We start from the raw sequence: 115,343 nt of genomic DNA, 5'->3' as shown, positions 1-115,343 counted from the left end.
ACCGAACCTCGGCATCACACCTGCGAATCGAAACATCAGGATCACCGCGACGACCTGTCCGGCCACGCGCGACCAGGCGAGCGCCAGCGGTCCGAGCCCCGCCAGGACGAGGACCACGACCACGACCCCGTTCACGACGAGCGCCGAGGCGTCGGCCTGGAAGGCCCGCGCCTGCATGAAGCGGCGCTGGAGGACGGCGTACGGGACGACCGAGAGCCCGCTCAGGAGGATCGTGATGGCCAGCACACGGACCACTCCGGCCGCGTCACCGCTGCCCAGAGCAGAGGCGATGGGCTGCGCGAAACCGACCATGAGGGCCGCCAGCACCGTGCTCACGCCGAGGGCGAGCAGGGCGACGACGGGGGCCCGACGGCGGATGTCGCCCCTCCTCACCAGGTCGGCGCTCATGCCCAGGTCCGCCAGGGTGACCAGCACGGCCTGGCAGGTCAGCCCGACGGCGAAGACACCGAACTCCTCGGGCGTCAGCAACCTGGCCAGGACCACGCCCAGCACCACGTTGCCCATCCGCACGGACAGGTTGTTCACCGTGCTCCAAGCCAACCCTCGGCGGATGTCCCGCCCCACGTCGGTCGATCGGGCGGAGAGCGCGTCCGGAGGCGGGACGGTGCTCACCCGTGGACTCCGCTCGACACGCCTTCTCGCTCGCGCGCCGGGACCCCGATCGCCGTCGTCCCCGGGGCGACGTCCCCCAGCACTGCGGCCCCCATGCCCACGGTCGCGTCGGCCCCGACACAGCTCCGCTCCCTCACGGCCGAGCCCATCCCCAGGTAGGCCCGGGCCCCGATGCGTACGTGCCCGCCGAGCAGCACCCCGGCGCACAGCGTGGCGAAGTCGTCCACGACGTCGTCGTGGGTCAGGACGGCCCCCGGCATCACGACCACGTGCTCACCCACCTGCACCCGGGCGGTGAGGACGACCCCCGCCAGCAGGATGGACCCCTGCCCCACCCGGACCGACTCCGGCACCCGGACGTCGGGATGGACGACCGTGGCGTAGCGCGGCGGTCCGTCCGCGTGCCCGCGCAGCCGCTCGACCAGCGCGGCCCGGGTGGCGCCCCGGCCCGCGCAGACGACCACGGCGGCCCCGGGATGATCGGCCAGGCGGTCCAGACCGCCGACGACGGCGACGCCGCACACGTCGTCACCCGCCCGACCGAGGTCGTCGTCCAGCACCGCGACGGGTTCCCACCGGTCCCCGGCGCGCATGGCCTCGACCGCCTCCGCCGCGAGGCCCCCGGCGGCGACCAGCACGACGGGGGACTTCATGCGGGCACCCGGCCGGCGTGCCTGACGACGTCGAGGACCCGCTCGAGATCCGGCTCGGACATCTGGTGGTAGACCGGGAGGATCAACGTGGTCGCGTTCAGGTGGTCGGTGACCGGCAGGACGTCGTCCCGGTTGTGCGCGTAGGCGGGCTGGTGGTGGGCCGCCATGATGCCGCGCCTGGCCGAGATCTCGGACCGGGCCAGGGCCTCCAGCAGGCCCTCGCGGTCGAGCGGGTAGCCGGCCCCGACCTCCACCCAGAAGGACTGGTAGTTGCAACGGCCCCACGGCGGGTCCTGGACCGCCCGCAGACCCTCGACGCCGGCGACGACATTCTGGTACCGGGCGCCGATCTCCCGACGCCGTGCCACGATCTCGTCGAGGCGCCCGAGCTGCACGATGCCCACCGCCGCCTGCAGGTCGGTCATCCGGAAGTTGAACCCCACCTCCAGGTACTCCTCGGCCGGCGCCAGCAGGCTGGCGTGACGTGAGACGGCACTCGCACTGGTGGCGTGCTCCCGCAGCCGGCGCGCCCGGTCCGCCCAGTCCTGTCGGGAGGTGGTGATCATCCCCCCCTCCCCCGTGGTCAGGATCTTGCGAGGGTGGAAGGACCAGGCCACCAGCTCCGCCCCTGCTCCGACCGGCCGACCCCGGTACTGCGAACCGGCGCCGCAGGCGGAGTCCTCCACCACGACGATGCCACGGGGGTCGCACAGGTTCCGGACGGCAGCGAGGTCGACCGGCACGCCCCCCTGGTCGACGACGATCACCGCGCGCGTGGCCGGGGTGAGCGCAGCCTCGACCGTCTCGGCGGTAACGTCTCCGGTGCTCCGGTCGACGTCGGCGAACACGGGTCGAGCCCCGGCGTGCACGACCGCGTTCGCGGTGGCGATGAAGGAGAACGACGGGACCACGACGTCGTCGCCCGGCCCGATGCCCGCCACGTGCAGCGCCAGGTGCAAGGCCGTTGTGCAGCTGGAGACGGCCACTGCGTGCTCCGCCTGCATGCGTGCGGCGAAGGCGGCCTCGAACGCGGCGACCCGCGGTCCCTGAGCCACCCAGCCGGACTCGATGACCTCGGTGAGGGCCGCCACCTCCTCCGCCCCGAGCCACGGCTGCATCACGTTGATGCGGGACATCAGCGCTGCGTCTCCTGAGCAACGAGCCAGTTGCGGTCGCTCACCCGCGCGAGCAGCTCCGCAGGGGTCTGCGGTCGCGACCTGATCCACTCCACGAGCTCCACCACCCCCTCCTGGAACGAGACCTCCGGCACGAGGCCGGTCAGCCGGCGCGCGAGGGTGGGGTCCCCGATGAGACGACGGACGTCACCCGGGCGCGGCTCCAGGTGGACCGGGGTGAGGTCGGGCCGACCCGCGGCCGACGCGACCGCGTCGCACATCTGCAGCACCGACACCTCGCTGCCGGACCCGAGGTTGATGGTCGTGCCCGCCACCCCGTCGGCCGAGGCTATCCGCGTCAGCAGGGCGGCGGTGTCCGTGACGAACATGAGGTCGCGGGTCTGCTCCCCGTCGCCGTAGACCAGGGGGCGCTCACCGGCCAGCACGCGGACGACGGTGCGCGGCAGGACCTCGCCGCTGTCCCCCTCGTAGTGGCTCCGTGGGCCGTAGGTGTTGAACGGCCTGACCACGACGGTGTCCATGCCGTGGGTGCGGTGGTAGGCCCGGGCGTAGGCCTCGCCGGCCAGCTTGCTCCCGCCGTACACGGTCTCGGGCCACGTGGGATGGACCTCGTCCATCGGGGCGTACTGGGCGGTACCGAACACCTCGCTCGTGCTGACGTAGACGAGGCGTCCCACCTCCGCCCTGCGAGCGGACTCCAGGAGCAGCAGGGTGCCCTCGGCGTTGACGCCGTGGTTCTCCATCGGGTCGTGCAGGCTGTGGCGCACGCCGAGGCAGGCCAGGTGGAGGACGACGTCGCAGCCTGCGGTCACCCGCTCCCGGGTCTCGTCGTGCCGCAGGTCGGCGACCACCAGGTCCAGGCGGGGGTCACCCGAGTGGTGCGCCAGGTTCTCGGCCGAGCCGTTCACCAGGTTGTCGAGCACACGGACGGCCCGGACGTCGTCGGCCAGCAACCGGTCGACGACGTGGCTGCCGATGAACCCGGCGCCTCCGGTCACCAGGACCGTGGCCCCGCTCAGCCCGTTCACCGGTCGACCCCGGTCGCGCCGGACCCGGACACCGAGTGCAGCTCCGCAGTGCGGACCTGCCGGCCACCCTCGGCCAGGCTGCGGTCGGCGGCCTCCAGCACCTCGAGGACCCGGAGCCCGGCGTGACCGTCGGTCCGCGCGTCACGCGCACCCGTGATCGCCGCGGCGAGCTCCTCGACGACGGCGGCCAGGGCCTCCCGCTCCGGCAGCGAAGGCGCGTGCATGTCCCCGAGCCGGTAGGAGATCGTGGCGGAGGTCCGGTCCGTGCCGGCTGCGCTCTGGCTGAGCAGGTCCACGCCACGGTCGTAGACCGACAGCCGCTGCTGGGGGTTGAGGTCGTCCCACACGATCGTCCGCTTGCTGCCGCCGATCACCATCTGACGGATCTTGGTCGGGCTGAGCCAGTTGACGTGCACGTGCGCCATCGCACCGTCGGCAAGGGGCATGGCCAGGTAGCCCACGCACTCCTTCCCGGCCCCCAGGGGATCGGCCCCCTGGGCCGCCACGGAGACCGGCCGCAGGCCGCCGGGGAGGATGAAGTCGAGGATGGACAGGTCGTGGGGTGCGAGGTCCCACATGACGTTCACGTCGGGCTGGACGAGCCCGAGGTTGATGCGGACCGAGTCCACGAAGAGCACGTCACCGACGACGCCGTCGGCGATCATCTCCCCGATCCGCTGGACAGCCGGGGTGTAGCAGTAGGTGTGGTCGCACATGAGGACGAGGCCCCGCTCGTCGGCGACCCTCGTCATCTCCAGGGCGTCCGCACGGCTGCTCGCGAGCGGCTTCTCCACAAGCACGTGCTTGCCCGCCGCCATCGCCTGCAGGGCTATCGTCCGGTGCGTCCCGGCCGGCGTCGCGATGGCCACCGCGTCCAGTGCCTCCTGCTCTAGCAGGTCCGCCACGGACGTGTGGACCCGGACGTCCGGTCGCGATCCCGCCACAGCGGCCGCCCGCTCGGCGTCCAGGTCGCAGATCGCGGCCAGCTCCCAGCTCGGGCTCCGGTCAAAGTTGCGGACGAGGTTGGGACCCCAGTAGCCGGCCCCGATGACTGCCACCCTCAGAACCACGTCGATGCCTCTCGTCGGTCGGATGCGGGCAGGTCGAACGGCGCCTCGCGGACGTCGCCCGGCCCCGGGGCGGGCGCCGGGCTGCCCAGAGCAATTGGAGCACGGCGCGCCCCCCCGCGGGGTGGCTTCCGCGTGGGTGGAGCCGGTCGCGCGTCGGGGTGGTCAGCCCGTGACACGTTCGACCACGACGTCCACCCAGTAGTTGGCGCCGGACTGCGCCGTCGGCGCACCGCTGCCGTAGGTGTAGACGGCGCCGTCGGCGTACAGGGGAGGCACGACGACCGACCCGGACGCGAACGTGCTGGCGCTGTAGGAGTACCCGCCCTGGCCGGCCCGGTAGGAGACGGTGTACGTCTGGCCCGTCGACAGCAGGGCCGGCGTCGCCAACGCGACGGTCTGCCAACCGCTGCTGCTCAGCCCGGTGGCCGGAGCGGTGGCCAGCAGGTCACCGCTCTGCGACCACAGCGAGACGGACTGCGGGGCGGAGTTCGCCGGACCGCGGTAGAAGCGGACGGCCGTGGCCCGGACCGGGGCGTCGAGCGAGAACCGCATGCCGAGCTCGACCGAACCGGGGTCGTCCACGGATGCGACCGCCGGGACCGTGCCGTCGTCCCAGACGCTGCACGGGCACTGTCCCGGTGTCCCGGGTGCCGATGCGGTCATGAACGACCAGGCGAGCTCGTCGGACGGGGGTCCGCCGGCGACGGCCGACACGTTGACGCTGGCCTGGTACTGCGTCGAGGGCGCCAGCGCCGCGGCCGGGACGAACCGCACGGTCTGCGCGTCGACCGCCTCCACGGTCCCCGGCACCGCCGCGCCCCCGCTGCTGAGGCCGATGGCCACCTGGGACGGCAGGACAGGCTCGGACAAGGACACGGTGACCGGACGGTCCACCGGTACCGTGCCGGCCCCGGCCACGGGGTCGACGCCGCTCACCCGCACCCCCTCGACCACCGGAGGAGCCTCACCGGCGACGAAGACGACGTCGACGAGGTAGCTGGACGCGTTGGGCGCCCCCTGCGTCGGGAACCCCCCGCCGTAGCGGTAGACGCCGTTGGCCCCGGGCGCCGACGACAGCGGACCGTTCGACACCGGGGTCGCGAAGGTCGACTTCGTGACGGGGTAGCGCCCGGAGGGAGCCAGGTACGACGCGACGTACACCTGGCCCGGAGTCACCTGGACCGGCTCGGCGAACTCGGCCTCGTGCCACCCGGCCGCATCCACCTGCACCTGACCGACCGCGAGGGCATCACCCCCGGCCGACCACAGCGTGGCCTCGTAGGCGCCAGGAGCACGACCCGCCTGGTAGAAGCGCACGGCGCTCACCGAGCCGGCCACGTCGGGCACGACCCGGACGCCGAGCTCGACCGCCTCCGTGTCACCGGTGTCCTCGACGACGGGCCTGGTGCTGGTCTCGAAGAGCGAGCAGGGACAGGTGCCGGTGGTGGTGAACGACCAGGTGTACGGGGCCAGCACGTCCCCGGTCGTGGACCGGACCTCGGTGAGGGTGGCCTGGTAGGTCGTCGACGCGGACAGTCCCACCTCCGGCGTGAAGGTCACGGTCCGGCTGGACGCCACCACCGAGGTGGTGCCCGGGACGACGTCCCCGTCACCGCTCTCCAGCGTGACCTCGCCCTCCCCCGGGCGGATCGGGCTGTCGAGGAGCGCCGAGAGGACCTGGTCGGACGGGACGCTGCTCGCACCGTCCTGCGGGACGGTGCGTCCGACGACCGGTCCGCCCGGCGCCGGGGTGAAGACCACGTCCACCGCGTAGCTGGTGCTAGACCCCTGGGCCGGGAACCCGGCGCCGTAGGTGTAGCGACCGCCCCGCCACATCGCCGTCAGCGGCGACCGGACGACCTCGCCCGCTTCCAGCAGGGCTGCGTCGTAGGAGTACCCGCCGTGCGGGGCGCGGTAGGACACCACGTACGGCACCCCGGCCTCGACGGTCACGGGCTGGTCGAACTGGACCTGCTGCCAGCCTGTCGACGACTCGTCGGTGAAGGTGGCGCGGGCCAGCAGGGCACCGCCGTCGGACCACAGCGAACCGGTGTGGGTGCCGGTGTTGCCGACCCCCTTGAAGAACCTCACGCCGACGACCTCGCCGTCGTGCTCGGTGACGAACCGCAGGCCGAGCTCGACCGAGGCCCCGTCGTCCGAGGTCTCCAGCGTCGGGCGGTAGGAGTCCGGCCAGACCGAGCACGGGCACACCCCCGGCTCCGGGTCGGGCTGAACGGTGCGGAAGGTCCACGTCGCCGGGACCATCGGGTTGTCGGCCAGGTCCGTGGCGGTGACCGACACGGTGTACGTCGTGCCCTCGCTGAGCGGTGAGGCGGGGGTGAACCGCACGGTCGACCTGCTCTCCTCGACCACCGTGGTCCCGGCCACGGCCGCCATCGCCGCACCGCTGGACACGGTCAGCTCGACCGAGCCGGGGTCGACGGGCTCCGACAGCTCGACGGTCACCGGGGTGGCCACCGGGACGCTGCTGGAGCCTGCGAGCGGAGTCTGCGTCGACACGGTGGGCGCGATGGAGTCGACGTCGGTGAACACGACGTCCACCCAGTAGCTGGACGCCTGGTAGCTGTTGGTCGGAAAGCCCCGACCCGACTTGTAGACACCGTTGCCCTCGGTGGCGACCGATGCCGGTGCCCGCAACGGGGGCGCGAGGACACCCGGGGAGTAGAAGCGGCCGGGCTCGAAGGAGTACCCACCCTGAGGGGCGTGGTACGAGGCCACGACCTCGGTCCCCGGGGTAACCCGGACCGGGGCCGGCAGCGGGACGGTCACCCAGCCGGCTGCGGTCACTGGCCCGGCCGTCGCGGACGCCAGCACGCTGCCGTCCTCCGACCACAGCGTGACCGGGAAGCTGTCGCCGCCGGCGGCCCCGCGGTAGAAGCGCACCGCCTCGATCCAGCCCGACTCCTCGACGACCACCCGCACGCCGAGCTCCGTCGCCGACGTGTCGGCAGCCGGGGGTCCGGAGGGCACCTCGTTCCCGAACAGCGTGCAGGGGCAGCTCACGGCCACGGCGACCGACGTGGGGTCGGGCTGCAGGTTGAAGCTGTCGTCCGTGGCCCGGGCGAGCAACTCCACCTCCCCCTGGCCGTGGACGACGCCCTCGTAGCTCCAGGATTCGCGCCCGGTCGCCGGGTGCCACGTGTCGCCCCCGTCGAGCGAGACCTCGACCGCCGCGACGCGACCGCCCACGTCGGACGCGGTCCCCGTGACGATCACCTGGTCCCCGTTCTGCATGGTGGTTCCCGCTGCGGGTGCCGTGATGGTCGCGGCGGCTGGGGTCTCGTCGGTCGACGGCTGGGGCACCGTCAGGACGTCCATCAGCGTGTCGGCGACCGCTCCCATGTCGGCCATCAGGTTCACCGTGGCCTGCTGCATGCTGCGGTCGACCGGCGCGACCACCCCGTCGTGGTAGGTGTCCAGCCCCCAGGCCCACTGGATGGTCCCGGCCGAGAAGACCAGGGCCCCGCTGGGTGCGCGGTAGGTCGTCAGGTGGTGCGTCGTCGTCCCGGGGGCGACCACCTGCCCGTAGTCCTGGAGGTACTCGGGGACGTCACCGACGGTCTCGGACAGCCGCACGAGGCCGGCCGGCCGGAAGCCGTTGTCCAGGTCCTCGTTCGACTCGTACCCGAGGGTGTGGGGCGCGAGGGTGGCCACGCTGCCGGGAGCCTGGTCCGCGACGGCCGTGTCGCGCCAGAACCGCAGTCGCCCCTCGGCGGCCGGGACCTTGATCGCGAGGTCGGCGTCGTTGACCATGTAGGCGGTGCCCACGAGCTCGTTCTCGGGACGACCGCCACCCCCGGAGAAGCGGGGGTCACGCCACGTGCCGGTCCACTCGGCGGACGGGTCGGTCTTGGCGCCGGACCACGTCTCCTTGTAGCAGACGAGGGTGCGGTAGTCCGTGCTGGTCCCGTCGATGCTGGGCTCGTACCGGGTCCGCCAGTAGACCTCGTTGCCGGCGAAGAACGCCAGGTTCACACCCTGGTCGCGGGCAGCCTCCACGTTGGCCCGCTGGGCGCCCGACCAGTACTCGTCGTGGCCGACCGACAGGAAGGTCCTGTGGTTGGTCAGCAGGTCGCCGTGGCGGTCGGTGTCGATCCCGCTGATGTAGCTCATGTCGTAGCCGTTGCGCTCGAGGAACCGGATCATCGGGTACTCGTTGGCAAACAGGTAGTCCCGGCCTTCCACGTCCCCCCTGGTCGTGATCGGCCGGTTGTAGCTCACCTTGACCGCTCGCCCGTTGGCCCCGTTGTAGAGGTTCGCCCCGCCGTACCGGTTGTAGGCGTGCCAAGTGGTGTCGGAGGTCTGGAAGACGATGTCGGACGTACTGGTGCTGTCGCGGACGACGAACGGGATGTGGCTGGCACCGCCGGTGTCGGCCCTGGCGGGCCTAGCTACGTAGACCCCCGACACCGCGTCGGAGGGCACGTCCCATGACGCAGACACCGCCCAGGTCCCGCAGTCGTAAAGCAGCGTGCTGGGGTCGCTCGCACAGGCCGGCTGCTGCTGGGGCAGGGGCGCGGACGGGGTGAGCGTCGCCACCTTGCGCGCCCCGTCACCGTCGTACCAGCCGAGCCGGTAGACATCGATCGTGTACGCCGAGGCGTCGGTGTCGATCTTGAAGTCGACCCGGTGGCCCAGGTCGACGCTGATGTCGGTGGAGAACCCCTGGATCGACTCGTCACCGGCCCCGGCGATGTCCCACTCCGAGCTGGGGGACCCCGGCTTGGAGTTCTCGCAGGCGACGGTGTTCTGTCCGGCTGCGCACGCCTCCGCCGCCGCACTTGCCCCCGACGCCACGACCATCGTGCTGGCGAGGACAGCCAGCACCGACGCGAAGGCGACTGCTCGGAGCCGGATGACGAGGTGCGACGAGTCGGTGTCACGCACGGTAACCTCCACAATGACCATCCGAAGTCCGGGCGAGGTCTGGATCGGGGCGGACGGCCGAGATCTAGACACCATAGACCCCCGTCAACACGGGGGTATCAGGGTTTGGATGATCATTTCGGATTACGGGTCAACCTCGGGGGACGAATGGGGCGGGACCGATTACTGGGTCACGCACAGTCACCAGCGGCCTACGAAGCGCCCGACAGTCTCAGGTAACGGGCACGGGCACCCGGCCGACGGGTCTGCACCGGGAGCAGCGAGGTCCCGGTCAGTACGTCGAGGCCCAGGACCGCGCTCATCGTCGCCACGTACCTGACGGCGGACAGCTCCCAGGACAGCTCCGTCTCGATCCGTTCACGGCCGAGCCGGCCCATCACGGCCCGCCGGTCGGGGTCGTCGAGCAGCTCGGCGATCGCCGTCGCCAACCGCTGCTCGTCCTCGACGAACACCGCGGCCGTGCCGGCGCTGCGCCTGCTCTCCACGAGGTCGCTCGCCACCACGGCGAGCTCGCACGCCATGTACTCCAACGTCTTGTTCATGGTGGAGCGGTCGGTGAACGGGGTCCGGGGGTCGGGTGTCACCCCGAGGTCGGCGGCGGACAACCAACTCCGCAGCTGCGTCTGGTCGACCCGTCCGGTGAAGTGGACGCACTCGTCAAGGCCCAGGTCCGCGCTGAGCGCCTGCAAGTTCTCGAAGCAGTCGCCGAAGCCCATCAGCACGAACCTGATGTCGTTCCGACCGGCCTCCTGTAGCAGCTTGGCCGCCCGGAGCAGGCGGTCGACCCCGTCCTGCGGACCCATGACCCCGACGTAGGCGACCAGGAACGACTTGCCCTCGCGGGCGTCCGGTTGCGGCTCCCCCCGCCTCAGGATGCGGTGGTCCGGCGTGCTCATCACCACCGTGGTGCGCTCGCGCGGTACCCCGCCCCGAGTGATGGCCATCTCCCGATAGCTCTCGTTGGGCACCACCACCTGCTCCGCGGTGGCGTAGCTGGCCCGCTCCAACCAGAGCTGGATGCGGTGCAGCACCCGGTTACGCGCCGACGAGGCCGGGAACCGGTCGCCGAAGATCTCCGGGCACAGGTCGTGCTGGTCGTACACGAACTTCTTGCCCCACAACCGCCACAGGCGCGCGAGCGCCCAGTAGGTGTCGGGCGGGTTGCACGCCTGCATCACGTCGAAGCCCTCCTCGCGGTGGGTCCGCCATGACAACCTCGCGGCCTGGAACCAGGCGACCAGGAACTCCCGGAAGTAGCTGATCACACCCGAGGTGGGCGACAGCATCGGATAGCTGCGGACGATCACTCCGTCCACGTCCAGGACATCCGGGTCCGTGGTCGAACCCTTGGGGCAGATGACGGTCACCCCGATGTCGGCGGCCACGAGGGCGTGCGCCTCGTTCTGCACCCGTCGGTCGAAGCGGAAGTTCATGTTCTGCACGACGATCAGGACGCGCTTGGCGCCCGTTCCACCAGGTACAGATGGGTCTCGGACCACGATCTCCTCCTCCTACCGTGCGACCGGTCGGGACCACCGCGACCCTGACACTCAGTGACGATAGGAGGGCTCGCTCCCCTGCGTCCGCTGATCTGAGAGGAAATTTCACCCGTGAGTGACGGTGATGGCCCTCTGCCGCCAACGTCACTACAGTTAGTGACCGAGCAGGCCCGGACAAAGCCGGGCATCAGTCACGCGTCAGTAGGCCCCGGAGCCACTCATCACGGCCCGGAACGTCTTCCACAGGATCTGCAGGTCCATCGCCGGTGACCAGTTGTCGACGTAGCGCAGGTCCAGGCGCACGGACTCCTCCCAGGACAGGTCAGCCCGTCCGCTGACCTGCCACAGGCCGGTGAGCCCGGGCTTCACCCGCAGCCGTCGGTGGACCTGGTCGTGGTACTGGGCGTACTCGTGGGGCAACGGTGGTCGGGGACCCACCAACGACATGTCACCCCGGACGACGTTCCACAGCTGCGGCAGCTCGTCGACCGAGTACCTGCGCAGCACCCGTCCCACCGGCGTGACGCGCGGGTCGCCACGCATCTTGAACATGAGGCCGTCTCGGTCGCTCTGGTCGAGCAGGTCGTTGCGCAGCCGCTCGGCGTCGGGGACCATGCTGCGAAGCTTCCACATCGTGAAGCGCTCGCCGTCCTGGCCGACCCGAGCCTGCGCGAAGAAGGCCTTGCCCGGGCTGGTGAGGCGGACCGCGACCGCCGCGACGGCGATGACGGGCAGCGCCACCAGGAACAGGACGGTGCCGATGATCCGGTCCTGAACACTCTTGATCAGCAGACGGCCCGAGCTCTGGGCCGGCTTCTCGACCCGGAGCAGCGACAGACCTGCAGCCGGATGCAGCGAGACGTACGCGCCCGTCACCTCGACCAGGCCGGGGGCGACCATGAGATCGGCGCCCGTCTGCTCCAGCGCCCAGGACAGCCGCCGCAGGGACCCCCCGGTGATCTGGGACCCGACGACGACCACGTTGTCGATGGCGTTGTCCACCACCACCTGGGGAACCTCGGAGACGACACCGAGCGGTTCGACCCCGCCCAGCCGGAAGGCGTCCACACCCCCCACCGGGGTACAGGCCCCCACCACGTCCAGGCCATGATGAGCGTCACGGCGCAGGTGGTCCACGACGTCCGCCACTGCGGCCGGCTCCCCCACCACGATCGTACGAAGCATCGCGGCACCGTCGCGGCGCCGTCGGTGCAGCCACCGGCGCCAGACGTACCGCCCAAGCACGGTGGTCAGCGCGATGACCGGGACCGCGACCAGGACGTCCCGGCGCGGCAGCACGAGCTGCAAGGCATAGCTGACCACCCCGAGGAGCGCGATGGCGAGGACAGCGGCCTGCCCGATCTTCTCGAACTCCTCCGGACCGTCCCCCAGCCGCCGGCTGTCGTAGCCGCCGAGCAACGTCAGCAGAAGGACCCACAGCAGTCCGGCGAGCAGGGCGTACGGCACCGTCTCCCCCCTGGTGGCGGGCAGCGAGTACAGGCACGCCGCCATCACCAGGGTCGCGACCACCGCGTCGGTGGCGACGAGCCGCCGCAGCAACGGGCCGATCCACGAGCCCCGACGCGCCACTGCGTCCTTCGCGACCTGGTGGACGTTCACCCCTTCCTGCAGGGCGAAGGGCACCGGCGACGCCCACGACGTCCTCACCCGGGGACGAGCCCGCCGTCGCTCGTGCTCCGGGGACCTTTCGACCGCCTTCGCGTGGTCGGCCCTGCCGTCAGCCAGGTCGCTCTCTACGCTCATGAGACTCCTTCGCCGGCCGACGTCGCTAGCCGTCGGCGATGCGCTCGAACGCTAGCCGGATGGGGCGCCACAGGATGCCGGAACGACCGAACTGGTCCGACACGCCCGCTTTGTCCCCGGTAGGTGGATGACCCTCAACCGCGCAGCGTCCGACCGATCCGACGTCGCAGCCGGACGGCGTGGCTCGGCAGGTGCCAACGGAGGCTGTCGCGGCGGCGCGGTGCCGCTCCGGCCGCGACTCCGGGGTAGATCATCTGCCGGGCGTCGGCGGCGAACACCGGCCGACGCGCCATGGTCGCGATGCCCACGGCCTGCTCGACGTCGCCCTCGATGAACAGCCATGCCTGCGTGCGGCGGTACACGTCCGCCTTGTGCCTCGCGCGGTCGGACGAGGGGACGCCGGCGCCGGGCGGGTCCTCGGCGCTCATGACGAGCTCGCGGTACTTGATGCCGTGCCCGGCCAGCCAGCGCTCGGTCTGCGACCGGTAGCGCTCGCTGCGCGAGGTCACCAACCAGCCCACCTCCTGGGCCGGCACGAGCCGGGCGGGCACGTCGCGCAGGAAGCCCTCGTAGGCGGCGCCGTCCGACTCCGCCGCCCGAGGGGCCCGGCACAGGACGCCGTCGATCTCCATGCAGGCCTCGGCGAGGCGGGAGTGGTGGAGGACGTTCCACTCGAAGACCCGCGGGTTGGGGACGACCGCGGCCCAGTGGTCCACCTTGGCCGGGCTGCCGGGGTCGGCGATGTACACGGCCCCGAACTCGATCCGGCCCTCCAGGCCGTGACCGCGCACCTTGTCCCGCGCCAGGTCGAGAGCCCCGCCGTACATGACGCTGTCGTCCACGACGAGGATGCGGCGGGCGTCGTCGATGACCTCGCTCGGACGCTGTCCGCCCATCCGGGCTCCCGAGGAGAGCAGCCGTCCCGCGAGCAGGCCGTCCAGGTCGGCCAGCGGGACGTGCAGGTGCACGGCCAGCATGCTCGCCGGCAGCATGCCGCTGCGTGGGATGCCGGCGACGACGTCGATGTCGCGCGGGAGGCTGTCGGCCCACTCCGCGACGTCTCGGCTCAGGTCGGCGACGCTGCGGTACTGCACGGGGCCCTCCAGGGCTCGATCGGGCAGGCGACGGTCCGGGGGGACCTCGCCGAGGGGTGGCGAGACCATATCGGTGAGACCTGCGGATCCCCAGGTCGCTGTCCGCCTAGAGGCCGCCACCCCGCGTGACCATGGAGCCCTCGTCGTCCCCGTTCGGTCCCCAGCGGACAGGGAAGCCGGGACGAGCCCGGCGGCGCAGTGGTATCAATCGACGATGAACTCCTGCCGTGCCACGACGGCCACGGCCGATCCTGCTGAGGAACCACGCCGATGCGGCTGACCCTGCTCACCCCCTCCTTCGCGGACACCCAGCTTCTGCGGACCAAGTGCCTCATCGAGGTGGCGCAGCACCTGGGGCACGAGGTGACGGCCGTGACGACCCAGCCCGGCGAGGTGCTGGCGTCGCTACGGGACCAGCCCTTCACGGCGCACCTGCGGCGCGTCGACCCGGACTCGCTGCAGCGGCTGGTCCGCGGCTCCACCGACGTCCTCATGACCGTCAAGGCCCTGCAGGTCAGCCTGGGCGCCGGTCTGCGGCTGGCGCGTGCGACCGGCGTCCCCCTGCTGGCCGACGTGGACGACCCGGACCTGGAGGTCGTCACCATCCACTCCGGGGACACCCCGGCCGACAGCGCCCGACGGATGTGGCAGGACCGTCGGCTGATGCCCAGCCACGCCAAGCTCGCGGTCAACGCGCGCCGGACCCCCACGACGGTGTCGAACCCCGCGCTGCAGCGGCGCTGGGGGGGTGTGGTCGTGCCCCACGCCCGGCCGGACCCCGGCGACGGGGCCCCCCACACCAGCTCCGCGCCCCTCGTCGGGTTCATCGGGACCAGCCGCGGTCACAAGGGGCTGCCGCTGCTGCGCGCCGCCGTCGCACGGCTGGCCGACGAGGGCTGGCGTCTGCTCGTCACCGAGGCCCCTCCGACCGACGCCGCCCCCTGGGAGCAGTGGGTCGGCCCGCTCGACGGGAGGCTGGACCCCCTGTCACTCACCGCCGCCAGCGACGTCGTCGTCATCCCGTCGGAGGCCAAGCGCTACGGCTCCGCGCAGCTACCGCTCAAGCTGGTCGACGCCATGCTCATCGGGCGGGCGGTCGTGGTCAGCGACGTGGGGCCGCTGCCCTGGGCCGTCGGTCCGACCGGACCGGTGTTCCGTTCGGGGTCGCTGGACGACCTGGTCGCGGCGCTCCGCCCGCTGGCGGACCCCCGGGAGCGGGCCCGACGCGGGGCTGCAGCCCGGGCGCTCGCGCTGTCCCGCTACACGGTGCCGTCGGTCGCGCCGCTGCTCGAGCGAGCACTGCAGCAGGTGGGCAGCCGCCACGGCGTCGCGCCGTCCCCGAGGCACTGAGCAGCTGGTTCACCCCGCACCGGACCCGCGGCCGAAACACTCTCGGCCGCCTGGGACGATCAGGCGACTCGAGCCGCACGGGCTCCGCAGAAGGAGGACGTGAGTGGCCGGTGTCGAACCAGGGCGGGCCGTGGCCACCCCGTCCTCGTGGGACGCGGCGCCCGTGTCCGAGGCCGACGTCTGCGTGGTCGGGGCCGGTCCCGCCGGCCTGACGCTGGCCGACGCGCTCACCCGGCGCGGCCTGACCGTGCTCCTGCTGGAGGCCGGCCCGGCCGACGTCCCCGCGGGCGGCCTCGACGTCACGGGGACGACGAGCACCGGGTTGCCGTACGCACCGGCCGCCACCCGCAGCGCGGGGGTCGGCGGCAGCGCCCTGCGCTGGAGCGTGGAGACGCCACGCGGGGGCCGGCACGTCCGGCTGCACGAGCTGGACGACGACGACCTGGACGGCTCCGAGGACTGGCCGCTCTCCTCGGCGGACCTCGCCCCGTTCTACGCCCGGGCCCGGCAGCTCACCGGGCTCACACCCCGGGGGACGGAGGACGGCCGTCCTCTCGGTGAGGGCCTCGAGGCTCGTGAGTACGTGTTCGCCCCCGCCGCGGTGTTCACCGAGCAGCTCCCCCGCGAGCTGCGCGACCGGAGCCAGGTCCGTCTGCTCACCGGGTGCCGCGTGCTGGAGGTCGTCTCGTCGGGCGAGCCCGCGACCGTGACAGGGTTCAGGTGCGTGCATGCCGGTCGGCGCCTGCTGGTCCGAGCGCGTGCCTACGTGCTCGCCGCGGGGGCGCTGGAGAACGCCCGGCTGCTGCTGGTGTCCCGGGAGCAGCAGCCGCAGGGCCTCGGCAACGGCCAGGACGTGGTGGGCCGGTACTTCATGGAGCACCCCCACGTGGCGACGGGCGTGGTCCGCGTCGACCGGGGGCTTGACGCCGTGCTGGCGCCGTGGGACGTGCGCGATGACGGCGGCCCCCGGCAGACCAAGCTCGCCCTGCCGTCGTGGTTGCGACGCGAGCACGACCTGCTGAACGCGGCCTGGAAGCTCAAGCCGGGCACCGTGGACGGGCCGGTCGGCCTGGGGCACGACGGCCAGGCCTCGCAGGCGTCGGTCGACCGGTGGCGGGACCTGAGGTCCGCCGACCCGCCCGGCCCCCTGTCGGTCCTGCGGCGCCCGGGAGCCGTCCTGCCGGTCGTCACGGACGTGGCGGGGCACGCCGTCCGACGGGTCCTGGCCGCCGACCATCGCGCGCGCGATGTGCTGCGGGTCCACGTGATGGCCGAGCAGGAGCCGTCCCGCAGCAGCCGACTGACCCTGTCCGACGTGCCGGACGAGGACGGGGTCCCGACCGCCGACCTGCACTGGCAGCTGACCGCCCACGACCAGGAGTCCGCCGCCACGGCCGGCCGGATGGTCGCGGCCAGGCTGGGCAGGCTGCTGGGCCACGAGGTCGTGTCGCTGCTGGGCCCCGAAGGGTTCGTCGACCCCGAGGGCGGCGCGCACCACATAGGCACCACCCGGATGGGCCGCGACCCGGCCCTGTCGGTCGTCGACCCGCACTGCCGGGTCCACCACGTGCGGAACCTCTGGGTCGCCGGGTCCTCGGTGTTCCCCCGCTCGGGCGCAGCCAACCCGACCTTGACCCTGCTCGCGCTGGCGCTGCGCCTGGGCGACCGGCTGGCGGACGAGCTGCCCACCCGCTGAGCGGCCGGCCCCGGGGGCAGCGACCGATCAGAGGCCGATGCCCTCGTAGCGGGGTACGGAGTCCTTCGCCAGCAGCCGCCGCCCGTCGACCACCACGGGCGTCTGCCCGGCCTCCGCCAGCAGCGCCGGAACCTGCTCGAACTGCGGCCACCGGGTCATGAGCAGCACCGCGTCGGCGCCGTCGAGGGCCTCGGCCAACGTGTCGGTGAACGTCACCTGCGGGCTGACGACCCGCTGCGCGGTCTCCCGCGCGATCGGGTCGAAGGCCCGGACCACGGCACCGGAGTCGACCAGTGCTTGGGTGACCGGCAGCGACGGGGACTCCCGTACGTCGTCGGTCCCCGGCTTGAACGCCATCCCCAGCACCGTGACCCGGGCCCCGGCCAGGTCGGGCACGTGCCGTCGCAGCAGCCCGAGCATCTTGTCCGGCTGACGGGCGTTCGTCTGCAGCACGGCGTCCAGCACCGGCATCTCGTGCCCGTGCTGCTGACCGAACGCCACCAGCGCCTTGACGTCCTTGGGGAAGCAGCTGCCACCGAACCCGCAGCCCGCGGCCAGGAAGCTGAGGAAGCCCGGCCGGACCCGGCTGCCGTCGGCCTGCATCGGGCTGAGTCGCTTGTCCAGGTGCACGCCCGCCATCGCCTCGACGGAGTCCACGCCGACGCTCGCGCACAGGTTCCCGATCTCGTTGGAGAAGGAGATCATCGTCGCGAGCAGCGAGTTGGCCGTGTACTTGATCATCTCGGCGGTCGTCGGGTCGGTCGGCACCAGGGTGGCGTCGGGGAACGGCGCGAACAGCTCGGCCAACGCCGCGCGCGACCGGTCGTCGACGCCGCCGAGCACGATGCGGTCCGGCCGGGTGAAGTCGACGACCGCGACGCCCTCGGCCAGGAACTCCGGGTTCATCCCGACCCCGAAGTCCTCCCCCGCCCGCTTGCCGGAGGCCTGCTCCAGGGTGGGCAGCACGACGTCGACCGTGGTGCCGGGCACGACGGTGCTCTTGACGACGACCACGTGGTACTCGTCCTTGTCGCGCAGCACCTCGCCGATCTGGCGCGCGGCCTCGCGCACGTAGGTCAGGTCGATCCGCCGACCGTCGAACGGCGTCCCGACGGCGATCAGGGTGAGCTCGCTGCCCAGCACCGCCGCCCGCAGGTCGGTCGTGGCGCTCAGGCTGGTACCGACGACGCGGCCCAGCTGCTCCTCCAGGCCGTCCTCGAAGATCGGGGGGACACCTGCGTTGATTAGGTCGACCTTGGCGGGGTCGAGGTCCACGCACACGACGTGGTGGCCGACGTCGGCCAGCCCGGCCCCGGACACCAGTCCCACGTACCCGGTCCCGACGATGGACACGCGCATGCTCAGGAGTCCTCTGCCGTCGCGTTGTCGCGGTACCAGATCAGTGCCCGCCGCAGCCCCTCGTCGACCTGCACCGTCGGGTCGTAGCCGAGCTCCTCGCGTGCCTTGGTGATGACGGGGCAACGACGGTTGGGGTTGTCCGTCAGGTACTCCGCGTCGGAGCTCTCGCCCCGCACGACGCAGCCGGTGTAACCCAGCTCGGCCGAGGCCGCCGCGACCACGCGGTCAGCCAGCTCGGCCATGCTGATCTCGGGAGTCTCGGTGCCGATGTTGTACGCCTCGCCGGCGCGGCCCCGGACAAGGATCTTGAAGTACCCGACCACGGCGTCGGCCACGTAGCAGAACGTCCGGGTCGGGCTGCCGTCGCTGAGCATGACGATGTCGCGCCCGGCCAGGACGTCCCGGGCGAAGTCGCTGAGCACCCGACCGTCGGTGATCTTCAACCCCGGGCCGTAGTTGTTGAACGGCCGGGCCACGGTCACAGGCACGCCGTGCTGGGCCGCGAAGTTGACGCAGAGGGTCTCGCCGTAGCGCTTGGACTCGTCGTAGCAGGCACGCGGCCCGGTGCAGCTGACGTTGCCGCGGTAGGTCTCCGGGGTGGGGATCATGTCGGGCGTCGGGTCGCCGTAGATCTCGCTCGTGGAGTAGAACAGGAAGCCCTTGAGGGGCGTCCCGGCCGCCTTCTGCGCCACCGCGTACTCCAGAAGCGTGCGCAGGCCGTTGACGTTGGCGTCCATCGTCTCGATCGGGTGCAGCCGGTAGTACGTGGGCGACGCGATGGACGCGGCGTGGATGACGTAGTCGTAGTGGCCCATGTCGGCCGGCAGCGGCTCGGTGATGTCGAACGTCCGCAGCGTCAGGTTCGGCTCGCCGTCCAGGGCCGTGAGCCAGTCCGGCATTCCGCGGGAGTAGTTGTCGAACACCGTCACGTCGATGGGCGGGGCGTCGACGGTCCGGTTGTGGTGCACGGCCGCCTGGACCAGGTAGTGGCCCAGGAACCCGGCCCCGCCCACGACGAGCAGCCGGTGCCCGGCCATCTCGGCCAGCTCCTCGCGCAGCCCGGAGACGATGTGGTCGAGGTCACCCGCGACGACGTCCGCCGCGGTCTGCCCCCCCGTGGTGTCGGTGCTCATGCGGGGGGTCCTCCGGTGGTGGTGGTCCGGGCGGGTGCGGCCGGGACGAAGCGCTCGTCCTGCTCGGCGCGCAGCGGGTGGACGACGGTGCCGGTGGGCAGCTCCACGTCGTCGTAGGTCAGCACCTGGTCCTTGACGACGTCGCGGCGCAGCCGGCAGCCCTCGGCCAGGCCCATCGGCAGCAGCCCCTCGGCCCGCACCACGTCGTAGCGCTCGCACAGGCCGTAGGTCATGTAGTAGCCCAGGCCGTCGATCGTCTCCCCCGCCCGGCTGTCGATCTTGGCGGTGGCCACGACGTCGACCACGGGCGGGCCGACGGGTGCGATGACGGCGTCGCCGAACAACGCGACCCTGGCCACCGACAGCGGCACCTCGAACACGGTCAGGTGGTAGGGCACGTAGAAGCTGTACAACGGTCCCTTGCCGAGCTTGCCGTAGTCCAGGTAGTGGGCCTGGGCCGTGTCGATCGCCTCGGCGAACACGTACACGCCGGGGCTGGGCTTGCCCCCGACCACGTACTCGACGATGCCACCGAGCTCACGCAACCGGTCGATGTCGTACATGCCGAGCATGTCGTCGACGTGACCGTCGTGCTCGATGCCGATCATGCCGCGCTGGGCGACCGTCATGCCCGTGGCGTTGGCCACGATCGCCTGCTCGAAGCTGATCTTGGTGCCGTCGGCGAACGACGTGACCATGTTGGCCGTCTGGCCCCACTGCTTGGCGAAGCCGGCCTGGGTGGTGGGGTTGCGGTAGCGGTCCTGCAGGCCCTTGATGTTGCCCGCGACCAGCGGACGCAGGCCCAGCTGCTCGACGAACCGGATGGTGTTGAGCTGGACGCCGGGCTGGTCGCCGTCGCACCCGGTGACGATGACACCGGCCGCGTCGGCCCGCTCCTTGAGCAGTGGTCCCACGGTGGCGTCGAGCTCGGCGTTCATCAGCACGACGTGCTTACCGTGCTCGATGGCCTCCAGGGTGACGCGGGCGCCGTACTCGACGTGCCCGGTGGCCTCCACGACCACCTGAACGTGGTCGGCCGCGTTGACGACCGACGGGTCGTCGGTCACGGCGTACCCGCCGCGGGCCACCACGGCGTCCAGCTCTGCGGCGCTGCTCACGACGGTGACGTCGGTGATGCCGGCGCGCGCGTAGGCGTCGACGGCCGCCTCGACGGTCCGGTTGCAGATGGCCACCAGCTCCATGCCGGGGGTGTAGCGAGCGACCTGGTTGGCGATGCCGCGACCCATGAAGCCGGCCCCGAACATCGCGAACCGCACCGGGTCGCCGTCCTCCGCGCGCTTCGCGAGCGCCGTGTCGACGAGGATCATTGCGGTGTCACCAGACCTTCCACGGCGCGTTGCCGCTGTGCCAGAGGTTCTCGAGGACGTTACGGTCGCGCAGCGTGTCCATGGGCTGCCAGAACCCGTCGTGCTTGTACGCCGCGAGCTGACCGGCGTGCGCCAGCCGGCGCAGCGGCTCCTGCTCCCACACCGTGTCGTCCCCATCGATCTCGTCGATGGCCGAGGGCTCGAGCACGAAGTACCCGCCGTTTATCCAGGCCCCGACGCCGTCGGTCTTCTCGCTGAACGCGTGGACCTCGGTCTGGGTCTCGCCCAGCTGCACGGCACCGAAACGGCCGGGGGGCTGCACGACGGTCATCGTGGCCGTCTTGCCCTGCTCGCGGTGGAACGCCAGCAGCGCGGTGATGTCGACGTCGGCCACGCCGTCGCCGTAGGTGAAGCAGAACGGCTCGTCGCCCAGGTGGTGCCGGACGCGCCGCAACCGGCCGCCGGTCATGGTGTCGTCACCGGTGTCCACCAGCGTGACCCGCCAGTCCTCGGCGTTCGCCGCGTGCACCTCCAGGGTGTTCAGCCTCAGGTCGAACGTCACGTCGGACATCCGCATGGCGTAGCTCGCGAAGTAGTCCTTGATGATCGCGCCCTTGTAACCGCAGCAGATGACGAAGTCGTCCACCCCGTGGGCCGCGTAGCTCTTGAGGATGTGCCACAGCACGGGGTACCCGCCGACCTCGACCATCGGCTTCGGCCGTACCGAGGTCTCCTCGCTCAACCGGGTGCCGAGGCCCCCGGCCAGGATGACCGCCTTCATGATCCGTCTGCCCCTCTGTTTGCGTGCCGCCCGGCAGCACCTCGACGAGGGTGGGGCCGCTCACGGTCGGACCCCTGTCCACCCGTACGTCGACGAGCGTAGCGAGCAGGGGCGTCGCACGAGGCGGTTACAAGGGCGTACCACCGGATGGCGGGCAGCCATCCGGTGGTACGCGTCACGCCGGGTCAGAGAGCGGTTCCGGGCTTGCCGTAGTCCATGGGCATCGCCTGCAGCTTGTCCCAGGGGAACCCGCGGAGCACCTCGTAGGAGGGCGTGGAGCCCAGGATGCCCTTCCAGGGATCCGTACCGGTGCGGTTCTTCTCGGGGATGCCGCTCTCGGTGTAGACACCCGTCGCCCCGGCCTTGTCGACGACGATGAAGCCGTAGGTCTGGGCCGACTTCGCGATCATCGCGGCGACCGGGTGCAGCTTGAGGCTGTCCACGTCCACGGAAGGGTCGAGCCGTAGGCGGAGGCCCTCGGGCACCGCGTCGGGGTGGGTGCTCCAGCCGTCGCTGCGCTGGGCCGGCCAGCTGTAGGTCTTGTACGCGCCCGGTTCGGCCAGGATCAGGCCCATCGCGTGGTTGATGCTGCCGGAGCGGACGTCGGCGAGGCTGATCTGCGCCGCGGCGTGGGGTAGGCCCGTGGCGGTGGTGCCGAAGCTCCCGTTGAAGTGCCCGATGTTGGTGCTGACCTTGTCCATCCGTCCGCCCCAGCAGGCGTACCAGCCGTCGGACCTCTTGGAGGCACGCCAGAACTCCCACAGCTGGTCGGTCTGCGGCGAGTAGATGACCAACGCACCGTCACGGCCGGGCGAGGGCACGGCGTCGGCCGGCACGGGCACCGACACGAAGTGCTTGTCTCCGTCGTACAGCCCCTTGGGCGTGCCCGACTTGTTCTGGCAGTTGTCGAACTTGACCGTGGTGCGGGCCGTCTTGCTGCCGTCGACCACGTAATAGCTGGAGTTGTAGTCCCACACGTTGAAGGTGGCGACACCGTTGTAGCGCGAGGTGACGGACTGGTGGAGGTGCTTGACCAGTGCATCGCTGCGCGGGTGCATCGGCGCGGTGCGGATCGACTGCCTCCACACGCTGCTGTCGGAGAACGGGTAGCCGGCCGCGACCGGGTTGGGGGCCGGGTTCGGGACCGGCGCAGGGGCCGGTACGGGCGGAGGGGTCGGGCTGGGGGCCGGTACGGGCGGAGGGGTCGGGCTGGGGGCCGGTACGGGCGGAGGGGTCGGGCTGGGGGCCGGTACGGGCGGAGGGGTCGGGCTGGGGGCCGGTACGGGCGGAGGGGTCGGGCTGGGGGCCGGTACGGGCGGAGGGGTGGGGGTCGGGGTGGGCGCGGGGACCGGCTCGGGCGCGGGTGTGGGCACGGGCGCCGGGGTGGGCACGGGCGCCGGGGCGGGGGCCGTGACCGTGGGGACGGCCGCCACCGTGATGGCGGAGACCGTGGCCCGGTCGACGCGGTTGGTGTAGTCGATGTCCAGGCGCCCGTCCGTGACGACGGTGCGGAACGTCCGGTCGACGGGCTTGGCCCAGCCGCCGGCCGCCGCGTACACGTCGAACGAGCTGAGGACGGTCGCCCCCTCCACCTTGACGTCGAAGACCCGCTTGCCGGCGGCCTTGTGGAACGTCTCCGCCATGCGGAGCGTGACGTCGTAGGTCCCGTCGGCAACGGCCAGGTCGTAGCCGGACATGCCGTGGCGGATGCTGCCGTAGACACCCGGCGCGACCGAGCCGGCCACCGTCGTGTGCGCGGACGCGGTGCCCCCGACGTAGCCGTGGTCCTTGGCCCAGGCGATGCCACCGGTCGTGGATGCAGCGGCCGCACCGGCGTCGACCTGGTGGACGACCTTCCCGGCGGGAACGGGGGTGGGAGCGGGTGCGGGCGCCGGGATCGGAGAGGGTGCCGGGGCGGGGGCCGGGGCCGGCGCGGAGACCGTCCGGGGCTGGACGACGATGCCCGAGATCGTGGCGTGGTCGACCTTGGCCGCGAAGTCCAGGTCGAGACGGCTGTCCTTGACAGTCGTGGTGAAGGTCCGGGTGAGGGGCTTGTGGGCTCCGCCGGCCGCGGCGAAGACGTCCAGCGACGTCAGCACGCGGCTGCCCTCGAGGGTGACGTCGAACACGCGCTTGCCCTTGGCCGTGTGGAAGGTCTCGGCCATCAGCAGGGTCACCGAGTAGTCGCCGTTGGGCACCGGGATGTCGTAGCCCCTCATGCCGAACCTGATCGTCGACAGGACGGCGGCGTCCGGGTGGCCGGGGAGTACCCCCCTGGCCGACGTCGACCCACCGACGGCGTACCGGTCCGCGGACCAGGCCACGCCGGAGGCGGTCGCCGACTTCGTCGTCCCGGCGTTGATTCGCAACGGGCTGGTCAGGGCTTGGGCAGGAGCGACGGCGGCGACGAGCGTCCCGGCTGAGACGCAGGCGGTCAGCGCGATGGCGAGCAGGCTGCGTGGGTTTCGCATGGCGGGGGAGCCTCTTCCTGGGTTGGGGTCCCCCTTAGGGACGGCGGTTTCTGCCCGCGCCTGTAGCGCTGCGTATATCAACCGTCACTCAACCATCCTCATGCAGCACCCAGCGCCACGGGTGGTCTCGGACGGTGCTCCACCGGCCCCCAACCAGGCGACGCGCCCACCCCCCAGAGGGGTTTCCTCAACCGTTCTGTCACCGGTACCTCGTCGGGTCGGCGACAATGGCAGGGCCCGGGGTGACCACCTGCACCATTCCCGGGCACGTGTGCGGACGGCGCGGACCGCGGCACGGCCGATCCAGATGTCCGAGACGCGAAGCACCGGGAGCCTGCATGACCCACCACGACGCACGTAGCGAGCCGCCGAACGAGACGGGCGACGGCGCGGTGACGCGGCACGGACGGCGGCTGCTGCGCTCGTGGCGGCTGACGGCGCCCCTCATGGCCGTGGGCCTGGTCGCCGGTGTCGGCCTGGCCACGCTGGTCCCCCCGACCTACACCGCGGAGACGCGCCTGCTCGTCGGCGGGCAGACGCTGGCGTCCCAATCGGTGCCTGGCGTCGTCTTCGCCACGCAGGAGCTGGCCGCCACGTACTCGCGATTCGTGGACGACGCGTCGGCAACCGGTGGGCTGCAGGACCTGATCGGCGCCGAGACGGCGCAGACGGTCGGCTCGGTGTCGGCCTCCCCCATCCCGGACTCCAGCGTCATCATCCTCGAGGTGTCGGGCTCGGACCCGGAGGACGCCGCGGTCGCCGCGCAGGCACTGGCGGAGGCGCTGGTGGCCCAGGTGCAGGGAGCCAGCCAGGAGGACATCACGTCGGGTGCGCTGGCTGAGTACGAGGAGGTCAGCGGTCAGGTCGCTTCTCAGCGGGTCCTTGTGCAGCGGTTGCAGACCGAGCTCGACCAGCTGGTCCAGCCGGACCAGGAGATCGCAACTCCCCAGGCGTCCATCGACGCCGCCCGTGCGGAGGTGGTGACCGCCGAGTCACAGCTGAGCGTCCTCACCCTCCGCCAGGACGAGCTGGGCGCGCGCTACCTGCAGCTGTCGGACACCGACCGGGTCGACCTCACCATCGCCCGCCCCGCCGAGGTGATCGCCGACGACGCCACCTTGCTGCTGCTGATCGGCGCCGTGCTCGGCCTGCTCGTCGGAACGCTCACGGCCATGCTGCTCGCCTGGCGCACGACTCGGCGGGCGCCGGCTCAGACGACCGCGACGACCGCGTCCCGCCGCAGCGGTCGCGAGCGCCGCCGCAGCCACGCGGGTCCCCGTTCACCCGCCTCGCAGCCGGCGGTGGCGGAAACCGACGCCGTGGAGAGGCCGTCGACGGACACCCGGCTGGAGCCGTGGGCCGCGGACGACGACGACCCGTTCGCAGCCATGCGTGACCGCCACAACAGCGCCTCGGTGGCTGGCGACGCTGACGCGCACCCGCACGAGACGGCCGGGCAGGGCACCGACGAGGTCACGAGCCGCCGGTGAGCTCACCCCCCCTGACGCGTGAGGCGCAGGCGGTCACGACGAGGCAGCCGTGGCTGCCGCTGTACGTGTGGGCATTCACCATCTTCGTCCCGTTGAGCCTGCTCTCGGGCAACACGGCCGCAGCCGGGGTCCCGCTACCGCTGGACCGGCTGGCTTTCGCCGCCGGCCTGGGTCTGCTGCTCCTGACGCCGGCCGCTTGGCAGCGGCTGCGGCTTCGCCCCGTCAACGTGTTCATGGTGCTGGCGGTCCTGGGAGTGCTGATCTCGGCTGCGACGGCCGGGGTGCTGTCCGACACGACCGCGATGTTCGCCCTTCTCGACCGCATCGTCGTACCCTTTTTTCTGTTCTGCCTGGCCCCGCTCATCTGGTCCACCCCTCGACGGCGCGCCCTCCTGCTGCGCACTCTCGTCCTGGTGGGGGTCTACCTGGGCGTGACAGCCGTGCTCGAGATGACGGCGCCCCAGCTGGTGTGGCCGCAGTACATCGTCGACCCCGAGGTCGGGATCCAGTTCGGCCGCGCTCGAGGGCCCTTCGTCGCGTCCGAGGCTGCAGGCCTCGTGATGGGCACGATCGCGGCCGCGAGCGCCCTCGCAGCTACGCGGTTCACAGGCTGGTGGCGAGCGCTGGCCGTCATGGCCGTCCTGCTGTGCCTGCTCGGCACGGTGCTCACGCAGACGCGCTCGATCTGGCTGGGTGCCGTCGTCGCCCTGGTCGTGGTCTGTGTCCTGGAGAAGCGGATGCGGTTGCCCGCGCTGGCCATCGCCGTCCTGGTCGCCGTGCTGGGGCTGTCCGTGGTCGCGTCCGTCCCGTCGCTGTCGGAGTCCTTCACCGAACGGGCCACGACCTCGAGGTCGGTCCACGACCGCGAGAACACCAACTCCGCCGCACTGCGCGTGATCGCCGACCGCCCCTTGGACGGCGTCGGGTGGACCCGGTTTGCGACCGACGAGGGGATGTCATACGTCCGTCAGCTGGATGACATCCCTCTGACCAACGTGCGCATCGAGATCCACAACATCCCGCTGTCCCGCGCCGCCGAGACGGGTCTGCCCGCGGCCACGCTCTACCTCGTCGCCGTGGTCCTGTCGCTCATCACCCCGCTCCTGAGGCGCCAGCACGGGGACGGCGCGGGCTGGCGTCTGGTTGCGCTCGCGTCCGCCGTCATGTGGTTGATCGCGGCCATGCTCAGCCCGGTCCCGTACCCCACGGCCAACTATCTGGTGTGGTTGTTCGCGGGCATCGCAGCCGCCCCGCTGCTGACCCGGGACGGGGGCGACCCGTGGGCCGACGCCGAACGAGCTGCCGTCAGCGACTGACCGCACCGTAGGAACCCTTGCGGGAGGTCAGGTGGGACGACTGCGCAAGGTCCGCACCATGCCCTGGACGTCCCGGCGCATGCCCGGCCACACGCCCACCACGAGCAGACCGACCCCCCCCGAGACCGGGAGGCCGACGAGGAGGACCACAGCGCTGCCGGCGTCGGCGAGGGGAATGGCCACTCCCAGGGCGGCGCCGGCCATCAGCACCGCCAGGACGAAGGGACGGGCCACCGCCTTCACGATGTCCCGCAGTCTCACGGGGGTGCCGCGACCCGCCAGGTACAGCCCCAGGGGCGCGAGGACCAAGCTGATCGCGGCCTGCGTCATGGCGATGCCCACCAGACCCCAGGGCAAACCGACGAAGTACCCGGCGATGACGACGGGGCGGCTGAAGAGGGCCCAGCGCGCCCACTGCCAGGCCCGGTCCGAGGTGGCGTACAGCCAGCCGTTGGTGTACCCGACCACCGTGAACAACCCGGCCACGGACAGCCAGCGGAACACCTCGACCGACTCCGACCATTGCGGTCCGAGCATGATGGCGACGACCGCTTCGGCCAGCACCACGAGAACCAGCACCAGCGGCATGCACACGTACGCGATGCCCGACAGCACCGTCAGGTAGTAGCGGCGGTACCGCTCGTCGTCGCCCCACAGCGCGCCCATGGTGGGGCGCATGACGTTGGCCACCGGCTGAAGGACCTGCTCCAGCGGCGCGTTGAGCAGGTTGTAGGCGCGGGAGTAGATGCCCACCTGCGGAGCGCCCAGGAACGCGCCGATGATGACGGCGTCGGAGTTGCGGCCCACGTAGTTGATCAGGTGGAAGCTGGACACGCCTCCGCCGAACTTGAGCATGCTCCCGATGCCCGTACGGCGGTGCGGCAGGCCCGGTCGCCACGGCATGGCCGTCCAGGACAGCAGCACCCCGACGGCCGTCTGCACCAGGACCTGGATGATGAGGGACCAGTACCCCGCACCGACGAGCGCAGCGATGACGGACGCCACGATGCCGGCCACCACGGAGATCAGCTGCCGCAGCGCGACCTGGCGGTGCATCAGACGCCTCATGAGCAGCGCCTGGTGCTGCACGCCCAGCCCGGCGACCGCGAAGGACGTCGCGCTGACGACGGTGATGAGGAGCAGCTCGTCGCGGTCGAACGCGAGCGCGATCAACGGGGCGAAGGCCATGGCCAGCAGCATGAGGACGATGCCGAACAGCACGTTCAGCCAGAACAGCGTGCTCGACTGGGCGTGGTTGATGGTCTTGCGCTGGATCACGGCCTCGCTGATGCCGAGCGTGCCGACGACCGTGACCAGCCCGGTGATGGCGGTGACGATGGCCACCAGCCCGTAGTCGTCCGGCGTCAGGAGCCGCGCGAGAATGGGGATGCTGGCCAGCCGCAGGGCGTAGGACAGCCCTTGCGTACCGACGTTCCAGGCGATCCCCCTGGCGCTGCGACCACTGGCGCCCTGCATCTCCGGCCGTTGAAGCACCGCGTCCAGGCGGTCCTGGGCCTCGGTCACGCGGGAGAGGACCGGGACGGGACGTCGGCCAGCCACGACTCGGCCTCGGCCCGCACCGACGACGGCACCTGCGCCGACGCCCACCGCTCGCTGCGCGCCTGCAGGCGCCCGGGAGCCACTCCCGCCGCGGCGGCCCGCACGAGCAGCCCCGGGTCCCGCCGGCGCAGCGCCAGGGCGGCGTAGGTCCGCGCCGCGTCCCAGCGGCGACCGGAGCGCAGCTCCAGGTCCCCCCAGATGAAGTCCCAGCTGTCGAACTCGGGGGCGACGCCGCGCTCGGCCTGCAGCGCCTCCAGACGGGGCCTCAGCTGTGCCTTGGCCGCCCGGCCGCCGGCGGTCCCGCGGGACAGGCCGCCACCGTGCACGAGGTAGCCGACCACCGGGCGGTCGACGACGGCAAGCGGGGCCGCCAACGACACCCGGACCCACATCTCGTAGTCCCCGTGGTGCCGCATCGACTCGTCGAACCCGCCGACCTCGTCCAGCACCCGCCGTGCGACCACCGTCGCGGAGCCGCCGCCGGGGATCAGGTTGACGGCGATCTGGCGACGCTGCAGGCCGGGCGCGGGCGGCGCCTGCCACGACAGGATGCGCAGGTCGTCGTCCACCGACACCGCACCGGCGGTCACCCAGCCCGCCCCGTCCAGGGCGTCGACGGCCGCCATCTGGGCCGCGAGCTTGTCCGGGGCCCACAGGTCGTCGTCGTCCAGGAACGCCACCCACGGGGCCGTGGTGCTGGCGGTGCCCACGTTGCGCGCGGCGCACGGGCCGCCGTGCGGGACCCTGGCCGGGACCAGACGCACCCTGTCGTCCTGCATCGACTCGACGACGGCCTCGGCGAGCCCCTGGTCCCCGTCGTCGACCACGACGACCTCGAGGTCCACGTCCCGCTGACACAGGACCGTCGTCAGCGTGCGACGGAGCAGGTCGGGCCGGTCGTGGGTGGGGATGACGACGGCGACGCGGTGCCGCGTCACCCCGTCTCGCTGCTCGTCCACATCTGGCGAGGGTAGACGCTGGGGGCGCCCGGAAGTGGCGTACGACCGAACGGGACCCCTGACGGACGCTCACACCGGGGTGCGCTCGAGACCCTCCCGGTAGCCGACGACCACGGCCGGCGTCCCCACGGCGATCGCCCCGGCCGGAATGTCGCGCGTGACCACGGAGCCGGCCCCGACCACGGCCCCGTCGCCGATGGTGACCCCCGGCACGACGACCACCCGCACACCGAGCCACACGCCCCGGCCCAGGACGACGTCCTTCTCCCGCTTGGGCTGGTCCATCACGTGCGCCCCCCACCGCGTGCCGTAGTTGCTGGCGGTGATGAACACCTCGGGGGCCAGCAGGCAGCCGTCCCCCAGCACGATGCGACCGGTGGACTCCCCGGCCCACAGCGAGGTCCGCTCCCCCACGAACACGGAGTCGCCCAGGACGATCCGTTCGCCGTTGCGCAGGCTCGCGTTGGGCGACATGTGCAGGTTTGCCCCGGTCGTGAGCCGTCGCCGGTCCTGCAGGTGGCCGTAGGCGTAGAAGTTGACGAGCTTGAGGACGTGGAACCAGGTGCGGGGGTCGAGGAGTCGGGTCAGGGCGAGGTAGATCGTGGTCACGCGTGGTGTCCCTTCGGGGCCGTCAGGAGCATGACGGTAGGGCCCCGTGGCGCCCTCTGTTCACCGATGCGACGAGGACAACACCGCAGGTCGTAGGCCTGCCGCGTGTCCTCCACGGGCCGCAGCGGGTTCCTCACCGAGCGTGCACCGAACGACCTCGGACGACACCGCGTTGCTGCGACCGGGGGATCGGTCGGGCCCCTTTGGCTCCGTGCGCGCCCTCCAGCCCTTACCGTGAGAGACGACCGCCACCGGAGGCAGGGGGTGACGAGCCCCCACGGGGGCTCAGGAGGAGGACTACCAGGTGCCCCACACCATGTCCGTCGTCGTACCTGCCCACGACGAGGAGGCCGTCCTCGGACGTTGCCTCGCGTGGCTGGACGAGCTCCCCGTCGGTGAGGTCCTGACCGTCGTGGCCGCGAACGGCTGCACGGACGGCACCGTCGCGCTGGCGCAGCGGTTGGCCGCGGGCCGCCCGGACGTCCTCGTGCTCGACCTGCCCGCCCCCGGCAAGGCCGGCGCGATCCGGGCGGGTGACGACGCCGCCGGTGACGTCCTCCCCCGGGTGTACCTGGACGCCGACATCGCGGTGGACGTGACGACGCTGCGGGGCCTGCGCGACGCGCTAGACGAGCAGACCGCGCCCCGGGTGGCCGCTCCCCGGCCCCGGTTCCGGCTCGACGGACGGCCGTGGCCGGTCCGGGCGTTCTACGACGTCTTCGAGGCCCTGCCGTACGCCCGCGACGGGCTGGTGGGCCTGGGCGTCTACGCCGTCAACCGCGAAGGTCACGCCCGGGTCGGCGGCATGCCCGACGTCGTGGCCGACGACCTGTACGTCCAGCGGATGTTCGACCGCACGGAGCGCCTGGTCGTGGCCGGGACCTTCGACGTGCAGACCCCCCGCACGACCGCAGCGCTGGTCAAGGTGCGCACCCGGGTGGCCCAGGGCAACGCCGAGCTGGCCGACGACGCCCAGCAGCGGCCCGAGCTGGCCTCCTCGGCGGGCAGCACCGGCCGGGCGCTGCTGCGCCTCGCGGCGGCCCGCCCGTCGGCGGCCGCGGCGGTGGCCTGCTACGTCGGGGTGACCGCGGTCGCGCGGCTACGCGCCCGCGGGGGCACCACCCGCTGGGAGCGCGACACCACCACCCGGACGTCCGAGGACCCCCGGGAGCGGGTGCAGCTGGACATGCTGGGCTTTGACCCGCTCACCAGCGACGAGGTGGTCGAGCACGTGCTGTCGGCGCTGCAGGACGGGCGGGGCGGCGTCATCGTCACCCCCAACGTCGACATCATGCAGCGCTGCCGCGACCCCCGGGTCGCGACCCTGTTCCGCTCGGCCGACCTCGTGCTCGCCGACGGCGCCCCCGTCGTCATCGCGAGCCGGCTGGCCGGGGACCCGCTGCCCGAGCGCGTGACCGGCTCCGGGCTCGTCCCGCAGCTGTCCGCCGCGTCCGCCGAGTCCGGGCGCTCGGTGTTCCTGCTGGGCGGCGCCCCAGGTATCGCCGTCCGCGCCGCAGCCGCCTTGCAGGCCCAGTCCCCGCAGCTGCGGGTGGTCGGTACGTACTGCCCGCCGATGGGGTTCGAGTCGGACCCGGACGAGATGAGGGCCATCGAGAAGGCCGTCACCTCGGCCGCCCCCGACATCGTGTTCGTCGCTCTGGGTGCACCCAAGCAGGAACTGTTGTCCGCCCACCTCGCGGACCTGCTCCCCGGGACCTGGTTCCTGGGCTGCGGGGCGGCGCTCACCATGGTCGCCGGCGACGTGGCCCGGGCTCCGGGTTGGGTGCAGCGGGTGGGCGGGGAGTGGATCCACCGGCTCGTCATGGAGCCGCGCCGCATGGCCCGCCGCTACCTGGTCGACGGCATCCCCTACGCGCTGCAGCTGATGCTGTGGTCGCTGCGGGCCTCGCGCCGCCCCGACGCGGTGCAGGGGTGAACCGCAGGGTCGCCTACCTGGTCAGCCAGTACCCCGGGCTCTCGCTCGCGTTCATCGACCGCGAGATCGACGCCCTGCGGGCGACCGGGCGTGAGGTGGTGACGCTGTCCGTGCGTCCTGCCGCCGCGAACGACCTGCGCACCGACGCGGCCCGGCACAGCGCCGCCACCACCCCCACCGTCCTGGGCGAGGGCGTCCCCCGCGTGCTGCGGGCGGCCGTGCGGATGGCCGCGCGGCACCCCCGCACCGTGCTGTCCGGCGTGCGCCAGGCGCTCGGGCGGGGGGCCCCACGGCTGCGCAGCAAGGTGTTCCAGGGGTTCTACCTGCTGGAGGCCATCCGGCTGCTCGAGCTGATGGACGACGCCGACGTCAGGCACGTGCACGCCCACTTCGCCAACAACGCGGCCGACATCGCCCGGGCGGCCGTGGACCTGGCCAACCGCCGTGACGGCGGCGGCTGGTCCTGGTCGTTCTCGATGCACGGTCCGACAGAGTTCGAGGACCCGGTCGGGTACGACCTGGACGCCAAGGTGCGCTCCGCACGCTTCGTCGCCTGCATCACCGACTTCTGCCGCAGCCAGCTCATGCGGTGGACCGCACCGGAGGTATGGGAACGGCTGCACCTGGTCCGGATGAGCGTCGACACCGACCGCTATCGGCCCGTCGACCGGCCCCGCGAGCCGGGCGCCGCGCTGCGCGTGCTGTTCGTCGGCCGGCTCGTGCCGGAGAAGGGCCCGAGCGTCCTCCTGGACGCGGTCCGGTCGGCCCCCGACGTGCCGCTGAACGTCAAGGTGGTCGGTACCGGCCCGCTGTCGGACGCGCTGGCCGCACAGGTCCGTCGCGACGGCCTGGAGACCTGGGTGACGCTGGTCGGACCGCTGGGGCAGGACGAGCTGCCCCAGATGTACGAGTGGGCCGACGTCCTCGTCCTCCCGAGCTTCGCGGAGGGGCTGCCCGTGGTGCTGATGGAGGCGCTCGCGACGTCCCTGCCCGTCGTGACCACACCCATCGCCGGCATCAGCGAGCTGGTCCAGGACGGGGTCACGGGCCTGCTGACCGCCCCCGGCCGGCCCGACCTGCTGGCGGCCGCGTTACGACGCCTCTGGGCCGACCCCGAGCTCCGCACCCGGATGGGTGAGGCGGGGTGCGCCCGGGTCCACGAGGACCACCGCCCGGCACCCAATGCCGAGCTGATGGACGCGCTGCTCCCCTGAGGGCCCAGGACGCCTCGCCGACGGGGCGACTGCCGGACAGGGGGCGCCCCGGTCCGGCTGTCGTCACTCGTCGGGCTTGCCGTAGTCCATGGGCATCGCTTCGAGCTGGTCCCACGGGAAGTCGGCCATGACCTCGTAGGCGGGGGTGTCGCCCAGGTAGTCGTCCCACGGGTCGACCCCGGTCCTGGCCTCGGCCGCGTCGCCGCTCTCGGTGTACACCCCCGTGGCTCCCGCCTTGTCGACCACCACGAACCCGTGGACCTGTGCCGCCCGCGCGACCATGGCCGCTACCGGGTGCAGGTCGAGGGCGTCCACGTCGACGTCGGCGGGCAGACGGAGTCGCAGGCCCTCTGGCACGGCGTCCGGGTCGTCGCTGAACCCGTCGCTGCGCTGCGCGGGCCAGCTGTAGGTCTGGTAGGTCGCGGGCTCGGCCGCCAGCAGGGCCACCGCGTGGTCGATCGAACCGCGCTCGACGTCGGCGAGGCTGACCATGCCGCCGGCGTGCGACAGCCCGGTCGCGGTCGTGCCGAAGTCGCCGTCGAAGTACCCGGGGCTGCTCGACACGTCGTCGAGGCGCCCGCCCCAGCAGGCCTGCCAGCCGTCGTCGACCTGCTCGGCCCGCCAGAACTCCCAGATCTGGTCGGTGTCCGGGGAGTACATGACCAGCGCACCGTCGTTGCCCTCCGCCGGGCGCGCGTCCGGCGGGATGGGGACGTCGGCGAAGTGGGCGGCGTCCTCGTACAGCCCCGACGGCGTGTAGCCCTTGTCCTGGCAGTCGTCGAACTCGACGTCCACCCGGGGCGTGCTCTCGTCGACGACGTAGTACGCGACGTTGTACTGGTCCAGGTTGAAGGTGGCGATACCACCGAAGTGTTTGTCCACCGTCCCGGTCAGGTGGGACACGATGCCGTCGGAGTTGTCGTGCACCGGGGCGTCCAGCAGGACGTCGCGCCAGACGGAGTCCTCGCCGAACGGGAAGCCCTCGGGCGTCGGACCGGCCTGGGGCGGACCGGCCATGGGCTCCTTCTCGGCCGTGGTCGACTCGGCGGGCTCGGGCTCCCCGCCGGCCACTGTGGCGTCGCGGGGTGCCGCGGAGACGTCGTCGTCGGACGTCACGTCCAAACGTGGGACGAGGACCGCGACCCCGACCGCCACCACGGCGCCCGCACCGAGGAAGGCACCGCGACGCAGTCGTCGGTCCTTGGTCGTCCGGGAGCTCGTCCCGCTCAGGTGGTCCATCAGATCCCTCTCATCGGGTGGCGGCTGGCCCGCCGGGCAGCGAACAGGGACAGTAACGGCCACCAGGTGCGCGGCCGGCGCAGGAGCCACTGCAGGCGCTCGCCCGCCTGCTCGCCCCGACCGCCGCTGCGGGCGGACCGGAACTCGTCCCAGTGCACCCGCGCGTAGGCCTGCTGCCGGAGACCGTCGGACATCCAGGGGCTCTCGGCGTGCGAGTCGATGATGTCGTCGAAGCACCGCCGGGTGAGGTCCCAGTCCGACGAGGCCTGCGAGTCGTGCAGGTGGTACCGCACCGTCGGCAGCGGCAGGGCGATACCCGGCCCCTTCTCGATGACCCGGAGCCACAGATCGAGGTCCTGGGCACGCGGCAGCGGCCGAAAGCCGCCGATGCGGTCCAGCAGGTCGCGTCGCACCATGGTCCCGCTGGTGGTGATGACGTTGCCGGGCACCAGCAGGCGACGGGGGCTGAGCCGCACCGGACGCCGCCAGGGGTTGCCCATTAGACGCCCGCCGGTCGTGATCGACGGGGCCGTGACCAGGGCCTCGCCCTCGGACGCGGCCACCATCCGCTCCAGGTGGTCCGGGAGCCACTCGTCGTCGGAGTCCAGGAACGCCACCCACGCCGCCGTGGCCCGGGCGATCCCGGCGTTCCGGGCCCGCCCGCTGCCACCGTTCTGCGCCATCCTGACCAGCGTCGCACCGTGGCGCAGGGCGACGTCCGGGGTGTCGTCGGTGCTCACGTCGTCGACGACCACGACCTCCGCCGGACGGACCGTTTGCGCGGCGATGCTGCGCAGCGCACGGTCGAGCATCTCCGGGCGGTTGTGCACGGGGATGACGACGGCGACGTCGACCACCCGTCGGGGGGCGACGGACGTGTCGACAGCGCTGGTGCTGGTCATGCGGGATCCTCTCGACCTGCTGGTGGGACGGTTGACGGTCTCGCCCGACGCTCCGGTCAGCCGTTCGTCCATACGCTAACCCGGTACGTGTACGGCCCAGACCCGTGCAATGGATGGGGCTTCCGGCGTTGGGCCCCGCTGGCACGGCTAGCCTCGTCGCCATGCGCATCCACCCGTTACCCGTCGCCGGTGCGGCTCTCGTCGAGCTGGAGCTCCGGCAGGACGAGCGAGGCTTCTTCGCCCGGTCGTTCGACCGGGACGAGTTCGTCGCCGCCGGCCTGGAGCCGACGGTCGAGCAGTGCAACGTGTCCTTCAACCACACCGCAGGGACGTTGCGCGGCATGCACTGGCAGGACGCGACCGCGCCGGAGGCCAAGCTGGTCCGCTGCACCCGAGGCGCCATCAGCGACGTGCTGGTCGACATGCGACCCGACTCGCCCACCTACCTGCAGCACCACGCGGTGGAGCTGACCGAGGACAACCTGCTGGCGCTGTATGTGCCGCCGGTGTGCGCCCACGGCTACCTGACCCTGCGCGACCGCACTGAGGTGACCTACCAGGTGAGCGGCGCCTACACCCCGGGCGCGGAGCACGGCCTGCGGCACGACGACCCGGCGCTGGCCATCCCCTGGGCAGGACGGGTCGTGGTGGTGTCGCAGAAGGACCGCTCGTGGCCCCTCATGGACGCCGGCGCAGGCCGCTAGGTCAGTACGCGCCACGGGCCCGCAGCACCGCACCGACGGTGCGCGTCAGGATGGAAAGGTCGAAGCCGAGGGACCAGTTCTCGACGTAGCGCACGTCCAGGCGACGGGTCTCCGCCCACGGCAGGTCGGAGCGGCCGTGGATCTGCCACAACCCGGTCAGGCCGGGCTTGACCAGCAGCCGGCGACGCTCGACGTCGTCGTACTGGTCCACCTCGGTGGGCAGGGCCGGGCGGGGGCCGACGAACGACATGTCGCCGCGCAGGATGTTGATCAGCTGCGGCAGCTCGTCCAGCGAGGTGCGTCGAAGCAGCGACCCCACCCGCGTGACGCGCGGGTCGACCTTGAGCTTGAACAGCGGCCCGGCGCCCTCGTTGGTGTCCAGCAGGGCCTGCTTGGTCTGCTCGGCGTCGACCTTCATGGTCCGGAACTTGATCATGGTGAACAGCTCACCGTCGAGGCCCACGCGCTGCTGCGTGAAGAACGCCGGCCCCCGACTGGTCAGGCGGACGGCCGCAGCGACCACGGCGAAGAAGGGCAGCAGCAGCAGGACAGCGACGCCGCTGACGGTACGGTCGGCGATGGCCTTGACCAGCCGGCGCGAGCCGCTCAGCTCGGGGTGACCGATCCGGATGATGGGCAGCCCGCACACCGTGGGCACGGTCACGCGGGGGCCGATGGCCTCGACCAGCGGGGGTGCGATAGCCAGCTCACGGCCGTCGGCCTCGAGCTCGCGCTGCGTGTGACGCAGGTCCTGCAGGTCGGTGATGGACGTGCCCTGGCAGAACATGACGACGTCGGCCGCCGCCTCACGGGCCCGTACGACGACGTCCGTGCGACCGCCGTCGTGGTGCAGACCGCGGGGGGTGCCGTCGGCCGGGTCGAGCACGACCTGGTCCACGACGTGCCAGCCGTGGTAGCTGTTGCGGTGGATCCGGTCGGTGACGGCCTCCACGTCGGCGCGCGGGCCGACCGCCAGGACTCGGAGCCGGACCGCGCCCCGCTTGTTGGCGGCCTGGGCGAACGACCGCAGCACCGCACGGGCCGCGAGGGTGCCCACGAGGCTCCCGCCCAGGGCGATGACTGCGGCCGAGGCCAGGTAGTCGGGAGCGAACACCCAGCCGCTGCCGAGGACGACGAGCCCCGCGAGGGCGGAGCCCGTACCCACCCGCTGGACCTCTTCGTTACCGCTCCAGAGGATGCGCTCCTCGTAGGCGCGGGCCACGACCAGGCAGAGCACCCAGAAGGCGCCCAGGAACGGGGTGGCGAGCAGCCCGAGCGCCGGGACTGTGCCCTGGACCACGAGGGTCAGGAGAACCGTGACCACCATGACCGCGGCAACGCCGGCGTCCATCAGCGCGACGGACAGGCTCTTGAAGGCCGGCGCAGGGTGCGCCGTGCGGGGCCGCTCGGGGGCCGCGGTCGGCTCGCCGGCTCGCTCGGCAGACGGGACGACGGGCGTGGTCCGCAACGGGTGGCTGGTCGCGGCGAAGTCGAGGTCCTCCAGCGCCTGCTGGACCGAGGAACGAACCTCGCGGTCGCGCTCCCGCAGGTCGACGACCTGATCAGTAACGTGCACAGGTCGGTGGCGCCTGGACGCGCGCAGCAACGTTCGTTCGGTCACAGTGAGCCTCCGGCGGCTGGCTGGGGGGGGGTGAAACGGCATCTCCGTTGAGCCGCGCGGACAGTGGGGGATGTTCGTCGTGCTGGCGTGCTCGTTCGTCAAGGACGGTAACCGTGGAGTCCCCAGCCGCGATCCCGGTTACGCGTTATCCGGACAACTACTTCATAGCGTCCACGAGTCGTCACTCACAGTGCAACGCAGCCGCCCGCAGCGTGGCGGTTGCTCCGGTTACGTCCGTCTCGTCCGGTTCTGCGGCTAGTAGGCCCCACGACCGCGCAGCACGGCCTCGACCGTGCGCAGGATGATCGACACGTCGAAGCCCAGCGACCAGTTCTCGACGTAGCGGACGTCGAGGCGCCGGGACTCCGTCCAGGACAGGTCGCTGCGGCCGTGGACCTGCCACAGCCCGGTCAGGCCCGGCGTGACCAGCAGCCGGCGACGGATGAACGGGTCGTAGGCGTCCGCCTCGTCGGGCAGGCTCGGCCGCGGCCCGACGAACGACATCTCGCCCCGCAGGATGTTGACCAGCTGGGGCAGCTCGTCCAGCGACGTGCGCCGCAGGATCCGCCCGACCCGCGTCACCCGGGGGTCCTCACGCAGCTTGAACAGCAGGCCCGAGCCCTCGTTCGCCTCCAGCAGCGCCGCCTTGCGCGCCTCGGCGTCGACGTACATGGTGCGGAACTTGACCATGCTGAACAGGTGACCGTCACGCCCCACCCGGACCTGCCGGAACAGCGACGGGCCCTTGCTGTCGAGGCGGACGGCCAGCGCGACCGCCAGCAGGAGCGGGCCCAGCACCAGCAGGACGACCGCCGACACGAACCGGTCGGCGACGGCCTTGATGACGCGCCGGGGGCCGGTCAGCTCGGGCAGGCCGAGGCGCACCACGGGCAGGCCGCACACCGAGCTGATGCTCACCCGGGGGCCGATGGCCTCGACCAGCGGTGGCGCGATGGCGAGCTCCCGGCCCTCCACCTCCAGCTGCTGCTGCACCTGCCGCAGGTCCTCGATGTCCCCGACGCTCGTACCCGGGCACAGCAGGACGACGTCCGCGCCCGCCCGGGACGCCACCGACACCACGTCGGCCGGGCTGCCGAGCCGGACCGGCCCGTCCACGCGCGGACCGCTGTCGGGCGTGCACGCGGCGACGACCTTCCAGCCGTGGTAGCGGTTGCGGTCGATCCGGGCGCTGACGATGCGGACGTCCTCGGCCGGACCGACCGCGAGCACCCGCACCCGCACCATGCCCTCACGGTGGCGCCGCTGCGACGCCACGCGGACGAGCCAGCGCGCCACCAGGGTCACCAGCACCAGCACCCCGACGGTGCCGAGCCCTGGCAGGGCCAGGGCGGGCGGCAGCCACAGCCAGCCCACCAGCAGCACGCCGACGGTCACCGCTCCCCCGGCCGCCATGACGCGACGTCCCTCGGCGGAGCCCGACCACAGGTAGCGGGGCTCGTAGGCACGGGTCAGAGCCAGCGCGGCCACCCAGGCCACCGCGGCCACCGGCACGAGCAGGAACGACCAGACCGGCAGCGGGGCCAGCGGCACGGCGACGGCCAGCGCCAGCAGCACCACCACGGCGGCCGTCCCGGCGTCGAGCCGGTGCAGCCCGGACGGGCCCTCGTCCACCAGCGGGCGGCGCTCGACCTCCGCCCCGTCCGGTGCCGGGCGGGGCTGGACGTGGTCGAGGCCCAGGTCGGGGTCGACCCCGACGTCCGTGGGCCTGCCGACGCCGCTGGGCGCTCCCGGTGCGAACGTCTCGTGCCACGACGAGTCCGCCGGGCCGGGCTGGTCCTGCGACACGGAGCGCTCGGTCATGTGTCTGGTCCTCACCGGTGCTCGGTACGGGAAGTCTCGGCGCTGAGTCCTTGGAGGTCGTCGACTGTATGGCGCAGGCGGCGGCGCCATGGGCGGTTTCGGTGAGATCGAGCCGAACGGAGGACGGGTCAGCCGCGGGAGTGGAACCTGAGCTGGGCCGCCTCGAGCCCCTCGGTCACCACGGTCTCGACCGCGTCGGCGGCGTCGACGACCAGCAACTCGACCTCGGCCTGCTCCCGCTTGGCGAAGCCGGTCAGCACGTAGTCGGCGGGGTCCTGCCGCCCCGGTGGCCGGCCGATGCCGCACCGCACCCGGACGTAGTCCTTGCTGCCGAGGCTCTGCGACACCGATCGCAGCCCGTTGTGGCCGCCCTCGCCGCCGCCCCGCTTGAGCTTGAGCCGCCCCAGGTCGATGTCCAGCTCGTCGTGCACCACGACCACGTGCTCGACGTCGACGCCGAAGTACCGGGCCAGGCCCGCCACCGGCGCGCCCGACACGTTCATGTACGTGGTCGGCCTGGCCAGCACGACCCGGGGCCCGGGGACGCCACCCGGACCGGCGCCGAGGCGGGTCTCGCACACCACGGCCTGCGCCCGCGAGGAGGACCTGAACCGCTCGGCGCCGGCCAGGTGGTCCACGACCACCTGGCCGATGTTGTGCCGGGTCCCCGCGTACCGGGGCCCCGGGTTGCCCAGGCCGACGACGAGCCAGGTCGCCTCGCTCATGCCGTCGGCCCGGGGCACCCCGGACGACCCGTGACCAGGTGCAGGGTCAGGAGCCGGAGTCCTCGCGCTTGGCGTCCTCCTGCTGCGCCTCCACCTCGACGGCGGCAGCGGCGGCGGCGGTCGCGCCGGCCCCGACCTCGAGCTCGGCGGCCTCGAGCGCCGCCTCGAGGCGGGTCTCGGTGACGTTGACGACGATGGACTCGGGGTCGGTGACGAGCTCGACGCCCGCGGGCATCGTGAGGTCCTTGGCGAAGACCTGGTGGCCGGCCTCGAAGCCCTCGACGTCGACGTCGATGCTCTCCGGCAGGTTCATGGCGTCGGCCAGCACCGCGAGGGTGTTGTGCTCGACGGTGACGACGGTGCCGCCCATCGACTCGCCGTGCGTGACGACGGCCACGTCGACCTGGATCTTCTCGCCGCGGCGGACCGTGACGAAGTCGACGTGCTCGATGGTGCCGCGGATGGCGTCACGCTGGACGAACTTGGCGAACGCCAGGTGCTCGGTCCCCTCGACGTCCAGGGTCAGCACGGCGTTGCGGTGCTTGAGGGCCAGCATGGTCTGGTGGCCGGGCAGCGACAGGTGCAGCGGGTCCTCGCCGTGGCCGTAGACGACGGCGGGCACCTTGTCGGCGCGACGGAGACGACGTGCGGCGCCCTTGCCGAACTCGTGGCGGGACTCGGCGGGCAGGTGGATCTCGGCGGACGACACGGTGGGGGCTCCTCGGCTGGTGGGTCAGGTGTACGCGTGCGGCACGGGTCCGCGAGCCCACACCGGCGGGCGCGATCACCACGCGCCGCGTCGATGACGGACCAGCGGTCCCTCGCCGTGACAACCGACCCAGAATAGCCGAGGTCTGGACGCGCGGGTTCTCCCGCCTTCCTCACCCGGGTCGCGCTAGACGCTGTGGGGCTCGAACAGGCTCGTCACGGACCCGTCGTCGAAGATCTCGCGGATGGCGCGGGCCAGCAGCGGGGCGATGGACAGGATGGTCAGCCGCTCGAACTGCTTGTCCGGGGTGATGGGGAGGGTGTTGGTGACGACGACCTCGTCGATGGGCGAGTCGGTCAGCCGCTGCACCGCCGGGCCGGACAGGATCGCGTGCGTCGCGGCCACGAGGATCGTGGCCGCGCCCTGCGCCTTCAGCGCCTCGGCGGCCTGCACGATCGTGCCCGCGGTGTCGATCATGTCGTCGATGAGCAGGCAGTGCCGGCCCTCGACGTGCTCGGAGCCGACGATCTCGTGGACCTGCACCTTGTTGGGCACGTTGGGGTCGCGCCGCTTGTGGACGATGGCCAGGGGGGCGCCCATCCGGTCGGACCAGACGTCGGCGACCCGGACCCGGCCCATGTCGGGGCTGACGATGGTGAGGGCCTGCTTGTCGACCCGGGTGCTGACGTAGTCGGCCAGCAGGGGCAGGGCCCACAGGTGGTCGACCGGACCGTCGAAGAAGCCCTGGATCTGCGCGGCGTGCAGGTCCACGCTGATGATCCGGTCGGCGCCGGCGGTCTTGAACAGGTCCATCATCAGGCGGGAGCTGATGGGCTCGCGGCCGCGGTGCTTCTTGTCCTGGCGGGAGTAGCCGAAGAACGGTGCCACCACGGTGACCCGCTTGGCGGAGGCCCGCTTGAGCGCGTCGACCATGAGCAGGTGCTCCATCAGCCACTGGTTGATGGGCGCGGTGTGCGACTGCAGGACGAACACGTCGCAGCCGCGCACGCTCTCCGCGAAGCGGACGTAGATCTCGCCGTTGGCGAAGTCGTAGGCGGTGGTGCTGACGATGTCCGCGCCGAGGGACTCGGCGACCTCCTTGGCCAGCGCCGGGTGGGCCCGCCCGCTGACCAGCACCAGGCGCTTCTCCGGCGTCGAGGTGATGGGGATCATGGGGTGGCTCCCTGGGAGTCGGTGGGGGTGGCGCCGTCCTGCGGGGTGACGTCGTCCTGCTGCGCGCGTGCCGCGGCCGCGGCCGACGCGGTGCCGGGGCGCTTGTCGGCGACCCAGCCCTCGGTGATCCGCTGCGGCGCGACCGACATGGCCAGCGCGCCGGGCGGGACGTCCTTGCGCAGGACGGCCCCGGCGGCGGTGTAGGCGCCGTCGCCGACGCGCAGCGGCGCGATGAGCATGTTGTCGGAGCCGATCCGGACGTGGTCGCCGATGACGCTGGCGTTCTTGCTGACCCCGTCGTAGTTGACGAAGACGCACGCCGCACCGATGTTCGACCCCACCCCGATCCGGGCGTCACCGACGTAGGTCAGGTGGGGCACCTTGGAGCCGGCACCGATGGTGGCGTTCTTGGTCTCGACGAACGTGCCGATCTTGCCGTCGGCGCCCAGGTCGGTGCCGGGCCGCAGGTAGGCGAACGGGCCGACGGTCGCGCCGGGACCGACCCGGGCGTCGCTGCCGTGCGTGCGCACGACCTGCGCGCCCTCGCCGACGTGGCAGCCCGACAGCGTGGTGTCCGGGCCGACGACGGCGCCCGCGGCGACCACGGTCCCGGCCAGCAGCTGGGTCCCGGGCAGGACGGTGGCGTCCTGGCCCAGCTCGACGTCGACGTCGACCCAGGTCGTGGCCGGGTCGATCACGCTGACCCCGGCCCGCATGTGCGCCTCGAGGACGCGGGCGTTGAGCCGGGCCCCGGCCGCGGCCAGCTGGACCCGGTCGTTGACGCCGTCGGCCTCGCCCGGGTCGTGGGCCGGCACCGCGACGACCCGCAGCCCCCGGTCGCGGGCGTGGGCGACGACGTCGGTCAGGTACTGCTCGCCCTGGGCGTTGGCGGCCCGCAGCACGGGCAGCACCTCGCGGCACAGGGCCAGGTCGAGGGCGTACACCCCGGTGTTGACCTCGCGGACGGCCCGCTGGGCCTCGTCGGCGTCCTTGTGCTCGACGATCCCGCTGACCTCGCCGGCGTCGTCGCGCAGCACGCGGCCGTAGCCGGTGGCGTCGTCGAGCACGGCCGTGAGCACGCTGACGGCGGCGCCGGGGTCCGCGGCGAGCAGCCCGGCCAGGGTCTGCTGCGTGATGAGCGGCACGTCGCCGTAGGTCACCAGCACGCGGCCGGTCGGTACGGGCTGCCCGGCGGCGGCGGCCGCGGCGTCCAGCGCCTGCAGGCCGCACCACAGCGCCCGCCCGGTGCCCGGCACCTCGTCCTGGTCGGCGACCACGACCCCGGGCAGCACCTCGGACGCGTGCGCGGCGACCTGGTCCCGGTCGTGGCGGACCACGACGACGGTGGCCCGGGCGGCCAGCGGGGCGGCCGCGGCGAGCGCGTGGCCCAGCAGCGACCGACCGCCGATCCGGTGCAGGACCTTGGGGGTCGCGGACCGCATCCGGGTGCCCTGGCCTGCGGCGAGGACGACGACCGCCTCGCAGGGTGCGTCGGTGGTGGCGTCGGGCACTGGGTGGCCTCCAGGGTGGTGCGCGGCGGCGAGGACGTCCGGACTCTATCGGTCCCGCGCCCGGCCACGGGCCGCCGCAGAGCCGCCCCACCGGCTCGCCCCCGGACCCCGGTCGGCTCCGCCCCCCCGATTCGAACGGGGACTGCACGGCTCCAAAGGCCGGCGTGCTGCCGTTACACCAGGGCGGACCGCGCGGTGGCGGGGTGCCGACCATCCTGCCGTGTCCCGGGCGGTGCCCGTCGCCGGACCGGGACGGTCCGGTCAACCGTGATGCTCCTCACCGGCACACTGGGGGGGTGACCGACGCCCGCGACAAGGACCTCGTCGCCCTCGACCCGGGGACGGCGGACCCCGCCCGTCTGGTCATCAGCGACAGCGCGTCCGGGCGGGCCCGGGTGTCCCGCCGCTCCCGGATGACCGGCACGCAGCGCCGTGAGCAGCTGCTGGACGTCGGGCGCCGGCTGTTCGCCGACAAGGGCTACGAGGGCACCAGCGTCGAGGAGATCGCCGCGGCCGCCAAGGTGTCCAAGCCCGTCGTGTACGAGCACTTCGGCGGCAAGGAGGGCCTGTACGCGGTCGTCGTCGACCGCGAGGTGCAGCAGCTGCTGGCCATCATCACCCGCGAGCTGACCACCGACGCCCACCCCCGCGTGCTCCTGGAGGGCGCGGCCATCGGGTTGCTCGACTACATCGAGACCAGCACCGACGGCTTCCGGATCCTGGTGCGCGACTCCCCCGTCGCCCAGTCCACCGGCACCTTCTCCAGCCTGCTGGGCGACACCGCGACGCAGGTCGAGCACGTGCTGGTCGACGCGTTCGCCGCCCGCGGCTTCGATCGCAAGAGCGCCCCGATGTACGCGCAGATGCTGGTCGGCATGGTCGCGATGACCGGGCAGTGGTGGCTCGAGCAGCGCAAGCCCAAGAAGGCCGAGGTCGCCGCGCACCTGGTCAACCTGGCCTGGAACGGGTTGTCGGGCCTGGAGGCGAAGCCCCGGCTGGCGCCCCGGCCCCGCGGCTAGGTTGTCCCCCATGGGGGACGGCGCACCACCTGGTAACGGCGAGGACGAGGTCGACCGCATCACCGCCGCCTGGGCCCGCGTCCGACCGGACCTGGACGTCGCCCCGCTGGAGGTGCTGTCCCGGGTCACCCGCCTGGCCCACCACCTCGACCGGGCCCGCTCGTCCACGTTCGAGGCCCACGACCTGGAGCGCTGGGAGTTCGACGTGCTGGCCGCGCTGCGTCGCAGCGGCCCGCCCCACCGGTTGACGCCGTCGCAGCTGCTGCCGCAGACCCTGGTCACCAGCGGCACCATGACCAACCGGATCGACCGGCTGACCGGTCGGGGTCTGGTCACCCGACGCGCCGACCCCAGCGACCGCCGCCTGGTCGTGGTCGAGCTCTCCGACGCCGGCCTGCAGCTGGTCGACGCGGCGATGGCGGCGCTGCTGGAGCGGGAGTCGTCGTTCCTGGCGGGCATGCCGCGGCGGGACCGCGACCGGCTCGCCGACCTGCTGCGGACCCTGGTCCGGCCCTTCGAGAGCCCGCCGGACGGGTCGCCGCACCGCTGACGCCGCTGAGGCCACTGAGCCACGCGGTCAGGTCCCGGACCGACCCGGACCGACCCGGACCGACCCGGACCACCCCGACCACCCCGACCACCCCGAGAGCCCCGAGAGCCCCGAGAGCGTCGAGAGCCCCGAGAGCGTCGAGAGCCCCGAGAGCGTCGACATCAGGTGTGGGTCAGTTGTTCGAGTCGGACATCTGTTCAAGAACCGAGGAGCTCGCTCCAGGCCAATGGCGCGCCGGCTCCCGGGCTCCGGGTCCCCGGCCGCTCGTGAGCCGGCCCCGGTGGTGGACGCGGCGCCCCACGGGGCGCAGGATGAACCGGTGCACATCGGGGGAACGGCACGCGTGGCTGCGCTGCTGGTCGTCGGTTCTCTGGCCCTGGGGGTCGTGGGGGCCGGGGCCGTCGACGGCTTCCTCGCCGTGTCGTTCCGGGACAAGGACCCCCTGACCGCGCCCGAGCGACCGGGCGCGGCCCCGCTGGTGCCCGTCGCGGCCCCGGAACGGGTCGCGCTGACGCTGCCCGCCCCGGGCGACCCCCTCGTGGACCTGGCCGGTGAGCACGTCGTCGCGTCGCTGGAGGCCGCCGGGGCCGACGTGAGCGCCGGGACGGACGGCACCGGCACGGCCGCAGGGACCCCCGCGGCCGCCGCGACCCCCACCGCGTCGCTGGTGGCCGAGCTGGTGCCGGCCGGCCCGACGCCCGACGCCGGCACGGGCACCGACGCCGACGCCGACGCCGATCCCGACACCCCCGACCCCCAGCCGGAGACCTACGAGCTGTCGCGCGACGGCGACGCGGTCCGGTTGACCGCCGCCGACCGGCGGGGGCTGGCGGCGGGGCTGTTCCAGCTGGCCGACCACCTGGACGGCGGGCGCGGCTGGGCCGACGTCGAGGCGGGGCCGACCACCGTCGCCCCGGCCCTGGGCCGGCGCCTGGTCGACACCGGGGCCGTCGGCATCACGCCCGACCCGCAGGCCTACGCCGCCCAGGACGACTACGTCCACGCCAACGGCGCCCTCGCCGACGTCGTCCTGGCGCAGGAGCCCTGGCTGGACCCGGACGCCCTGTCCGACGTCGACCAGCAGTGGCGCACCTACGTCGACCGGATGGTGTCCTACGGCTACGACGGTGTCGTCGTGCCCGGGTTCCTGGAGTACGTGACGTTCGCCGGGGTCGAGGACGGCGACGCCGTCTACCCGCCCGGCAGCCCGTACCGCGAGCGCGCGGAGGCGATGCGCGAGCAGGTCGGCGACATGTGGGCCTACGCCGACACCATGGGCATGGACGTGGTGATGGTGACCGACATGCTGGCCCTCACCGAGCCGCTCGAGGCGTACCTGCAGCAGCAGCCGGGCGGGCTGGACGCGGACTCCGAGCAGCTGTGGCAGGTGTACCGGGCCGCGGCCGACGAGCTGCTCACCGAGCTGCCGTTCGTCGACGGGCTGATGATCCGGGTCGGCGAGGCGGGGGCGATCTACAACCTGGACGGCTGGGACTACTACTCCGCCCTGGAGGTGACCGAGGACCAGCAGGTCCGCACCATGCTGGCCACGTTCACCGACGTCGCGGCCGAGCACGACGCCGACGTGTACCTGCGCAGCTGGACCGTCGGCGTGGGCGAGGTCGGCGACCTGCACACCTCGCCCGACACCTACGAGCGCGTCCTGGGCGACCTGGGCCCCGCGCAGGGCATGGACGACCTGGTGGTGTCGACCAAGTTCGTCGCGGGCGACTTCGACGCGTGGCTGCCGCTCAACCCGACGCTGCTGGCGGGCCCGCAGCAGCGCATCGTCGAGATCCAGGCCCGCCGGGAGTTCGAGGGCTTCAGCGCGTTCCCCAACGACACCACGGGCGACCACGCCGCCGCCCTGCAGCAGGTCCGGGCGGCCAACCCCGCCCTGGACGGGGTCTGGGTGTGGACGCAGTCCGGCGGGCCGCAGCGCGCCGGGCCGATGTCGCTGTACCTGACGACAGGCTTCTGGCAGCTGTACGACCTGCAGGTGTGGACCTCCGCCCGGCTGGCGTGGGACCCCGACGCCGACCTGGAGGCGATGGAGCGGACCTGGCTGCGCCGCACCTGGAGCCAGGACCCGCAGACGGTCGCCGGGCTGTCGGACCTGCTCGCGGCCTCCCGGCAGGCGGTCCTGGACGGGCTGTACGTCGAGCCGTACGCCGAGCAGGAGGTCCGGGCGTTCGGCCTGGAGCCGCCGCCCATGCTCTGGGTGTTCAAGTGGGACCTGGTCGGCGGGGACACCGCCACCTGGTCGGCGCTGTACGAGGCCGACCGCGGTCGGGTCGACGAGGCCGTGGCCGGCGGCGAGGACGCCGTCGCCCAGGTGGAGGCGATGCAGGCCACCCTGGCCGGGATCGACCCGGCCACCTTCACCGACCCCGGTCAGCACGCGCTGCTCACCCGCTCGCTGGCCTACGAACGCGACCTGTTCCTCACCCTGGGCAGCTACCGGGAGGTCATGCTGCGCGGCTACGAGTGGTTGGACACCGGCGACGCCGCCTCCCGCGAGGCGCACCTGGCGGCCGCGGCGACCTACGCCGAGCGGGTCGAGGAGCACCGGACGACCTGGTCGGGCGACCTGGACTTCCCGCCGTACGAGTTCGCGGCCGCCGACGCCGGCCTGGACCGGCTCGAGGGCCGGACCGCGTCGCGGCTGCTGGCCGGCGGCATGCTGGTCGTCGCGGTGCTGGGCCTGGCCCTGGTGCCGCTGCTGCGGCGGGCCGCGCTGCGGCCGTGGCGGTCCACCCCGGCCCGGTGGCACGACGCCGGGCCCGGGGCCCGGGCGCTGTCGGTGGTCGTGCCGCTCGTGGTCCTCACGGGGGCGCACGCGGCGTTCGGGTCGATGATCTCCCCGCTGTACCTGAGCCTGGCCGTCACGACGGCGCTGGCGACGGTGCTGGGGGCGCTGGTGGTGCAGCGGGGCGTGCGCGGGTCCCGGCGCGTCCCCTGGGGGGCGGTCGCGGCCTCGGTCGCCGGCCCGCAGCTGGTCGGGGTCCTGCCCCTGCTGGTCGCCACCGCCTGGCGCGGTCCGACCGGGGCGTGGCTGGGGTTCTGGACCACCCCGCCGGCCCGGGGCGTGTACGTGGTGGCCGCGGTGGCCGCGCTGCTGTGGGTCCTGCTGGCCCCCGCCCTGTCGGGGGCGTCCGGGCCCGGTCGGCCCGGTCGGCTCACGGCGGTCGCGACGGCCGCGGCGGCCGCGGGGACGGCGCTGCTGTGGCTGGGCGGGCTGCTCGCGCTGGTGGGCACCGAGCGGCTGCTCACCCTGCTCAACGACGAGATGCAGGTCGTCCCCGGCGGGCTCTCGCGAATCCTGGGGCTGACGGTCCACCTGGGCGTGCCGGCCACGCTGGGGACCTCGCTCCTGCTCGCGGCGGCCGTGGCGTGGTCGGTGGCCCTGCTGCTGCTGGCGGGGGCGTACCGGTCCGGTCGTCCCGTCCGGCCCCCGTCGGGCCCGGCGGCTCAGCCCTCCGCGGTCTCCGCCAGCTCGAGCCACTCCGCCTCGACCTGATTCTTGTCGGCCAGGACCGCCTGCAGCTGCCGGTCCAGGTCGACGACCCGCTGGGGGTCGGTGGCGTTGGCCGCGAGGTCGTCGTGCAGCTTGGTCTCCTGCTGCGCGAGCTTCGACAGCCGGCGCTCGAGCCGCGCCAGGTCCTTGCGGGCCGCCCGCTGGTCCGCCGCCGACGGCGCCCCGTCCGCCGCGGTCGCGTCCCGCCCGCCGGCAGCCGCGGACCCGCCCGAGGTGGAGCTGCTGCCCGAGGAGCTGTCCGCGCGGCCGCCCGCCTGCAGCGCGCGCCGCCGCTCGAGGTACTCCTCGACCCCGCGCGGCAGGTCCCTCAGCCGGGAGTCGCCGACCAGGCCGACGTGCCTGTCGCAGAGCCGCTCCAGCAGGTACCGGTCGTGGCTGACCACGACGAGCGTGCCCGCGAAGGAGTCCAGGACGTCCTCCATCGCGGCGAGGGAGTCGGTGTCCAGGTCGTTGGTGGGCTCGTCCAGCAGCAGCAGGTTGGGCTGGTCGAGCAGCAGCCGCAGCAGCTGCAGCCGCCTCCGCTCGCCGCCGGACAGGTCGCTGACCAGCGTCCACTGCCGCTCCTTGGGGAAGCCGAGCTGCTCGACGAGCTGCGACGCGGTCATCTCCTTGCCGCCGACGTCGACGGTCCGGGCCACCTGCTCCACCGCCTCGACCGCACGCAGGTGCTGCACCTCGTCCAGCTCGGCCAGGTCCTGGGTCAGGATGGCCGTGCGGACCGTCTTGCCGCGCTTGACGCGACCGGCGTCGGGCCGGCCCTGACCGGTGAGCAGCCGCATCAGGGTGGTCTTGCCCGCCCCGTTGGCGCCGACGACGCCGACCCGTTCGCCGGGGGCCAGGCGCCAGGTGACGTCGGTGAGCAGGGGCACGTCGCCCCCGCGCGGGTGGTCCACCCGGACGTCCTCGACGTCGACGACGTCCTTGCCCAGGCGGACCGCGGCCAGCTTCTGCAGCGCCACGGTGTCGCGCGGCGGCGGCTCGTCGGCGATCAGGACGGTCGCGGCCTCGATGCGGAACTTCGGCTTGCTGGTGCGGGCCGGGGCGCCGCGACGCAGCCAGGCCAGCTCCTTGCGCATCAGGTTCTGGCGTCGTTCCTCGGTGACCTGCGACATCCGCTCCCGCTCGGCACGGGCCAGCACCCAGGCCGCGTAGCCGCCCTCGTAGGCGTCGACGACCGCGTCGTGGACCTCCCAGGTCTGCGTGCACACCTCGTCGAGGAACCACCGGTCGTGCGTGACGACCACCAGCCCGCCGCGACCCGACGCCGCCCGCGCGAGCAGGTGCTGCGCGAGCCAGGCGACGCCGTCGACGTCCAGGTGGTTGGTGGGCTCGTCCAGCAGCAGCAGGTCGGGGTCCTCCACCAGGACCGCGGCCAGCGCGACCCGGCGCAGCTGCCCACCGGACAGCTCGTCGGTGCGGGCGTCCATCCCGCCGACCCCGGCGGCGTCCACCCCGCCGAGCAGCCCGCCCACGACGTCGCGGACCCGCGCGTCCCCGGCCCAGGTGTGCGCGTCGGCGGCCCGCTCCCCCAGCACGACGTCGGCCACGGTGTCGCCGGTCGGGCGGTCCCGCTGGTCCAGCATGCCGAGCCGCACGCCACCGCGGACGGCCACCCGCCCCTCGTCGGTCTCGGCCCTCCCGGCCAGCACCCGCAGCAGCGTGGACTTGCCGTCGCCGTTGCGGCCGACCACGCCGATCCGGTCGCCGTCGTCGATGCCCAGGGACACGTCGTCCAGCAGGACCCGGTCGGGCAGCGCGACGTGGATGCCGGTGCAGTTGACGAGGTTGGGCACAGGGGTTCTCCGTGGGGCTCGGTGCGTGAGGCAGGGGCGGGCGGCGGGACCAAGGGTGGCAGCCCGCCCGGTCAGGAACCGACGCCGCGCACTCCCTGGTCGACGACCCTGCAGCCTGGCACGGGACCGGAGGCGCGCAGGACGCGGCCGACACCTGGGGCGTCCGCGAGGGCCACGGCCAGCTCGGCGGCGTGCTGCTCGTCCTCGGCCAGGACGGCCACCGTGGGCCCGGAACCGGACACCAGCGCCCCGGCCGGCTCGGCGGCGTTCACGAGCTCGAGCAGCTGGTCCAGCTCGGGCAGCAGCGACACCGCGGCGTGCTGCAGGTCGTTGTGCAGCGAGGAACCCAGCGCCGTCGGGTCGCCCGAGCGCAGCGCCTGCATGAGGGACTGCGACACCCGCGGCTCGACCACGACCCGACCGGCCCGCAACCGGTCGAGCTCGGCGTAGACGGTGGGGGTGGACAGGCTGGCCGTGGACACCAGCAGCACCCAGTGCCAGGTGCCGCGCCCCAGCGCCGGGGTCAGCCGGTCCCCGCGCCCCATGCCGACCGCGGTGCCCCCCAGCAGCGAGAACGGCACGTCGGAGCCGAGGCCGGCCGCGAGGTCGGCCAGCTGCGAGCGGTCCAGCTGCAGGCCCCACAGGGTGTCGCAGGCCAGCAGGGCCGCCGCCGCGTCGGCGGACCCGCCCGCCATGCCCCCGGCCACGGGGATCTGCTTGCGGATGGACAGGTGGACCCCGAGCCGGGGCGCGGTCTCCGGACCGACCGCCTCGACCAGCGCTCGGGCCGCGCGCACCGCCAGGTTGCTGCTGTCGGAGGGCACCAGCGCGGCGTCGACCCCGCTGACCTCGCAGGTGAACGTGCCACCCGGGGCGTTGGTCGCGGTCACCTCGTCGTAGAGCCCGACGGCCTGGAACACCGTCGCGAGGGGGTGGAACCCGTCGGCCGAAGGGGCCCCGACCGTCAGCTGCAGGTTGACCTTCGCAGGTGCCCGCACGGTGACGGTCGCGTGGGTGCCCATGGCCTCCGAGGCTAGGCCCTCGCGCTCCGTCCCGCTCCCTAGTTCCCCGTCAGGCCCTCGCCCGGGTCCGGCTCGAGCTGCTGCAGGGCGTCCGCGACGGCCGCGAACTCCGCCACGCCGAGCCGCTCGGCCCGCGTCGACGGCGCGACGCCGGCGGCCTCGAGCGCGACCTGGGCCCGGGTCGCGGACCCGGCCCGCACGGCGAGGGACTGCCGCAGCGTCTTGCGGCGCTGGCCGAACGCGGCGTCCACGGTGGCGAAGACCTGGGCGCGGTCGGCGACGGCGGTGGCGGGCGGGTCGTGGCGGGTGAAGCCGACCAGCCCGGAGTCCACGCGGGGCACGGGCCAGAACACCGTCGGGGCCACCGACCCCACGCGACGGGCGGCCGCGTACCAGGCGAGCTTGACCGACGGCACGCCGTAGACCCGCCCGCCGGGCCCGGCGCACAGCCGGTCGGCGACCTCCGACTGCACCATCACGACACCGTCCTGCACCGACGGGACCCCCTGGAGCACGCCCAGCAGCAGGGGCACGGCCACGTTGTAGGGCAGGTTGGCCACGAACCGGGTCGGGGCCAGCGGCAGGTCCGCCGCCGTGATCGCGGTCGCGTCGGCCCGCACCACGTGCAGCCGGTCCAGCGCGTCCGGCAGGTGCGTCCCGACGGTGCCCGGCAACGCCGCGGCGAGGCGCTCGTCGAGCTCGACGGCCACGACGTGGGCACCGGCCGACAGCAGGGGCAGGGTGAGCGACCCGAGCCCGGGACCGACCTCGAGGACCACGTCACCGGGCCGAACTCCCGCCAGCCGGACGATGCGCGACACCGTGCCGACGTCGATGACGAAGTTCTGGCCCTTGCTCTTGGTCGGGTTGATCCCGTGCCGGGCGGCCAGCGCGCGCACGGCAGCGGCCCCGAGCCCCACGAGGGGGTCGGGGCCGCTGCCGTCGGCTGTGCTCAGGCCGGGCTCGTCACGTGGGTCACGTGGCGGCTCAGCTGAACAGACGCGGGCCGCAGTGCGGCCACGGCTGGGCGCCGCGCGAGTCGTACAGCGCCTGGGCGCGCGCGGTCTGCTCGGAGGCGGACGCCTGGCTGGCGACACCGGAGCCGCCCATGGACTGCCAGGTGCGACGGTCGAACTGGTAGAGGCCGTGGAAGAGCCCGTTGCTCGACACGATGCTCGGGTTGCCGCCGGACTCGCAGGCCGCCAGGGCCGACCAGTTCAGGGAGGCGGTGCCGCCGCTGGGCGCCGGGGCGGGGCTGGAGGAGCCGCCGCCGGAGGACCCGGACGAGCTGCTGCCCGAGGAGCTGCTGGACGAGCCGCCGCTGCTGGAGGAGCTCTCGCGGGCGGGCTCGGGCTTCGGCTCGGGCTTCGGCTTCGGGCGCTCCTTGGTGCCCTCGGCCACGACGCGGTCCACGGGGGCGGTCGTCACCGTGCGGGCGATCTCCTGGCGGGACTCCTCGACGCCGTCGACCAGGACCACGCGGGTGGTGACGGTGAGCTCCCCGTCGCTGCCCTCCTCGCGGACCTCGTCCTCGCCCTCGAAGAGCTCGGCGTCCTCGACGGTCACCGTCGAGCTCTCCACGACCTCGGTCTCGACCAGGTCGTCGGTGCTGACGCGCTGGACCGTGACCGTCTGGCCGGCGGCCAGGACGGTCTCGGGGGCGGGGGCCAGCCGGTCGGACGCGCCCAGGGCGAGACCGAGCTCGTCGAGCAGGTCGGCCACGGTGGGCGCCGGGGACGTGACCTGCTGGGTGTCGCCGTAGGCGACGACCGTCACGTCCTTGGGCATGCTCAGGGTCAGCGACAGGCCGCTGCGACCGATGCTCGCGGAGCGGGAGGCGGACAGCCACGCGTCCTCGTGCCTCAGGCCGGCCGCCACGAGGGCGTCGTCGACGGTGAGCTCCGTGGTCCAGAACGTGCGCTCGTCCCCGGCGGGGTCCGCGACGGTCAGCTGGCGGGCGTAGCGGACGGTGACCTGCTCGCCGTCGGCGACGTCCTCGTCGATCGCGGGCGACACGAGGTCGCGCTCGCCGACCTCGATGTCGGCGGCGGCCAGCACGTCGCTGACCTCAGAACCGAGGATGCGCACCTGCTGCGCCTGACCGTCGACCTCGAGGGTGACGGTGCGGTCCAGGACGGTCCAGCCGGCGACACCGGCGACCAGGAGGGTGAGGACCGCGGCCTGCGCTGCGGCGACGAGGCGGGTGGGACGCGTCACGGCGCGGACCACAGGGGTGAGGGAGAGCGTCAAGGAGAAACCACCTGCTAGAGCTGTCCGGGTACCGACAGTGCGGAGGGGGTGTCACGGGGTCCCGCACGCGGAGGGACGTCGTCGGATCCCGGCTACCAGTCGGTGAACGTAACCGATCCGTGACCTAACGGGAAACCCTCGGCGGCGTGAGTGAGATGTCCCACACCGGGGCGATTCACGTCACCGGGCGGTTACGGAAGGTGACAACAGCACGTCAGGACCTGTCGCGAGGTGCCCTGCGCAGGTGACGGAGGATCGTGACGGGACTCCGCAACCAGCTCAGGTCGAGGGCCCGCTGCAGGGCCCCACCCGCCCCGGCGTCCAGCGGCCGGTCGTCGACGACCTCCCCCACGACCTCCCCGAGCACGTCGCCGAGCTGGTCGACGGGCCCCCCGTCGGCACGGGCCGCGGCGTCCGGGTCGCGGGCCACCCGACCCACGGCGGCGGCCGCGCGCCCGGTGGCCCGCTCCAGCTCGGTGCGCAGCGGCTGCCGCACCAGTCGGAGGCCCACCGCCGCCAGCGGCCGCCACAGCCCCCGGCCGCGCACGACGAGCTCGCTCTCCAGCCGGTCCCCGACGACCCGGGCCCGCAGCCGCAGCCGCCCCCAGGGCAGCGTCAGGTCCAGCCGCACGTCGGGCCCGGCCGCGGCCAGCGACACCCTGCCCGTCCACGCCAGGGGCGCCAGCGTGCCGCTGGTCGTCGCGGCGCGGGCCTGCTCGAGCCCGTCGACGTCCACCCGCGCCTGCCGCGCCTCATCGGCGTGCTCGCGGTAGGCCAGCTCGACGGCCCGTCCGCGCCCGGCGGCCCGGACGGTCGCCTCCAGCGTCCCCCGGGTCAGGCCGGCCGGGGTCAGGTCCCGGTGCGCGCCCGGGGCCCAGGGCCCGCCGCCGCCCGCGGCGGTCCGGCCGAGCTCCCGCGTCGTCCGTGCCACCAGTGCGGTCCACCAGGTCTGCCACTGCTGCGGCGTCGGCGCCGTCACCGCGGCGCTGGCCCGGGTCCTCACCAGCGGCCGTAGACGGTCTCGGTGTTCGACGCCAGGGCGGCGCAGAGCTCGTCCAGGTCGTCCCCGCGCAGCTCCGCCATGGCCCGCACGGTGTGGGGCAGCAGGTAGGACGCGTTGGGCCGGCCCCGGAACGGGTGCGGGGTGAGGAACGGGGCGTCGGTCTCGACCAGCAGCAGCTCGCGGGGGACGACCGCGCAGGCCTCGCGCAGGGCCTGCGCGTTGCGGAAGGTGAGGACGCCCGCGAACGAGCAGTACCAGCCGTTCTCGGCCGCCACCCGCGCCATGGCGGCGTCCCCGGAGAAGCAGTGGAAGACGGTCCGCTCAGGGGCGCCCTCCTCGGCCAGCACGCGCAGCACGTCGTCGTGGGCGTCGCGGTCGTGGATCTGCAGCGCCAGCCCGGTCCGCCTCGCCAGGTCGAGATGGCGGCGGAACGACTCCTCCTGCGCGGCCCGGCCCTCGGGCGGGGTGCGGTGGTGGTCCAGACCGGTCTCGCCCACGACCCGCATCCGGGGGTGGTCGAGCAGCCGCTCGACCTCGTCGAGGGCGGCGTCCAGGGCGGCCGGGTCGAGCCTGGCGGCCTCGTTGGGGTGGATGGCCACGCCGCCCAGCAGCGGCAGCACCCCGTCGGGGCCGGGCTGCTGGGCGTCGAGCAGCTCCCGGGTCCAGCGGGCCGCGGGCAGGTCGCACCCGATCTGCACCGCGCGCGGCACCCCCGCCGTGGCTGCCAGCGCCAGCAGGTCGTCGACACCGCGGTCCTCGGCGTCGGCGATGTCGAGGTGGGTGTGGTTGTCCGGCACCGCGACGGCCAGCGGCTCCGGCGGCGGCGGGGCGGTGCGGTCCCGGCTGCGGCCGTCGGTCTCGGTGGTGGTCGACCGGGAACGGATCGGGCGCAGGGTCACGCCCTCGACCCTAGGACCGGCCACTCCGCAGGAGAACTCGGCCGGTCCGCACGCCCGGGTCCCTCGGCACCGGGGTCCTGCTCCCGGGTGGCCGGGCTCAGGCCTCCGGCACCTCCCCGCGCAGCCGCGCGAGCTCGGCCTCGACCACGGAGTCGTCGAGCTTGGTGAAGATCGGCGTCGGGACCGCCACCGGGGTGCCGGGCTCGACCGGGACCCGGCGCCAGGTGCCCTGCATGGTCGAGTAGTCGCCGGTCAGGACCGGGTAGGGCGCCCCGCCGTCGAGGTCGTCGACCTCACGGATCTCGGGCATCGGGGCGAACACCCCGGTGCGGCCGAACGTCTCGTGGACGGCCTGCGCGCTGTGCGGCAGGAACGGCGCCAGCAGCGTGTTGCAGTCGCTGATGCACTGCGCGGCCACGTGCAGGATCGTCGCCATCCGGGCCGGGTCGGTCTTCTTGAGCCGGAACGGCTCGGTCTCGCTGATGTAGGCGTTGACGTCGCCGACGGTCCGCATCGCCTCGGCGAGGGCCTGCTTCTGCCGGTGGGTGCGCAGCAGCTCCCCCACGGTGTCGAACGAGCCCAGCACGCGGTCCAGCAGGGTGGTGTCCACCGGCTGGAGCTCGCCCGCGGCGGGGATCTCGCCCAGGTTCTTGGCGATCATCCCCGCGGTCCGGTTGACGAGGTTGCCCCAGCCCGCGACCAGCTCGGTGTTGGTGCGGCGGACGAATTCCGCCCAGGTGAAGTCCGAGTCGGCCGTCTCCGGGCCCGCGGCGCTGATGAAGTAGCGCAGCGCGTCGGCCTGGTAGCGCTCGAGCACGTCGCGGACGTAGATGACGACCCCGCGGCTGGAGCTGAACTGCTTGCCCTCCATGGTGAGGAACTCGCTGGAGACGACCTCGGTGGGCAGCTGCAGGTCACCGAAGGGGCCCTGCTCGCCGCCCTTCGACCCGCGACCGTCGTGCGCGAGCAGCTCGGCGGGCCAGATCTGGGAGTGGAAGGTGATGTTGTCCTTGCCCATGAAGTAGTACGACAGCGCGTCGGGGTCGTTCCACCACTCGCGCCAGCGTTCCGGGTCACCGGTGCGCCGGGCCCACTCCACCGACGCGGACAGGTACCCGACGACCGCGTCGAACCAGACGTAGATCCGCTTGGCCGGGTTGTCCTCCCAGCCGGGCAGCGGGACGCGGATGCCCCAGTCCAGGTCACGGGTGATCGCGCGGGGGCGGACGTCGGCCAGCAGGTTGCGGCTGAACCCGAGCACGTTGGGCCGCCAGGCGCCCTTCTCCTCGACCCCCGCCAGCCACTCCCCCAGCGCCTCGGCCAGCGCCGGCAGGTCCAGGAACAGGTGCTCGGTCTCCACGAAGGTCGGCGTCTCGCCGTCGATCTTGCTGCGGGGGTCGACCAGGTCGACCGGGTCCAGCTGGTTGCCGCAGTTGTCGCACTGGTCGCCGCGGGCGGAGGTGTAGCCGCAGATGGGGCAGGTGCCCTCGATGTAGCGGTCGGGCAAGGTGCGTCCGGTGCTGGGGCTGATGGCGCCGAGCTGGGTCTTGGCGACGACGTAGCCGTTGGCGTGCACGGCCGTGAAGAGCGTCTGGACGACCTGGTGGTGGTTGCGCGTCGAGGTGCGCGTGAACAGGTCGTACGACAGCCCGAGCGCCTGCAGGTCCTCGACGATGACGCGGTTGTAGCGGTCCGCGAGGGCCTGCGGGCTCACGCCCTCCTTGTCGGCCTGCACGAGGATCGGGGTCCCGTGCTCGTCGGTGCCGGACACCATGAGCACGTCGTGCCCGGCCATCCGCATGTAGCGGCTGAACACGTCGGAGGGGACGCCGAAGCCGGCGACGTGGCCGATGTGTCGGGGACCGTTGGCGTAGGGCCAGGCCACCGCGGAGAGCACGTGGGTCATGCGCCCAGCCTAGGGTTCACGGGTGCACGCTCCGGCCGACCTCCCCGCTGTCGTGCCCGTGGTGGCGTTCCTCACCGACCACGTCGTCGTCCTGCCGGCCCTGCTGGTGCTCGCCGTAGGGTCGGTGGTCCTGTCCGGGCCGCTGAGCCGGCGGCTGGGCTCGGGTCGGTCCGCGGCCGCCCTGCTCTCGTTCGCCTGCACGGCGCCGTTCGCCATGACGCTGCCACCCAGCGCCGTGGACGTGCCCCCGGACGCGGTCCGGGACTGCGTGACGGCCTTGCGCCCGCTCGGCCAGTGGGGGCGGGGCGGGGAGGAGCTGGCCAACGTGCTGCTGACCCTGCCCGCCGGGCTGCTGCTGGTGGTGCTGCTGCCGCGTGGGCCGGTGGCGGGAGCGGCCCTGGCGGCGGCGGCCGGCTTCCCCCTGCTGGTGGAGGGCGTCCAGTACGCCGTCCCCGCCCTGGGCCGCTCGTGCGAGGCGACCGACGTCCTGCTCAACCTGGTGGGGCTCGTCGTGGGGGCCGTGCTCGGTCTGGCGCTGCGGCCGCTGGTGCACGCCGCAGGACGCCGACGGGCCCTCAGGGGTGCTCCGCCAGCACCCGGTCCCCTCCCGAGCGCTTCGCCCGGTACATCAGCTCGTCCGTGACGTCGATCTGCCGCAGCAGCCACGCGGTGCGCTCCTCGGGCTCGGCGGGCGGGCGACGGCGGATGGCCCCGACGCTGGCGCTGGTCCGTTCCCCCCCGGACACGGGCACCGCGGCCGCGGCCCGCACCGCCTCGGCCAGCTCGTCCACCGGGTGCGCGGCGGCCGGGGCGAGGACGAGGAACTCCTCGCCGCCGAGGCGGGCCACCAGCAGCGGACCGGGGGCGGTCCAGGAGTCCTCCAGCGCACGCAGCGACGCGGCGACGGCCCGCAGCGCCTCGTCGCCGACGGCGTGGCCGTGGGTGTCGTTGAGACGCTTGAAGCCGTCGAGGTCGAGGGTGACGACGTCCACCTCGGGGGCGGCCTCCAGCACGCTCGCGGCCGCCTCGAACAGCCCCCGCCGGTTGAGCGCACCCGTGAGCGGGTCGGTCCGGGCCAGCCGGTGCTCACGGGCGTGGGCCGCGTCCAGCTGCGAGCGCAGCCGCAGGATGGCCCAGGGCGGCGCGGCGATGCCGGCCAGGACGGCCACCGAGGTGACGGCGACCTGGACGGGGTCGGGGGCGGCCCACCAGACGCAGACCATCGCGGCGACGCTCGCCACCCCGGCCTGCGCCCAGGTCGCGCGGGGCGAGAACTGCATGGCGGCGATGACGCAGAGCACGCCCAGGAACAGCGGCACCAGCAGGGCGATGTGCCGGTCGGGTCCCGTCATCGCCCCGATCGCCGCCGCGAGGGTGAACAGGGGGATGCAGACGGGCAGCACCTTGGCCATCCGCTGCCCCGAGCCCAGCAGCAGCACCGCCGACGCGCTGTAGACGCCCACGAGCAGCCAGGCGAGCACGAGCCCGCTGCCGGGACGGTGCTGACCGGGCAGCGTCCACACCCACACCGTGGGCCAGAGCACCAGCACCAGCACCCGCACGGTACGCAGCACAGGGTCGGTGGGTCCTTGCCACCACCGCCGCGACGTCGAGGGAGAGCTCGTCGAGCGCACGGACAAGGGTCTCACCCCGAGCACTCCGCGTCACGCAGTCTGCACAGAACGCACTCCGACGGCGGAGGGGGCGGCCGTGCGTCGACTCACCCCCCGAGCAGCGGCAGACCCTTGCGGATGCAGCGGACCGCCTGGCCGATCCGGTGCTCGTTCTCGATGAGCGCGAAGCGGACGTAGCCGTCGCCGTCGGGGCCGAAGCCCACCCCCGGCGACGTCGCGACGTCGCAGTCGTCCACCAGCCGCGTCGCGAACGCGATGCTCCCCTCGGCCCGGTACGGCTCGGGGATCGGGGCCCACACGAACATCGACCCGCGCGGGCGGGGCACGGACCAGCCGGCGCGCTGCAGCCCGTCGACCAGGGCGTCGCGACGCCCGCGGTACACCTCGCTGACCTGGTCCGGGTAGTCGGCGGCCTCGTTCATGGTCACGGTGGCGGCGATCTGGACCGGCTGGAACGTGCCGTAGTCCAGGTAGCTCTTGAGCTTGGCCAGGGCGGCGACCACGTCGGCGCGACCCAGCATGAACGCGACCCGCCAGCCCGCCATCGAGAACGACTTGGTCATCGAGTACAGCTCCACCGCCACGTCGGTGCCGCCGTCGCACTGCAGGATGGACGGCGGCCGCCAGCCGTCGAAGGCCACGTCGGCGTAGGCGAAGTCGTGCACCAGGACGACGTCCTTGTCGCGGGCCCAGTCCACCAGCCGCTGCAGGTCGGCGAGCTCGACCGTGGCGCCGGTCGGGTTGTGCGGGAACGACAGCACGACCACGCGCGGCCGCGGCCAGCCGTACTCCCACTGGGCCATCACGTTGTCGATGTACTGCGCCCCGGCCGTGTCGTGGTCCGCTCCCACGGCGACCTGGCGCACGTCCGCCCCCGCCAGGTAGGGGCCCCAGATGTGGATCGGGTAGCTGGGCTGCGGCACGATCGCGGCGTCCCCTGCCTGCAGCAGCACCCACATCAGGTGGCTGAAGCCCTCCTTGGCCCCGATGGTGCTGATCACCTGGGTGTCGGGGTCCAGCACGACACCGAACCGGTCGGCGTAGCGGGCGGCGACCGCCTGCCGGAGCTTGGGCAGCCCGCGGGAGGAGGAGTACCGGTGGTTGCGGGCGTTGCGGGCGGCCTCGGCCAGCTTCTCCACGGCGATGTCCGGGCTCGGGATGTCGGGGTTGCCGAACCCCAGGTCGACGATGTCGCGCCCGTCGCGGCGGGCCTGCTGCTTGAGCCCGTCGATGATGGTGAACACGTAGGGGGGCAGACCGGGGATGCGCCGGAACTCCATCGCCTCAGCCTATGGCGTGCCGGTCAGGGACGGCGGGCGGCGATGACGGCGTCGTAGAGGGCGTTCTTGCGGACGCCGTGCTCGGCGGCGACCTCGGCGACGGCCTCCTTGGTGCGCAGACCCGCCTGCTCCCGCTGCGCCACGACCGCGACCAGGTCCTCGGGGGTGCGCGCGGGCCCGGGGCGGGCGCCCTCGAGCACGACGGTGATCTCGCCCAGGACGGTGGCGTCCCGGGCCCAGGCGGCCAGCTCGGCGAGGGTGCCGCGCCGGACCTCCTCGTAGGTCTTGGTCAGCTCTCGGCACACGGCCACGCGACGGTCCCCGCCCAGCACCTCCGCCGCGTGGGTCAGCATGTCGGCCAGGCGGTGCGGGGCCTCGAACAGGACGGTGGTGCGGGGCTCGGTGCGCAGCGCCTCCAGCACCCGGCCGCGCTCGCCCTGCTTGCGGGGCAGGAAGCCGTCGAACGCGAACCGGTCCGTCGGCAGCCCGGACACCGCCAGCGCGGCCAGCACCGCGGACGGGCCCGGCACCACCGTGACGGCCAGACCGGCCTCGGCCGCCGCGGCCACCAGCCGGAACCCGGGGTCGGACACGGTCGGCATCCCCGCGTCGGTGACCACCAGGACGCTGCGGCCGGCCCGGACCAGCTCCAGCAGCTCGGCCGCGTCACCGGTCTCGTTGTGCTCGTGGTGCGCGACGACCCGGCCCCGCACCTCGACGCCCAGGGTGCGGGTGAGCCGACGCAGCCGCCGGGTGTCCTCGGCGGCGACGACGTCGGCGGTGGCCAGCCAGTGCCTCAGCCGGGGGCTGGCGTCGTGCGGGTCGCCGATCGGGGTGGCCGCCACGACGACGACGCCCCCGGGCGCGGCGGAGCCGAAGGCGGGCCCCTCGGCCTCGGCCTCGGCCTCGGCCTCGGTCGGGAGGTCAGGTTCGTCGTCGACAGGCACAGGGCGACCGTAGGCCCCCCGTAGCATCGGCGCGTGGCCACCGTGACCTCGACCGCCGTGCCGGAGCGGCGCCGCCCCGGGGGCGGTGGGTCCTCACCCGCCCGGGGGCGGGCCGTCACCCACGAGACCCTGCGGGAGCGGCTCGGCCTGCCGCACCCCGACCCGGCGTGGTGGGCGTGGGTCGTGGCGGGCGTGATGGGCCTGCTCGCGGGGGTGCTGCGCTTCGTCAACCTGGGCCGACCGCCGAGCCTGGTGTTCGACGAGACCTACTACGTCAAGCAGGCCTACTCGTTCCTGCTGGTCGGGCACGAGCTGTCGGTCAAGGAGTCACCCACCCCGGTGGCCGAGGGCGAGGACGACACCTACGCCAACGACCTGTTCAACGCCGGCACCCTCGACGTGTTCGAGCGGACCCCCGACTTCGTCGTCCACCCGCCGCTGGGCAAGTGGATGATCGCCGCGGGGATGCAGATCGACCCCGACGACACGTTCTACTGGCGCTTCTCCGCCGCAGTGGTCGGCACCCTGTCGGTGGTGCTGGTCGTGCTCATCGGTCGGCGGCTGCTCGGCTCCACGCTGCTGGGCGGCGTGGCCGGGCTGCTGCTCGCGGTGGACGGGCACGCCATCGTCCACTCCCGCACCAGCCTGCTCGACGTCTTCCTGTCGTTCTGGGTCCTGGTGGCGTTCGCGTTCCTGCTCGCGGACCGGTTCCAGGCCCGGGAACGCCTGGCCGAACGCGTGGCGGCGGGCCTGGGCCGCGGCACGCTGTCGCCGTACGGGCCGTGGCTGGGCTGGCGGCCGTTCCGGCTGCTCGCCGGGATCTCGCTCGGCGCGGCCTGCGCCACCAAGTGGTCCGGGCTGTACGTCCTCGCCGCGTTCGGGCTGCTGACCGTGCTGTGGGACCTGGACGCGCGCCGCCGCGCCGGGGTGCGGCGCTGGGTCGTGGGCACCCTGGTCCGCGACTCGTGGTTCGCGTTCCTGGCCATGGTGCCGGTGGCGTTCGTCGTCTACCTCGCGTCGTGGTTCGGCTGGTTCCGCGCCCCGGACTCCTACAACCGCACCTGGGCCGTGGACAACCCGGAGCAGGCCGTGGCCTGGCTGCCGAGCTCGCTGGCCAGCCTGTGGCAGTACCACGTGAGCGCGTACGGCTTCCACACCGGCATCAACACCGTCGACAACGAGCACCCCTACATGTCGAACCCGTGGTCCTGGCTGGTGATGGGTCGACCGACGTCGTTCTACTACCAGGGGCAGTCCCAGGGCGTGACCGGGTGCGGTGCCGACGCCTGCAGCCAGGCCGTCACGTCGCTGGGCAACCCGATCGTCTGGTGGGGCGGCACCCTCGCCCTGGTGGTCGTCGTCCTGGCCTGGGTGCTGCGGCGGGACTGGCGCGCCGGGGCGATCCTCGTGCCCCTCGCCGCGTCGTACCTGCCCTGGTTCATGTACCAGGAGCGCACCATCTTCACGTTCTACGCCATCGCGTTCACGCCGTTCCTGGTGCTGGCACTGACCTACGCACTGGGCCTGCTGCTGGGACCGGGCGACGCCTCGCCCGAGCGACGGCTCTGGGGCGCGGTCGGCGCCGGGTCCGTGGTCGTCGCCGCGGTCGGCTGCCTGCTGTTCTTCTACCCGGTCTGGACCGCCGAGCTGATCACGACCGCCGAGTGGCAGGTACGGATGTGGTGGCCCAGCTGGGTGTGAGGCAGCGCTCCCGGACCGGCCGGCAGCGAGCACGTCCGATCTCGACCGGTTGTCCGACTCGGTCAGCCGTGCTGATCGGGACGTGCCCGCCACAGGCCGACCGTCCACGCCCGCCACGGTGGAGCCCACGGGTGGATCTCACGGGTGGAGCTGAGGGGATTCGAACCCCTGACCCCCTCGTTGCGAACTAGACCTGGGCAGGTCTGTAGAGGCTAAACCACAGGTCAGGAGGGTGGACATCGGCGCGGCGGGACGCTCCTGGGTGGCCTCGTAGGTGTACTCGTAGGTGTACTCGTCCCGGCGGGGGGGTCACGGTGATCACTCAACACCGGGCGCCTCTTGGTGGTGATTCCGTCGCCTCGGCCGGTGATCGTCCTGCCGGCCTGATGCCGGTCGTCAGGGATGGCGCAGCCACCGCGTAGCGGCTGTAGGTCCTTGACGACCGGTGGCAGGTCGGCTGATCTCCGGACGGTCGGGGCGACGGGATCACCACCTGGTGACCCTCCACGCATTCCGGAGCCGAGGCCCGGGGTCCGGGGCGGAGCCCCGTGCTCTTGACGCGCGGCGTAACGTCAAGGCTCGGCTCGAACCCGGGGGGGCAGATGGATTCGCGGACGTTCGACTGGCTGCAGGTCTACCGCCGCGCCCCGGGCGGGTTGCCTCTCCTCATCGTCTTGTACTGCGGCTGGGCGGTCGTCTCCGGTGTGTGGATCGGCGCGGAGGCGTGGAAGCTCGGCACTGCGGTGGCCACGGGCGCTGCAGCTTGGTTGTGGCCCCGCGACCCGGCGGGTCAGAGCCAGGCACGGCACCGCGCGAGAGCAAAACACGGCACCCGCGCCTGAGGCCTAGTGGCCCGGGGCGGCGGCGCGAACGGCGCTTGCGCCGCACGCGCAAGCCGCCGGCCCGGCCGCGCCGCGCGGAGCGCGGCGCCTTGATCCTTTAGAGGTCAATGCAGCAAAGCAGCCCCGCATCCGGCAGGGCCCGCCAGGTCGGATGCGTCCGCGAAGGTGCGTCACTCATGGCCCCTGTGCGGGATCGCAGGCTGGACGGGTCTACCGCATGATCCTGGTGGCGGTCGAGGACGCAGTCGAGCGTGGATGTCATCGTCCCGCTGGCGGGTCGTCAACTGGCACACCGCTTCCGACCCGGCCCTCGCCTTGCACCCTTAAAGCCCTGTCCGTACCGCTGTTCTTAGGGCAGCGCTGGCGGTCGCCCGGCGCTGATTCCTACGTGGATGTGGTCCTGGTGGACCTGGTCGGTGAAGAACCCTGGTTGATCGCCGTTGACGTCGAAGGGGCCGCCAATCTCGGTGGCGCCGAGGGTCGCGGCGTCGACCATGACCTCGCTGAGCAGGTCGTCGGGGGTGTCGGGGTCCACGACGAGCTGGTCGTCGATGCGCCAGATGTCGAATGCGCGCCCGATGGAGTGGTTGGAGGCGCGTTCGGTGTCGAAGACGTTGGTCGGGTGACCGCGGTAGAGGACGTGGAGGTCGAGGACGTGTTCGGCGGCTAGGCCGTTGAGCAGTTCGAGCAGGCTGTCGTCCATACGGCCCTCCTCGATGTCGCGGACCGCGGGCTCGGGCAGCCTCAGGTTCGGGTTGCTGAGCACCTGCGCGGCCGCGGGCGAGACATCCCCCACCACCGTCGTGTCGGGGTCGGGCCCGACGGCTGTCACTCGCCACGGTTCGTCGGTCGAGGCGCGTTCGACCCGCACGTCGAGGACGACCTGCCGGTCGACCACGGAGCCGTCGGGCAGCAGTAGCTGTTGGGTGAGCAGGGTCATGACGCTGGCGTCGGTGGTGGTGAGTCCGCCGTACTGGGGGTAGTCGACGGCTACGGCCGCAGCCGCGGCGTCGTCGTGGAGCAGGTCTGCGGCCTGCTCGGCCAGCACGGGGTCGATCTCGGCCGCCACCAGCCGTTGGCTGGCGCCGGCCAGGTCGCCCTGACTGTCGTCCCAGGTCCCGACCAGCTCCACGAGGCGGGTCGCGGCGAGCTTCACCTCGGGTGCGACCTCACCGGGCCCGGCCTCCCACGCAGCAAGCGCCGGCAGGGTGGGTTCGGGAGTCGGGGTCGGTGTCTGTACCGGGCCGCTGGACACCTCGGACGCCGGGCGGGTGGGTGCGCCCGTCTCGGGTTGACCTGCGGAGGCCCCGCACGCAGTGAGCAGCACAACCACCAGCCCTGCTGGCAGTCGGCTCAGTCGGCTCACGTGACGTGTCCGCCAGGCCCGGTCACGGCTGCTGCTGCTCACGCAGGGGGGCTCCTTCCTGACGGGTCTGCTCGCTGCCGTGGGCCGGGACCGGCTCGGTGGGGTGAAGCGGTAGGTGATAGGTCGCCATGAGGGCGCCGTCGCGGGTGGGATGGACATCACCGCGCTGCCAGCCGAGTGCCTCGTAGAACGGCCCGGCTCCGCCGGCGCCGTCCAGGGTGGTCAGCTGGGCCTCCGGGGTCCCTGCCGCACGAGCTCGAGCCACGAATCCGGCCACGAGGGCCGCGCCGACGCCGGCCCCGCGACCGTCCGGTGTCACCACGACAGCCGTGATCACGGCGACCGGGTCGTGGAGGCTGCGACGGCTGGGGCCGGAGTCGCCGTGGGTCTGCTCGGTCGACTCGACCGGGCCGGCCGGGGCGGGCCGGCCGGTGAGGCGGCGGAGGTAGGAGGGGGCGCGGGTCCGCAGGAAGTGCAGGGCGAGGCGGGGCCGGACGAGCAGAGACAGGGCGCCGACGGCGCCGAGGTGCAGGCGGTGGTGTCGGACGACGTGGTCGACGTGGGCGACCTGGTCCACGGCGCCGACCAGGCACCCGAGGCGATGGTCGCCGGTGCTGTCGGTCCGGACCGCGACGAGGGCGACGCCGTGGGGGGCGTCGAGGTAGGTGGCGTGCCAGCGGCGCATGAACGCGTCGCCCAGCAGGGGAAACAGTCCGTGGGGCAGGTGCTGGCGGTGGGTGCGGGCGGTGAAGTCGACGTCGGCGGGTGTCGCGCGGCGCACGACGACCTCCGACCACTCGGGGTGTGACGGCATGACGGGGCCTCTCAGGGCTCTGGCGGCTCAAGGACGGACGACGGACGGGACGCGGCACAAGGGCCGCGGAGCACGCTGCAGGCACCGCCCGGGCAGACCCGGGTCGGTGTCGCGCGAGGGCGCCCGTCAGTCGGGGCGGCCGCCGCCGTCGGACAGAGAGGCCGGTACCGACGTCACGGTCACCGGTGGCAGGGGTGCGGCCCGGCGCGGGGCCGCCACGGCAACGTCGAGGACGACGCCGGCGTCGACGTCGACCAGGTGGTGGTGGTGGTGGTCGTCCTCGGCGGGGTCGTCGTGCGCCACGCTCGCGGAGATCAGGACAGACGTCAGCTCTTGGCCCAAGGGCTCGTCGGGGCGCTCGCCTGGGTGTTCGTGACCGTGGTCGTGGTCGCCGGCGTGGCTACCGACCGAGGCGACCGAGGCGACCGAGTCGTGGACGTGCCCGGCGCCGACAGGGTGCCCGCCGGTCTCGGCGTGCACGAGACCCATCGACAGGGCGGCCAGCAGCGACAGCACGACGACGGCAGCAGCAGCCCGCGCGGCACGCAACGCGTACCCCACCGCTCCTGCTGTCATCGACGGATCCATCCCTCCAGGATGGCCCATGACTGTCCGTGGTCCCGACCACGACACGTCTGCCCGGCGTGTGGACGCCACCGACGTGGCGACGGGCGCAAGCCGAACTCCGGCCGCGGCCTGGACCGGCGCTAGCGAGCCATGAGCTGCCGGGATCTGGGGACAAGCTCCGGCGCACGACACACCAGGACGGGGGCTCCCTGAGGGTCACCACGTGACTACTCTTCGGTCGTCCGGCCGCTTCCCACACGACGGCCTCGCACCAGCACCACCTGGCGAAGGAGCCACCCATGGCAGCCAACGACCGTCCCACGACAGGCAGAACCATGCGTCTGCCTCGCCTGTCCACCCTGGGAGCCGCGACCGCGCTGCTGGTCCTGGTGCCAGCCAGCGCGGCTCACGCCCACGGTCTGCGGGGCATCTCCAACGACTCCCCGTGGGGCTTTCTTGCCTCCGGCATCGAGCACATGCTGCTCGGCTGGGACCACCTGTTGTTCATCGCGGGCGTGCTGCTGGTGTCGAAGGGCTGGCGTACCGCGGCGGAGATGATCTCCCTGTTCGCCCTCGGGCACAGCATCACGCTCATCCTCGCCACCATGGTCGGCTGGCAGATCAACGCGACCTTCGTCGACGTCATCATCGGCCTCAGCGTCATCTACGTCGGATTCCTCGCCCTACGGGGCCGCCGGCCGGAGCTGCGGGTGTTCGCGGCCGTGGTGTTCGGTTTCGGCCTCATCCACGGCCTGGGTCTGTCCACCCGGTTGCAGGCCCTGGACCTACCCGAGGAGGGCCTGCTGCTGCGCGTGATCGCGTTCAACGTGGGCATCGAGATCGGCCAGCTGATCGCCATCGCCGGCATCGTCGGCCTGACCAAGGGCGCGCAGTGGATGTGGCGCACCCGCAACCAGCAGCAGCCCCAGGCCGTGCAGGTCGCCTCCATCGCCCTGGTCGTCGGCGGGGTCATCGCCGCCGGTGCCGTGGCCGGCGGCGCCCTGATCGGTGAGGAGGACGAGGTGGCCGCCGTCGCCGCGGCTGGCACCGCAGCCGGGGAGACCTCGGCCACGGCGGCAGCGACCACCTGCACCGAGGGCGAACGGACGATCGAGTTCCCCGGTATGGGCGGGCACACCAGCAAGGCGTTCTTCGAGCCCGGCGAGGAGACCCCCCTCGGGGACATCGGGCACTCCCTCGGCGACGGGTACGTCGCCTATCTCTACCGAGACGACCTGCCCCAGGCCGACGTCGACGCTCTCCGTCAGGCCGTGGAAACCGCCCCCAACAGCGGGGTCCTCGCCGGACCCGTCCCCGGTCAGACCGAAGCCGTCCTCGCCGTCACCCAGACCAGCACCCTCACCTGCGCCGAGGCCGACCACAACGCCCTGGCCGCGTTCACCAACGCCTGGTTCTCCTCCATGGGCGGCTGAGGCGGCTTCACCCGGCCCCACGTCCACCCGCGCCCCCCGGAACAAGCCTGTCGCGGGCGCACCTGCACCTAACGCTTCGGTGTCGTCTCCTATCTCCCGGTCACGGCCGGGATACGCGGCCGCGACGACTGCCGGGCCGGCTCTGGCCAGCAGCCCGCACGGCGGGGTTGCCGCTGCGGGCGGATGCCCGCTTTTGCGATCCCCCTGCGCCGGTGGGGCCCCGTCCCGTAGACCGACCCGCGGCAATAGGTGCCAGGCCGGCGCCGGCGACACCGTTACCGGTGCGACCCCGACGCCCCACCACCACGATCGCGGCGATCGCGGCGAGCACGAGGACCCCAATGACCACGTAGACGGCTGGTTGCACCGCCGGGCCATCGGCCGCCGCCTCGACGACCGGCGTGCCCTGGGTCGTGGCCTCCGCTGCCGGAGCGGCCTGCCCCGCGACGGTGGACGGCGCCGCGGCGGCCGCCGCCCCCGGCTCGGCGCCCTCGGCCGCCGCCAGCTGCGGGTCGGGGCCCTGGGTCGGCGGAGCCCACCCTGCGGGGGCCTGCGTCGGCTCACCCGCGTACGTGAACACGTACGACCCGTCGACGACGTCACCGTCGGACGCGACGCTGGCGTACTCCACCGTGTACTCACCCGCCGCGGGCCAGTGCGCCACGCCCAGCTCCACCGGGAACCCGGTGCTGTAGTACACCGGCTCCCACTCCTCGTCGACCAGGCTGAACTCCTGCACCGGGGTGGCCAGTGGGAACGGTTCTCCGTGGTCCCAGCCGTCATCGACGCGGGTGCCGTCCGGAGCCGTGACCGAGAAGAACGCGAACGGTGCCGGCGCCTCGGTGAAGACCAGAGACAACTCCGTCATCGCCTCACCGATCCTGGCCCCCTCCACCGGGGTGGACTCCGCGGCGACCAGCTGACCGTGAGCAGCGGCCGGCGCCGCGGTCACGACACCACCCACCAGCACGACGGCGACGCAAGACACGGTGGCGGCAACGCGACGCCACGACGAAGGACCATCAGCACTGATAGGCACCGGCGGATTATGTCCCGCTGCTCCAGCAGGACAAAGCAGCCGGCGGGACGCTGTGACCTCCCTCTCAGCCGAGGTGACCGCCCACCCGGGCCGCAGTGACCGATGAGCCCGCAGGGGGTGTGTCCGCGGCCGGGGCGGAGTGCTCATGGCCGTGCTCGGCGGCCGCGGGGGTCTGCAGGTGCAGGGCGTACTGGCCCAGGCCGAACACTGCGACCACCGACACGACCACGACGCCGGTCCCGACCCAGGAGACGATGGCGTCGACCGGGTCCGCGGCCTCCCGCAGCACGAAGGCCACGAACGAGCTGAGCAGACCCAGCGGCACGAGGACGGCGCCCCGGACCGGGAAGTCCTGGAAGTGGGCGATCCCGCCGGACAGCATCCCGATACCAATCGACAGCACCAAGGACGCCAGCACGACCCGCACCAGGGGCGGACGACCCGCCCGGCTGGCCGGCAGGACGACCTCGCTAAGGATCGTCGCGCCCATGAACACCACAGCACCCACCGCGGCCAGCACCAGGTACCGGCCCGGGTCCAGGGGGTAGTGGACGATCCCGCCGCTGATCAGGCCCGCTCCGACGAAGTACCCGACGTAACCCAGGTAGGAGCCCAGCAGCCCCCGCGCCGGGGGCGCGGCCGCCGCGACCGGCGCCGGCTCCGTCGCGGCCCGCTGGGCGGGGATGGCATCGGTGGGGGTGCGCGTGGCGCCCTGTGGGCTCATGAGGTCTCCGCTTCGGACCGGGCATCAGTAGTCGGACCTTGGCCAGTCATGCAGCCCGACACCGATCTAGGTCGACACACCTCGCACCCCTCTGGAGCCGCGTTGACGGCCAATGCTGCCTCGTCACCCGGACGGGTCCCGGGCCGCACGGGAGCCGCCATGCGCCACCGCACGGCGGCTCGTCACCCCGACCCCACAGATACCGGCCCCCTATCGACGCGGCAGACTCTCGAGGCGAGCCACCGCCGCAGAAACCGGCACCGAAGGCCTCCGTGCCCTCGGTTCGGTAGGGGATCCGCATCCGGAACGCTGGGGAGAACGTCTGGGCAGGGCCACGGGGCGGTCCTGCGGCGTCGGCCCGGGACTGCTCGGCGTCCACAGACCGGCGTTGGCTCAGACAGGCTGTCAGGACGCCCTGCTAGCGTATGTCACGCAGGTCGACAACTAGATGAGATCAGGCGACGCGGCACCCTAGGCCCGAGCTCCAAAGACGTGGCGGAATATCCGCGTGAGCAGGCCCCACACCGACACGAATGCCGTCGCGTCACAGATGACGCAGACCAGACGAGTGCCACCGTCGACGTGCCGCTCCCGCTCCACCGGCAAGGCGATGCCGCCCTGCTCCGTGGGATAGCCGGGGCGATCTGACCGTCGTCCACCCGCCGGTCCGCCCCCCGCACGTGGGGGCGTGCCTGCTGGTCCTTGGGAGACCCGTCATGTCTGCACCCGTCATCGAACGACCCACCACGACCACCGACCGCGCCGACGCCGCCTCCAATGGCCGCGTCCTCTCCCCCGCTCGTCCTCACCAACCCGGCGGCCTGGCCGGCCGCCTGCTGACCAGCGGCGAGCAGCGGGTGCAGGACGACCCGACGCTGCGGGCGAGCACGGACATGATCCGGACCTGGGCCGAGGCGTCCAAGGTCTGCGTCCGCCCCCTCCTGCGCAAGGTCACCGACCGCGACACCGGCGACACGTCCACCGTGCCCCTGCCGTGCGGGTCCACCCGGGAGCACGTCTGCCCCGCGTGCGCCTACAAGGCCCGCGGCCTGCGCCAGCAGCAGTGCCGCGAAGGCTGGCACCTCGAACACGAACCCCACCCCCACGACCAGGCCACCAGCGACACGAACCAGGAGGCCACCGACCCCAAGGACCCCACCATGGACAACGACCCCGACGAGCTCGAGGACGGCAGCAGCAACGAGGAGAGCAAGGGCCAGCGGGTGCGATCCACCCGCCGGCGCGACGACGCGGTCGCCCTACCGCACGTGCCGCAGGAGGACCGCACCGTCGGCCGCACGTGGACCGGGAACGACGGGACCGTGTACCGGCCCTCGATGTTCGTCACCCTCACCCTGCCGTCCTACGGGCGCATCTCCCCCGGCACCGGCACCCCCGTCGACCCCGACCGGTACGACTACCGCCGCGCGGCCATGGACGCGGTCCTGCTGCCGAAGCTGTTCTCCCGGTGGGTCGAGAACCTCCGCCGCTCCGCCGGCTACACCGTGCAGTACTTCGCCGTCGTCGAACCCCAACGACGCCTCGCCCCCCACATGCACCTCGCCCTGCGAGGCGCGATCCCACGCAAGCTGCTGCAGCAGGTCACCAAGGCCACCTACCTGCAGACCTGGTGGCCCGCCTTCGACCGGGTCGTCTACAGCGACGACCCCACCGAGATGGCCGGGGGCGCCGGCGGCGTGGGGGTGCCGTGCTGGGCCGACGGCGCCTACCGCGACCCCCACACCGGCATGGCCCTCCCGACCTGGCAGGAGGCCCTGGACGACATCGACGCCCAGCACCAGGCCGGGGCCACCCCGACCCCCGCCCACGTCGCTCGCTTCGGGACGCAGGTCGACATCAAGGGCATCACCGCCCCGTCCAAGGACGCCGACCGCGCCATCCGCTACCTCACCAAGTACCTCACCAAGTCCATCGCCGACACCTACACCCCCGGCACCACCAGCCCCGACGCTGACGCTGACTTCGACTTCGACGCGGGCGACCCTCGCGACCACCACGGCCACAGCGGCTACGAGCACGGCGCCGACGACGACGACCCTCGTGGCTTCGGCAGTGGTCCGGCTCGATGGGACGCGGCGTCCGTCCGAGCCACGGCGATACGGGCCCGGTACGAGGCGCACATCGACCGCCTGCACCAGGAGGTCCGGTGGCTGCCCTGCTCCCCGGAGTGCGCGAACTGGCTCCGCTACGGCGTGCAACCCAAGGACCCTTGCGCCGGCCTGGTCCCCGGCCGCTGTCCGAAGCGGGCCCACGACCGGGAGAACCTCGGCTACAGCGGCCGCCGCGTCCAGGTCTCCCGCAAGTGGTCCGGCAAGACCCTCGCCGAACACAAGGCCGACCGCGCCACCGTCATCCGCGAAACCCTCGCCGCAGCCGGGATGAGCGCGCCTGAGGTCGACCGTCTCGCCGTGGACCAGGTCCTCGACGACGGACTGCCCCGCTTCGTCTGGGAAGACGTCCCCACCACCCAGGACGACTACGCCATGGCCATCCTCACCTCCGTGCGAGAACGCGACCGCTGGCGCGAGCAGTACGAACACGCCAAGAACCACCCCCTCCCCGACACCGCCAGCAACCCCGTCGACGGTGCCGCGGGAATCGGGCCACCCGACCTCGCGCCTCCGGGTGGGGGCTGTGCGAACCCGATCAGCAGCGAACGTGAACCGGTCGATCTGGACGACGAGAGAGGCGAAGACGATGGATGAGCAACTGTTGTCTCGGGTGGACGTCGAGAGCGTTGTTGCCGGTCACCCATGGACGGGAGTCCGGCCATGAGCGAGGTCCCGCGGCCGGTCTCGGTGGTCCTGCGGCGTCGCTGGCACACGGTGCCGGAGGTCGCGGACATGCTGGGGTTCGGGGTGTCGAAGACGAAGCGGCTGGTGGCCGAGGGCGCGATCCGCTCGGTGAAGGACGGCGGGCACCGGCGCGTCCTGCCGGAGTGGGTGGACGAGTACGTCGAGCGGGTGACGCGGACCGGCCACTGGGGTGCGGCGTGACGAGCCGAAAGGTGCGGGCTCGGGCCAACGGTGAGGGGTCGATCTTCACGTACCGGAACGGGTTCGCCGCCTACGTCGTGGTCGACACCCCGGCCGGTGGTCGCCAGCGGAAGTACGTCTACGGGAAGTCCCGTGACGACGTGCACCGCCGGTGGGTGGCGCTGAGCCATGAGGCCGCTCGTGGGGCCGTGGCCACGAGCGTGCCGACGGTGGCGCAGCTGATGTTCCGGTGGCTCGCGGAGGACGTCCGTCCGAACCTGTCGCCCAAGACGGTCGAGAAGTACGAGATGTTCTCGCGGTTGTACGTCGTGCCTGGGCTGGGCGATCGGCGGGTCGACCGGTTGAGCGTGCGCGACGTGCAGGCGTGGGTGAACTCGTTGCGGGTCACCTGCCAGTGCTGCGCCCAGGGCAAGGACGCCGCCCGGCCGCAGCCCCGCTGCTGCGCGGTCGGGGCCTGTTGCGCTCAGGTCGTCTCCCCTCGGACGATCAAGGACGCCCGGGACGTGCTGCGGGCGGCGCTGGGCAGTGCTGCTCGGGACGAGCTCGTCAGTCGGAACGTGGCGACGCTCGTCCGGTTGCCGGCGGCTCGACGTCGCGCACCCGGGGCATGGACGGTGACGGAGGCGCGGACGTTCCTGGAGTCCGCCCGGTCCGACGACGACCCCTACTACGTCGCCTACGTGCTGCTGCTGGTACTCGGCCTGCGTCGCGGTGAGGTGCTCGGACTCGGCTGGGACGACGTCGACCTGAACGCCGGACACCTGCGGGTCGAGTGGCAGGTGCAGCGGGTCGGAAGCGACCTCATCCGCCGCGAGACCAAGACCCCGACGTCGGACGCGACCCTGCCCCTCCCGGGTATCGCCGCGGCCGCGCTCCGGCAGGCGAAGGAGCTGCGCCAGCAGTGGCAGGCAGCGGCCGGGGCGACGTGGGACGACCAGGGCATCGCCGGCGGTCTCGTGGTCACGACCCGCTTCGGCGGCGCGCTCGAGCCGCGCAACTTCTACCGGTCGTTCCAGGCCCGCTGCCGCGCCGCCGGCGTCCGGTCGGTGGCGGTGCACTCGACCCGCCGCACGTGTGCGTCGCTGCTCGCGGCGCTCGACGTGCACCCTCGGGTGGCGATGCAGATCCTTCGGCACAGCCAGATCGCGGTGACGATGAACGTTTACACGGAGACGTACTCCGAGGACACCGTGCGAGCCCTGCAGCGCCTCGGGGAGACCTTCGACGGGCCCGTGGGGGCGGCGTAGGTGTACTTCGTAGGTGTACTGCCCCTGATCGGGACCGACAATCTGGGTCGAAACCCGGTCTGACCTGGGTGGAGCTGAGGGGATTCGAACCCCTGACCCCCTCGTTGCGAACGAGGTGCGCTACCAGCTGCGCCACAGCCCCTTGCGAGGGTCGAGATTAGCACCGCGCGGGGGGTGCCCCGGTCCGTCCCACCGGCCGGCGGGCACCGGGAGGCGCCTCAGCCCGTGGCGCTGCGCGGCTGCTCGGCGGGGGTGTCGAGGCCCCGCAGGTCCACCTCGGCGGGACCGATGGTGCCGTCGGCCGCCGGCACGTCGGCGGGCGCGTCCTGCGGCCTCTCCTGCGAGGCCGGGGTGAGCACCTCGGCCGTGGCCGGCATCGACCAGGGCAGCGCGGGCGGGCGGTGGCTGGCCGGCTTGGACGCGTAGACCGGGCCGGGGACCTCGACCGGGGTCCAGGTCTCCGCGGCGTGCTCGGGCCGCGCGGCCTCCGTGCCACCAGCGACCGCGGGCAGGGCCGGCGGCTCGGCGACCTGGGTCCGGGGTGCGGCGGGGCGGGTCGCACGGTCGTCGAACACCTCGGTGGCGACACGGTGGGCCCGCGGCGGCAGTGCCCGCACCCGGACCGGCGCAGCGGTGGCGCGACGACGGACGCCGGCGACCGCGGCGCCGGTGACCAGGACACCGGTCAGCCAGGCACCGGCGACCGCGGGCGCCCAGACGGGCATCGTCCCGGCGAGCGCGGACCCGGCCGTGACGAGGAGCGCGGCCGCGCCGAGCAGGGCGGCCCAGGCGCGGACCCGCACGCCCAGGCGGGTGCGGCGGGCGTCCCGCCGGAGGGCCTCGGCGAGGTCGCGGGTGGGCCGCGCGGGCAGGTCGTCGGAGACCAGCGGACGGTCGGCGGTCAGCACGACCCGACGGGACGGGCGCTGCGCCGCGGGGCGGTGCAGCACACGCACGGCCCCGGAGCTGTGGTCGCCGCCCCGGTGGTCGAGGCGGGCCGCCCGCTCCTTGACGAGGACGGGGACGAGGTACAGCCCCCACAGAGCGAGGATCGCGACGAAGATGATCCCACCGGTGCCCACGGCCACGACGGTAGGCGTCACCACGGCCGTGGCCCCGGACGTCGGGCGCGTGTCGCGGCCGGGCCGTCGATCAGTGCGGCGGGGCCTCACCCCGGGGCCCCCGTACAGCGGCCCGGCGGGGGTCGTGCAGCCGCTCGTGCAGCCCGTCGGGGACCTCGTCGGCGGTGACCGCGAACGACAGGTGGTCCCGCCAGCCCCCGTCGATGTGCAGCAGCCGCAGCCGCAGACCCTCCTCGCGCAGCCCGAGCTTGCGGACCACGGCCAGGCTGGGGGCGTTCTCGGGCCGGATGTTGACCTCGACCCGGTTCAGGCCCTCCGCGAAGCAGTGGTCGACCACCATCGCCACGGCGCACGGCACGTGCCCCTGACCGGCGACCCGCTGGTCGACCCAGTACCCGACGCTGCCGCTGCGGTAGGCGCCCCACGCGATCAGCGACACCGTGACCTGGCCCGCCAGCCGCCCGTCCACCTCGATCACCAGCGGCACGGCGCGACCCTCGCGGGCCTGCCGACGCAGCCCGGACACCATCTGCGCGAAGCTGGGCGGGCTGCCGCCGTCCGGGGAGGTCGCCTCCCACGGGCGCAGCCACTCCCGGTTGCGCAGCTGCACGTCGTTCCAGGCCGCCAGGTCCCGACGGCGCAGCGGCCGGAGCCGGGTCCGGCCGTGCTCCAGCGTCACCGGCCACAGGGTCACCGTCGTCGCCCTCCACGTCGTCCCGCCCCCGCGGTGGCGCGCACCCCCCGGTCCGTCACGACTCCCCGCGTCCGTGCCCGTGGGCCGAGACGCCGGCGAGCATGGCGGCGGCGTGCGGCAGCAGCGGACCCAGCAGCTCCAGCGCGTCGCGGCAGGCCCCGGTCGACCCGGGCAGGGTGACCACCAGGGTGCTCCCGGCGACCCCCGCGACCCCGCGGGACAACGAGGCCGTCGCCACCCCGCGCCGCAGCCCGTCCGCCCGCAGCGCCTCGGCGAGGCCCGGGACCAGCCGGTCCAGCAGCGGCTGCACCTGCTCCGGCGTGGTGTCGTCGGCGGTCAGGCCGGTCCCGCCGGTCAGCAGCACGACGGCCACGTCCTCGGCCAGGCAGCGGCGCAGGGCGTCGGCGACCGGGTCGCCGTCGGCCACCACCAGCGGCGCGGGCACGTCCCAGCCCAGCTCGCGCAGACCGTCGACCAGCAGCGGTCCCGAGCGGTCCTCGGCCTCCCCGGCCGCGGCCGACGTGGACACGGTCACGACCCGCGCGCTCCCCAGCGGCGGCGCGTCAGTCCCGGACCCAGTCACCGGACCGCCCCCCGCTCTTGGCCACCACCCGCACGTCGGTGATCTCGCTGCAGCGGTCCAGCGCCTTGACCATGTCGACCACCGCGAGCCCCGCCACCGCCACGGCGGTCAGGGCCTCCATCTCGACCCCGGTCCGCTCGGCCGTGCGCACCGTGGCCCGCAGGCTGACGCCGGCGTCGACCACCGTGACGTCCATGACCACGCCGTGGATGGCGACCGGGTGCGCCAGCGGCACCAGCTCCGGCGTGCGCTTGGTGGCCTGGATGCCGGCGAGTCGGGCCACGGCCAGCACGTCGCCCTTGGGCACCGTCGCGTCGCGCAGGGCCCGGACGACCACGTCGGAGCAGCGGACCAGACCGGTCGCGGTCGCCTCGCGGACCGTGACGGCCTTGGCGGTGACGTCGACCATGCGGGCCGCCCCGGCTGCGTCGACGTGGGTGAACCCCGCCCCGCCGGTGGGGCTCGAGGGTCCCGCGGACCCGGGTGTGCCTGTCATGACGTCTCCTCGCTCACGCCCGGCCCCTGCCGAGCACCAGGCAGTCCAGCACGGAACCGACCTCCACGCCGGTCGTGGCCTCCGGGACCTCGGCCAGCGCGTCCGCCGCGGCCAGGTCGGCCACCAGGTGGCTGCCCTGCCCCCCCACCGGGGTGCAGACGACCTCGGCCCCGTCGTGGGACAGCGCCACCCGGGCGTACTGCCGCTTGCCGGCCGGCGAGCGCCAGCCCTCGCGCACGGTGGCCCGCACCCGGGGCCGCCCCACCTGGGCCTCCCCGAGCAGGGTCCGCAGCACCGGCCGGGCGAACACCTCGAACGACACCATCGAGCTGACCGGGTTGCCCGGCAGGCAGAGCACCGGCACCCGCCCCTCGCCCAGGACCCCGACACCCTGCGGCCCGCCCGGCTGCATGGCCACCTTGCGGAAGGTGACCGTGCCGGTCTCGCGCAGCAGGGACTTGACCACGTCGAAGGCCCCCATCGACACCCCGCCGGAGGTGATGAGCAGGTCCGCCCGGTCGACGGCGTCCGCCAGGGCGGCCCGCAGCCCGTCGGCGTCGTCGTCGACGGCCGGCACCCTGGTCACCTCGCAGCCGAGCTCGGCGGCGTAGGCGGCCAGCCCGATCCCGTTGGAGTCGTACACCTGCCCCGGTCGCAGCGTCGCCCCCGGCTGGACCACCTCGTCCCCGGTCGACATCACCACCACGCGGGGCACGCCCCGGACCCGGACGTGCTCGCGCCCGACGGCCACCAGCAGGGACATGGTCCGCGGCGACAGCCGGGTGCCGGCGCGCAGCACGGTCTCCCCCGCCTGCACGTCGTCCCCGGCCCGACGCACGAACCGGCCCGGCGTGGCCGGGGCCCGCACCTGCACCTGCGCGGTCCCGCCGTCGGTGTCCTCGACCGGCACGACGCCGTCCGCGCCGGGCGGCACCAGGCCCCCGGTCATGATCCGGACAGAGGTGCCGGGCGCCAGGGGGGCGGGCACGTGGCCGCCGGCCGCGACGTCACCCAGGACGGGCAGCACGACCGGGTGCTCGGGGCTCGCACCGGCGACGTCGGCGCAGCGGACCGCGTAGCCGTCCATCCCGGAGTTGTCGTCCCCGGGCAGCGGGGCCCGGGCGACCACGTCCTCGTCGAGGACCCGGTCGAGGACCTCGGTGACGGGCAGCACGACCGGGGGCAGCGGGCGCAGGAGGGCCAGGCAGTCGGCCAGGTGCTGCTCGACCGGGACCGGACCGCCCGCGCCGCGGCTCACGACGAGGAGGCGGCGCCGCCGTCGGCGACGAACTGCTGCAGCCAGGCGCGGAAGTCCGGGCCCAGGTCGTCGCGCTCGCTCGACAGCTTGACGACCGTCTTGAGGTAGTCCAGCCGGTCGCCGGTGTCGTAGCGACGACCCCGGAACACCACGCCGTGGACGCCGTGGCCCTCGCCGTCGGTGGTGGCCAGGGTCTGCAGCGCATCGGTCAGCTGGATCTCGTTGCCACGCCCCAGCGGGGTGTGGCGCAGCACCTCGAAGACGGCGGGGTCCAGCGCGTAGCGGCCGATGATGGCCAGGTTGCTGGGCGCCTCGTCGACGTCGGGCTTCTCGACCAGGCCGGTGACCCGGACCACGTCGTCCTCACCGGTGGGCTCCACCGCCGCGCAGCCGTAGAGGTTGATCTGGTCGGCCGGGACCTCCAGCAGCAGCACGACGCTGCCGCCGTACCGGGACTGCACGTCGAGCATGCGGGGCAGCACCGGGTCGCGCGGGTCGATCAGGTCGTCGCCCAGCAGGACCGCGAACGGGTTGTCGCCGACGTGCTCCGCGGCGCACAGCACCGCGTGGCCGAGGCCCCGCGGGTCGCCCTGGCGGACGTAGTGGATGGTGCCCAGGTCGTTGGAGGCCTGGACCTGGCGGAGCAGCTCGTCCTTGCCCTGCGCCTGCAGCGACGCCTCGAGCTCGGCGTTGCGGTCGAAGTGGTCCTCCAGCGCCCGCTTGCTGCGGCCGGTGATCATGAGGACGTCCTCGAGGCCGGCGTGGACGGCCTCCTCGACCACGTACTGGATCGCAGGCCGGTCGACGACGGGCAGCATCTCCTTGGGCGTGGCCTTGGTCGCGGGCAGGAACCTGGTCCCCATCCCGGCGGCGGGGATCACGGCCTTGGTCGTGCGGCGTTCGGTCGACGTCATGGGTGGACCCTAACGGGGGCGACCCTGGGCCGAGGAGTCCCGCTCCGAGGACCCGAGGGCGCCGGCGGGGCTGGACAGCTGCACCAGCCCGGCGACCTCCACCCGGTCCCGGCCCCCGGTCTTGGCCCGGTACAGCGCGTCGTCCGCGGAGCGCATCACGTCGGTCGCGGTGCTGCCGTGGTCCGGGAACGCCGCCACCCCCACGGACGCGGTGATGACGATGTCCGGGCCGTCCGGCAGGTGGAACACCTCCGACCGGATCGCCGTCAGCACCCGCTCGGCGAGCTTGGTGGCGCCGTCCACGTCGGTCTCCGGCAGCAGCAGCGCGAACTCCTCACCGCCGTAGCGGGCCACGGTGTCGACCTCGCGGACGCACTCCTGGACCCGGCGGGCCAGCTCGCGCAGGACGGCGTCGCCCGCGGCGTGGCCGTAGGTGTCGTTGACGGGCTTGAACCGGTCGATGTCCAGCATCAGCACCCCGAGCGGGTGCGAGAACCGGCTGGCGCGCTCCAGCTCTCGGGCCAGCATGGTGGTCAGGTGGCGGAAGTTGTTGACGCCCGTGAGCGGGTCGGTGACCGACAGCCGCTCGACCTCCTGGTGGTCCTTGATGTTGCCCAGCGCGGTGCCGGCGTTGCTCGCCAGCGCCCCGATGGCCTCGAAGGCGACGGCGTCGTACCCGGGCGCCCCCGGGTCGCGGGCGACGACCACGGCGCCCAGGGGACGGCTGGTGCTGCCGAGCGGGATGGCCAGGACCGGTCCCAGCCGGTCGGTCCCGGCCAGCTCGATGACGGCCCGCTCGGCCAGGGCCCGCTCGGCCACCGTCTGCAGCGCCTGACGGGTCGTGTCGTCCAGCGCGTCGGGGCCCTCGGTGCGCGAGTCCGAGCGCAACGACAGCACCCGACGTCCCAGCCGGGAGGACCGGTCGTTGTGCAGCGCCAGACCCATCGGCGCCTCCGCCGCGAGCAGCGCGGCCTGCAGCACGGTCTGCAGGAGGCCGTCGCGGTCGTGGGTCTGCTGCAAGGCGTCGCCGAACCGGCTGAACGCGTCCAGGAACGCCCCGCGGCGCCGATGGGCGTCGGCCTCGCTGGCCCGCAGGTCCCGGGCCAGCGAGCCCAGGACGGCGGAGACGCCCTTGACGTCGGCGTCGGCGTCCGCCGGGGCGCCGCCGGCGGCGGCGAGCAGGTCCTCCCCGGCCGCGATCCGGCGGGCGAGCTCGGCGAGCTCGGTCAGCGGGCGGGTCAGGGTCGCCGACAGCAGCCACACCAGCGCCACGGCGCCGAAGGCGGTGACCACGAACGCGATCGCGAGCCTGCGGTCGACCGACGGCTGCATCTGGCCCACGGCCGCCACCCGCAGCCCGGGGCTGGTGGCGGGCTCACCGGTGAGCACCGGGCCGGCCAGGACGTAGCGGCGGTTCATCACGGCCCCGGTGCGCGAGGGGTCCGCCGCGGGCACGGTCTGACCGACGGCCAGGGTGCCGACCTGCTGGAGCAGCTCCTCCTCGAAGCGGGCGAGCTCCTCCTCGGCCCGGACCTGGTCGACGACCACCTCCGACCCGTCGGCGGACCCGGTGGAGGTCCCACCCGCGGTCCCGGTCACCGGCGCGCCCAGCAGGTCGGGGACGAAGGTCGACGACGTCACCAGCACCCCGTCGCCGTCCAGCAGCACCAGGGACCCCGCCCGGAGCCCGACCGCCGTGACGAGCCGGTCGACCGCCTCGCCGTCCAGCGCCGAGACCGCGAGCACCGTCCCCAGCAGCTGGCCCTGGACGACGACCTGCACCTCCACGGCGAGCGCGGCGGGGGTCCCGATGCCCCCCTCGCCGCAGGAGCGGCCCAGGTAGGGCTGCGGGTCCTGGGCGACCTGCTCGGCGCCCGGTCCGCCGGTGGCCAGGACCCCGCCGTCGACGTCGAGCAGCACCACGGCCCAGGGGTCGTCGGGGGTCGCCGCGGCGGACACCACGGACTGGGCGGCGTCGGCGACCGCCTGCTCCGGGGAGACCGTCGGGTCCGCCACCGACACGGCCACCTGGAGCCGGGTCGCGACGAGCGCGGCGCGGTCGCCCACGGCGGCGCAGTCGCGCACCAGCAGCGAGGCCGTCGCGGTCGACGCCTCCTCCAACCGGATCTGCCGCTCGTTGCCCACCGACTGCGGCAACAGGACCCCGGCGATGGTGAACACGCCGAGCAGCGGCACGACGGCAGCGACGACGAGCGCCACCGCCACCCGCACCCGCACGCTCATGGCGCCTCCATACCCGGGCGCCCTGGTGGGCACCGTGTCCGAACAGCCAGGATCCTCCCATGCACCCCGGTCCAGGCTCCGCCAAGCAGGTGACGCGTCGCCGGGTCCGTCTCGACCGGGCCGCCCGGGGTGTAGGGGCGGCCGGCCGCGCGGCCGCGGCCCTCGGGGACAGGGTCCCGGAGCTGGTGGCCCTGGTCGCGGACGGCTCCGCCGGATCGGGCCTGACGGTCGCCGCGTACGTCTCGTGGACGAGGGAGCCGGGCACCGGGCCGCTGCGGCTGCGGTTGGCGCAGCTGGGGCACCGGGTGCTGCTGCCGTGGCTGGAGGACGACCTGGACCTGGACTGGGTGGTCGACGACCTGGCCGGCCCCGCCGACCCCACGGACCCGGCGCTCCCGGACCTGGCGCTCCCGGGCCTGACGCCCCCGGACCCGATGCGCCCGGAGGGGGTGCGGCTGGGCCGCGGCGCCGTCGCGGACGTCGACCTGGTCCTGGTGCCCGCCCTCGCCGTCGACGGCGCCGGCACCCGGCTGGGCCAGGGCGGCGGGTCCTACGACCGCGCGCTGGCCCGGCTGCGCCCGTGGGTCCCGCCTCCGGCCGGGGCGCCCGGCAACGGCCGCCCGCTGGTGCTGGCCGTCGTCCACGAGGAGGAGCTGCTGCCGGCGGGCGAGCTCCCCCGCGAGCCCCACGACGTCACCGTCGACGGGGCGCTCACCCCGTCCGGCGTGAGGTGGCTGGGCGCCCGGCTCAGCCGTCCGCCCGCAGCACCAGCCGCTCCCGGGCCACCGCCTCCACCGCCTCGGGCGTGACCGCCCACGGGTAGGACCCGCCGTCGACCCAGGTCCCCAGCTGGTTGCCGTGGTAGCGGTCGGTCGGGTGCCCGGACACCCCGGTCAGGTCGACCCAGCGGGACCCGCCCACGTCCGCGGGGTCCGCGGGGACGGACAGGTCGACGACCATCCGCATGCTCGGCACGGCTGTCACCTCGAACGTGCCCGAGGACGCGTCCCAGGACGTCGCGTTCACCACCCCGGTCCCGCCGGGCAGCCCGACCGTGGACAGGTTGAACAACCCGCGCACCGGCGCCGGCACGGCCTCGCCGCCCAGGGGCGTGTGCTGCGGGGTGAGCGTGTGCACCTGCCCCCAGGACCAGCTGTCGGGGTCCTTCGCGACCTGCCGCGTCAGGCGGAGCCGGGCCTCGACGAGGGCCTGCCGCAGCACCTCGTCGCGGGACTCGACGACGTTGACCGTCGTCACGTCGTCCCACCAGGCGTCGTCGGGGCTGCGGAGCAGCTGGGCGACCACGGTGAACCAGCGCGAGCCGCCGTTGGGGTGCAGCTGCAGCGGCAGCTCGTCGTGGAAGGCGCCGGCCAGCAGCTCGGCCCAGACGGCGTTGAAGTACGCGGCCGCCGCGGAGTCGCTGCTCTGCGAGCCGTCCCAGTCGCGGAGCAGGTCCACCCCGTCGGCGGTGAAGTCGTCCAGCCCGTCCACGTCCAGCAGGTAGGGCAGCAGCGTCTCCGCGAGGGGGTTGACGTCGTCCAGCTGCAGCTCGGCCATCTCGTCCGCGGTGACGTCGCCGCGCTCGACCAGCCCAGCCAGCGCGGTCTCGAGCCGGGCCGCGCGGTAGCCGTGGTCGGTGTCGACGCCCAGGTAGGGGCCGCTGCCGACCGTCTGGACCCGGTTGTTGGCCGTGACGAGCCAGCCCCGTGCCGGGTCGACGACCACCGGCAGCTGCTCGGCGGGCACGTAGCCGACCCAGTCGTAGGCCGAGGTCCAGCCGGGCACCGGGACGCGGCCGTCGCCGGCGGCCCGGACCGGGACGCGGCTCGGGGTGACGTAGCCGATCGACCCGTCCGGGCCGGTCTCGGCGAAGACGACGTTCTGGCCGGGCACGTCCAGCAGGCCCGCGGCCTCGACGACCTCCTCGGCGGAGGTGGCGCGGTTCATGGCGAGGACCGCCGCCATGGTCCGGCCGGGGTCCGACGCGGTCCAGCGCAGCGACACGGCGTAGCCCGGGCCCCGGGTCGGCGAGCCGGGCGCGACCGGGAGGCCGCGCCCGATGGACACCAGCGGGTCGACGACGTCGCTGAGCAGCGGCCCGTTGCCCGTCTCGCGGACCTCGAGGGTGACCGGTTCGCCGCCGGCGACCTGGATGACCTCCTCGCGCACCGTCAGCGGCAGCATCTGCCCGTCCAGCTCGTACTCGTCGCCGACGACCCGTTCCAGGACGAAGTCCGTGTGGTCGGCGTACAGCGTGGTCAGCCCCCACGCCACGTCCGGCGTCCGGCCGACGAACACCCCCGGCAGGCCCGAGAACGAGAACCCGGTGACGTCGAACGGGCACTCCTCGCTCACCCGGCGGCAGTGCAGGCCCACCTGGTGCCAGGTCGAGGGGGACGACGGGGCCAGGTGCGGGTCGTTGGCCAGCAGCGGGGCGCCGGTGTCGGTGTGCTCGCCGGCGACGACCCACGAGTTGGACCCCAGGCCCTCGACGGCCACCCCGCTCAGGTCACCACCGGTGGACAGGGCGGCCAGGGTGTCGGCGAGCGCCTGCTCCCCCGGGCGCCCGACGGCGGCGAGCGCGGCCTCGGCGGGCTGCACCGCAGCCGGGTCCACCGCGGCCGGGTCGGCGACGACCGCCCGTCCGGAGGTGCCCGAGGCCAGCACCTCGTCGGGGACGATCAACGGGTTGGTCGCGGGGTAGGCCGGGTAGAGCTGGTCGACCCGGGCCGGGGTCTCCCCCCGGGCCAGCAGCAGGCCCCGCCCCAGCTCGTCGGAGTAGTTGGACCGCAGGTCCCAGGCGAGGGCCTTCAGCCAGGACAGGGAGTCCACCGGGGTCCACGGCTCGATCTCGGCCTCGGGCAGCTGCAGCGACAGGACGGTGTAGGCCAGCGACAGCCGGCCGGGCGAGCGCTCGTCTAGGTAGGCGTTGACGCCGGCGGCGTAGGCCTCCAGGTAGGACACGACGACCGGGTCCAGCAAGTCCAGCTCCGCCTGGGCCGTGCGTCGCCAGCCCAGGGTGCGGACGACGACGTCGGCCTCCAGCGCCTGCTCGTCGGCGCCGACGAGCTCGCTCAGCCGGCCCGCCGTGACGTGCCGCCGGACGTCCATCTCGAAGAACCGGTCCTGGGCGTGCACGTATCCTTGCGCCCGGAACAGGTCCTCGGCGGTGTCGGCGTAGACGTGCGGGACGCCCTGGGCATCCCGGACCACGTCCACGTCGGCCTGCAGACCCGCCAGGGCCGCCTCCCCGGAGCGGTCCGGCACCGCCCGTCGGACCGACACCGCGACCACCGTCAGCCCGACGACCAGGACGACGACCAGCAGGCCCGCGACAGCCAGACCGACCCGACCGACCACCGACCGCCTCGTCACCAGGCGAAGAGTAGGCCAGGCCGCCTGTCAGGAGGACGGACCGATGACCGCGGTTTCGCCCGAGCTCACGCTGGTGCTGGGTGCGCTCGTCCTGATCGCCGCGGTCGCCGCGGTCCGGCTGGCGACCCGGACCGGGCTGCCGTCGCTGCTGCTGTACCTGGGCCTGGGCGTGCTGCTGGGCGAGGACGCCCTCGGGATCCCCTTCGACGACGAGGAGCTGGCCCAGACGATCGGGTACACGGCGCTGGCGCTGATCCTGGCCGAGGGCGGCCTGACCACCCGCTGGGAGTCCATCCGCCGGTCGCTGGCCCCCGCCGCGTCCCTCGCCACAGTCGGGACGTGCGTGTCGTTCCTGGTGACCGGCCTGGGGGCGTGGCTGCTGCTGGACGTCGACCTGGTGACGGGGCTGCTGCTGGGCGCCGTCGTGGCCAGCACCGACTCCGCGGCCGTGTTCTCGGTCCTGCGCTCCGTCAAGCTCCCCCGCCGCCTGGTCGGCATCCTCGAGGCCGAGTCCGGGCTGAACGACGCGCCGGCGATCCTGGCCGTCCTGGCCCTGACGGCGGCCGCGGCCGGCACGTCGGAGTCCGCGTGGTGGGTGTCGGTCCTGATGGCGGCGGGGGCGCTGCTGATCGGCGTGGCGGTCGGCGTGCTGACCGGCCGCGGCGGGGCGGTCGTGCTGCGGCGCCTGGCCATCCCGTCCTCCGGGCCGTTCCCGCTGGCCGTCCTGGCCGTGACGGGCATCGCCTACGGCGCGGCCGTCCTGGCCGGGGGCAGCGGGTTCATCGCGGTCTACGTCTGCGCCCTGGTCCTGGGCAACGCCCGGCTGCCGCACGGCAGCGCCATCCGCGGGTTCGCGACCTCGCTCGGCTGGCTGGCGCAGATCGGCCTGTTCGTCCTGCTGGGGCTGCTGGTCACCCCCTCCGACCTGCCCGCGGTGCTGCTGCAGGGCCTCGCGGTCACCGCGGTGCTGGTCGTCCTGGGCCGCCCCCTGTCGGTCGTGCTGTCCCTGGTGTGGTTCCGGGTGCCCTGGCGCGACATGGCGTTCCTGTCGTGGGCGGGGCTGCGCGGCGCCGTGCCGATCGTGCTGGCCACCATCCCGGTGGTCGCCGGCCTGCCGGGGTCCCAGCAGGTGTTCAACGTCGTGTTCGTCGTCGTCGTCGTGTCGGTCCTGCTGCAGGCGCCCACGCTGCCGGCCATGGCGAGGCTGCTGGGGATGCGGGAGGACCCCGACAGCGACGACGTGGACGTCGAGAGCTCGCCCCTGGGCCGGATGGGCGCCGACCTGCTCGAGTTCAAGGTGCACGACCGCTCCCGGCTGCACGGCGTCAGCGTGCTGGAGCTGCGGCTGCCGCAGCCGGCGCACGTGTCGCTGATCGTCCGCCCCGACGGGGCCGTGGTCCCCACCCCCACCACGACGCTGCGCCACGGCGACGCGGTCCTGGTCGTCACGACCCCGGCGGTCCGGGAGCGGGTGGACCGCCGGCTGCGTGCGGTCAGCGAGGGCGGCCGGCTCGCGGGCTGGGGCGGGGACGGCCCGCAGGGGCCTCCGGGTGGCAGGCGGAACACCTGAGGCCGGGTTACGTTGACGGGACAGCGGCGGCACCCTGACCTGCCGCGACGGAGGGAGCGACACGTGCCTGCAGCCGTACCCGACCTGTCGGTCGAGCCGCCGGCGGCCGACCTGGCGGACGGCTCGGACCCGGCCTCGACGCTGGTGAGCGGGCCCATGCCGGAGCCCGACCTGGCCGCCGCCACGGACGCCGCCCGGTCGTTCCTGACGGCGCTGGGCGTGGACCTGTCGGCCCCGGGCCTGGACCGCACCCCGCTGCGGATGGCCAGGGCCTACGCCGAGATGTTCCACCCGCGCCCGTTCGAGATGACGACGTTCGCCAACGACGAGGGCTACGACGAGATGGTGGTCGCCCACGGCATCGGGTTCACGTCGGTGTGCGAGCACCACCTGCTCCCCTTCAGCGGGCACGCCACCGTCGGCTACCTGCCCGGTGAGCGCATCGTGGGGCTGTCCAAGCTGGCCCGGGTGGTGGAGCTGTTCGCCCGTCGCCCGCAGGTGCAGGAGCGGATGACCCAGCAGGTGGCCCGCTTCCTCGCCGACAGGCTGGCCCCCAAGGGGGTCGGGGTCGTGCTGGTCGCCGAGCACTCCTGCATGACCGTGCGGGGGGTGCAGGCCCAGGGCAGCAGCACGACGACGTCGGCCCTGCTGGGCCGGATGCGCGAGGACGCCCGCACCCGCGCGGAGTTCCTGGCGCTGTCCGGGCGCTGACCCGACACGCACTACCCTTGGCACTCGACGGGACGGAGTGCCAGTCCGTCCACCACAGCTGCGGGCCCGCCGGCCCCACGACGCCAGGAGGCCACGTGCCGACGTACGCCTACGCGTGCACCGCGTGCGATCACGAGTTCGACGCCGTCCAGAAGTTCAGCGAGGACTCGCTGACCGACTGCCCCGAGTGCGCCGGGCGCCTGCGCAAGAAGTTCGGCGCCGTCGGTGTCGTGTTCAAGGGGTCGGGCTTCTACCGGACGGACTCCCGCAACGGCTCGGGCGCACCCGCGTCGGGCGGTTCCTCGGACAAGTCCTCCTCCGACAAGTCCTCCTCCGACTCCTCGGAGAAGTCCGCCGCGAAGTCCGCCGACACGTCGTCGTCCGGCTCGAGCGGCACGTCGGACAAGGCGTCGGCGAGCAGCGGGACGTCCTCCTCCGGCAGCGCGTCCAAGGCCTCGTCCGGCTCGAGCACCACCAGCGGCTCGAGCAGCTCCGCCGCCTGAGCTCCGCCGGTCCGCCGGTGGCCGGTCCGCCGGCACGCCCGTCCGCCGGTGGCCGGTCTGCGGACCGGGCCGCGTCCACAGGTCCGTGACGCGCGGCGCCGTCCACAGGCCGGCCACGGTGCCTCACCCCCGCCGCGACCGGGCGGCGACGCTGCCGGGGTGCTGAGCCTCGCCGGAACCTCCGGCCCCGACCCGGTCGCGCGGCGGCGCGTCCGGCGGGCGGGCGCCCGGGCCCGGCCGTGGTTGCTCCCGGTCGCGGTCGTGGTGGCCGCTCTGGTCGTGCCGCTGCGGGTCACGGCCCCCGCCCCGGAGGCCGTCGTCACGCCGGTCCCCCGGGCTCCCTCCGGTCGAGTCCTGGTCGCGGTCACCCCCTCGGACCCGGCCGTCCTGGCCCTGGCGGTGCCCGGCACCGCCGTCGTCGTCTACGCCGCGGCACCTCCCGGGCTCGACCCCGACGCCCGTGGCCCCGCCCGGCTGGTCGCCGACGCGGCCCTGGTGGTCGACCCGGTGCCGGGCGGCCCCGACGCGATGGCGGTCGGCCCGCTGGCCCCGGCGGGGGTGCTGCCCGCTGCTCCTGCGGGCGGGGCCGTCACGCTCGCGGTGACCGACGCCGAGGCGGCGGCGCTGGCCGCGCATCCCGGCGGCGGTCTGACCCTGGCCGTGCGGGCCCCCACCGACCCAGGCGGCGTCGCCCCCGACGGCTGAGGCGGGGGACGTACGAGCGGTGGGACGAGCCGGGGGCCGAGGGCCCCTGTCTGGCTAGTCTCACGCTCGCGCGGGCCCGCGCCAGGTCGACAGCCGAGGAGAATCACCGTGCTCAAGGGTTTCAAGGACTTCGTCCTGCGGGGCAACATCATCGAGCTCGCCGTCGCGGTCGTCATCGGCACGGCCTTCGCCGCCCTGGTGGCCGGCTTCACCGAGAACATCATCAACCCGGTGCTCGCGGCCGCGGGCGGCGGCGGGGACGTCCCGGGCTGGGGCTTCTTCATCCTGTCCGGCGACCCGGCGACGTTCGTCAACGTCGGCAACGTCATCGCGGCGGCGATCCAGTTCCTCATCACCGCGGCGGTCGTCTACTTCGTGTTCGTGCTGCCCATGAACAAGCTGTCGCAGATGCGCAAGCGGGACGAGATCCCCGCCGAGGAGGCCCCGGCCCCCGACATCGAGCTGCTGACCGAGATCCGGGACCTGCTGCGGGGGCAGCAGCAGCCTCGCCCCTGAGCAGGCGGCCCGACCGCCCGCCTCACCAGTGGGGCGGGCGCTCCCGCAGGATCCGGTCGTCCTCGTCCTCGGCCGAGCTCTCGCCCCAGCCGTGGTCGGTGTCGTCCTGGGCGACCTGAGGCACGACGGGGTCCACCCGGTCCGCAGGTGCCGGCCGGGCCGGGACGACGGGTCCGGCGGCGGGCTCCGGCGTCACGGGCTCCGGCGTCACGGGCTCCGGAGCGGCGGGCTCCGACGTCACGGGCTCCGGCGTGGCGGGCTCGACCGGACCGTCGTCGGGCAGGCCCAGCAGGCGGGCGGCCACCCCGGCCACGTCGGCCGCGACCAGCTCGGCCGCGACCAGCCGGTGCTGCCAGCCGGCCTCGACGAGGGCCCAGCGTCGTCCGGCGACGACGGCCGGGTCCGGCTGGGCGACGTCGACGTCGACCACGAGGGCCTGGTGCCCGTGGCGGACGGCGAGGCCACCCCCAGGCCCCGGCGTCACCTCGGCCCCCAGCGACAGCAGGTCCCGGGCCAGGACGGACAGCACGGCCGACCGCTCGCCGGGCACGGGCTGGACGGGGGTCGCGCTCGCCCGACCCTCGGGCCGGCCACCACCCCGCCCCGGGCCCTCGGCCGCGGTCTCGACGGCGACCAGCACCTCCGCCAGCGCCTGGGCGCCCGGCGTGCGCAGGCGCGAGGGGTCGAGGTCCCGTGAGCGCAGTGCCGTCACCACGTGCAGCCGGTGCCGGGCCCGGCTGACGGCCGTCGTCAGCAGGCCGGCGCCGCCGGGCGCGTCCAGCGCCCCGAAGCGGTGGATGACGCGACCGTGCGGCGTGCGGGCGAACCCGGTGCTCAGCAGCACCTCGTCGCGCTCCAGGCCGCGGGCCTGGTCGACGGAGGCCACCACGACGGGTTCGGGCCGGGTCGGGCCGAACGCGTCGGCCAGGGCCGGGTAGGCCCGCACGGCCCGCCTGACGCCCGCCGCGACGGCCGCGGCGTGGGCGCGGGTGAGCCCGATGACGGCAACGGAGCGGGGCGGGTCCTGCGCGGCCAGGTCGACCACGAGCCGCAGCGTCTCCTGCACGACGTGCTCGACCTCGACCTCGGTGGAGTCCAGCTGCTCGGTCTCGCCCGAGGGCAGGCCCACCGCCGTGTCCAGGAACGTACGGGTGACGGTGGTGCTGCGCTCCGGTGAGCCGGCCGTGGCGACACGGCTGCTCCCGGTGGCGCTCGCCAGGGCCGCGAGGGTGGCGTCGTGGGTGCGGTGCGCCGTGCTGAGCCGGTCCACCGGCAGGCACCCGGCCAGCACGGTGGCGGCCGAGCCGGGCCGGGCCGGGCCGATGTCGCCCAGCGCCACGACCTGCGCGGTCCGGGCGAGCGCGCCGCACACCTCGACGAAGCCGGAGCGGCCGGCGTCGTCGAGGACCACGACGTCGACGTGCTCGTCGACGGGCAGGTCGGCGACGTCGGAGGGCACCAGGACCCGGACGGGGTCCGACAGCCGCGACCGGGGGTCGAGCCCGTCGCGCGCGGCCCGGACCCGCCCGGCGGCCGCCGCCACCCAGTCCTGCTGCGAGGCCGCGTACCGGTCCACCGCCTCGACGGTGGCGCCGCGCTCGCCCGTGGCGGGCGCGGTGGCCTCGGCGACCCCGAGCCACCAGGCCAGCCGCAGCTCCCGCGCCGCCATCGCGGGGCTCACCTCGCCCACCGGCAGGGCACGCAGGCGCTGGAGCAGCACCTCGCCGCCCCGCTCGCCGACCCGCTGCTCCAGCAGGGTCCGCCGCGGCAGGTCGTCCAGGGCGGCGGCGTCGTCCAGCAGCCGGACGGCGGTCTCGAGCACCTCGTCCAGCGTGGCCCGGCCCAGCCGCAGCCCGGGGTGGAGCAGGTCGAGGCGCTCGCAGGCCCGGACCAGGTCACCCAGGCGGTCCACCATGGCGCCGGTCGCGCTGGGCAGGTGCGCCCAGCCGGAGCCCTCGCTGATCTTCTGCCAGTCCAGGCGCTGGGCGGCCGCGGAGGACAGCAGCCGGTGCAGCTGCCGGTCGTCCACCTCCACGCCCGGTCGGACCAGGCGGCGGGCCCGGCGCTGCAACCGCCACCGCGTCGGCCCGGCCATGGCGTAGTCGGTGGTGCGCCGGAACTCCTCGTCCGCCGTCGCCGCGACCAGGTCGAGGATCGGGACGTCGAAGACCTCGGGCACGAGGCGGTCGAGGGTGGTCTGCAGCCCGAGGAACAGCCGGTGGCGGTCGGCCACGTCGTCGACCGACCTCGCCCGGACGGTCCCCGTGCCGTGGGCCAGGTCACCGACGGCGGAGCGGGCCTCGCGGACCAGCTCGTCGCGCAGCCGGCGTGCGATGCCCAGGGCCTCCTGGGCCCCCTGGCGGTCGGTGATCCGGGCGCCGGTCCAGGCGGTCGTGGTGTCGTCCAGGGCGCCCAGCCGGACGGCCTCGGCCAGGTCGTCGGCCAGGCCCTCCAGCTGCTCGCGGGACAGGGCGGTGCCCGGGTCCTGCTCCAGGACGACGTCGGTGACCCGAGGACCCTCGACCGCGGCGCTCGCCAGCACCTCGAGCACGTCGGCGCGGGTGACCTGCCACGGGCGACGGACCCGGTGCAGCTCGGCGACGGTGTCGCGGTAGCGCTCCCCCGCCTCCTGGTGGCGGCGGGCGTTGTCCTGCCCGGCCCCGCCGGTGGGGGTGCTCGCGGCCAGCACGGCCTCCGCCGCCTCGCGGGAGGTGACCGAGGACCCGCCGGTGCCGTCGGCGACCAGGTCGCCCAGGCCGAGCGCGACGAGCCGGTCGACGAGGACGTCGCCCTCGGCGCGGGTGGGCACGACCACCAGGCAGCGCCGGCCCGTGGCGGCGGCGACCGCGGCGACGGCCACGGCGCACGTCGTGGCCCCGGTGCCGGGCGGGGCGTCCACGCCGATGCTGTGCCCGGTGAGCACCGCGGCCAGGACACGGCGCTGGTCGGGGTCGAGGCGGGCGGGGACGAACCGGTCCAGCAGGTCGGCCACGGCTGCCTCCGGCGCCGAGACGTCCGGCAGGTCCTGGCCCACCGTGGCGAGCACGTCGGCGGGCTCGGCGTCCCAGTCCTCGCCGACCCAGGCGAGCGGGGAGTGGGCGGGGACGTGCTCGCGCAGCCGGTCCAGGTCCTGCACCACGTGGTCGCCGTCCAGGGACACCGGGGCCAGCAGCAGCCGACGCCGCAGCACGGCCCCGGGCACCGCGGGCAGGGCCGACTGGACCAGGTCGAGCAGGGGGTAGGGGTCGAACCCGCTGCCGGCGGTGCGCAGCCGCTCGCCCAGCACGGCGGGCAGGTCGACCGCCCCGGAGCTGCGGCGGGCCAGCTCCCGCGTCAGCGCCGGGTTGAGGGCGACGGGGCCCTCGACGAGGACGGCGGCGTCCCCGTCGCCGGCGCCGGCCACCCGGCAGGAGCGCAGCAGCACGGGCAGCTCGCTGCCGCCGGGCAGCACGACGACGCCGGCCACCAGGTGCCCGGCGGCCAGCCCCCGGTCGTCGAGGGCCCCGACGACCTCGCGGAAGCGGCGCAGCCGCAGCAGGGCCACGGCCCGCGCCTCGGGGTCACGGACCAGCCCGGACAGGTTCTGCCGGCCCGAGGCCAGCAGGTGGGCCTGCCCCGACGGGTGCGCCAGGGTGACGTCCAGGCAGGCGTCGGCCAGCGGCCGCAGGTCGCGGGCGCCGGACGGTTCGTCGAGCAGGGCAGCGCGAGCCCGGTCGAGCACGGCGGTGGCACGGCTGCGGGCGGTACGCGCCTGCTCGGAGGGCGCATCCGTCGACGACATACCCGCCACGGTACGAGATGTCCGCGGGTCCGGACGCCGACACTGGGCTCATGACGACGCCCGCGTCGCGACCGCTGCACCGGTGGCAGAGCGCGACGGCCCTCCCGCTCACGGTGCTGGCGGTGGTGTTCGCCCTGACCTACGTGTCCCAGCTGGTGACCGGGCGGGGCGAGGTGGGCGAGGTCGCCCGGCTGACCCGGTCCGCGGTGTGGGTCGCCTTCGCGGTCGACTACGTCGTGCGGGTGCGGCTGGCCGAGCACCCGGTCCGGTTCGTCCTCAGCAACCCCCTGGACCTCGTCGTGGTCGTCGTCCCGCTGCTGCGGCCACTGGCGGACGTGCTGGGCTCGCTCGTGCGGGGACGGCGCGGCCTGCAGGGGCGCGAGAACGTGGTGCGCCGGACCCTGGTCTACCTGCTGTCGGTCGCGACGACGCTGGTCCTGTTCGTCGCGGTCGCGGTGCTGCTGTCGGAGCGGGGCGCCCCCGGCGCGAACATCCTCACGTTCCCCGACGCGCTGTGGTGGGCGGCGGTGACGGTCACCACGGTCGGCTACGGGGACCTGTACCCGGTGACCGCGACGGGTCGGGCGGCCGCCGTGCTCGGGATGCTGCTCGGCATCGGGGTGCTGGGCACCGTGACCGCCACCATCTCCGCGCAGGTGGTGGCGGCGGTCCGCTCCGACGTCAGCCCCCGACGCCCCGGCGGGGCCGGCCCGGGGGGCGAGGGACCGCCCGAGGAGGAGTCCATCGCGCTGGTCGACCTGCCGCAGGTGCTGCAGGAGGTGCGGGAGCTGCGACGCGAGCTCGCGTCCCTCAGAGCGGACGTGCAGGTTCCGCCGGCTCCCTCGGGGCCTCCGGACCCGTCGACCCGGTCGGACCTGCCGGACCCGCCGGACCCGCCGGACCCGCCGGACCCGCCGGACCTGCCGGACCTGCCGGATCCGCCGGTGCGGTGACCGCTCCCCGTCGGGGCAGTCGGAGCAGCCCCTGCCCGACGGCGACGCCCACGATGACGACCGCCCCGCCCACGACCTGCTCCAGCTGCACCTGCTCAGCGAGCAGCAGCGCCCCGAGCGCCACCCCGATCACCGGCGACAGGTACGTGACGGTCGAGGCGAACGTCGCCCCCAGACCGGCCGTGACCGCGGTGTTGAGCACGAACGCCAGCCCGGTGCCGAGCACCCCCAGGGCCACCATGCCCACGACGACGCGGACGCTCAGGTCGACCGGGGTCCACGACAGGACGGGGGCCGCCAGGACGCTCCAGCCTAACCCGCACGTCACCTGCCCGAACGCGATCACCACCGGGCTCACGCCACGGGGGATGACGAAGCGGCGCACCCAGACCAGCCCGGCGCCGTAGCAGGCGGTGGCGCCCAGGCACGCGAGCTGGCCCAGCAGCGCGTCACGCCCGCCCAGGCCCGTGACCTGGGGCAGGGCCACGACCACGACCCCGGCGAAACCGATGAGCAGGCCGACGATCTTGCGGGTGGTGACACGTTCCACGCGCAGGAACAGCAGCACCATGACCAGCGTCCACAACGGGGTGGTGGCGTTGAGGATCGCGGCCAGCCCGCTCTCGATCCGCGTCTCCGCCCAGGCGAACAGGGTGAACGGCACGAAGCAGAACAGCACGCCCAGCACGGCGAAGTGACCCCAGGTGCCACGGTCACGGGGCAGCCGGGTCCGGGTCACCAGCAGCCAGCCGCCCAGGAAGAGCCCGCCGAAGAGCAGCCGGGCCAGGGCGACCTGGCCCGGGCTCAGCCCTTCCAGCCCCCACTTGATGAACAGGAAGCTGGCCCCCCAGCAGGTCGCGGCGACCAGCCACGCGACGACGAGCGCAGGACGCGATGCGGGCATGGCCCGACGGTAGGGCCGAGCGGGGACGGCGGTCGTCCCGATCCCCGCCGTCCCGACCAGTGCCCACGAGGTGGTCTGGTGCCGCGCTCAGCCGAGCCGGACCCCGAAGCCGTGGCGCGCCAGGTGCAGCAGCGGGTGCCGTGGCGCCAGCAGGTCCTGCACCCGCTCCGTCGACAGCACCTCCAGCCGGGCCACGGCACGCCGGAGCGGGTCCGGGCCCTCGCGGCGGGCCCGCAGCAGCACGGCGGTGTTGGCCCAGACCTGCCGGCGGCTGTCCCGCAGCAGCCGGGCCGACGCCGCCCGCGACAGCGGCATCAGGACCCGGTCGAGCACGCCGGGCGCGGCGGCCGCGGCCCGCACCAGGTGCCGGGACTCCGACGGCACCAGCGCCACGATGACGGCGTCGAGGGCGTGGTGGTCCCGCTCCCGAGACGCCATCAGGGCCTCCTCGCGGCTGTCGGCGTCGGTGACCACGTCCAGCAGCGACTGCGGCATGTCGTAGTTGATGTGGGCGTTCATCCCCAGCAGCACGTGCAGGTAGGGGTGCAGGTCGGCCGGCGCCGCGAACGCCGCCCGCCACGGCCCGGGCGCCGTCGCGGGGTCGCCACGGTGGGCGGCCAGGGCCTGCAGGTACAGCTCGGCGAAGGCGACGTCCCAGCGGCCGAGCCACTCGGGGTCCTCCACCTGCCCGGTGCGGGCGGCACCGCCGACGGCCTCGGTGACGCGGCGGTAGGTGGCCAGGAAGTGCCGGGCGGGGTCGTCGGCGAGGCTGGTCAGCTCGACGCCCATCCGGTCGACGACACCGGCGATGGGGTCGCTCACACGTCACGCTAACCCGACCTCCGGGCCCCGGCCCGGCGGGCCGCCGACGGCCTCGCCTGCCTACCCTGGGGCGTGACGACTGCCGAGGACCTCCTGGCCGGCGGGGGCGTCGTGGCCCTGACCGGCGCCGGGATGAGCACCGACTCGGGCATCCCCGACTACCGGGGCCCGGGCTCGCCCCGACGCACCCCCATGACGTACCAGGACTTCACCCGGTCCGAGCGGGGACGGCAGCGGTACTGGGCGCGCAGCCACGTCGGCTGGCAGCGGATGGCGGCCGCGCGACCCAACGACGGGCACCGGGCGCTGGCGGCGCTGGGCCGGGCCGGGCTGGTGGACGCGGTCATCACCCAGAACGTCGACGAGCTGCACCGCCTGGCCGGCTCCGGCCCGGTCGTCGACCTGCACGGACGGCTGTCGCAGGTGCTCTGCCTGGGGTGCGGGGACCTGAGCCCCCGCCGCCGGCTGCACGAGCGGCTGGCGCTGCTCAACCCCGGCTGGGCCGAGCGCGAGGACGTGCTGGAGTCCGACATCGCCCCCGACGGCGACGTCGCCGTCGACGACACGTCCGGGTTCGTGGTCGCCGGCTGCGAGCGCTGCGGCGGGGTGCTCAAGCCCGACGTGGTGTTCTTCGGCGAGAACGTGCCGGTCCCGCGGGTCGAGCAGTGCTACCGCCTGGTCGAGGGGGCCCGGGCGCTGCTGGTGGCCGGGACGTCGCTGACGGTGTTCTCGGGCCGACGGTTCGTGGCGCGGGCGGTGAAGCTGTCCATCCCCGTGGTGGTGGTCAACCGCGGCCCCACCCGGGCCGGTGACTTCGCCGACGTGCACGTCGAGGGCGGCTGCTCGCAGGTGCTGGTGGGCTGGGCGGCGAGCCTGACAGGATCGCGCGGATGAGCGACCCGGCGCCCTCGCCCCGACCGTCCTCCCCCTTGCCGTCGGCGCACGTGCCGCCGTCGCCGTGCACCCCCCGCACGGTCACCGGCGACGACGGCGCACAGGTCCGGTTCTGCGCCCACGGCGGTCACGTGCTGGGCTGGGTGCCGGCCGGTGGGGTCGAGCGGTTGTGGCTGAGCCGGGCCACCGGGTGCGGTCCCGGGACGGCCGTCAGGGGTGGGGTACCGGTGATCTGGCCCCAGTTCGCCGAGCGCGGCGGCGGGCCGCGTCACGGCATCGCCCGGGACCGGGCGTGGACCGTGCTGGGCGAGGGGGACCCCGGCGGCGGCCCGGGTGACGGCCGGGCACGGGTCCGGCTCGAGCTGCGCTCGGACGCGGCGACCCGGGTGCTGCTCCCCCACCCGTTCACCCTGACGCTGGACGTCGAGGCCTCCGGGGCCGAGCTGGTGATGACCCTGGTGGCCCGCAACGACGGGGTCGACCCGTTCGACTTCACCGCGGCGATGCACACCTACCTCGCGGTGTCCTCGACCGCGGTGGCCCGGGTGAGCGGCCTGGCGGGCCTGGTCGCGGTGCACAACGACGGCAGCGGCACGACAACCCTCCCGGCCGAGCCGCTGGCCGTGGGGGGCCCGGTCGACCTGGCCGTCACCGGGGTCGCGGGCGAGGTCACGGTCACCGACCCCGTCCTGGGCGACGTGGTGCTGGACGCCGACGGGTTCGACTCCCGCGTGGTCTGGAACCCGGGGCCCGACCAGGTGCTCGGCGACGTGCACGACGGCGGGGCGGCGCAGTTCGTGTGCCTGGAGCCCGCGCAGCTGGAGCCGGTGCGCCTCGCGCCCGGGGCGTCGTGGTCGGGCACCCAGTGGCTCCGGGCGTCCTCGCCGGTCTGAGCGGAGGGCCGGGGAGCCCGGTCGGCACGCAGGTCGGCGCGGTTGTGTTCGTCCTGGTCCGGATCGGGCACCTCACAGGCATGACCACGCCCGCCCCGCCCCCGCCCGCCACCGCGCCGACGACCGAGCCGGACGTCCTCGGGTCGCGGGACCACGAGACCGTCGTGGTGCGGGACCCGTCGACCGCGGAGGCGGTGGCGAAGCACCTCGACAAGCCGATGAGCGCCCTGGGCATCGTGTTCCTGCTGGTCGTCCTGGCGCAGGTGCTGGCGGAGGACCCGGCGTTCGTCGCCGTGCTGACCGTGGTCGGCTGGGTGCTGTGGGCGGTGTTCGTCGCCGAGTTCGGCCTGCGCGCCTGGATCGCCAAGGACCAGGGGGTGTTCTGGCGCCGCAACTGGTGGCAGCTGGTGTTCCTGGCGGTGCCGTTCCTGCGCTTCGCCCGCGCGCTGACCCTGCTGCGGGTGACGCGGGTCGCCCGGGCCGGCAGCGTGCTGTCGGCCGCGGTGCGGGGGTCACGCTCGGGGGGGCGGCTGCTGTCGGGGCGGGTGACCTGGCTGGGTCTGGTGACCGGTGTGGTGATCCTGGCCGCGAGCCAGCTGCTGTACGTGCTGGGCTCCTACGACGAGTACGCCGTCGCGCTGCACGAGGCCGCCATGACCACGGTCACCGGTACCGCCCTGTCGGCCGACGGGGTGTTCGCGCGGCTGCTGGAGGTGACGCTGGCGATCTACTCGGTGGTGGTGTTCGCGACGCTGGCCGGGGCGCTGGGGGCGTACTTCCTGCAGCGCGGCGACCAGGAGAGCGCGGCCTGATGCCGCCGATCCGCCCTCGCGGTCAGCCGGCGACGGGCCGGACAGCGGGTGCAGCGGTGGTGCGGGCGCGCCAGGCGGCGAGCACGGCCACCCCGAGCCACATCCCGGCGTGGGCCTGAGCCCCCTCGGGCAACGGCGCGGGCCGGGAGTCGGCGCGGGCCACGGCCCGGTCGACCGTGTCGACCAGGTAGGTCTCCACCAGCATCCGCAGGCAGTCCACGGCGTCGGACTCGTACCCGTGCACCGCGCAGGGCAGCTCGTCGACCGACGAGGCGAACCACGACCCCGGGTGCGGGCAGCCGTCCAGGGCCCTGAGCGGCAGGCGGTCGAACAGCGGGGCGACCAGGGCCCGCGCGACCTCCTCGAGGTCCACCTCGGGGTCGACCGCCCGCGCCCGACGCTGCTGCTCGACCCAGGCGGCCAGCGACTCGTCGAGCCGGCGCTCGATCACGGCCGTGACCTCGCGGCTCGCCTGCTCGTCGGCGAGGTCGGCGATGGCCCGGATGCTCCGCCGCGGGTTGACCCCGGCGGACAGCTCGGTCACCGCGACGTCGACGAGCAGGCCGACGGCCTGCTGCCGCCAACGGGGCGGGGTGTGCTGGGTCGGCAGCGACCGGAGGGCGGTCCGGTCGTCGGTGGAGGTGGGGTACGGCGTCATGACTGCTCCGATCGGGGGGTCCGTTGCCATCGGGTGTCGGCACGTCGGCCCCGTGGCTGTAGCCCTGAGGACGGGGCGCGCGGTCGGCGGGGTGGTCGCCGGCCGGCACCCCAGCCCCGTTCGGGTAGATTCCTCAGGGGCGCGCCGACCGGGGCACGGCAGGTCTCCTCGCCCACGGCCCCGTAGCTCAGGGGATAGAGCATCGGTTTCCTAAACCGTGTGTCGCGAGTTCGAATCTCGCCGGGGCCACCGAAGGAACGTCCAGGTCACGCGCGGTTTGTCCGCGTCCGGACTGAGCGTCCTGGCCGGCTGGTGAGTCCGCGGTCCGCACCTGGTCCGCAAACGCCGTCGTCGCGGCCCGGTCGAGCCTCTCGGCGACCTCGTCGAGATCGTCCCCGAACAACCCTGCGTAGACGTCGAGCGTCATGGCGGCGGAGGCGTGGCCGAGCGTCTTCTGAACGGCCTTGACGTTGGCACCGGCGGCGACGGCCAGGGACGCGGCCGTGTGCCGGAGCTCGTGAGGGGTCAGACCCGGGAGACCGACTGAGGCCGCAGCGGCGTCGAAGACCTGGCCCCGGAAGTTACGGTTCCGCAGCACCGCTCCCTGCCGGCTCGTGAACGCGAGCTCGTCGGGCGACCGACCCGATAGGTGCCGACGAAGCCGGTCCACGAGGAAGGCCGGCACGGGCACGGATCGGCGCTGGTGACTCTTGGGCGTACCGAACACCACCCGACCACACACCTCGACCATGGATCGCTGGACGTGGATCCGATGGTGCTCGAGGTCGACGTCTCCGACGCGCAGGCCGGCGAGCTCGCCCCAGCGGAGCCCGGTGTAGGCGAGCACCCAGACGACGACTTCGAAGGGTTTCTGCAACGGCATTAGCCAGAGCCGCGACCTGCTGGTGGGTGAGGAAGCGCTTGTCCGCGGAGCCAATGCGGGGCAGGCGCACCCCCACGGCGACGTTCCGGGGCAGTCGACCGTCCCTGACGGCACTACCCAGAACCATGTGAAGCACCCGGTAGCCATGGCGCACTGAGGACGCGGACAGTCCGCCGCGATGCAGGTTCGCGACCCAGGCAGCCACGCCCGAGTGCGTCACCGAGGCCAGAGGCACGGACTCCCACGTCGGCAGCACCTGGTTGGCGAAGGCGCCGCGGTAGCGCTCCAGGGGCGTCGGCTTGAGCTGGGACTGCCCGGCGAGCCACTGCTTGCCCCACTCCCCCACGGTGACTTTGCCCAGCGACGGGTCGAGCCACTCCCCTCGTCCGACGGCAACCTCCACGGTGGCGAGCCAGCGCTGGGCGTCGAGCTTGCGGTCGAAGTGCTTGGCGTGTTCCTTGCCGGAGGGGTCGCGGTAGCGAGCACGCCAGCGACCATCGGGGCGCTTGGCGACGTTGCCCACGTCAGCCTCCTTACTGGGCGAGCCAGGCCTCGACCTCGAGCCGGCGGTAACGCAGGTGCTTGCCGAGCCGGTACGCGGGAGGGCCGGTGCCGAGACGTCGCCACTGGTAGAGCGTGGCCACGGGGACGCCGAGGAAGGTGGCGCCGTCGCCGATGCGCCACAGCGGCTCGGCCCCGATGGACCGGGATGAACTGTGAATGATGGCCTCACGCACGGTGGTTCTCCTCTCGGTGGAGCGCGAGCTCGGCGACATCCGGCGTCTGCTCGGGGGTCGGCGGTTGCTCGAGTGCGTCGCGGTGCAGCCAGCCCCGCACCTCATCGGGGTCAAACCGCAGGACCTTGCCGACGCGGTAGGTGGGTGGGCCTTCGCCGCGGCGGCGCATGGCGTGGATGGTCTGGACCGCGATGCCGAGGTAGTCGGCCAGGTCCTGAGTGGACCAGAGCCGCGGCGCCGGCTGGTGGTCAGGCGACATCGCGGTCCTCCTTGGTGAGCTGGGCTCGGGCCATGGCTTCGTCGTACTGGCGTCGCCACAGGTCGCGGTTGGCGACGGCGTGGAGCAGGCGGGTGGCCAGCGGCGGGACGGGGTCGGTCCGCTTGGCGAGCTGCCAGACCAGTCGGCGGGGCTGACCGTCGTGGTATAGCCGGTCGGGAGGCCTGACGGACCAGCCGGGCGGACGGTCCGGTCGGGCAGTCCCGGGAACGGTATCCCCGGTCTGCGGCTGTTTGTCGGGCTCTTCCACCAGCCTTCGTCGGCTGGCGGCCACCTGGTCCTCGGCCTCGCGGTCGGCGGCGTCGAGGAGAACGGCGCGGACGAAGGCAGCGCGGTCGGAGCGGTGGTCGGTGAGGGTCTTTCCGCTCCACCGGCGGGAGACGAGGACGCGGCGGCCGGCGTGGCCGAGGTGGGTGCGGCTGTGGGCCTTGGAGCGGCAGGCGCCTGCGCGCATCCGAGGTCGGGCGCTGCGAGGCTGGACGCCGTAGCGGAGCCAGTTCGCACAGGTCGGTGAGCACGGCTCGTACCGAAGGGCCTCGACCAGGCGGTCAACGTGGGCAGCGCGGCGAGCAGCGGCCGGCGACGCGGCCTCACCGCTGTCGGCGGGGTCGCTGGTGGGGTGGTCCATGGCGGCGTCGATGCTCTTGGTGAGGTGCTTGCAGAGGTAGCCGATGCGGCGGTCGGCCTCGGGGGTGCCGGTGAGGATGCCGCGCATGTCGGCGACGCTGCCGAAGCGGGTGACGTATAGGGGTTCGGTGACGGCGTCGACGGCCTCGCCCCAGGTGGGCAGCTGCTCGCCGGTGTCGGCGTCGACGTAGTGGCCGTCGCGGTGGCTGGGGTCGCCGTCGGTGGCGTCGGGGTCGTCGGGGACCCAGACGGGTGGGTGTTGGTCGTCGTGGGTGATGGTGTCGGTGGGTGGCCACCAGACCTGGTGGTAGGTGGCGTCGATGACCTGGCGGAGCAGGGCGCGGGGCAGGGTGCCGCGGATGGCGAAATGGGCGTGGAGGGCGCCGCGGCGCTGGGGCTCGATGGCGGCGAAGTACTGGATGTCGTAGCCGGCGACGCGGCGGAGGTTCTGCACGAGCCGGTCGAGCAGCCGGGAAAACGCGAGGTTGTCCCGGGCCTGCGCGGCGTAGTCGTACGTGCCGGGCCTGCGCGGGGTGCCGTCGGCGTGGACGGGGCCGTAGGACGGCAGGGTGACGGTGACGAACATGCTTGGCCGGTAGACGCGGTCGCCCTGGGCGATGAACGTGCGCCCGAGGGTGGAACCGTTCGAGGCCTTGCGCGGCAGGTCCGGGGCTTCGTCACGACGTCGGGTCGATCGGGCCCGGCGGCGAGCGGCGGCGGGTTCGAGGTGGCCGCGTACTCCCCCGGCGGCGAGATCGGCGTCGACGGCGTCCAGGGCGGCCATGGCGGCGTCGGCCTCGAGGTCGTCGCCGGTGGCGGAGCTGCGGTCGCGTTCGGCGGTGACGTCGGCGCGGACGAGGACGAGGTCGCACTCGACGGGTTCGGGGTCGCGTTCGTCCCAGGGTTCGGTGTCGCGGTGCCAGCCTTCGCGGCACTGGGTGATGCGCAGCGCCTTTGCCTTGGCGGCGCAGGCCCGGCAGACGGCTTCGCGGGTGGAGCCGCACGGGACGTCGACGTAGTCGGTGCGGCCGGTGGTCTCGTCGAGGACCTTGAGGGTGACGGGTCGGATGCAGACGCCGTTGCTGGCGGCGCCGTCGCGGAGCAGCTCGGCGGCGGCAGGCTGGCTCATCCGGTCGGCACGGGTGCCGGAGCCGGGGGTGACGACGGGCACCCGGTCGGTCGACGCGGTGCTCATCGCAGGACCTTCCGTCGGCGACCGTGCCCTCCGTCACGTCGGCGGGCTCGACGGCCGTCTGCGCCTCTGCGGCTGGGACCCCAGCCGTGAAGGCGGCGGCTGCCCTGTCGGCGGAGGCGGTGATGCGGTCGCGGATGGTGTCGTCGTCGAGGTAAGCGGCGCGGACGCGGACCGGGTCGGGGTGGCCGTCGATGCGGACGTAGGCGACGCCGGCCTGGGTGAGGCTGATCTCGTCGCAGCGGGCTCCGCGTTGGCGGGCGCCGTCGCCGAGGACCATGTCGACCTGGATGGGTTCGTCGAGTCGGAACGCGACGCGGGTGGCGTGAAGGCCGCGCCAACGGACGACGTCCTTGCCGGGGTCGACGGTGGTGGTAATAACAGTGAAGCCGACGGCGCGGCCGCGGGAGAGCAGGGCGCCGAGGGCGGCTTCGACGCGGCGGGCGGTCTTGGCGTCGGCGAGGGCGGTGATGGTGGCGAGCTCGTCGATGATGATGAGGTGGTGCGGGCTCGCCGAAGTGGCGTGGTGGGTGCGGGCGGTGCCGGCGAGCTGGGTGGCGCGGGCGTCGAGGTCGGTGACGAGGTTCTCGAGGTGGTCGGCCATCTCATCGACGCGGTCGACGACGTCGGCGACTGGGCGGGCGGCGTCGGCTTCCATGCCGCCCTTGGGGTCGAGCCAGGTCAGGTGGAGCAGGCGTGCGTCGACGGCGGGGAGGAGTCCGCAGACGAGGGACCAGAGGAGGCTGCTCTTGCCGGAGCCGGTGGTGCCGGCGATGAGGGTGTGGCTGCCTCGGACGGGGGTGCGCCAGGGGTGGCCGTCTTCGTCGCGGCCGACCACGACGCCGTCGAGGAGCTGCCGAGCCTGGTCGGTGGTCAGTTCGCCGGGGAGGCGGCTGGGGACGGTGGTCGTGAGGTGGTCGCGGCGGCGGACGTCGAGCCAGACCTGTCCGGGGCGGTCGGTGCGGACGGTGCAGCTGCGGGCGCGCAGGGCGTGGGCGAGGGAGTCGCTGGTGTCGCGGACGTCGTCGGGGGTGATGCCGCTGGGCAGGGCCAGGCGTAGCCGGTCGCGGCCGGCTTCCCGTCGGACGGACCGCAGGCGGAAGAGCTCGACCCGTGGTGCTGCGGGTCGCGAGCCGGACCGGTTGTCGCGGTGGGGCCTACGGTCGTCGACGCGGTCGGAGGCGGCGAGCCCGTGGCGTCGAGCGAGGGCGGGCCAGTGGGGTCCGTAGACGACGTGGTGCGCCCACGCGGATCCGAGCAGCCGGCCCGGTCCGGCGCGGAACGACCGGCGGTGGACGACGGCCCACAGCAGCAGCGTCCCCACCAGCACGAGCAAGACGACACCAGCCCAGGTGGCGGCGTCGACCAGGGCGGCGCTCATGAGCCGTTCCTCAGGGCGGCGCTGGCGATGGTGAGGTGCCAGTAGAGGGCGTCGCACTCGGTGGCGACCTTCCGGGCGTGGTCGGCGAGGCCGTGCTCGGGGGCGCCGGCGACCTGCTTGGACAGCTCGAGCAGGTCCCAGCGCCACTGGTCGGTCTGGCCGATGAGGCGGGCCAGAGTGGCGTTGGCCTGCTCGCGGGTGCGACAGCCGAGGGCGTCGAGCCAGTGCTGCACGTAGGCCTCATGCTCGCTGGTCGCCGGCTGCGGGGTCTCGTGCTGGTCGCCGGTCATGTGTGGCGCTCGATGTCGCGGAGGGCCTCGTAGAGGGCGTCCTTGCAGTCGGCGAGGGCGGCGGCGACACGGCGGGCGGAGGAGCGGACGTCGGCGTCGGGATAGTCGAGCATCTTGCGGGAGCAGCCCTTGAAGTCCTCGACGAGGCTGCGGGTCAGCGTAAGCATGCGTCGGGTCTCGTGGTGGGCCGCTTCGGCGGTGCCGGTGCCGGTGCTGTCCACGGCCCAGGACAGGACACGGTCGATGTCAGCCAAGGTGGGCTCCGGCGCGGCGCATGACGGCCTCGACCGATAGCAGCGGGTCGGACAGCTGCGCGGCGGCGGCGCTCAGGGTTCGCGGGATCGAGTCATCGGGCACGTCGAGCATGAGGGCGTGGGAAGCCCACACCTCGTTGCCGAGCCAGTCGATCCGCTTCCAGACCCGGAGCAGCTCGTCGGGCAAGTCGTCGGTGCTGCAGCTGAGCGCACGGGCCCACTCGGCGGCTTCACGGGTGCCGCGCCAAGGGTGATCGTCGTTGTTGGTCAGGCGGCTGACGTTGACGGGGTGTAGCCGCTGAGGCTGTCGGTCATGGTCCACTCCTTCACCTGTGCCGCCTGGGGCGGCGTTGCCTGTCGGTGACGCGCGTGCGCGGTAGGGGTGGGATCCGGTGCCCGTCGTGGCCTCGGCTCAACGACGGGCACCGGGGGTGCGCGGACGTCCCTGGTGCAGGGTTCGTCAGGCGGCCTTGTCGCCGCCGGTGCCCGTGCTGGGCGTGGTGCTGGGCCGCTGGCCCGGGGTGGGGGTCTCGCTGCGAGCCGGGGCGCGCATGCTGGTGGCCTTGAATGACCAGGCGAGACGAGGCCGGGCGCGGTTGGTGTCGACCCACGCGGTGGCGGTGAGGCCCTCGAAGTAGACGGGCCGGAACGGCACGCCAGGGGCCTGCTCGGGCGGTACGGGCTGGACGTCGGCGATGACCTTGACGGTCACCTCGGCCTGGCCCTTGCGAACGAGGTCGTCGGCGTCGACGACGCGCACCGCCCACATCCGCTTGCCGGTGTTCTTGTCCCTGCTCTGCACGTCCCCCGGACGGCCGGACTCCCGGGCGGCCTTGACCGCGTCGTAGTCCTCGACCGGGGTGACCTCACCGATCACGAACGCTCCGTTGGGGAACGCCGTGCCGTGATCGATCGGGATACCGCTTGGCATCGCCATGACCCGCTCCTCTCACTTGTCTAGACGGGTATGACGATGACGGGACACCCGTCTAGACAAGTCGTGTAAAGAGATCGAGTTGGCTTGTGGACGACGTCGGTCAGGTGGCGTCGACGCGGTACTCGAGCACGTAGCTCTGCGCCGACTTCACGGTGTCGCAGACCTCGACGGCGCGGCCGGTCGTGTCGTAGGCGGTGCGCAGCAGCGTGATGACCGGGACGCCGGCGGTGAGCTGCAGCCGCTCCCGCTCCCCCGGGGTCGGCATGCGGGCGCCGACCTCCTCCGTGAAATGGTCGAGCTGGTGGCCCAGTTCCTCAAGGCGGGCATAGATGCCACCAGGCCCGGTGTCCGGGTCGGCGATCTTGGTGCCCTGCGCCAGGTCGAGAGGGATGTAGGACACGGCAGTCTCGACCGGCCGGCCGTCCAGCAGGTATCGCCGGGACCGCCGAACAACGTCTCCCCCGACCTCCAGCAGGGACGCAACGCGCTCGGGTGCACTGGCCGTGTCGACGACCACCTCATCGACCGCGGGAGTGGAACCGACCTGGTCGGCCTCAGCCAGGAACGCGTCTCGGCCGGCATCGCGGTGTCGACGGGCGAACCGATCGGCGGCGAGCCTGCGCACAGGCGGTCGAGCCCGGACGAACACTCCCCTGCCCTGCTCGGACACGACCAGGCCCTCGCTGCGCAGCTCTGCGATGCCGCCGCGGACGGTCATGCGCGCCACGCCGAACGTCCGAGTCAGCTCGGTCTCGGACGGCAATTTGCTGCCGGGCGGGTAGGCGCCCGATCGGATCTCCTGCCGGAGCTGCCCAGCGATCTGAAGGAAGCCAGGTTCGGGCGCGGCATCGTCCACCGCCCGCAACGCCACCGACAACCTCCACAACTTGTCTAGTCCTCTGGGTAGCCTGGCACACAGGAGGTACCACCGTGACCGACACCCCGAAGCACTCCGTCAGCGTCGCCGGCGTCGTCGTTGACGACCAAGGGCGTGTGCTAGTCATTCAGCGGCGAGACAACGGCAAATGGGAGCCGCCGGGAGGCGTCCTGGAGTTGGACGAGACCCTCGAGGCGGGCGTCAGACGGGAGGTCCTCGAGGAGACGGGCGTCGACGTGAAGGTCGGCCCGTTGACCGGCGCGTACAAAAACATGACCAGGGGCATCGTCAACATCGTGTTTCGCTGCACGCCGCATAGCCGCAGCGCTTCCCCGACCGACCAAGAGACGCAGCAGTTGCGCTGGCTGCCAGCGGAGGACGCCGCCGCTCTCATGGAACCCGCGTACGCCGCCAGGATCCTCGACGCGTTCAGCCCCACACCGCACAGGTTCGAGCGCATGACGGGACGCGTCTGCTGTAGCTCACGACGCACGACGCCCTGACGAGAGTCCCGTACGCGGTGGTGGACACCTTGCGACTCTCGGACCGGTGGCGGCCGGGAGCTCAATGTCTCAACCCGTCCACACCGTCCTCACCGCTGCGGCAGACTGACCGCGACCAGCGACGATGACGAGCACGGGGCGGGGACAGGCAACGCGGTGAGCACACTCGGCAACTTCGTCTGGTCGATCGCGGACCAGCTTCGCGGCGTCTACAAGCCGCACCAGTACGGCAACGTCATCCTGCCCATGACGATCCTGCGGCGTCTGGACTGCATCCTCGAACCCCACCGAGGCGTCGTCCGCGACCTGGCCGGCAAGTACGACAACCCCGGCAACCTACGGGTGCAGATCAAGCGCGCCACCGGCCTCGCCTTCTGGAACACAAGCCAGTACGACTTCGCGGGGCTGCTCGCGGACCCTGACGGGCTGCAGGCAAACCTCGTCGACTACCTCACGAAGTTCTCCGCCGACATCGACGTGTTCGAGCGGTTCAAGTTCGAGAACGAAATCGGCACGCTGGCAGAGAAGAACCGTCTATATCTCGTCGTGTCCAGGTTCGCCGAGGTCGACCTGCACCCAGACACCATCTCCAACGCCGACATGGGCGACCTGTTCGAGGAGCTCATCCGCAAGTTCGCGGAAGCCTCGAACGAAGAGGCCGGTGAGCACTACACCCCCCGCGACGCAATCCGGCTGATGGTCGACCTGCTGTTCGCCGAGGAGCAGGAGGGCCTGCTCGAGCCCGGCACCGTGCGGTCGATCTACGACCCGACCGCGGGCACGGGCGGAATGCTCTCGGTGGCAGAAGAGCGCCTGCTGGACCGCAACCCCGACGCCCGTCTGCGCCTGTACGGCCAGGAGATCAACGACCAGTCCTACGCGATCTGCAAGTCTGACATGATCGCCAAGGGGCAGGACGCGTCCAACATCCGCCTCGGCGACACCCTCGCCGAGGACCTGTTCACCGGGCGCACCTTCGACTTCTGCATGTCCAACCCGCCCTACGGCGTGGACTGGAAGGCCTCGGAGAAACTCGTCAAGACCGAACGCACCCGCGACGGTGCCACTGGCAGGTTCGGGCACGGTCTGCCGGCGGTCTCCGACGGGCAGATGCTGTTCCTCACCCACCTCGCCCACAAGATGCGCCCCGAGCACGAGGGCGGCGGGCGCGCCGGCATCGTCCTCAACGGCTCACCGCTGTTCAACGGCGGCGCTGGGTCCGGTCCCTCGGAGATCCGCCGCTGGCTGCTGGAGAACGACCTCGTCGACGCCATCGTCGGCCTGCCGACGAACATGTTCTTCAACACCGGCATCGCCACCTACATCTGGGTCCTCGACAACACCAAGCGCCCGGAGCGGCGCGGCAAGGTCCAGCTCATCGACGCCACCTCGTTCTGGACCAAGCTCCGCAAGAACCTCGGCAACAAGTCCCGGGAGATCGACGCCGCCGCCCGTGACCGCATCCTCAAGCTGTACGACGGCTTCGAGGTCGCCGACACCGACTACTCCAAGGTCCTGACCGCCGACGAGTTCGGGTACTGGACCGTCACCGTCGAGCGCCCCCTGCTCGACGAGACCGGTGAGGTCGTCCGCGACCGCAAGGGCGAGCCCAAGCCCGACAGCAAGAACCGCGACACTGAGAACGTTCCCTTCACCTACGGCGGCTCCACCGGCGGCGCCGACGGCATGCGCGAGGTCGTCACCTCCTATATGGCCGCCGAGGTCACCCCCCACGTGCCCGATGCCTGGGTCGACTGGACCAAGGTCAAGATCGGCTACGAGATCCCCTTCACTCGCCACTTCTATAAGTACGTCCCACCCAGGCCACTCGCCGAGATTGACGCCGACCTCGAGAAGCAGGTCGCCAAGATCCTTGAGCTGCTGCGCGAGGTGGAGGGATGACCTTCCCGCAAATGATGCTCAAGCAACTGGGGACTGTAACCTTGGGGAAAATGATCCAACCGGAGCCTCGAACGGCCGCGGACGTCGCCGCACCCTACCTCCGAGCAGCGCACGTGCAGCCCGATGGACGTCTTGTCGACCTGGAGCCGAAGGAGATGTGGTTCGCGCAGGAGGAGATGCGACGACTGGACCTTCGCGCAGAGGATGTCGTCGTTGTGGAGGGTGGTGCGGGTTACGGACGGTCGGCCGTTGTGCGGCGCCCACTCCCTGGATGGGGATTTCAGAACTCGATTGTTCGTTTTCGACCTTCTCCACACCGCACCTCGGGGCGCTTCCTTGACTACGCCCTCCAATCGGCTCTTGGCAGAGGAGAGATCGAGGCTGCATGCTTTACGGCGACCATTCCTCACTTCACGGCTGATAAAGTCGCGGCGCTTCGCGTCCCAGCTCCTCCTCTCCCACGGCAAGTGGTGGTCGCCGACTACCTCGACCGAGAGACGGCGCGCATCGACACGCTTATCGAAGAGCAACAGCGCCTGATACAGCTCCTAAACGAGCGCCGTGGTGCCCTTATCTCTAATGCCGCCCTTGGGTCTACAAACCAACGTACAGTGCTTCGACGTGTCGCAGACGTAGTTGATTGCGCACATGTGACGGCGCCCTTCGTTGAAGATGACAACCGCTACCCTGTCGCAAGCATCGGCGAATGTCAGGGCGCAGTGGTTGATCTGTCGAACAGCAAATTCACGACACATGAATTTTTCGATCACTTGAGAGCAGCGGGTCGACGCCCGAGAGTTGGCGATCTTCTTTTCGTTCGCAACGTGTCCGTAGGGCTCGTCTCCGCGGTCGCTCCGGGGACGCCCGAATTTGCCTTGGGACAGGAAACCGTGCTCATCCGCCGCAAGGTAGATGTCGATGGGCAGTTCCTGCGCTACGCGTTGATGGCGGCGGAGGTTCGCCACGAAATCGAGGCGGCGATGATAGGGAGCACTTTCCGCCGCATCAACGTAAGCGCGATTCGTAGCCTGCCGATTCCCCTCCCCACCCTTGATCAGCAGCACGCAATCGTCTCCCACCTAGACGAGCAGATTCTCAGAATCGACTTACTCGCTGTCGAGGCGGAGCGGCTCATCAAACTCTCCCGGGAACGCCGGGACGCACTCATAACGGCGGCGGTAACGGGGCAAATCGATGTGCGGGGGAAGGCGGCGTAGTGGCGGGGCATCACGAGCGGGCGTTCGAGGACGAACTGTGCGCACACCTGGAAGCGCACGGCTGGCTGTACTCGCCCGGCGACGCCGGCTATGACCGTGAGCTGGCCCTGTACCCGGCGGATGTGTTCGGGTGGTTGGCGGAGACGCAGCCGGAGCAGTACGCGAAGGCGGTTACGGTCGGGGGTCCGCAGGAGGCGCAGCAGCAGCGGTTGGTGCTGAACCGGCTGGTGAAGGTGCTCGACATGCCCCTGGCGAACGGCGGCGGCGTGATTAGCGTGCTCCGGAACGGCTTCACCTCAACGCCAGCCAAGTTCGTTATGAGTGAGCCGAGACCGGAGTCGACGAAGAACCCGACGACCGTGGAGCGCCATGAGGCGGTGCGGTTGCGGGTGATGCGGCAGGTGCACTTCTCGACCGCCGACAACCGGTCGATCGACCTGGTGTTCTTCGTCAACGGCATCCCCGTAGCGACGGCGGAGCTGAAGACGGACTTCACGCAGTCCGTCGGTGACGCGATCGCGCAGTACCGGACCGACCGTCGCCCGAAGGACAAAGGCACCGGACGGGTGCAGCCGCTGCTCGGGTTCGGCAACCGGGCGGTCGTGCACTTCGCGATGTCGAACGACGAGGTGTGGATGACCACGCGTCTGCAAGGCGAGGACACGTGGTTCCTGCCGTTCAATACGGGACACTCCGACGGCGCCTCGGGCAACCCGGCGAACCCCGCGGGGTCGGCGACCTCGTACCTTTGGGATCGAGTCCTGCAGCGGGAGGCGTGGCTAGACATTCTCCACCGCTTCGTCCTCGTCGACGGCGAGAAGATCATTTTCCCCCGCTACCACCAGTGGGAGGCCGTCACGAAGCTGATCGAGGCCGCCGCGGCCGAGGGGCCGGGGCACCGGTACCTGATCCAGCACTCGGCCGGGTCGGGGAAGACGAACTCGATCTCGTGGACCGCGCACCGCCTCGCGCGTCTGCAGGTGGACGACGAGCCGGTGTTCGACTCCGTCATCGTCGTCACCGACCGCAACGTCCTCGACTCCCAGTTGCAGGCGGCGATCCGTCAGATCGACCGAGGGACGGGGTTTGTAGCGACCATCGACGCCGACGCTGCCCGTCGCGCGGGTGGGTCGAAGTCCGGGCTTCTGGCAAGGCACCTGATGGACGGCAAGCGGATCATCGTGGTGACGATCCAGACGTTTCCGTTCGCGATGGCAGAGATCCGCGCCAACGCCGGGCTCAAGAGCAAGACGTTCGCTGTCATCGCCGACGAGGCGCACTCGTCGCAGTCCGGGCAGGTCGCCTCAAAGCTGCGGGCCGTTCTCACCAAGGACGAGGTCACGGCCCTGGAGGACGGCGGAGAGATCGACGTGGAGGCGTTGCTGGCCGCAGAGGCCAGCGAGGTCGCTGCGAGCGAAAACATCTCCTACTTCGCCTTCACGGCCACGCCCAAGGGCAAGACCCTCGACATGTTCGGCCGACAGCCAGACCTCCACAACCCGGACTCTAAGCCGGTGCCGTTCCACGTGTACTCAATGCGGCAGGCGATTGAGGAGGAGTACATCCTCGACGTGCTCGCCGGCTACCACTCCTACCGGACGGCGTTCGAGATCGCCGAGAAGGTGAAGGGCGCCGCGAGCAGCGCGGAGGTCGACCAGGGCGAGGCGACCAAGCAGGTGATGCGGTGGGTACGGGCCAACCCGCAGACCATCGCCCAGAAGGCTGCCGTCATCGTCGACCACTTCCACGACCAGGTTGCCGACCGGCTCGAGGGCCACGCCAAGGCGATGGTCGTCGCCGATTCCCGCAAGTCCGCTGTCCGGTACAAGGCGGCCATCGACCGCTACATCGCCCAGCGAGTCGCCCAGGACGCCACCTACGACTACCGAACCCTCGTCGCTTTCTCCGGATCCGTGGACGACGACGAGGTGTCGTTCGTTGGCGCCGGCCTCGCCGGTGTCGAGTCTCCGTACACGGAGTCGAACCTCAACCCGGGCGTGTACGACCTCGCCGGCACGTTCCACACGGACGCGTACAGGGTGATGATCGTCGCGAACAAGTTCCAGACCGGCTTCGACGAGCAGCTGCTCTGTGCGATGTACGTGGACCGGCAGCTCTCAGGGGTCACTGCCGTGCAGACCCTGTCCCGGCTTAACCGCACCCACCGCCGCCCCTCGGGCCTCGTGAAGACGAAAAACGACGTGTTCGTCCTCGACTTCGTCAACGAGCCCGAGGAGATCCGCAAGACGTTCGAGCCGTACTTCACCACCGCGTTCCTCGAGACCTCCACCGACCCCAACCAGGTCTACGACGTCAGCCGCAAGCTCGACCAGGCCGGCATCTTCACCGACGAAGAGGTCGACCGGGTCGCCCATGCGTGGGTCCACGAAAAGGGAAATAGTGCCCTCACGGCCGGGGTCGCTCCCGCCAAGCGTCGCTTCGCCGAGCGGATGACGTCCGCCATCGCCGACGAGGATCGTGCCGCGCAAGACGCGCTCGACATGTTCCGCAAGGACGTCGGCTCGTTCGTCCGCGTCTACGACTTCCTCAGCCAGATCGTCGACTACGGCGACGGTCAGCTCGCAAAGCGCGCGATCTACCTGCGCCTGCTCGAGCGCGTCATCCGCGGGAGCAGCTACACGGCCCCGATCGACCTAACCGGGCTCGTCCTCACCTCGGTGAAGGCGGTCGACAAGGGGCAGCGGGACCTGTCCCTCGGCCAGGACGAGATCGGGCTCAAGGGCGTCACCGCCGCCGGCAGCGGCATAGCGAAGGACCCGAAGCTTGTCGCGATGCGGGCGGTCATCGACCGGCTTAACGGCCTTTTTGGTGAGGAAGGCCTGTCCGAGGGCAACAACACCTCCTTCGTCGAGGCGCTACTGCGCACACTCCTCGCCGACGATGCCCTGCGCCAGCAGGCGAAGGCGAACACGCCGAAGCAGTTCGCCGAGAGCCCTGACCTGCGCGACTCGGTTCTAGGTGCGGTGGCCGACAACCAGGGCGCGCACAACGAGCGCGCTGACTACTTCTTCGGTGACGGCGTGGAAGTAGACCGGCTGCTGCATGACATCTCGCGGATGTTCTACGAGTGGGCGACCGTAGATGTGACCTAGGACGCCGCGCTCGTGCTGGCTCTGGCCCTGACATCAGCACGGCACGCCTGTCGACAGAGTCCGCACGGAACGCCCGCCGCAAAATCAGTATTGACCGCAGATTGGCGCTTGCGCCTTTAAGGAGAGTGGCAGAGTGGGAAACTTGGGCGCCTACCAAGATATCGTAGTGCGGGCGAACGCCGCTGGCGGTGTCGAGAAACTCATCGAAAGTATTGAAACAGCAGCAACGGCGAGAGCCACCCCGCGAGCATTCGCTGCTGGGGTGCTCATTGCGACCGCGGCAGGAGCGGGGCTTTTCGCTGCCAGAAAGAGCATTTCAGCCCGCCGAGCTCGGCAAGAAGAAGCGGCCCACAGCGCCCGAGAAGGACTCCGGGACCTCATTGGAGAAGTGAATGAGGGGCAGCCGCCGCAAGACGGTTCCTCAAGCGGACTCGACGTTCCCAAGCCACCCGATGGGACATCGTAACCGGTTGTCGTGGAGAACTCGAGGGCCGAGCGTGCCTGATCCTCGGCGTACATAGAGCCGCAGCGTCAAGCCCGGCGAGTGACGTCCGCGATCTGCCTGTCGACGACGTCGCTTCAGATATTACGCCGAGCGCATCATGCGGAGCACGCCAGGCCTCGTGATCGCCCGCTTCGGCAACGGCACCGCTCGTGGATGGCAACCGCTTCTGGATCGGCTGTCTCCTGTGCCCCCGCATCGCCCCATGACAGTGCCCGTGGCCGTCAAGCTGCCGAATACGCCTCTATAGAATCAAGACGCCGCGCTTCGCGCGGCGCGACGGCGGGCGGCTTGCGCGTGCGGCGCAAGCGCCGTTCGCGCCGCCCGCCTGACTGCGCATGACGGATGGCCCGAAGCCAGGCTGAGGAGCCAAGCCGCTACTGTGCCGTCGTGGTTCAGTCTAAAACCGATCCGTACGCGGAAGTTCTGGTGCGGGTTCGCCGCGCCCAGGGTGACCGGAAGGGTCGACGGCGGCTTCAGCGCCTGATGAGGTCAGTGGGAAGTAGGCCTCGCACGGCCGACGAACTGGTTGCACTCCAGCGAGAGCTTGACGAGGAACTCTGGCATGCGATGACTACATCCATGTCCACAAAACAGGAGGCGTTCGGGACACACTATGGTCTACCAGGCAAGGCTTCCGCGCTATTAATGCCACTTCCACGCTTGGATTATGTGGCACACCGTTGCGGTGCAACCTGGAGCACGAACAACAACATCCTCGGTCCGTCCGATTGGTCGAGTCACCTCCTGTGGAGCCAAGATCAGACGGTGGAAGCCATCCGCTGCCTCAAGGCCGGCCGCAGCCTGTCGGCTGTTGTTATTACCCGAGCTCAGATTGAACGATGGACCGTAAACATTGCTGAGGCTCGTAACCTAGTCCGGACTGCAAGTGAAGACGATCAGGAATTCATTGCACGCGTATGGAGCGACTACCTCACGCCAGAGATGGGGCGCCTTTGGGCAGAGTTGTCTGAGTTGATTCATGCTCGAGGTCCCCTTGTCGCGGCCTTTCAACATGAGGCCTTGGCGGCCTGGGGGACGGGCAAGGCACAATATGGTGAGCAAGAATACGATCAGATGGTACTCCTTGTCACGGAGGTGCTCTCAAGTGTACAGGCCCACATAATGGGCTGCCTCAAGCGATTGGCTGGCGAATCCGAGGTCAACATAGCGGCTCTCCTTGACTCGCGGCCCCAGTGGCCAGACGATCAGGACGAAGACATCCTTGACTTTACTTTGGGCGGTCGCGTCACGTCCAGCCACCCACTGGCGAAAACGTTCTTTGCTCCTGTCGAGTTCCTATCTTTAGATCGTCACGACGCTCAGGTGCTGCAGGGCTGGACGGAGGCACACCGCAAAGCACTGCTTGGAGTGAGTGCTCTCGAGGAACTGGGGCAGGCAGATGCTTTTTACATGTTCCGTGCGAGCAACTGCATCTACGAACGGCGCGCCCGAGCCTTCCAACGAGCGAGAAAGGCCTTTGAAAACGAGGCCGAGGAACTCGCGGGTGACTACGACCCCGGCAAGCTTCTCGCTGCGCTATTTCGATACTCCGCCTTCTCGAGTGTTGCTACGCTGCTAGCGACTTGGTCCGAAGGGAAAGAAAGAGAGGCTTTGACCGCCGCTGGGTGCGCTCTCCGTTCAGCAGTTAATCTGTGGCTGGAAGACTCAGACCATTCGCTTAGTGCCATGAGAGTGGTACTTGAACAGACCAGCCGGGCGCGCGCCCATCGCCTTAAGCCTTCACGCGCCGCCCGACAGGACGAGAATCCTCGGGGAGGTGGCTCCCGTTGGTTAGAACTCGCTGGCTGGAAGCGCGGCGGTCCCCTTTTTCGCGCCCTCAGCGAGTTCAGTCACATTTCTTTACGCTCGAGATTCGACGGTGGCAGAGCCTTTTTGTATCACGCAACCAACGATAGTCTAGAGGATCGCCGCCGCCTTCATAGCACCAGAACAACCGTACTCGAAGCTGGGGCCTACATGCTGGCGCTTGAACTCGCCCAACGCCTTGCCGAGGTTGACGTCAAGTTGCAGCAGTCCTTCTCCGAGCACATCACTCTGATTGACCTCGATCGGCATGTCGCTCTGCAGGAGCGCTACTGGGAGCAAATACGCGGTTTGCGGGAGTTTGATTTTGGCCCACCCCTGGCTGAGATGAGAGAGGACCCCAACTCACCAGAGGAAGCCAATACGTCAATGCCGTCGCTAGACGCCAAGAGCTAGTGCCAGATCACACTGCTGGACGCTCGACAAACACAATCTCTGCGTTCAGCATCGTTCTAGCCCGGATCTTTCGTGGT

Annotated in this window: 90 protein-coding genes, 2 tRNA genes and 4 pseudogenes (1 of these 96 running past the window's edge); 32 read left to right on the top strand and 64 right to left on the bottom strand. The window is 72.7% G+C overall.

What is annotated here, in order from left to right; all coding sequences use genetic code 11:
* The 9 genes from ACR80Q_RS14625 to ACR80Q_RS14585 form a co-directional block, all read right to left on the bottom strand.
* Positions 1-585, bottom strand: the start of a protein-coding gene (locus tag ACR80Q_RS14625; RefSeq protein WP_435378401.1) for an oligosaccharide flippase family protein. Its footprint begins 888 nt before the window's first position; 585 of the gene's 1,473 nt are visible here — the first part of the coding sequence; the start codon lies at positions 583-585; its stop codon lies off the left edge, out of view.
* A gap of 44 nt (positions 586-629) precedes the next feature.
* On the bottom strand, positions 630-1,286 hold the full coding sequence (locus tag ACR80Q_RS14620) for a NeuD/PglB/VioB family sugar acetyltransferase (protein WP_435378371.1): 657 nt from the start codon (positions 1,284-1,286) through the stop codon (positions 630-632).
* Positions 1,283-2,422 (bottom strand): DegT/DnrJ/EryC1/StrS family aminotransferase, encoded by a 1,140-nt coding sequence (locus tag ACR80Q_RS14615; protein ID WP_435378370.1) that lies wholly within the window; start codon positions 2,420-2,422, stop codon positions 1,283-1,285. The genes ACR80Q_RS14620 and ACR80Q_RS14615 overlap by 4 nt, the downstream gene beginning before the upstream one ends.
* Positions 2,422-3,450 (bottom strand): dTDP-glucose 4,6-dehydratase, encoded by a 1,029-nt coding sequence (locus ACR80Q_RS14610; protein ID WP_435378369.1) that lies wholly within the window; start codon positions 3,448-3,450, stop codon positions 2,422-2,424. Before ACR80Q_RS14610 ends, ACR80Q_RS14615 begins: the two co-directional genes overlap by 1 nt.
* Entirely contained in the window at positions 3,447-4,514 is a 1,068-nt protein-coding gene (locus ACR80Q_RS14605; RefSeq protein WP_435378400.1) for a Gfo/Idh/MocA family protein, read from the bottom strand. Before ACR80Q_RS14605 ends, ACR80Q_RS14610 begins: the two co-directional genes overlap by 4 nt.
* 168 nt (positions 4,515-4,682) lie before the next feature.
* The gene (locus ACR80Q_RS14600) at positions 4,683-9,428 is read right to left on the bottom strand and encodes a DUF4082 domain-containing protein (protein WP_435378368.1); all 4,746 of its coding nucleotides are present in this window, start codon (positions 9,426-9,428) and stop codon (positions 4,683-4,685) included.
* 191 nt (positions 9,429-9,619) lie between these two features.
* Positions 9,620-10,927, bottom strand: a complete 1,308-nt coding sequence (locus ACR80Q_RS14595) for a glycosyltransferase family 4 protein (RefSeq protein ID WP_435378367.1) — start codon at positions 10,925-10,927, stop codon at positions 9,620-9,622.
* A gap of 198 nt (positions 10,928-11,125) precedes the next feature.
* Positions 11,126-12,691, bottom strand: a complete 1,566-nt coding sequence (locus ACR80Q_RS14590; protein WP_435378366.1) for a sugar transferase — start codon at positions 12,689-12,691, stop codon at positions 11,126-11,128.
* A gap of 134 nt (positions 12,692-12,825) precedes the next feature.
* The gene (locus tag ACR80Q_RS14585; protein ID WP_435378365.1) at positions 12,826-13,854 is read right to left on the bottom strand and encodes a phosphoribosyltransferase; all 1,029 of its coding nucleotides are present in this window, start codon (positions 13,852-13,854) and stop codon (positions 12,826-12,828) included.
* 201 nt (positions 13,855-14,055) lie between these two features.
* On the opposite strand from ACR80Q_RS14585, the gene ACR80Q_RS14580 reads away from it, so the two are divergent.
* Positions 14,056-15,135, top strand: coding sequence for a glycosyltransferase (locus tag ACR80Q_RS14580; RefSeq protein WP_435378364.1), 1,080 nt, complete (start codon positions 14,056-14,058; stop codon positions 15,133-15,135).
* Positions 15,136-15,238: 103 nt separating this feature from the next.
* Positions 15,239-16,831 (top strand): FAD-dependent oxidoreductase, encoded by a 1,593-nt coding sequence (locus tag ACR80Q_RS14575; RefSeq protein ID WP_435378363.1) that lies wholly within the window; start codon positions 15,239-15,241, stop codon positions 16,829-16,831.
* A gap of 27 nt (positions 16,832-16,858) precedes the next feature.
* Here the strand turns inward: ACR80Q_RS14575 and ACR80Q_RS14570 are convergent, their stop codons facing one another.
* The 5 genes from ACR80Q_RS14570 to ACR80Q_RS14550 form a co-directional block, all read right to left on the bottom strand.
* Positions 16,859-18,190, bottom strand: a complete 1,332-nt coding sequence (locus ACR80Q_RS14570; RefSeq protein ID WP_435378362.1) for a UDP-glucose dehydrogenase family protein — start codon at positions 18,188-18,190, stop codon at positions 16,859-16,861.
* 2 nt (positions 18,191-18,192) lie between these two features.
* Positions 18,193-19,323 carry an NAD-dependent epimerase/dehydratase family protein gene (locus ACR80Q_RS14565; protein WP_435378361.1) on the bottom strand — a complete coding sequence of 377 codons (1,131 nt, stop codon included), beginning with the start codon at positions 19,321-19,323 and terminating at the stop codon, positions 18,193-18,195.
* On the bottom strand, positions 19,320-20,651 hold the full coding sequence (locus tag ACR80Q_RS14560; RefSeq protein ID WP_435378360.1) for an NAD(P)H-dependent oxidoreductase: 1,332 nt from the start codon (positions 20,649-20,651) through the stop codon (positions 19,320-19,322). The genes ACR80Q_RS14565 and ACR80Q_RS14560 overlap by 4 nt, the downstream gene beginning before the upstream one ends.
* A gap of 7 nt (positions 20,652-20,658) precedes the next feature.
* A complete protein-coding gene (gene rfbF / locus ACR80Q_RS14555; protein ID WP_435378359.1) occupies positions 20,659-21,432 on the bottom strand; it encodes a glucose-1-phosphate cytidylyltransferase in 774 nt (257 codons plus the stop codon).
* Between the two features lie 185 nt (positions 21,433-21,617).
* Positions 21,618-23,903, bottom strand: a complete 2,286-nt coding sequence (locus ACR80Q_RS14550; RefSeq protein WP_435378358.1) for a malectin domain-containing carbohydrate-binding protein — start codon at positions 23,901-23,903, stop codon at positions 21,618-21,620.
* Between the two features lie 338 nt (positions 23,904-24,241).
* Between ACR80Q_RS14550 and ACR80Q_RS14545 the strand changes: the two genes are divergently transcribed.
* Positions 24,242-25,393 carry a YveK family protein gene (locus ACR80Q_RS14545; protein ID WP_435378357.1) on the top strand — a complete coding sequence of 384 codons (1,152 nt, stop codon included), beginning with the start codon at positions 24,242-24,244 and terminating at the stop codon, positions 25,391-25,393.
* The gene (locus tag ACR80Q_RS14540) at positions 25,390-26,709 is read left to right on the top strand and encodes an O-antigen ligase family protein (protein WP_435378356.1); all 1,320 of its coding nucleotides are present in this window, start codon (positions 25,390-25,392) and stop codon (positions 26,707-26,709) included. Before ACR80Q_RS14545 ends, ACR80Q_RS14540 begins: the two co-directional genes overlap by 4 nt.
* A gap of 27 nt (positions 26,710-26,736) precedes the next feature.
* On the opposite strand, the gene ACR80Q_RS14535 is transcribed toward ACR80Q_RS14540, so the two are convergent.
* The 3 genes from ACR80Q_RS14535 to ACR80Q_RS14525 all read right to left on the bottom strand — a co-directional run bounded on the left by ACR80Q_RS14535 (position 26,737) and on the right by ACR80Q_RS14525 (position 29,837).
* Complete coding sequence (locus ACR80Q_RS14535) at positions 26,737-28,233, bottom strand: lipopolysaccharide biosynthesis protein (protein WP_435378355.1); 1,497 nt, start codon at positions 28,231-28,233, stop codon at positions 26,737-26,739.
* Positions 28,230-29,228, bottom strand: coding sequence for a glycosyltransferase family 2 protein (locus ACR80Q_RS14530; RefSeq protein WP_435378354.1), 999 nt, complete (start codon positions 29,226-29,228; stop codon positions 28,230-28,232). The genes ACR80Q_RS14535 and ACR80Q_RS14530 overlap by 4 nt, the downstream gene beginning before the upstream one ends.
* A gap of 69 nt (positions 29,229-29,297) precedes the next feature.
* Entirely contained in the window at positions 29,298-29,837 is a 540-nt protein-coding gene (locus ACR80Q_RS14525) for an acyltransferase (RefSeq protein WP_435378353.1), read from the bottom strand.
* Between the two features lie 304 nt (positions 29,838-30,141).
* On the opposite strand from ACR80Q_RS14525, the gene ACR80Q_RS14520 reads away from it, so the two are divergent.
* Positions 30,142-31,773, top strand: a complete 1,632-nt coding sequence (locus ACR80Q_RS14520; protein ID WP_435378352.1) for a WecB/TagA/CpsF family glycosyltransferase — start codon at positions 30,142-30,144, stop codon at positions 31,771-31,773.
* A complete protein-coding gene (locus ACR80Q_RS14515) occupies positions 31,770-32,987 on the top strand; it encodes a glycosyltransferase family 4 protein (RefSeq protein WP_435378351.1) in 1,218 nt (405 codons plus the stop codon). The genes ACR80Q_RS14520 and ACR80Q_RS14515 overlap by 4 nt, the downstream gene beginning before the upstream one ends.
* A gap of 63 nt (positions 32,988-33,050) precedes the next feature.
* Here ACR80Q_RS14515 and ACR80Q_RS14510 read toward each other — a convergent pair whose 3' ends face one another.
* Together ACR80Q_RS14510 and ACR80Q_RS14505 are read right to left on the bottom strand one after the other, a co-directional pair.
* Complete coding sequence (locus ACR80Q_RS14510) at positions 33,051-34,226, bottom strand: hypothetical protein (RefSeq protein ID WP_435378350.1); 1,176 nt, start codon at positions 34,224-34,226, stop codon at positions 33,051-33,053.
* Complete coding sequence (locus ACR80Q_RS14505) at positions 34,226-35,128, bottom strand: glycosyltransferase family 2 protein (protein WP_435378349.1); 903 nt, start codon at positions 35,126-35,128, stop codon at positions 34,226-34,228. The genes ACR80Q_RS14510 and ACR80Q_RS14505 overlap by 1 nt, the downstream gene beginning before the upstream one ends.
* Before the next feature lie 161 nt (positions 35,129-35,289).
* Here ACR80Q_RS14505 and ACR80Q_RS14500 point away from each other — a divergent pair, with 161 nt between their 5' ends.
* Positions 35,290-35,832: a dTDP-4-dehydrorhamnose 3,5-epimerase family protein gene (locus ACR80Q_RS14500; RefSeq protein ID WP_435378348.1), complete on the top strand. Its 543-nt coding sequence runs from the start codon at positions 35,290-35,292 to the stop codon at positions 35,830-35,832.
* 1 nt (position 35,833) lies between these two features.
* On the opposite strand, the gene ACR80Q_RS14495 is transcribed toward ACR80Q_RS14500, so the two are convergent.
* The 6 genes from ACR80Q_RS14495 to glmU form a co-directional block, all read right to left on the bottom strand.
* Entirely contained in the window at positions 35,834-37,408 is a 1,575-nt protein-coding gene (locus ACR80Q_RS14495; RefSeq protein WP_435378347.1) for a sugar transferase, read from the bottom strand.
* 300 nt (positions 37,409-37,708) lie between these two features.
* Positions 37,709-39,274: a sugar transferase gene (locus ACR80Q_RS14490; protein WP_435378346.1), complete on the bottom strand. Its 1,566-nt coding sequence runs from the start codon at positions 39,272-39,274 to the stop codon at positions 37,709-37,711.
* 128 nt (positions 39,275-39,402) lie between these two features.
* The gene (pth, locus tag ACR80Q_RS14485; protein ID WP_435378345.1) at positions 39,403-39,999 is read right to left on the bottom strand and encodes an aminoacyl-tRNA hydrolase; all 597 of its coding nucleotides are present in this window, start codon (positions 39,997-39,999) and stop codon (positions 39,403-39,405) included.
* A 46-nt stretch (positions 40,000-40,045) separates the two neighbouring features.
* Complete coding sequence (locus ACR80Q_RS14480; RefSeq protein ID WP_435378344.1) at positions 40,046-40,708, bottom strand: 50S ribosomal protein L25/general stress protein Ctc; 663 nt, start codon at positions 40,706-40,708, stop codon at positions 40,046-40,048.
* A gap of 186 nt (positions 40,709-40,894) precedes the next feature.
* Complete coding sequence (locus tag ACR80Q_RS14475) at positions 40,895-41,881, bottom strand: ribose-phosphate diphosphokinase (RefSeq protein WP_435378343.1); 987 nt, start codon at positions 41,879-41,881, stop codon at positions 40,895-40,897.
* Complete coding sequence (gene glmU / locus ACR80Q_RS14470; RefSeq protein ID WP_435378342.1) at positions 41,878-43,392, bottom strand: bifunctional UDP-N-acetylglucosamine diphosphorylase/glucosamine-1-phosphate N-acetyltransferase GlmU; 1,515 nt, start codon at positions 43,390-43,392, stop codon at positions 41,878-41,880. The genes ACR80Q_RS14475 and glmU overlap by 4 nt, the downstream gene beginning before the upstream one ends.
* 413 nt (positions 43,393-43,805) lie before the next feature.
* Between glmU and ACR80Q_RS14465 the strand changes: the two genes are divergently transcribed.
* The 3 genes from ACR80Q_RS14465 (at position 43,806) to ACR80Q_RS14455 (ending at position 48,481) form a co-directional block, all read left to right on the top strand.
* Positions 43,806-44,411: a TetR family transcriptional regulator gene (locus ACR80Q_RS14465; RefSeq protein WP_435378399.1), complete on the top strand. Its 606-nt coding sequence runs from the start codon at positions 43,806-43,808 to the stop codon at positions 44,409-44,411.
* A 10-nt stretch (positions 44,412-44,421) separates the two neighbouring features.
* A complete protein-coding gene (locus ACR80Q_RS14460) occupies positions 44,422-44,961 on the top strand; it encodes a MarR family winged helix-turn-helix transcriptional regulator (RefSeq protein ID WP_435378341.1) in 540 nt (179 codons plus the stop codon).
* Between the two features lie 319 nt (positions 44,962-45,280).
* The gene (locus ACR80Q_RS14455; RefSeq protein ID WP_435378340.1) at positions 45,281-48,481 is read left to right on the top strand and encodes a hypothetical protein; all 3,201 of its coding nucleotides are present in this window, start codon (positions 45,281-45,283) and stop codon (positions 48,479-48,481) included.
* Here the strand turns inward: ACR80Q_RS14455 and ACR80Q_RS14450 are convergent.
* The 7 genes from ACR80Q_RS14450 to metG form a co-directional block, all read right to left on the bottom strand.
* The gene (locus ACR80Q_RS14450) at positions 48,433-50,292 is read right to left on the bottom strand and encodes an ABC-F family ATP-binding cassette domain-containing protein (RefSeq protein WP_435378339.1); all 1,860 of its coding nucleotides are present in this window, start codon (positions 50,290-50,292) and stop codon (positions 48,433-48,435) included. The genes ACR80Q_RS14455 and ACR80Q_RS14450 overlap by 49 nt on opposite strands.
* Positions 50,293-50,363: 71 nt before the next feature.
* Positions 50,364-51,314: a 4-(cytidine 5'-diphospho)-2-C-methyl-D-erythritol kinase gene (locus tag ACR80Q_RS14445; protein WP_435378338.1), complete on the bottom strand. Its 951-nt coding sequence runs from the start codon at positions 51,312-51,314 to the stop codon at positions 50,364-50,366.
* Positions 51,315-51,352: 38 nt separating this feature from the next.
* Positions 51,353-52,234: a 16S rRNA (adenine(1518)-N(6)/adenine(1519)-N(6))-dimethyltransferase RsmA gene (rsmA, locus tag ACR80Q_RS14440; protein ID WP_435378337.1), complete on the bottom strand. Its 882-nt coding sequence runs from the start codon at positions 52,232-52,234 to the stop codon at positions 51,353-51,355.
* Between the two features lie 67 nt (positions 52,235-52,301).
* On the bottom strand, positions 52,302-53,531 hold the full coding sequence (locus ACR80Q_RS14435) for a ubiquitin-like domain-containing protein (protein WP_435378336.1): 1,230 nt from the start codon (positions 53,529-53,531) through the stop codon (positions 52,302-52,304).
* Positions 53,532-53,778: 247 nt separating this feature from the next.
* Positions 53,779-54,567 (bottom strand): hypothetical protein, encoded by a 789-nt coding sequence (locus ACR80Q_RS14430; protein ID WP_435378335.1) that lies wholly within the window; start codon positions 54,565-54,567, stop codon positions 53,779-53,781.
* Positions 54,564-55,466 (bottom strand): TatD family hydrolase, encoded by a 903-nt coding sequence (locus ACR80Q_RS14425; RefSeq protein WP_435378334.1) that lies wholly within the window; start codon positions 55,464-55,466, stop codon positions 54,564-54,566. Before ACR80Q_RS14425 ends, ACR80Q_RS14430 begins: the two co-directional genes overlap by 4 nt.
* 97 nt (positions 55,467-55,563) lie before the next feature.
* Complete coding sequence (gene metG / locus ACR80Q_RS14420) at positions 55,564-57,372, bottom strand: methionine--tRNA ligase (RefSeq protein WP_435378333.1); 1,809 nt, start codon at positions 57,370-57,372, stop codon at positions 55,564-55,566.
* A 22-nt stretch (positions 57,373-57,394) separates the two neighbouring features.
* Here metG and ACR80Q_RS14415 point away from each other — a divergent pair, with 22 nt between their 5' ends.
* Positions 57,395-58,015, top strand: a complete 621-nt coding sequence (locus ACR80Q_RS14415) for a VanZ family protein (RefSeq protein WP_435378332.1) — start codon at positions 57,395-57,397, stop codon at positions 58,013-58,015.
* Here ACR80Q_RS14415 and ACR80Q_RS14410 read toward each other — a convergent pair.
* The 3 genes from ACR80Q_RS14410 to rsmI all read right to left on the bottom strand — a co-directional run bounded on the left by ACR80Q_RS14410 (position 57,948) and on the right by rsmI (position 61,260).
* Complete coding sequence (locus tag ACR80Q_RS14410; protein WP_435378331.1) at positions 57,948-58,946, bottom strand: GGDEF domain-containing protein; 999 nt, start codon at positions 58,944-58,946, stop codon at positions 57,948-57,950. The genes ACR80Q_RS14415 and ACR80Q_RS14410 overlap by 68 nt on opposite strands.
* Before the next feature lie 146 nt (positions 58,947-59,092).
* Positions 59,093-60,286 (bottom strand): aminotransferase class I/II-fold pyridoxal phosphate-dependent enzyme, encoded by a 1,194-nt coding sequence (locus tag ACR80Q_RS14405; RefSeq protein ID WP_435378330.1) that lies wholly within the window; start codon positions 60,284-60,286, stop codon positions 59,093-59,095.
* Positions 60,287-60,309: 23 nt separating this feature from the next.
* Entirely contained in the window at positions 60,310-61,260 is a 951-nt protein-coding gene (gene rsmI, locus ACR80Q_RS14400) for a 16S rRNA (cytidine(1402)-2'-O)-methyltransferase (RefSeq protein WP_435378329.1), read from the bottom strand.
* A 6-nt stretch (positions 61,261-61,266) separates the two neighbouring features.
* Between rsmI and ACR80Q_RS14395 the strand changes: the two genes are divergently transcribed.
* Entirely contained in the window at positions 61,267-62,934 is a 1,668-nt protein-coding gene (locus ACR80Q_RS14395) for a dolichyl-phosphate-mannose--protein mannosyltransferase (protein WP_435378328.1), read from the top strand.
* Positions 62,935-64,125: 1,191 nt separating this feature from the next.
* Here the strand turns inward: ACR80Q_RS14395 and ACR80Q_RS14390 are convergent.
* From ACR80Q_RS14390 to ACR80Q_RS14380, 3 genes are all read right to left on the bottom strand, one after another.
* Entirely contained in the window at positions 64,126-64,932 is an 807-nt protein-coding gene (locus ACR80Q_RS14390; RefSeq protein WP_435378327.1) for a hypothetical protein, read from the bottom strand.
* Positions 64,933-65,164: 232 nt separating this feature from the next.
* The gene (locus ACR80Q_RS14385) at positions 65,165-65,956 is read right to left on the bottom strand and encodes a GNAT family N-acetyltransferase (protein WP_435378326.1); all 792 of its coding nucleotides are present in this window, start codon (positions 65,954-65,956) and stop codon (positions 65,165-65,167) included.
* A 126-nt stretch (positions 65,957-66,082) separates the two neighbouring features.
* Positions 66,083-66,532: a hypothetical protein gene (locus ACR80Q_RS14380; protein ID WP_435378325.1), complete on the bottom strand. Its 450-nt coding sequence runs from the start codon at positions 66,530-66,532 to the stop codon at positions 66,083-66,085.
* Between the two features lie 326 nt (positions 66,533-66,858).
* On the opposite strand from ACR80Q_RS14380, the gene ACR80Q_RS14375 reads away from it, so the two are divergent.
* Positions 66,859-67,956: a HupE/UreJ family protein gene (locus ACR80Q_RS14375; RefSeq protein WP_435378324.1), complete on the top strand. Its 1,098-nt coding sequence runs from the start codon at positions 66,859-66,861 to the stop codon at positions 67,954-67,956.
* Positions 67,957-68,056: 100 nt separating this feature from the next.
* On the opposite strand, the gene ACR80Q_RS14370 is transcribed toward ACR80Q_RS14375, so the two are convergent.
* Together ACR80Q_RS14370 and ACR80Q_RS14365 are read right to left on the bottom strand one after the other, a co-directional pair.
* Positions 68,057-68,944 (bottom strand): copper resistance CopC family protein, encoded by an 888-nt coding sequence (locus ACR80Q_RS14370; RefSeq protein ID WP_435378323.1) that lies wholly within the window; start codon positions 68,942-68,944, stop codon positions 68,057-68,059.
* Between the two features lie 115 nt (positions 68,945-69,059).
* Positions 69,060-69,719: a hypothetical protein gene (locus tag ACR80Q_RS14365; protein WP_435378322.1), complete on the bottom strand. Its 660-nt coding sequence runs from the start codon at positions 69,717-69,719 to the stop codon at positions 69,060-69,062.
* Between the two features lie 716 nt (positions 69,720-70,435).
* Between ACR80Q_RS14365 and ACR80Q_RS14360 the strand changes: the two genes are divergently transcribed.
* The 3 genes from ACR80Q_RS14360 (at position 70,436) to ACR80Q_RS14350 (ending at position 73,983) form a co-directional block, all read left to right on the top strand.
* The gene (locus ACR80Q_RS14360; protein WP_435378321.1) at positions 70,436-72,445 is read left to right on the top strand and encodes a replication initiator; all 2,010 of its coding nucleotides are present in this window, start codon (positions 70,436-70,438) and stop codon (positions 72,443-72,445) included.
* Between the two features lie 66 nt (positions 72,446-72,511).
* Positions 72,512-72,736 (top strand): helix-turn-helix domain-containing protein, encoded by a 225-nt coding sequence (locus ACR80Q_RS14355; protein ID WP_435378320.1) that lies wholly within the window; start codon positions 72,512-72,514, stop codon positions 72,734-72,736.
* Positions 72,733-73,983, top strand: a complete 1,251-nt coding sequence (locus ACR80Q_RS14350) for a site-specific integrase (protein WP_435378319.1) — start codon at positions 72,733-72,735, stop codon at positions 73,981-73,983. The genes ACR80Q_RS14355 and ACR80Q_RS14350 overlap by 4 nt, the downstream gene beginning before the upstream one ends.
* A gap of 69 nt (positions 73,984-74,052) precedes the next feature.
* Here ACR80Q_RS14350 and ACR80Q_RS14345 read toward each other — a convergent pair.
* The 8 genes from ACR80Q_RS14345 to ACR80Q_RS14310 form a co-directional block, all read right to left on the bottom strand.
* Positions 74,053-74,125 (bottom strand) — tRNA-Ala (locus ACR80Q_RS14345).
* Between the two features lie 76 nt (positions 74,126-74,201).
* Positions 74,202-75,065 (bottom strand): hypothetical protein, encoded by an 864-nt coding sequence (locus tag ACR80Q_RS14340; protein WP_435378318.1) that lies wholly within the window; start codon positions 75,063-75,065, stop codon positions 74,202-74,204.
* 70 nt (positions 75,066-75,135) lie between these two features.
* Complete coding sequence (locus ACR80Q_RS14335; protein ID WP_435378317.1) at positions 75,136-75,744, bottom strand: GNAT family N-acetyltransferase; 609 nt, start codon at positions 75,742-75,744, stop codon at positions 75,136-75,138.
* Positions 75,745-75,814: 70 nt separating this feature from the next.
* Positions 75,815-76,294 (bottom strand): MogA/MoaB family molybdenum cofactor biosynthesis protein, encoded by a 480-nt coding sequence (locus ACR80Q_RS14330; RefSeq protein ID WP_435378316.1) that lies wholly within the window; start codon positions 76,292-76,294, stop codon positions 75,815-75,817.
* 28 nt (positions 76,295-76,322) lie between these two features.
* Entirely contained in the window at positions 76,323-76,838 is a 516-nt protein-coding gene (moaC, locus tag ACR80Q_RS14325) for a cyclic pyranopterin monophosphate synthase MoaC (RefSeq protein WP_435378315.1), read from the bottom strand.
* A 13-nt stretch (positions 76,839-76,851) separates the two neighbouring features.
* Positions 76,852-78,096 (bottom strand): molybdotransferase-like divisome protein Glp, encoded by a 1,245-nt coding sequence (gene glp, locus ACR80Q_RS14320; RefSeq protein WP_435378314.1) that lies wholly within the window; start codon positions 78,094-78,096, stop codon positions 76,852-76,854.
* Positions 78,093-79,010, bottom strand: coding sequence for a UTP--glucose-1-phosphate uridylyltransferase GalU (galU, locus tag ACR80Q_RS14315; protein ID WP_435378313.1), 918 nt, complete (start codon positions 79,008-79,010; stop codon positions 78,093-78,095). Before galU ends, glp begins: the two co-directional genes overlap by 4 nt.
* Before the next feature lie 9 nt (positions 79,011-79,019).
* Positions 79,020-81,254, bottom strand: a complete 2,235-nt coding sequence (locus tag ACR80Q_RS14310; RefSeq protein ID WP_435378312.1) for a GGDEF domain-containing protein — start codon at positions 81,252-81,254, stop codon at positions 79,020-79,022.
* A gap of 59 nt (positions 81,255-81,313) precedes the next feature.
* Between ACR80Q_RS14310 and ACR80Q_RS14305 the strand changes: the two genes are divergently transcribed.
* A complete protein-coding gene (locus ACR80Q_RS14305) occupies positions 81,314-82,063 on the top strand; it encodes a 5-formyltetrahydrofolate cyclo-ligase (protein ID WP_435378311.1) in 750 nt (249 codons plus the stop codon).
* Here ACR80Q_RS14305 and ACR80Q_RS14300 read toward each other — a convergent pair.
* Positions 82,002-84,629 (bottom strand): penicillin acylase family protein, encoded by a 2,628-nt coding sequence (locus ACR80Q_RS14300; RefSeq protein ID WP_435378310.1) that lies wholly within the window; start codon positions 84,627-84,629, stop codon positions 82,002-82,004. The two genes, ACR80Q_RS14305 and ACR80Q_RS14300, sit on opposite strands and share 62 nt — an antisense overlap.
* 43 nt (positions 84,630-84,672) lie before the next feature.
* On the opposite strand from ACR80Q_RS14300, the gene ACR80Q_RS14295 reads away from it, so the two are divergent.
* The 5 genes from ACR80Q_RS14295 to mscL all read left to right on the top strand — a co-directional run bounded on the left by ACR80Q_RS14295 (position 84,673) and on the right by mscL (position 88,634).
* Positions 84,673-86,199, top strand: coding sequence for a potassium/proton antiporter (locus ACR80Q_RS14295; RefSeq protein ID WP_435378309.1), 1,527 nt, complete (start codon positions 84,673-84,675; stop codon positions 86,197-86,199).
* A 63-nt stretch (positions 86,200-86,262) separates the two neighbouring features.
* Positions 86,263-86,910, top strand: a complete 648-nt coding sequence (gene folE, locus ACR80Q_RS14290; RefSeq protein WP_435378308.1) for a GTP cyclohydrolase I FolE — start codon at positions 86,263-86,265, stop codon at positions 86,908-86,910.
* A 95-nt stretch (positions 86,911-87,005) separates the two neighbouring features.
* Positions 87,006-87,413 (top strand): FmdB family zinc ribbon protein, encoded by a 408-nt coding sequence (locus ACR80Q_RS14285; protein WP_435378307.1) that lies wholly within the window; start codon positions 87,006-87,008, stop codon positions 87,411-87,413.
* Positions 87,414-87,572: 159 nt separating this feature from the next.
* Positions 87,573-88,118 carry a hypothetical protein gene (locus ACR80Q_RS14280; RefSeq protein WP_435378306.1) on the top strand — a complete coding sequence of 182 codons (546 nt, stop codon included), beginning with the start codon at positions 87,573-87,575 and terminating at the stop codon, positions 88,116-88,118.
* A gap of 108 nt (positions 88,119-88,226) precedes the next feature.
* Entirely contained in the window at positions 88,227-88,634 is a 408-nt protein-coding gene (mscL, locus tag ACR80Q_RS14275) for a large conductance mechanosensitive channel protein MscL (RefSeq protein WP_435378304.1), read from the top strand.
* A 22-nt stretch (positions 88,635-88,656) separates the two neighbouring features.
* On the opposite strand, the gene ACR80Q_RS14270 is transcribed toward mscL, so the two are convergent.
* Complete coding sequence (locus ACR80Q_RS14270) at positions 88,657-92,415, bottom strand: hypothetical protein (protein WP_435378303.1); 3,759 nt, start codon at positions 92,413-92,415, stop codon at positions 88,657-88,659.
* Between the two features lie 17 nt (positions 92,416-92,432).
* On the opposite strand from ACR80Q_RS14270, the pseudogene ACR80Q_RS14265 reads away from it, so the two are divergent.
* Positions 92,433-93,059, top strand: a pseudogene (locus ACR80Q_RS14265) (potassium channel family protein); the annotation flags it as partial.
* A 166-nt stretch (positions 93,060-93,225) separates the two neighbouring features.
* Here the strand turns inward: ACR80Q_RS14265 and ACR80Q_RS14260 are convergent.
* Entirely contained in the window at positions 93,226-94,272 is a 1,047-nt protein-coding gene (locus ACR80Q_RS14260; RefSeq protein WP_435378302.1) for a DMT family transporter, read from the bottom strand.
* Positions 94,273-94,359: 87 nt separating this feature from the next.
* Complete coding sequence (locus tag ACR80Q_RS14255; RefSeq protein ID WP_435378301.1) at positions 94,360-95,094, bottom strand: DUF5995 family protein; 735 nt, start codon at positions 95,092-95,094, stop codon at positions 94,360-94,362.
* A gap of 72 nt (positions 95,095-95,166) precedes the next feature.
* Between ACR80Q_RS14255 and ACR80Q_RS14250 the strand changes: the two genes are divergently transcribed.
* The 3 genes from ACR80Q_RS14250 to ACR80Q_RS14240 all read left to right on the top strand — a co-directional run bounded on the left by ACR80Q_RS14250 (position 95,167) and on the right by ACR80Q_RS14240 (position 97,693).
* Positions 95,167-95,988, top strand: a complete 822-nt coding sequence (locus ACR80Q_RS14250; RefSeq protein WP_435378300.1) for a Sir2 family NAD-dependent protein deacetylase — start codon at positions 95,167-95,169, stop codon at positions 95,986-95,988.
* Complete coding sequence (locus ACR80Q_RS14245; protein ID WP_435378299.1) at positions 95,985-96,881, top strand: D-hexose-6-phosphate mutarotase; 897 nt, start codon at positions 95,985-95,987, stop codon at positions 96,879-96,881. The genes ACR80Q_RS14250 and ACR80Q_RS14245 overlap by 4 nt, the downstream gene beginning before the upstream one ends.
* A gap of 80 nt (positions 96,882-96,961) precedes the next feature.
* A complete protein-coding gene (locus ACR80Q_RS14240) occupies positions 96,962-97,693 on the top strand; it encodes a hypothetical protein (protein ID WP_435378298.1) in 732 nt (243 codons plus the stop codon).
* A gap of 22 nt (positions 97,694-97,715) precedes the next feature.
* Here the strand turns inward: ACR80Q_RS14240 and ACR80Q_RS14235 are convergent, their stop codons facing one another.
* Positions 97,716-98,351: a hypothetical protein gene (locus ACR80Q_RS14235; protein WP_435378297.1), complete on the bottom strand. Its 636-nt coding sequence runs from the start codon at positions 98,349-98,351 to the stop codon at positions 97,716-97,718.
* A gap of 176 nt (positions 98,352-98,527) precedes the next feature.
* Here ACR80Q_RS14235 and ACR80Q_RS14230 point away from each other — a divergent pair.
* Positions 98,528-98,600, top strand: a tRNA-Arg gene (locus tag ACR80Q_RS14230).
* 169 nt (positions 98,601-98,769) lie between these two features.
* Here ACR80Q_RS14230 and ACR80Q_RS14225 read toward each other — a convergent pair.
* The 11 genes and pseudogenes from ACR80Q_RS14225 to ACR80Q_RS14180 form a co-directional block, all read right to left on the bottom strand.
* Positions 98,770-99,234, bottom strand: a pseudogene (locus ACR80Q_RS14225) (site-specific integrase); the annotation flags it as partial.
* 406 nt (positions 99,235-99,640) lie between these two features.
* Positions 99,641-99,757: pseudogene (locus ACR80Q_RS18370) on the bottom strand (tyrosine-type recombinase/integrase); the annotation flags it as partial.
* Between the two features lie 10 nt (positions 99,758-99,767).
* A complete protein-coding gene (locus tag ACR80Q_RS14220) occupies positions 99,768-99,971 on the bottom strand; it encodes a helix-turn-helix transcriptional regulator (RefSeq protein WP_435378296.1) in 204 nt (67 codons plus the stop codon).
* Positions 99,964-100,230 carry a helix-turn-helix transcriptional regulator gene (locus ACR80Q_RS14215; RefSeq protein WP_435378295.1) on the bottom strand — a complete coding sequence of 89 codons (267 nt, stop codon included), beginning with the start codon at positions 100,228-100,230 and terminating at the stop codon, positions 99,964-99,966. The genes ACR80Q_RS14220 and ACR80Q_RS14215 overlap by 8 nt, the downstream gene beginning before the upstream one ends.
* Positions 100,220-102,070 (bottom strand): replication initiator, encoded by a 1,851-nt coding sequence (locus tag ACR80Q_RS14210; protein WP_435378293.1) that lies wholly within the window; start codon positions 102,068-102,070, stop codon positions 100,220-100,222. Before ACR80Q_RS14210 ends, ACR80Q_RS14215 begins: the two co-directional genes overlap by 11 nt.
* 427 nt (positions 102,071-102,497) lie before the next feature.
* Positions 102,498-103,448, bottom strand: a pseudogene (locus ACR80Q_RS14205) (FtsK/SpoIIIE domain-containing protein); the annotation flags it as partial.
* Positions 103,445-103,738 (bottom strand): hypothetical protein, encoded by a 294-nt coding sequence (locus ACR80Q_RS14200; protein WP_435378292.1) that lies wholly within the window; start codon positions 103,736-103,738, stop codon positions 103,445-103,447. The gene ACR80Q_RS14200 and the pseudogene ACR80Q_RS14205, both read right to left, overlap by 4 nt.
* A complete protein-coding gene (locus ACR80Q_RS14195; RefSeq protein ID WP_435378291.1) occupies positions 103,735-103,992 on the bottom strand; it encodes a hypothetical protein in 258 nt (85 codons plus the stop codon). The genes ACR80Q_RS14200 and ACR80Q_RS14195 overlap by 4 nt, the downstream gene beginning before the upstream one ends.
* Complete coding sequence (locus ACR80Q_RS14190) at positions 103,985-104,314, bottom strand: hypothetical protein (RefSeq protein ID WP_435378290.1); 330 nt, start codon at positions 104,312-104,314, stop codon at positions 103,985-103,987. Before ACR80Q_RS14190 ends, ACR80Q_RS14195 begins: the two co-directional genes overlap by 8 nt.
* A 138-nt stretch (positions 104,315-104,452) precedes the next feature.
* Positions 104,453-104,929, bottom strand: a complete 477-nt coding sequence (locus ACR80Q_RS14185) for a plasmid replication, integration and excision activator (RefSeq protein WP_435378289.1) — start codon at positions 104,927-104,929, stop codon at positions 104,453-104,455.
* 100 nt (positions 104,930-105,029) lie between these two features.
* A complete protein-coding gene (locus tag ACR80Q_RS14180) occupies positions 105,030-105,800 on the bottom strand; it encodes a GntR family transcriptional regulator (protein ID WP_435378288.1) in 771 nt (256 codons plus the stop codon).
* A 59-nt stretch (positions 105,801-105,859) separates the two neighbouring features.
* Here ACR80Q_RS14180 and ACR80Q_RS14175 point away from each other — a divergent pair, with 59 nt between their 5' ends.
* The 5 genes from ACR80Q_RS14175 (at position 105,860) to ACR80Q_RS14155 (ending at position 115,266) form a co-directional block, all read left to right on the top strand.
* Entirely contained in the window at positions 105,860-106,309 is a 450-nt protein-coding gene (locus tag ACR80Q_RS14175) for an NUDIX hydrolase (protein ID WP_435378287.1), read from the top strand.
* Positions 106,310-106,465: 156 nt separating this feature from the next.
* Entirely contained in the window at positions 106,466-108,211 is a 1,746-nt protein-coding gene (locus ACR80Q_RS14170; protein WP_435378286.1) for a type I restriction-modification system subunit M, read from the top strand.
* Positions 108,208-109,428, top strand: coding sequence for a restriction endonuclease subunit S (locus ACR80Q_RS14165; protein WP_435378285.1), 1,221 nt, complete (start codon positions 108,208-108,210; stop codon positions 109,426-109,428). Before ACR80Q_RS14170 ends, ACR80Q_RS14165 begins: the two co-directional genes overlap by 4 nt.
* Complete coding sequence (locus ACR80Q_RS14160; RefSeq protein WP_435378284.1) at positions 109,428-112,541, top strand: type I restriction endonuclease subunit R; 3,114 nt, start codon at positions 109,428-109,430, stop codon at positions 112,539-112,541. The genes ACR80Q_RS14165 and ACR80Q_RS14160 overlap by 1 nt, the downstream gene beginning before the upstream one ends.
* A 1,270-nt stretch (positions 112,542-113,811) precedes the next feature.
* Positions 113,812-115,266 carry an NACHT domain-containing protein gene (locus ACR80Q_RS14155; RefSeq protein WP_435378283.1) on the top strand — a complete coding sequence of 485 codons (1,455 nt, stop codon included), beginning with the start codon at positions 113,812-113,814 and terminating at the stop codon, positions 115,264-115,266.
* Positions 115,267-115,343: the final 77 nt, after the last annotated feature.

The sequence above is a fragment of the Aquipuribacter aurantiacus genome (assembly GCF_051216895.1).
In the GTDB taxonomy this organism is placed as follows: Bacteria; Actinomycetota; Actinomycetes; order Actinomycetales; family JBBAYJ01; genus Aquipuribacter.
Note: the sequence above shows the minus strand (reverse complement) of the source record. Positions and strands in the feature narration are given on the sequence as shown.

Excerpts from the sequence above, each read along its gene's own strand:
- ACR80Q_RS14585 (WP_435378365.1), bottom strand. The coding sequence starts at position 13,854 with ATGGTCTCGCCACCCCTCGGCGAGGTCCCCCCGGACCGTCGCCTGCCC.
- ACR80Q_RS14510 (WP_435378350.1), bottom strand. The coding sequence starts at position 34,226 with ATGGACCACCTGAGCGGGACGAGCTCCCGGACGACCAAGGACCGACGA.
- ACR80Q_RS14375 (WP_435378324.1), top strand. The coding sequence starts at position 66,859 with ATGCGTCTGCCTCGCCTGTCCACCCTGGGAGCCGCGACCGCGCTGCTG.
- ACR80Q_RS14620 (WP_435378371.1), bottom strand. The coding sequence starts at position 1,286 with ATGAAGTCCCCCGTCGTGCTGGTCGCCGCCGGGGGCCTCGCGGCGGAG.
- ACR80Q_RS14445 (WP_435378338.1), bottom strand. The coding sequence starts at position 51,314 with ATGGGCACCCACGCGACCGTCACCGTGCGGGCACCTGCGAAGGTCAAC.
- ACR80Q_RS14355 (WP_435378320.1), top strand. The coding sequence starts at position 72,512 with ATGAGCGAGGTCCCGCGGCCGGTCTCGGTGGTCCTGCGGCGTCGCTGG.
- metG (WP_435378333.1), bottom strand. The coding sequence starts at position 57,372 with ATGACCCACGTGCTCTCCGCGGTGGCCTGGCCCTACGCCAACGGTCCC.
- ACR80Q_RS14550 (WP_435378358.1), bottom strand. The coding sequence starts at position 23,903 with ATGCGAAACCCACGCAGCCTGCTCGCCATCGCGCTGACCGCCTGCGTC.
- ACR80Q_RS14565 (WP_435378361.1), bottom strand. The coding sequence starts at position 19,323 with ATGAGCACCGACACCACGGGGGGGCAGACCGCGGCGGACGTCGTCGCG.
- ACR80Q_RS14310 (WP_435378312.1), bottom strand. The coding sequence starts at position 81,254 with ATGAGCGTGCGGGTGCGGGTGGCGGTGGCGCTCGTCGTCGCTGCCGTC.
- ACR80Q_RS14260 (WP_435378302.1), bottom strand. The coding sequence starts at position 94,272 with ATGCCCGCATCGCGTCCTGCGCTCGTCGTCGCGTGGCTGGTCGCCGCG.
- ACR80Q_RS14505 (WP_435378349.1), bottom strand. The coding sequence starts at position 35,128 with ATGACCAGCACCAGCGCTGTCGACACGTCCGTCGCCCCCCGACGGGTG.
- ACR80Q_RS14465 (WP_435378399.1), top strand. The coding sequence starts at position 43,806 with ATGACCGGCACGCAGCGCCGTGAGCAGCTGCTGGACGTCGGGCGCCGG.
- rsmI (WP_435378329.1), bottom strand. The coding sequence starts at position 61,260 with ATGCTACGGGGGGCCTACGGTCGCCCTGTGCCTGTCGACGACGAACCT.
- ACR80Q_RS14580 (WP_435378364.1), top strand. The coding sequence starts at position 14,056 with ATGCGGCTGACCCTGCTCACCCCCTCCTTCGCGGACACCCAGCTTCTG.
- ACR80Q_RS14615 (WP_435378370.1), bottom strand. The coding sequence starts at position 2,422 with ATGTCCCGCATCAACGTGATGCAGCCGTGGCTCGGGGCGGAGGAGGTG.
- ACR80Q_RS14380 (WP_435378325.1), bottom strand. The coding sequence starts at position 66,532 with ATGACAGCAGGAGCGGTGGGGTACGCGTTGCGTGCCGCGCGGGCTGCT.
- ACR80Q_RS14590 (WP_435378366.1), bottom strand. The coding sequence starts at position 12,691 with ATGAGCGTAGAGAGCGACCTGGCTGACGGCAGGGCCGACCACGCGAAG.
- ACR80Q_RS14360 (WP_435378321.1), top strand. The coding sequence starts at position 70,436 with ATGTCTGCACCCGTCATCGAACGACCCACCACGACCACCGACCGCGCC.
- ACR80Q_RS14405 (WP_435378330.1), bottom strand. The coding sequence starts at position 60,286 with ATGGAGTTCCGGCGCATCCCCGGTCTGCCCCCCTACGTGTTCACCATC.
- ACR80Q_RS14545 (WP_435378357.1), top strand. The coding sequence starts at position 24,242 with ATGACCCACCACGACGCACGTAGCGAGCCGCCGAACGAGACGGGCGAC.
- ACR80Q_RS14365 (WP_435378322.1), bottom strand. The coding sequence starts at position 69,719 with ATGAGCCCACAGGGCGCCACGCGCACCCCCACCGATGCCATCCCCGCC.
- ACR80Q_RS14295 (WP_435378309.1), top strand. The coding sequence starts at position 84,673 with ATGACCGCGGTTTCGCCCGAGCTCACGCTGGTGCTGGGTGCGCTCGTC.
- ACR80Q_RS14305 (WP_435378311.1), top strand. The coding sequence starts at position 81,314 with ATGCACCCCGGTCCAGGCTCCGCCAAGCAGGTGACGCGTCGCCGGGTC.
- ACR80Q_RS14270 (WP_435378303.1), bottom strand. The coding sequence starts at position 92,415 with ATGTCGTCGACGGATGCGCCCTCCGAGCAGGCGCGTACCGCCCGCAGC.
- rfbF (WP_435378359.1), bottom strand. The coding sequence starts at position 21,432 with ATGAAGGCGGTCATCCTGGCCGGGGGCCTCGGCACCCGGTTGAGCGAG.
- pth (WP_435378345.1), bottom strand. The coding sequence starts at position 39,999 with ATGAGCGAGGCGACCTGGCTCGTCGTCGGCCTGGGCAACCCGGGGCCC.
- ACR80Q_RS14460 (WP_435378341.1), top strand. The coding sequence starts at position 44,422 with ATGGGGGACGGCGCACCACCTGGTAACGGCGAGGACGAGGTCGACCGC.
- ACR80Q_RS14210 (WP_435378293.1), bottom strand. The coding sequence starts at position 102,070 with ATGAGCACCGCGTCGACCGACCGGGTGCCCGTCGTCACCCCCGGCTCC.
- ACR80Q_RS14235 (WP_435378297.1), bottom strand. The coding sequence starts at position 98,351 with ATGACGCCGTACCCCACCTCCACCGACGACCGGACCGCCCTCCGGTCG.
- ACR80Q_RS14385 (WP_435378326.1), bottom strand. The coding sequence starts at position 65,956 with ATGCCGTCACACCCCGAGTGGTCGGAGGTCGTCGTGCGCCGCGCGACA.
- ACR80Q_RS14165 (WP_435378285.1), top strand. The coding sequence starts at position 108,208 with ATGACCTTCCCGCAAATGATGCTCAAGCAACTGGGGACTGTAACCTTG.
- ACR80Q_RS14245 (WP_435378299.1), top strand. The coding sequence starts at position 95,985 with ATGAGCGACCCGGCGCCCTCGCCCCGACCGTCCTCCCCCTTGCCGTCG.
- ACR80Q_RS14500 (WP_435378348.1), top strand. The coding sequence starts at position 35,290 with ATGCGCATCCACCCGTTACCCGTCGCCGGTGCGGCTCTCGTCGAGCTG.
- ACR80Q_RS14200 (WP_435378292.1), bottom strand. The coding sequence starts at position 103,738 with ATGACCGGCGACCAGCACGAGACCCCGCAGCCGGCGACCAGCGAGCAT.
- ACR80Q_RS14560 (WP_435378360.1), bottom strand. The coding sequence starts at position 20,651 with ATGATCCTCGTCGACACGGCGCTCGCGAAGCGCGCGGAGGACGGCGAC.
- ACR80Q_RS14215 (WP_435378295.1), bottom strand. The coding sequence starts at position 100,230 with ATGTCGCCTGACCACCAGCCGGCGCCGCGGCTCTGGTCCACTCAGGAC.
- moaC (WP_435378315.1), bottom strand. The coding sequence starts at position 76,838 with ATGACAGGCACACCCGGGTCCGCGGGACCCTCGAGCCCCACCGGCGGG.
- ACR80Q_RS14490 (WP_435378346.1), bottom strand. The coding sequence starts at position 39,274 with ATGACCGAGCGCTCCGTGTCGCAGGACCAGCCCGGCCCGGCGGACTCG.
- ACR80Q_RS14185 (WP_435378289.1), bottom strand. The coding sequence starts at position 104,929 with ATGGCGATGCCAAGCGGTATCCCGATCGATCACGGCACGGCGTTCCCC.
- ACR80Q_RS14240 (WP_435378298.1), top strand. The coding sequence starts at position 96,962 with ATGACCACGCCCGCCCCGCCCCCGCCCGCCACCGCGCCGACGACCGAG.
- ACR80Q_RS14570 (WP_435378362.1), bottom strand. The coding sequence starts at position 18,190 with ATGCGCGTGTCCATCGTCGGGACCGGGTACGTGGGACTGGTGTCCGGG.
- galU (WP_435378313.1), bottom strand. The coding sequence starts at position 79,010 with ATGACGTCGACCGAACGCCGCACGACCAAGGCCGTGATCCCCGCCGCC.
- ACR80Q_RS14475 (WP_435378343.1), bottom strand. The coding sequence starts at position 41,881 with ATGATCCCCATCACCTCGACGCCGGAGAAGCGCCTGGTGCTGGTCAGC.